Raw genomic sequence first — 83603 nt, 5'->3', positions numbered from 1 at the left:
CCTGGGGGGGGCCGCTTCTTTTTTTTATAACCCCCCCCCCCGCCCTCCTGGGCGGGGGTTACTTCTCCCCCCCCCGGCCCGGTTTTGGAAAACCCCCCCCACGCTCGATTCCTTCTGCGGTCAGGGGAGCACGAGCATCCGGGCCGGCGGCGCGCCCTCGCGCTGCCAGTCGAACCGCGCCTCGCCGACGACGCGCCACCCGCGGTGGAGGTAGACGGCGTGCGCGACGCCGTCGCGGTCGTCGACGTCGAGCACCGGCGTGCGGCCCCGGGCGTGCAGGTGCGCCACGGCGACGTCGAGCAGCGCGCCGCCGACGCCGCGGCCCTGCGCGTCCGGGCCGACGAAGAGGACCGACACGCAACCCAGCTCGTCGACGGGGCGGCCGGCGCCCGCGGACCAGATGGCGCCGAACCGGTCGTCCGGCACGGACGTCACGCTCACGTGCCCCACGACCGCGCCGTCGAGCTCGGCGACCCACGCGCGCTCCTCGTCGGGCCGCACCAGGAACTCCTCGACCGGGAAGGGCAGCGGCCACCGGTGCGGGTAGCCCGACGCCGGCTGCTGGGCGGCGAGGACGTCGACGAGGGCGGGCAGGTCGGCGGTGGTGCGGTCGCGGAGCACGACGGCGGGCGTGCGGGCCGGGACGTGGGAGGTCACCTCGCGATCCTGGCACGGGGCCCCGACAGGCTCGCGCCGGTCGGGGCCCCGCGGGGTCTGCGAGGTGGTGCGGACGTCATGCGGAGACGCTGAGCGTGGCCCCGACGGCGGCCGGGTCGGCGAGGGCGGCGGCGTGCACCCGTGCGAGCTGCCCGCGGGACACCTTGAGCCCGCGCCGCGTGTCGTCGGTCGTGACGTGGGCGGGGCTCCCGACGTCGGCGCCGTCGGCCGCGTCGTCCGGGGCGTCGGTGAGCGAGACCGGGCGCACGAGCGTCCAGTCGAGGCCGCTGGCGCGCACCACCTCCTCCTGGCGACCCGAGTCGGTGAACTGGCGGCCGATGACGAACCGGAACACCAGCTTCCAGGTGAGGTCGAGGTGCGCCCAGGAGTCGCCGAGGCCGTACGTGCTCTGCACGACCAGGCGGCGCACGCCGGTCTCGCGCATGGCTGCGACCACGGTCGCGGTGCCGCGCGAGCGCACGTCCGCGGGGGTGCTCGACCGGCCCAGCCACTGCACGGCGAGCGGGTTGTCCGAGATGCCGAGCGTGACGACGACGGCGTCCTGCCCGGCGACGGCCTTGGCGACCGCCTCGGGGTCGAGGGCGTCGCCGTCGACGGGCCGCAGGGAACCCGGCCCAGCGCCCGGCCCAGCGGCCGGTGCGGCGAACGCGGTGCTCGCCGTCCGGCCGAACGCGGTCACGCGATGCCCCGCGGCCACGAGCTCGCGGGTGATGGCGAGGCCGCTGCCCCGCGTCGCTCCGACCACCAGTACGTCCATGAGAGTCCTCCTTGTCGTGCCGAGCCCCGTGCGGCTCCGGCGTCTGGTTCCAGACTTCCGGCAGGATGACGGACGAACCATGAGGTCACATCCGGGAGTCTTGACCGTTCGTCCGGGCGGTCGCAGGATGGCGGGATGAGCGACGCTGCCGCCCTGCTGCCCGTCCCGGGCGCCGGGAAACCTCAGGTCGACCCCTGGGCCGACGTGCTCGGGACCCTCGAGATGGACGCCGTCTTCTGCTCCACCGGCCGGTTCTCCGAGCCGTGGGGCATCGCGATGCCGGCGCTGCCGGGCGTCCTGATGTTCCACCTGCTGCTCGACGGCCGGGCGGTCGTCGATGTCGAGGGCGGGCGGCACGACCTCGGCCCCGGCGACCTCGTGCTGGTGCCGCACGGCGCCGGCCACGCGATCACCGGCACCGCCGACGACCCCGCCACCGGGCTCTGGGACGTCGACCGCACGGTGGTCGCCGACCGGTACGAGCAGCTGCGGATCGACGGGGGCGGGCGTCCGGCGACCCTCGTCTGCGGGGCGGTGGGGTTCACCGACCCGGGTGTCGGCCGCCTGCTGGCGAGCCTGCCGCCGGTGCTCCGGGCGCCGGGCGCCGCGAGCGGGTCGGGCGCGGGCGATGACGGGGCGGACGGCGGCTGGCTGCGCGCCGTCGTCGCCGCGATCGACCACGAGGTGCACCATCCGCGGCCGGGGACGGACGTGGTCACGGCCCGGCTGGCCGACGTGCTCCTGGTGCACGTGGTGCGGCGCTGGCTCGAGGCGGAGGAGCCGGCGTCGGGGTGGATCGCCGCGCTGCGCGACCCGGCGCTCGGGCCCGTGCTGCGTGCCGTGCACGTCGCGCCGGAGGGGCCCTGGTCGCTGGAGTCGCTCGCCGCCGTCGCGCGGCTGTCCCGGTCCGCGTTCGCCGAACGGTTCGCCCGCACCGTGGGCGAGCCGCCCATGGGCTACGTGGCCGGGTGCCGGATGGACGTCGCCGCGCGGCTGCTCCGCGCGCCGGACGCGAGCGTCGAGCGCGTGGCCCGGCAGGTCGGCTACGACTCGGTGCCGGGGTTCCACCGCGCCTTCGTGCGGCGGCACGGCGCGACGCCGGGCGCGTGGCGCTCGACCGGCCCGGCGCGCAGCCTCGCCGAGGTGCTCGCGCGCTGAGGGGGCGGCAACGGTGCGGTGCGGTGCGGGGGAGAATGCCTCGGTGAGCACCCCCGAGCCCGGCGTCGACGACGCCCGCACCACCCGCGTCACCGACCCCGCGGACCCGCGCCTGCACGACTACACCGACCTCAAGGACGTGAAGCTCCGCGCCGCACGGGAGCCCGCCGAGGGGCTGTACATGGCCGAGTCGTCGTCCGTGATCCGGCGTGCGCTCGAGGCGGGCCACCGCCCCCGGTCGTTCCTCATGGCCGAGAAGTGGCTCGACTCCATGGCCGACGTGCTCGCGGCCCACCCCGACGCCCCCGTGTACGTCGGGTCGGACGACGTGGTGCAGCGGATCACCGGGTTCCACCTGCACCGCGGGGCGCTCGCGGCGATGCACCGGCCGGTGCTGCCCTCCGTGCACGACCTGCTCGCCGCGGCCCGCGGGGGCGCGGGCGCGCGCCGCGTCGCCGTGCTGGAGGACATCGTGGACCACACGAACGTGGGCGCGATCTTCCGCAGCGCGGCGGCCCTCGGCGTGGACGCCGTCCTCGTCTCGCCGCGCTGCGCCGACCCGCTCTACCGCCGCTCGGTGCGCGTGTCCATGGGCACCGTGTTCCAGGTGCCGTGGACACGGCTGGACTCCTGGCCGGGCGGCCTGCACGCGCTGCAGGACGACGGGTTCACCGTCGCGGCGCTCGCCCTGTCCGACGACTCGGTGTCCCTCGACGACCTGGTGACCGACCCGCCCGAGCGCCTCGCGATGGTGCTGGGCACCGAGGGGGACGGCCTGTCGCGCGGTGCCGTCGCCGCGGCCGACGTCGTCGTGCGCATCCCCATGGCCGGGGGAGTGGACTCCCTCAACGTCGCCGCCGCGTCGGCGGTGGCGTTCTGGGCGACGCGAGCCTGACGCGGGTCGCCGGTCCGGCGTCGAGCGTGCCGACCTGTCGAGCGCGCTGACCTGATGGCCGCCCGAGGTTCAGGTCAGCACGCTCGACGCCTCGCGGGGTCAGTCGCGGAGCCGGGCGGCCAGGTCCTCGAGGAAGACGTCGAGCACGCCGTCTCCCAGCTTCACGGGGGCGGCGCCCCAGCGGTTGTCCGGCGGGTCGACGATCACCTGCGCGGCCGCCTCGGCCGCGGCGTCGGCCCGGGCCAGGAGCGCGTCGCGCCGCGCGGTGTCACCCCGCAGGTCGGCCTCCGCGGCGTCGAGCGTGGCCAGGAACGCGTCGCCCCACAGGTCGTTCGCGTCCAGCCAGGGCGCGGCGTCCGAGAGGAACGCGGGGTCCACGCCGGACCTCCGGAGCGTCTCGGGGACGTCCGCGACCGTCCGGGCGTCGTCCCGCAGGCCGGCGACCGCCGCCCGCCGGTGGCCTGCCTCCCAGCGCTCCCAGAAGGTGCCGATCTCCTCCGCGAGGGCGGGCGCCTGCGGCTGCCACGGGTCGCCGAAGCTCGGCGCCAGGTGGTTGAGGTCGCCGAAGGCGAGCAGCGACTCCACGGCGTCCCGGTCGTCGTGGGCCAGGTAGCGCATCGCCTCGAGCCAGCTGCGGTCGCGGTCGTAGCCGCGGTCGTTCCACGCGAAGTCCGCGATGCCGAAGACGGCCACCTTGCTCGCCGCCGCCTGGTTCATCGGGTTCGACACGATGCCCGCCAGGTGGTCGGACAGGCCGGGCTCGCGCTTGTCGTACGGGGCGAGCAGCAGCCGCCCGCTGGTCTGCCCGTAGTCGTTGACGGGGTAGTTGTCCCACAGGAACGTCGGACCGCCGAAGACGGTGTCCGCCTCGATCGCCTGGTCGACGGAGATCGACTGGGGCACCACGTCGTTGCCCGTCCACATCACGACGACGTCCTCGTCCATCTCCCGCAGCGCGGCCTTGTAGGGCGACTCGGTGGTGTTGTAGTACTCCGTCGGCACCATCTGGAGCGGCCGGGCGCCGTCGTGGGTCTCGATCCAGCCCTCCTGCACGCGGGTGAGGAAGTCCGCCTGCGCCTTGCCGGCGTTGCCCGGAGAAGGCTCCCCGTAGGCGGCGCGGTCGGCGTCGCAGGCCCAGCGCGAGTAGTCGATGTCGTCGAGCGGGATGCTGAACGCCCGCACGCCGACGTCGTAGAGCGCCTGGAACTTGCGCTCCAGGGCGGCCAGATCGTCCTCGCCGGAGTAGCAGACGCTGTTGCCCGGCGAGAGCGCGAACGTGAAGCGCACGTGGTTCGCCGTCGCCGCCCCGACCAGCTCGGCGAGCTCCGCGAGCTTGTCCGCCGGGTAGTCCTCGCGCCACTTCTCGCGGTGGTACGGGTCGTCCTTCGGCGCGTACACATAGGTGTTCGCCTTGACGTCGCCGTAGAAGGCCAGCTGGTCGAGCCGCTCGGCGTGCGTCCATGGCTCGCCGTAGAAGCCCTCGATCGTGCCCCGCAGCGGCATGGCCGGGAAGTCCACCACCGTGGCGCCCGCCGCGGTGGTGCCGGCGCGCCGGTCGTCCAGCAGCTGCTCGAGGGTCTTCACGGCATAGAACTGCCCGGCGCCGTCGTGGCCCGCGAGGGTCACCGTGCCGCGTCCGCCCTTCGGATCGACGCGCACCGCGTAGCCCTCGTCGCGGTCGGGCACGTCGACACGTCCGAGGGCGGCGCGGACGTCGGCCCGCTCGCCGTCCCCGAGCAGGACGCGCACCTGTCCCCGCGCCGGGCCGCGGGCGTCCCCGCCCCGCTCGACCGTGCGGACGCCGTGCTCGCGCAGCAGCTCCTCCAGCGCCCGCCGCGCCGCCGGGTCCGTGCCGTCGTCGACCACGACGTCGACGGTGCGCGAGAGCCTGAGGTCGTGACCCGAACGGCGCATGTCCTGCGGTGCGGGGCTGACGATGGGAAGGTCGTCCTGGGCGCTCGTCGCGGTCGTGGCGCCGGCGGTGGTGGCGGTGGTTGCTCCGGTGGCGAGAAGCGTCGCGACGGTCAGCGTTCCGGCGGCGAGTCGTCGTCTGACGGTGGTCATGGGAACCTCCATTGGTCTAGACCAGTTTGACCACCCTGACGAAGGCCGATGCTCCTGTCAACAGGAAGGCGGCGATGTCGTCGACGACGCCCGTCGGTGACCCGCGTCACAGGGAATTACGCAACAGGGGGATGACGTAACCCTTCGGTGAAGGTTAGCCTCACCTACGTGAGTCAGACCCTGGTGCCCTCGCCGCCCCCCGTGGTCGAGTCCCGTCCGGCCGCCGCGATGGCCGGGCGCGGGCTGCGGCTGTCCTACGACCGCCGCACCGTCGTCGAGGACGCGGAGATCGAGCTGCGGCCGGGCGCCGTGACGGCGCTGCTCGGCCCCAACGGCTCGGGCAAGTCGACCCTGCTGCGCTCGCTCGCGCGGCTGCACCGCCCCGACGCGGGCAGCGTCACTCTCGCCGACGGCGACCGTGACGGCGACACCGACGCGCTCGCCCTGCACCCCAAGGACTTCGCGCGGCGCGTCACGCTCCTGTCGCAGAGCCACCCGACGCCGAGCGGCGTGACCGTCCGCGACGTCGTCGCCTACGGCCGGCACCCGTACCGCGGGCGGTTCCGGTCCGCGGACGCGGACGGCCCCCGGGCCATCGCGCACGCCATGGACGTCACCGGCGTCGCCGAGATGGCCGAGCGCGGCGTGGACGAGCTCTCCGGCGGCGAGCTGCAGCGGGTGTGGCTCGCGACCTGCCTCGCGCAGGACACCGGCGTGCTGCTGCTCGACGAGCCCACCACCTACCTCGACCTGCGCTACCAGGTGGAGCTGCTCGACCTGGTGCGCGACCTCGCCACCGAGCACGGCGTCGCCGTCGGCGTCGTCCTGCACGACCTCAACCAGGCGGCCGCCGTCGCGGACCACGTCGTGGTGCTGCACCGCGGCCAGGTGCGGGCCTCCGGCCCGGCGGCCGAGGTGCTCACCAGCGAGCTCCTCACCGAGGTCTACGGGATCCGCGTCGACGTCACGACCCACCCGGACACCGGCCGCACCCGCTGCGAGGCCGTCGGCAGGCACGCCACGCGCGGCGTCTGACCTCCCCTCGCCACCCGACCCACACCTCGCCGGCGCCCCCGCCCGGCACCGTCGCGCCCCGAACCGTGGCGCACCGACCCGAAGGACACCGAGACACCCATGCGCATCCCCACCCGATCGCTGCTGGCCGGAACCGCCGCCGCCGTGGCCGCGCTCGCCCTCACCGCGTGCGGCACCACCGAGGACCCGGCGGCCGAGGCCGCCGCCGAGCCGTCGGCCTCGACCGGTCCCGTCACGTACACCGACGAGCGCGGCGAGCACACCCTCGACGCCCCCGCGGCCGACGTCGTCTCGCTCGAGTGGGGCCTCACCGAGAACCTCGTCGCGCTCGGTGTCGAGCCCGCGGGCCAGGCCGACGTGGCCGGCTACAACACGTGGGACACGGTCGCGCCGATCGACGAGGGCACGCCCGACGTCGGCACGCGCGGCGAGCCCAGCCTCGACGCGATCTCGGCGCTCGAGCCGGACCTGGTGGTCACCACCACCGACCTCCCCGAGAACGTCATCGCCCAGATCGAGGAGGTCGCGCCGGTCCTGACGCTGCGCGGCTCCGACGGCACCGACCCGCTCGGGTACATGAGGGAGACCGTGACCACCCTCGGTGAGGTCACGGGGAAGCAGGACGCCGCCGCGGCCGCGCTCGACGACTTCGACGCCAAGGTCGCCGAGGGCAAGGCCGCCCTCGAGGAGGCCGGGCTCGGCGGCGCCGAGTTCACGATGGCGGACGGCTGGATCGCCAACGGCACCGTCTCCGTGCGCATGTACACGCCGGGGTCCTTCTTCGGCGCGCTGGGCGAGGCCGTCGGCCTCAAGGACGCGTGGACCGAGGGCGGCGACCCCGACTACGGGCTCGCGCAGACCGACGTCGAGGGGCTGACGAAGCTCGGCGACGTGAAGTTCGTCTACGCCGCCAACGACTCGGAGGCGGACCCGTTCGCCGACGGGCTGGAGGGCAACAAGGTGTGGGAGCAGCTGCCGTTCGTCACGGCGGGCGACGTGCACCGCATCCCCGACGGCATCTGGATGTTCGGCGGACCCCTCTCGGGTGCGGCGTACATCGACGCGCTCGTCGACGCCCTCGCCTGACCCGCCCGCAGCACGTGTCCGTGACCGTCTCCCCGCCGTCCGCCGCCCCCGCCACCGTGCCGGGGCGGCGGGCTGCGCCCGTCCGTGTCGTCGCGGCGTTCGCCGTCGCGCTGCTGGCCGTGCTCGTCCTGGCCGCGGTGCACCTCACCCAGGGCACGGCGGACGTCGGCGCGCTCGACGTGCTGCGCGCGCTCGTCGGCGCCGACCACGACGGCACGGTCGCCGTGCTCGTCTCCTCCCGGCTGCCGCGCCTCCTGGCGGGCCTGCTCGTGGGCGTCGCCCTCGGCGTCGCGGGCGCGGTGCTGCAGTCGGTGGCGCGCAACCCGTTGGCCTCGCCGGACACGCTGGCGGTCAACGCCGGCGCGTACGTCACGGTGGTCGCCGCGGCGGCCCTGGGCCTGAGCGTGCCCTTCTACCTGCAGGGCGGCATCGCGTTCGTGGGCGGGCTGGCGGCCGCGGCGCTCGTGCTCGCGCTCGCGCGCGGCGGCGCCGACGGCCCCACCCGGCTGGTCCTCGCCGGCTCGGCCATCATGCTCGCGCTCCACTCGCTGACGATGGTGCTGCTCGTGCTCTTCGAGCAGGAGACGACCGGCCTGTTCGCGTGGGGGAGCGGCAGCATCGTGCAGTCGGGCACGCGGACGGTGAGCCTCGCGGCGCCGGTGGTGGCCGCCGGGGTGCTCGGCGCGCTCCTGCTGGCCCGCCGGCTCGACCTCCTCGGTCTCGGGGACGACGCCGCGCGCGTCCTCGGCATCGACGTGCGCCGCACGCGGGTGCTCGCCGTCCTGGCGGCCGTCCTGCTCGCCGCGATCGCCGTGACGGTGGCCGGCCCGATCGGTTTCGTCGGACTCGCCGCGCCCGTCATCGCCCGGCTCGTGGGTCGCAGGGTGCCCGGCCTCGGCCGGCACGTGCTGCTCCTGCCGTTCGCGGCCCTCGTCGGCGTCGTCGTGGTGCTCGGCGCGGACGTGCTGCTGCGCGCGATCCTGCCCGGTCAGGCCTCGGTCGTGGTGCCGACCGGCGTCGTGACCAGCGTGCTCGGCGCCGGCATCCTCGTGTGGATGGCCCGGCGGCTGCGCGACGCCGGGGCGGGGGCACGGGGTGCCCGAGGGACGCTCGGCCGGCCCCGCTCACGAGCGTGGGTCGTCACCGTCCTGGTCGTCCTCTCCGTCGCCCTGGTCGCGGCCGTGGTCGCGGGCCTGCTGCTCGGGGACCGGATCGTGCTGCTCGGCGACGTCTCGAACTGGGTGCAGGGCGCCGCCGGGCGCCAGGTGAGCTTCGTGCTCGACCAGCGCGTGCCGCGCGTGCTCGCCGCCGTGCTCGCGGGCGCGGCGCTGGCGCTCGCCGGCACGATCGTGCAGGCCGTCTGCCGCAACCCGCTCGCCGAGCCGAGCCTGCTCGGCGTCACGTCGGGCGCGGGCCTCGGCGCGGTGCTGATGATCCTGCTCGTGCCCGGGGTCGGCATCTGGCCGATGTCGGCGGCCGCGGGCGCGTGCGCGCTCGGCGTGTTCGCCCTCGTGTACCTGCTGTCGTCGCGCGGCGGGCTCGGCTCCGAACGCCTGGTGCTCGTCGGCATCGGCGCCCAGGCGGGCACGACGGCGCTCATCACGCTCGTCGTCCTCGTCATCGCGCCGTGGGACGTCAACCTCGCCCTGACGTGGCTGTCGGGCTCGACGTACGGGCGCAGCCTGGAGCAGCTCCTGCCCGTCGCCCTCGCGCTGCTCGTCATGGTGCCGCTCGCGGCGACCTACCGCCGCGAGCTCGACGTGCTGTCGCTCGACGAGGACACCCCGCGCGTCCTCGGGCTCCCGGTCGACCGCTCGCGACTGGTGCTGCTCGGGGCCGCCGCGCTGACCACGGCCGCCGCCGTGTGCGCCGTGGGCGTCATCGGCTTCGTCGGGCTCGTCGCCCCGCACGCCGCCCGCGCGCTGGTCGGCGCCCGGCACGCGCGGGTGCTGCCCGTCGCGATCCTGGTCGGCGCCGTGCTGGTGTCCGCGGCGGACACGCTCGGCCGCGTCGTCATCGCCCCCGGGCAGATCCCCGCGGGCCTCGGGACGGCGCTGCTGGGGGCGCCGTACTTCGTCTACCTGCTCTGGCGGTCGCGGGGACGCGCGACCGCCTGACCCTCGCCGCCTTTCGAGCAGGGCCGCGGCGAGGGACGATGGAGAGGTGGACGAGCACAGCGCCGCCCCGGTGGTGGTCGGCTACGACGCGTCGGAGCCCGCCGACGTCGCCCTCGCCTGGGCGGCGCGGGAGGCGCGCACGCGCGGCGCGGTGCTGCGCGTCGTCTACGTGCGCGACGCGCACGACACGGGGGTGGCCGCGCGGCCGCACGGGGAGGACCTGGGGGAGCGGGGAGACGGCGGCGCGTGGCCCGTCGTGGAGGAGGCCGCGGCCCGCGCCCGCGACGTCGCCCCCGGCGTGAGCGTCGAGACCTTCGTCGAGTACGCCTCCCCGTCCGCGGCGCTCGTGGGCATGTCGGCCGACGCCGGCGCCCTCGTGCTGGGCGCCACCCGGCACGGCGGCCTGTACGAGGCGATCCGGGGCACGGTGGTGCTGCAGGTGACGGCGCACGCCCACTGCCCGGTCGTCGTCGTGCCGGCCGAGGGCCCGCGGACGGACCTGCCGCCGGACGCCCCCGTCGCCGTCGGCTTCGACGGTTCGGAGCAGTCCGCGGTGGCCCTCGACGCCGCCGTCGACGCCGCGTGGGAGCTGGGGCGCGCGCTCCGCGTCGTCGTGGTGTGGCGGCCCGGGGTGACCGAGTGGGTGACGTCGCGCGGGCCCACCGAGCACGAGGCGCACGACATCACGGAGGCCGACGCCGGGCCGGTGCTGCAGCACGCCCTGGCCCGGGTCGAGGAGCGGCTGCGGGAGCGAGGCGCGTCCGAAGGGGCGCTCGAGGTGCTCGGCGAGACGCGCGAGGGTCAGGTGGTCCGGGTGCTGCACCGCGAGGCGGAGGGCGCCGAGCGGCTCCTGCTGGGCACGCGCGGGCGCGGCGGCTTCGCGTCCCTGCTCCTGGGTTCCGCGACGCACACCCTGGTGCGGACGGCGGCCTGCCCGGTCGTCGTGGTCCGCGCGCCGGGCGCGGTGGAGGCGACGACGTAGCCGGTGCGCGCCGGTGCCCGCCGTCGCTCAGCACGTGTGTGACGACGGTCACCCGGGGTTGCGGACCCCCGGCGAGGTGAGGTTAGGCTTACCACCGTGACCGAGACCGTCGAGGCGACCGAGCGCGCCGACCAGACCGCCGCGCAGGACGTCGTCCCCGAGCAGCCGTACCGCATGTTCGACGTCACCGTCTCCCGGGTCACCCGGCTCTGCCCGTCGTTCATCCGCATCACGTTCACCGGCGAGGACCTCGACGGGTTCGCCGACAACGGCAAGGACCAGCGGATCAAGTTCCTGCTCCCCGCGCCGTGCGGCGGCTGGGAGTACCTCGACCGGCAGAACCCCGACTGGTTCACCTCGTGGCGCGCGCTGCCCGAGGAGCGCCGCAACCCGCTGCGCACCTACACCGTGCGCGCCGTCCGGCAGGACCTGCGCGAGGTGGACGTCGACATCGTGCTGCACGGCGACACGGGGCCCGCCTCCCGCTGGGCCAACGGCGCGAAGCCGGGCGCCCCGCTCGTCATCATGGGCCCCAACGCCGCCTATACGGACGGGCCGCACGGCGGGCTCGAGTTCAACCCGCCCGCCCGCAGCCACGCCCTGCTGCTCGCCGGCGACGAGACCGCCGTCCCGGCGATCGCCGCGATCTGCGAGTCCCTGCCCGACGACGCCGTCGGCGAGGTCTTCCTCGAGGTCCCGCACCGCGAGGACCGCTGGACCCTGGCCGCCCCCGCCGGCGTGCGCATCTCGTGGCTGCCGCGCGAGGACCGCGAGCACGGCGACGTGCTCGTGCCCGCCGTGAAGGAGGCCGCGGACCGGCTGCTCGCCATGGGTGTGCGCCCGTCGGCGGACGCCCCCGCCGTTCCCGAGCTGCTGGCCGCGGAGGGCGACGTCCCGGCGCTGACCGCCGCGGGCGTCGACCTGGACGGCGACCTGCCCGACGTCGACATCGACGCGGACATCCTCTGGGAGGTGCCCGTCGACGCGACCGGCCAGCCGCTCGCGCAGGACACCGTGCTCTACGCGTGGCTCGCCGGCGAGGCCGGCTCGATCAAGACGCTGCGCCGGTACCTCGTCTCGGAGAAGGGCGTCGACCGCAAGGCGGTCGCCTTCATGGGCTACTGGCGCCGCGGCCGCGCGGAGTGCTGATCCGGCACCTGCCGGCCGCATTCCGGCGGGATGTCCGATAAGCGAGAACTTCTCAGTCCGCGAGACGTTCGATCTTGTCTCGCGACGCGGACGATGCGCTGTGTCGATCGCGGCGGCGTGGTATCTAGAGGTGCGCTCCGACTCGCATGCCTGGGTGGAGCCCGACGACCTCGACGAACTCCTCACGGTGGCGAGACGACACCGCCGACGAGCACACCGTGCTCCGACCTGCAGCGAGAGGCCCTCACGACATGACGACGACGACGCCTGTGCCGGAGAACACCCGGGCGCGCCGGCAAGGGGGCGCGGACCCGTCCGGCGCGCCGGCAGGGCAGATCGCGCCGCCGCCGAAGATGCGCCGACGCCCCGCACTCATCGCGCTCTCCGTCGTGCTCGTGTGCGTGGGCGCTCTCGTGAGCGCGTTCGCCTTCCAGTCGATGTCGAACAGCCAGGAGGTGCTCACCGTCCGCGAGACGATCCACCGCGGCCAGGTCATCGACGCCGACGACCTCGTCACCGTGCGGATCGGGGTGGACCCTGCGCTGCAGGCGGTGCCGGCGAGCAGCGCCGAGGCCGTCGTGGGCAAGTACGCGGCGCTCGACATCGTGGCCGGGGGCGTCGTCACCGCGGAGCAGGTGACGGACGCGGCCGTGCCGTCCGAGGGGAACTCGGTGGTGGGCGTGAGCGTCACGGCCGCCATGCTGCCCGCCGGCCAGGTGCGGTCCGGGGACGACGTGCGGATCGTGTCCACCGCCGTGGGCGGCGGCGACACCGCGGACCTCGCGACCGTCGAGGGCGTCGTCGTCGGCGTCTCGACCGACACCGTCACAGGCAACACGCTGGTCAACGTGCAGGTCGCCGCGAGCGACGCACCGCAGGTCGCGTCGGCCTCCGCCGAGGGCAGCGCCGCGATCGTCGTCGACAGCCAGGAGTGACGGGCCCATGGCACTGATCGTCCTGACGTCCGCCAACGGCTCGCCGGGGGTGACCACCAGCGCGCTGGCGCTGGCGCTGTCCTGGCCCCGCCCCGTCGTCCTCGTGGACGCCGACCCCACCGGCGCGCGCGCCGTGCCCGCCGGCTACTTCGGCGGCGCCCAGATGCCCACCGACACGACCGTCGTGGACCTGGCCGTCTCCCACCGGCACGGCACCCTCGCCGAGGACCTGCCGCGGGCGCTGATGAGCTTCCCCGACAGCCAGGTGCAGTACCTCGCCGGCGCCATGAACCACCAGCAGTCGCGCGCGCTCGACGAGCTCTGGGAGCCGCTGTCGGCGGTGTTCAGGTCGCTGGAGGGCAACGGCCAGGACGTGATCGTCGACGCCGGACGCCTCGGCCTCGTCGGCTCCCCGACCAAGCTGCTCACGCAGGCGGACCTGGCCCTGCTCACGACGCACAGCTCGCTGCCCGCGCTCGTCGCGGCCAGCTCGTGGGCGCAGAGCCTGCGCGACGCGTTCACCGGCGTCGGCGCGATCGAGAGCCTGGGCGCGCTCGTCGTCGGGCCCGGCAGGCCGTACGGCGGCGGCGAGGTCGCGAAGGTGCTGCGGGTGCCGGTCGTCGCCGGCCTCGACTGGGACCCCGCCTCGGCCGAGGTGTACGCGCTGGGGGCCAAGCGCCCCAAGAAGTTCTCGTCCTCCGGCCTGAACAAGTCGGTGCGCGCCGCCGTGCAGAGCATCGGCTCGAGCGTCGCCCGGTCGCGCCAGCAGCTCGCCCTCGGCGCGGAGAGGAGCGCCCTGTGAGCACGCAGCCGCCGGACCCCAGCTCGCTGCCGATCTTCACCGCGTACGCCACGGCCGACGACGCGCTGTCGGACGACCTGGAGCAGACCGTGGTGCGCCGCCCCGCGCACGCGCTGGCCGGGCCGATCGACGAGTCGACGACCCCGCGCGGTCCCGCCGCCGCGCCCGCCGCCGTCGTGCACCACCCACCGGCGGTGCCCGTCGCCCGCACGGCCGCGCCCGCCGCCCCGCCCGCGGCGGGGCCGCCCCCGTGGCCGGCCGCCGGGCAGCCCGCCCCCGGCGCGCTCCAGCGTGCGACGCCCGCCCAGGTGCCCGCCCAGACGCTCACCCAGGTGACGACGCACGACGCCACCCGCGCGACAGGACGGGCGGACTTCCTCGCCCAGCCCAAGGGCGTCGACTGGAAGCAGGTCGCGGAGTTCCGCGGGCTGGCCTCGACGCGCCTCGCCGAGCGCCTCGGCGAGGACCGCGGCAAGGACCTGGAGGCGGAGCGGGAGCTCGGCCGGGCGATCATCCAGGAGATCCTGGACGACGCCGCCGCGGACCTGCTGCACGACGGCCGGGCGGCGTGGAGCATCGACCACCAGCGCGTGCTCGCCAAGGCGATCCACGACTCGCTGTTCGGCCTCGGGCGCCTGCAGCCGCTGGTCGACGCCGACGACGTCGAGAACATCATCATCAGCCCGCACGACAACGCCTGGGTCGAGAAGACCACGGGCGAGCTCGTGAAGGTGGAGCCCGTCGCGGACTCCGACCAGGAGCTGCGCGAGAACCTCGCGTTCATCGCGACGCGCTCCGACTCCAACGCGCGCAGCTTCTCCCCGGCCAGCCCGCACCTGCACATGCGGCTCGACGACGGCTCCCGTCTGGCGGCCGCGTCGTGGGTCACCGCGAACACGTCGGTCGTGATCCGTCGGCACCGGATGCGCAAGGTCGAGCTCGACCGGCTGGTGGAGCTCGGGATGATGTCGGCCGTGCAGGCGTCGTTCCTGCGCGCGGCCGTCCGGGCGAAGAAGTCGATCGTCGTCGCGGGGCCGCAGGGCGCCGGCAAGACGACGATCGTGCGCGCGCTGTGCGCGGAGATCCCGCGGTACGAGCAGATCGGCACGTTCGAGACGGAGTTCGAGCTCCACCTGCACGAGCTGCCCGAGGTGCACGACGTGGTCCACGCCTGGGAGGCGCGCCCCGGCTCCGGCGAGATCGGCGCCGACGGGCGCCAGGCGGGCGAGTTCACGCTCGACGAGGCCATCTACAACTCGTTCCGGTTCAACCTGTCGCGGCAGATCGTCGGTGAGGTCCGCGGCAAGGAGGTCTGGGCGATGATCAAGGCGATGGAGTCGGGCGCCGGCTCCATCTCCACGACCCACGCCGCGAACGGCTCGGGCGCGATCCGCAAGCTCGTCACCTGCGCCATGGAGGCCGGGCCGCACGTCACGCGGGAGCTCGCGACGTCGAAGCTCGCCGAGACCGTCGACCTCGTCGTCCAGGTCGGGCTGCAGACCCGCCCCCTCGACGCGACGGGGACCCGGTGGCAGCGCGACCGGTGGGTGTCGGAGATCGTGCACATCGCTCCGGGCGAGGAGGCCGTCGGGTACGCCACGACCCACGTCTTCACGCCCAACCCGCAGGGCGGCCCCGCCGTCCCGGGCACGATGCCGGAGGAGCTGCGCGACCTGGAGCGGTTCGGGTTCGACCTGACGTCCTACCTGGTCGAGGGCGCCCAGCAGGGGGACCTGCGATGACGGCCCTCCTGCCCGCCCTGGGCGGCGCCCTCCTCGTGGCGGGCGTCATCGGTGTCGTCGTCGGCGTGCGCCGCGTGCCGGTCGACGACGCCGCGCCGCGCCGCCGACGCCTGGCCGCCAGGTTCGCCGCGGTGGACCGCCAGACGAAGATCCTCGCCGCGGTGGGCCTCGTGGGCGGCATCGTGGTCTACGCGATCACGCACTGGCTGGTCGCCATCGTGCTCGGCCCGATCGCCGGCGTCGGCCTCCCGGTGCTGCTCAGCGCCGGCAGCTCGGGGCACGTCATCCGCCGGCTCGAGGCGCTCGAGGAGTGGACCCGCAGCCTGGCGGGCGTGCTCACCGTGGGCGTCGGGCTCGAGGAGGCCATCCGCATGTCGCTGCGGTCGGCGCCCGAGGAGATCCGGCCCGAGGTGACCAACCTCGTGGCCCGGCTGCGCGCCCGCTGGGGCACGGTCGCGGCCCTGCGCGCCTTCGGCGACGAGCTGGACGACGCGACGGGCGACGTCGTGGCGGCGACGCTCATCCTCGGCGCGAGCCGCCGGGGCGCCGGACTGGCGTCCGTGCTGGAGTCGCTGGCGCAGTCCGTGGCCGACGACGTGCGCGCGCGCCGCGAGATCGAGGCGGAGCGCGCCAAGCCCCGTGCCACCGCGCGCTGGGTCACCATCATCACCGCCGGCGTGCTGCTCGTGCTGGCGTTCACGGGCGACTACATCGCCCCGTACTCCTCGGCCCTGGGGCAGGTCCTCATCACGGCCTACCTCGCCGCGTACGTCGGCCTGCTCGTCATGATGCGCCGGATGTCCAAGGGCGAGGCGCTCCCGCGGTTCATGGGCGAGCGCGCCCGTGAGGGGGCTCGGTCGTGACGACAGGGCTGCAGATCGCGCTGCTCGGCGGCGCGCTGGTGGGGCTCGGCATCGGGCTGCTCGTGTGGCGCCTGGCCCCGAACCGCCCGGACGTCGCCGACGTCGTGCGCCGCTACTCGCAGGAGGCCGCGAAGGAGCGCGCCACCATGCGGACAGAGCTCGTGGCGGGCGACCGCTACGAGCGCGTGGGCGTCTGGGCGATCAAGCGGTTCCCTGCCGCCGCCTGGGGCAGGACGCCGACCAAGGAGCTCGCGCTCCTGCGCGTCCCGGTGCACCGCTACTACGGCAAGAAGGTGCTGTACGGCCTCGTCGGGTTCGTCATCCCGCCCGTGCTGACGCTGATGCTGGCCGTCGCGGGCGGGCCCGCGCTGCCGTTCACGATCCCCGCCGTCGCGTCGCTGGGGCTCGCCGTCGTGCTGTTCGTGTCGCCCGACATCGACGTGCGCACCGAGGCCAAGCACGCGCGGGCCGACTTCGCTCGTGCCCTGAGCGCCTACATCGACCTCGTCGCGCTCGAGCGCCTCTCGGGCGCCGGCTCCCGGCAGTCGATGGAGAGCGCCGCCGAGATCGGCGACTCGTGGGTGTTCCGCCGCATCGGCGAGGAGCTGCAGCGCTCCCGCTGGAACGGCGTCGCGCCCTGGGACGCCCTGCAGCACCTGGCCGACGAGCTCGGCCTCCCGGAGCTGGACGACCTGGCCGACGTGATGCGGATGAGCGGCGAGGGCTCGCAGGTGTACGACAACCTGCGTGCCCGGTCCGCCGCCATGCGCGCGGCCATGCTCAACGCCGAGCGCGGCAAGGCGAACGCCGTGAGCGAGCGGATCAACATGCCCATGTCCCTCCTGGGCGTGGTATTCATGGTGATCCTCGTGACGCCCGCGCTCCTCAACGTGATGGGAGGCATCTGACGCCCTCTCGTCGACGTACCCCCGACCACTTCCATCCCGGACAAGGAACACCCATGCTCCAGCTCATCGCCACCCTGCACACCTTCGGCGTCACCGTCGCGGACCGCGCCAGGACCAAGCTCGCCTCCCAGCCCGAGACCGGCTCTGAGACCATCGAGAAGGTCCTGTGGGCCGTGGCCGTCATCGCCATCGTCGCCATCGTCGTCGGTGCGATCACCACCTTCGTCAACAACAAGGCGGGCGAGATCAAGTGAGGCCCGGGCCCGGGCGAGCGCGAGAACACCGCGGGCCCCGTGCCCGCGGGGCGCGCGAGCGTGGGTCCTCGACCATCGAGATGGTCTTCCTCCTGCCCGCCCTGTTCACCCTGATGTTCGCGGGGGTCCAGGCGGGGTTGTGGTACCAGGCCCGCGCCGTGGCCTACGCGGCCGCGCAGGAGGGCGTGCGTGCCGCGGCCGCGGAGAACGGCTCGGCGTACGCGGGCAGCGCGGCGGCGAGCGACTACCTCGCGGACGTCGGCGCGGAGCTCAGCGTCAGGAACGTCGTCCCGCAGCGGACGCTCACGGAGGCCCGGGTCACCGTGACGGTGCAGGCCCAGTCGATCGTGCCGCTGTGGAACCCGGAGATCTCGCAGACCGCGAGCCTGCCCGTCGAGAGGCTCACCGGATGAGCCGCCTGGCGCGCGCCCTGCGACGTCGGCTGCGGGACGGCGAGCGCGGGTCCGCGGCCATCGAGGCCGCGGTGGGCGTGCCCGCCTTCCTGCTGATCATGGGCCTGGTGTTCGCCGGCGGCCGCGTGGCGATCGCCGGGCAGTCCGTCGAGGCGGCCGCCACCGAGGCGGCCCGGTCCGCGTCGATCGCCCGGACCCAGGCGGAGGCGGAGGCCGGTGCCGTCGCGGCCGCGCGGCGCAGCCTCGACGAGAAGGGGCTGAACTGCGCCCCGCGGGTCGCGGTGAACACGGGCGGGTTCGGGAACGCCGTCGGCGTCGCCTCGAGCGTCTCCGCGACGGTGACCTGCGACGTCGGCGTCGGCGACCTCGCCGTCCCCGGTCTTCCGGGGACGATCCGGATCACCAAGACCATGGAAAGCCCGATCGACACCTACCGGGAGCGCTGAAGCATGCCCGCCAGGACCGTCCCCCGGCGCCTCCGCGCGCGACGCACGGGCCGCGCCGCCGAGCGCGGCTCGGTCTCCATCTGGCTCGCGCTCGGCGCGTTCGTCATGATCGTCGTCGTCGGGATGGCCGTCGACCTCTCGGGCCAGGTGCTCGCCCAGCAGCACGCGCGCGACGTCGCGCAGCAGGCGGCGCGGGCCGGCGGGCAGGCGGTCGTGGCGTCGGACGCGCTGCGCGGCACGGGGGTCGCGATCGACCCTGCCGCGGCGGGGGCGGCCGCCCGCTCGTACGCCAGCACCACCGGGGTCGTCGTCACCGACGTCGCCGTGGCCGGCGACCTGGTGGTCGTGAGCACCACGGACTCCTACAAGCCCAAGTTCCTGGGGATCATCGGGATCCGCGCGATGCCGGTGTCCGGGGAGGGCGAGGCGCGGGTGGTCCGGGCCTTCGAGGGGGCGGAGCGATGATGCGCCGGCTCAAGGGGCTCCTGGCCCTGCTGCTCCTGATCGCCGTCACCGTGGGGGTGCCGTACCTGCTCCTGGCGGTCGGGGCGAACCCCCTCGAGGACGGGCTGCTCTCGCCCGACACCCTCCTGTCGATGCTCACGTCGCCGGACGACGGGTCGCTGCTCATGCTGCTGCTGCAGGCGGCGGCCTGGGTGGCGTGGGCGTTCCTCGCGCTGAGCATCCTGGTCGAGCTCGTGGCGCAGCTGCGCGGGGTGCGCGCCCCGCGGCTCGTGGGCCTGCGGCTGCCGCAGAACGCGGCACGCGGGCTCGTGGCCGCGGCGCTGCTGCTCTTCACCACGGTGCCCGTGGCGACCACGGCGACGGCCCTGGAGGGCGGCTCGGCCGGGGCGCCGCAGGGCGTCGTCGCCGCCGTCTCCGTGCAGCAGGCCGTCCCGGGCCAGAGCGCCGGGGTGGGGGAGCTGGCCCTCGACGCCGCGCTGGCGTCGCAGTCCGCCGGGCAGGGGTCCGGCGCGGCCCCGATCTCGTCCGACCTCCTCCGCGAGGCCCGGGCCCAGGTCGCCGCCGAGCAGGCGGCGCCGGTCGAGCAGGCCGCGCACCACGAGCCGTCCGCGCGGACCGTCGAGCACACCGTCGAGCACGGCGACTCGCTGTGGTCCTTGGCCGAGCACTACCTGGGGGACGGCCATCGGTTCCGCGAGATCGTCGCCCTCAACGCCGACACGCTCGCCGACCGTCCCGACTTCCTCACCCCCGGCTGGGTGCTGACGGTGCCTGCGCCCGAGACGCCCGCGCAGGGCGGCGCGAAGGCTGCGGCGCCGGACGCGAAGGCCGGCACCGTGGTCGTCGAGGCCGGCGACAACCTCTCGCAGATCGCGGAGCAGGAGCTGGGCGACGCGGACCGGTACCCGGAGATCTTCGAGGCGTCGCGCGACGTCGCGCAGCCGGGCGGCGCGCACCTCACCGATCCCGACCTGATCCTGCCGGGCTGGACGCTCCAGGTGCCCGGCGCGGCCGAGGCGGAGGGCGCGCGGCCCGCCGCGGAGCCGGCCGAGCAGCAGCCCGCCGGGCGAGCGGGCGCTCCCGCCGCCGAGGCCGTCGTCGACGCGGCCTCGGACGCCGCCGCGCCGGAGGCTCCCGCCGTCGTGGCGCAGGACGCGGGCACGCAGGACGCGGCAGCCCAGGACGCCGACCTGGGCGCCTCGACACCGTGGCGCGTCGCGGGGGCGACGGGCCTGGGCGCGCTGCTCGCCGCCGGCGTCGTCGCGCTCGTCGCGCGCCGTCGCCGGGAGCAGCAGCGGCGACGCCTGCCCGGGCAGCGCACGCCGATGCCCGCGGGCGAGGTCGCGGCGTTCGAGCAGGAGTCGCGCTCGCTCGCCGACCCGCTGTCGGTCGCGCGCCTCGACGTCGCCCTGCGGGCCCTGGCCCGGCAGTGCGCGGACGCCCGGCGCCCGCTGCCCGCGCTGCGCGCCGTCCGGCTCGGCGAGACGACGGTGGACCTCTACCTCGCCGCCCCGGGCGCGCTCGCCGCCCCGTGGGCGGCGGACCCGACGGGCACCGTGTGGTCCCTCGACCGGGCGGGCGTGCGGCGCCTCGAGGAGTCGTACGGCGAGAGCCTCGCCGCGGTCCCCGCGCCCTACCCGGCGCTGGTGACGCTCGGCCACGACGAGGGCCCGTCCCACGTGCTGCTCAACCTCGAGACGGTGGGGACCCTCGCCGTGACGGGCGCCGCGCAGGACGCCGGCGAGGTGGTCGCGGCGCTCGTCGTCGAGCTGGCCACCTCCGCCTGGGCGGACGACCTGCAGGTCGACGTCGTCGGCGTGCCGGGCGACCCGTTCGCGGACGCCCTCGTGGGGCTGGAGGAGACGCTGCGCACCGGTCGCGTCCGCCGGCACGACTCCGTCGCCGCCCTGCGCCAGGAGCTGTCCCGGCGCGCAGAGCTGGACCGGCGGGCGCTGGCGCGGTCCGGGGCGACGAGCGTCGGCGCGGCCCGCGCCGCCGGGCTCGCGCGCGACACCTGGAGCCCGGAGATCGTCGTGCTCGGCGCGCCCGTGCCCGAGCCCGAGCGCGCCCGCCTCGCGGCCCTGGTCGACGACGGTCCTCGGATCGCCCTCGCGAGCATCGTGCACGGGGCCGCGCCGTCCGCCCTGGGCGGCGAGCCCGGCTGGAGCCTCCAGGTCGGGCCGGGGGCGGCGCGGGCGCAGCTCGCGCCCGCCGGCATGGGGCTCCGCCCGCAGCGGCTCTCCGCGGACCAGGAGGCGCAGCTGCGGCAGCTGGTCGCGCTCGCGGGCGCCGAGCTCGCCGGCGACCCGACGCACGTGCGGGAACCGTCGCTCGCCGAGGTGGAGGCGATCGTCCCGGTCGACGACGTCGCGGCGGACGGCGATCCCGACGCCACCGACGACGACCTGACGCACGTCGCGACGCGCGACCCGGCCGGCGCGTCTCCGCGGGTCCGCGTGCTCGGCGCCGTGTCCCTGGAGGGCGCCGCCGGCCCGGTCGACCCGGCCGAGCGGCCGCGCCTGCAGGAACTCGCGGCCTTCCTCGCCCTGCGCCCCGACGCGACCGCCGCGGAGGCGGGCGCGGCGCTCTGGCCGGGCCTGGCCGGGGCGGCGCGCGCCGGCGCGCTCTCCACCGCCGTCGCCCGGCTGCGGCGGTGGCTCGGTCCGGCGTCCGACGGCGGCGACCGGCTGCCGCGCCACGCGGCGGGCGACCGCCTCGCGCTGCACGACGTGGGCTCGGACGTCCGGGCGTGGGAGGCCCTCGTCGGCGACGACGTGTCCTCCGTCGCGACGGAGGACCTCGAGCGGGCGCTGGAGCTGGTGCGCGGTGCACCTTTCGCGGGCGCTCGTCCCGGGCGGTACGCCTGGGCCGAGCCGGAGCGGCAGGGGCTGTCGGCGCGCGTCGTGGACGTCGCCTGCGAGGTGGGCCGCCGACGGCTGCTCGAGGGGCGCTGGCGCGCCGCCCAGCACGCCGTCGGGGTCGGGCTGCGTGCAGAGCCCGCCCACGAGGCGCTGTGGCGGCTGCGGGTGCTCACCGCCCACGAGAGCCGCGACGCGGCGTCGGAGACCGCCGCGGTGCAGGGCCTGCTGACCGCGACCGACACCCTCGGCGGCGACCTGACGCCGCGGACGGCACAGCTCCTCGCGGCGCTCCGGCACCCGGGCTCCGAGTTCGACGGCCTCATGGCCGGCGCGCTCTGAGCGCCCTGACGGACGTGCCGTTCGCCACGGCCGCGCCGACCTCGGTCCTCGTGGGGGCGGTCGCGGGGCTGCTCGCCGGCGTCGTGCTGTGGCGGTGGCTGCGGACGGGGGCGTACCGGTACGACACCGACGAGCCGCGCTCACGCCTCGGGCGTGCGTGGACGGTGGTGCCGCTGGCTGCGGCGGGCGGGGCGGTCGCGGGGCTCGTGCCGTGGCCGCTCGCCGCCGCCGCCGGGGTGTACCTCGTCGGCGGGGCCGCGCTCGGGTGGATCGACCTGGACGTGCACCGCATCCCGGACGCCGTCACGCGCGTGTGGGGGCCCCTGGTCGCGCTGGCGCTCGGGGTGCCGGCCGCGGTCGCCGGTGACTGGGCGGTGCTCGGCCGGGCCCTGGGCGGCGCGCTCGCGCTCGGGGCGCTGTTCGCGGTGATGGCCTTCTTCAGCATGGGCCTGGGCGACGTCAAGCTCGCGGTCGTCACCGGCCTGGTCGTGGGCCCGCTCGGCGTGTCGGGCGTGGTCACGGCGCTGGTCGCCACCTGCGCCGTGGCTGCGCTCATGGCGGTGGCGCTCCTGCTGCGCGGGGCGGGGCGCAAGACCCATCTCGCGTACGGGCCCGCGCTCGTCGCGGGCGCCGCGGTCGCGCTCGTCGTCGCCGCCTGACGACGACGTCGGGACCTCCCGCGCCCGCGGGCCGCTCAGCCCAGGCGGTCGAACGACGCCTCGTAGGCGCCGCCGTGCTGCGTCATGGTGGCGTCGTCGCACTCGTACTCGACGTCGGCGCCGGGCACCGACACGGGCCGGCTGCGCTGCGTCGTCCCGGCGACCTCGTCCTCGACGGTGACCCCGGAGTAGTCCACGTCCTCGACGTGCAGGACGCCGTCCTTCGTCGTGACGTGGAACGTCGCGGTGCCGCTCCAGGTCTGGACGATCTCGCCCAGGGTCGAGTGCGTGCCGCGCAGCGCGTCGGCGTCGTCGAACCGGGCGGTCTCCGTGCCGTCCTCCCGGAACTCGAGCACGCGCCCGTCCCACCCGGTGACGTCGACGGGCTCGCCGAGCTCGGGCTGCTCCCACGTGTCGGCCATGGACGTCTGCGTCCATCGCCCGACGAGGCAGGAGTCGATCGCGGCCTCGGCCGCCGTCGTGCCGGGGGACTCGGGCGACGACGGGTCGTCGTCGCCCCCCAGGAGCAGGACGGCCCCGGTGGCCGCGCCGGCCAGCACGACGGCGACGACGGCGACGACGGCGACGACCCGGCCGCGCCGTCGGGCGGGCGGGGCGGCCGGGGGCTCCTCCGGCGGTTCCTGCGGCGTCTGCGGGGCGGCGGCACCGGGGACGAACGTGTCGGCCGCGCTCGACCACTCGTCGTCGACCGGCGCCGGGACCGCGAGGGGCACGTCGGCGGCGCCGGGCGGCGCCGGGGCGGGTGCCGCCGGGGCGTCGGCCCCGACCGGTGCGACCGGTGCGACCGGTGCGACCGGCTGCGCCTTCGCCGGCGCGGCCGGGGGGCCGGGCAGGTCGGGCTGGGCGTCGAGGATCTCGCGCACGCGGGGCCGCGCGGCGGGGTCCTTGGTGAGGCAGGCCCGGACGAAGGGCAGGAGCTCCTCGGGGCACCCCTCGAGCTGCGGGTCCTCGTGGACGACCCGGTAGTACATGAGGTCCGGCCGCCCCTGGCCGAACGGGCGGCTCCCCGTGGCGGCGAAGAGGGCCACCCCGCCGAGCGCCCACACGTCGGTCGCGGGGGAGACGTCCTCGCCGCGGGCCTGCTCGGGCGCCATGAAGACGGGGGTGCCCAGCGGGGACCCCGCGTGCGTCAGCGCCGTCGCGTCGGCCGCCTGGGCGATGCCGAGGTCGATGACGCACGGGCCGTCCGGGCCGAGGAGGACGTTGTCCGGCTTGATGTCGCGGTGCACCATGCCGGCGCGGTGCACGGCGTGGAGTGCCTCGGCCACGTGGCCCACGAGCGTGCGGACCTCGGCGGGCGGCAGCGGGCCGTCCTGGGTCACCCGGCGCGCGAGCGTCGGGCCGGGGACGTACTCGGTGGCGAGCCAGGGGGTCGCCGACGCGAGGTCGGCGTCGATGAGGGCCGCGAGGAACGGGCCGCGCACGCGGAGCGCCGCCGTGACCTCGCGCTCGAACCGGGCGCGGAACTCGGCGTCCTCGGCGTAGTCGGCGCGGATCACCTTGATCGCCAGGCGCCGGCCGCTGCGCATCGTCCCGAGGTACACCATGCCCATGCCGCCGCGGCCGATCCGGCCCAGGAGGCGGTGCCCGCCGAGCTCCTCGGGATCGTCCGCGGTCAGCGGCCGGACGCCGTCCGGCAGGGCCGTGTCGTCCGTCCGGTGCTGCGACAAGGGAGCTCTCCAGGAATGGGTCGAGGGGCGTCCCGGTGCAGGCCGGGGCAGCTGGCGATCCTACCAACGCCGCCCCGGCGCACCGCGATTCCGAGACGCCTGTCAGCGGGCGGTCACCGGGACACGGCGAGCCCGTCGACGACCTCGACGCCGGGCATCGCGCAGAGGAGCTCGCCGGGCATGAGCAGCTTGGACCGCCGCACCCCGGAGCCCATCAGTGCGAGCGCCCCCGGCGCGGCGAACCGGGAGTCCACGAGCACCCGCCACCCGGCGGGCAGGCCCACCGGGGTGATGCCGCCGTACTCCATCCCCGACTCGTCGGTCGCGCGCTCCATGGGCAGGAACGACGCCTTGCGCGCGTCGAGCAGCTTGCGCACGCGGGTGTTGACGTCGGCGAACGTGGCCGCGGTGACGACGCAGGCGGCGATGCGTTCGACGTCGCCGCGCCGCCCGGCCACGACCACGCAGTTGGCGGAGGCCTCGGGCGGCAGACCGTGCAGGTCGTTCAGCGTGGCCGTGTCCGCGTGGTCCGGGTCGATCTCCGTGACGGCGACCAGCCCGCCGACGCGGTCGTCCAGCGCGGCCCAGGCGCGCAGCGCGTCGGCGACGGGCGGCGCGAGCAGGTCGGGACGGTCGAGCGCGGGCGTCCACGTCAGGTCGCCGAGGGTGGGGAGCCCGGGCATCCCGGGCGTCGTCGCGCCGCTCACCGGCGGTAGGTCGCCGTGAGCGTGGCGCGCGCGAGGACGTGGAAGTAGACGTTGAACGCGACGTGCACCGGGCTGTTCGCCTCGGACAGGCCGAGCGACGGGACGTCGAGGGCGTGCACCGCGAAGACGTAGCGGTGCGGGTGGTCGCCGGGCGGGGGGCCGGCCCCCTCGAAGCCGAGCCGTCCGCCGTCGCTCGGCACGTGGAACGCCCCGGCCGGGAGGCTCGCGCCGCCCACGGCGCCCGCGCCGCGCTCCAGCGAGGTGACGTCCGCGGGGACGTCGACGGCGGTCCAGTGCCAGTAGCCCGACGGCGTCGGGGCGTCCGGGTCGAAGCAGCTCACCACGAACGACCGCGTCGCCGCGGGGGCGCCCGACCACGCGAGGTGGGGCGACACGTCGGCGCCGTCGACGCTGAAGTCGACGGCGAGCGGCTCGCCGTCGGTGACGTCCGAGCTCTTGAGCGTGAACGTCGCCGGGACGGGGAGCAGCGAGTACGGGTCCGGGGGCAGCGGTCGTGCGAAGTCCTTGCCTGTGTCCGTGCCAGTCATGGGGCCATGCTGCCCGACCGCCCGCGGTGCTGGCCAGGGCGGCGATGACGGCCAGCGCGGCGCGGGCGGGCCGTGGTACGGTGCTCGCGCAAACCGACCGGACGGTACGCCGGTCGGTCGGGAGCGTCGCGAGGAGGCGATGGTGGGGTCGGTCGACAGGTTCACGGGCAGGTTCACGGACAGGGTCGCGCTGGTCACCGGCGGCAGCCGTGGCATCGGGCTCGCCGTCGCCCGGCGGCTCGTGGACGAGGGCTGCGCCGTCGTCGTCACCGGGCGCAAGCAGGAGGCGCTCGACGAGGCCGTCGCGGCCCTCGGGCCCGAGCGCGCCTCGGGCGTGGCGGGCCGGGTCGACGACCCCGCGCACCGCGCCGCCGTCCTCGCCCACGTCGTCGAGCGCCACGGGCGCCTCGACCACCTCGTCAACAACGCCGGCATCAACCCGGCGTGGGGGCCCGCGCTCGAGGTGGACCCGGGCGTCGCACGCAAGATCCTCGAGGTGAACGTCGTGTCCGCGCTCGAGTGGACCCGCGACGCCGTCGCCGGCGGGCTGAGCCGGTCGGTCGTGAACGTGGCCTCGATCTCCGGGACGTCCTCCAGCCCGAACATCGCCTTCTACGGCGCGTCCAAGGCCGCCCTCATCAACCTCACCCAGCAGCTCGCCCAGGAGCTGGCGCCCGCGCTCCGGGTCAACGCCGTCGCCCCGGCCGTCGTGAAGACGCGTTTCTCCCGCGCGCTCTACGAGGGGCACGAGGGGCAGGTGGCAGAGCGCTACCCCCTCGCGCGGCTGGGCGTGCCCGACGACGTCGCCGGTCCCGTCGCCTTCCTGCTCTCGGACGACGCGGCGTGGGTGACCGGCCAGACGCTCCGGATCGACGGCGGCGCGAGCATCGCGCCCGTCGGGTGAAGGATGGGGGCATGAAGAGCACGAACGTCGCCGACCGGGTCACCGCGGCCGCCCTGGACCTGTTCGCCACGCAGGGGTACGCCACCACCAGCGTGCAGCAGATCGTCGAGGCCGCGGGCGTCACCAAGGGCGCCATGTACCACTACTTCCAGTCCAAGGACGACCTGCTGTTCGCCATCTACGACCGGATGCTGGCGCTGCAGAAGGCCCACCTCGACCAGATCGTCGCCTCCGGCGGGCCGGTCGAGGACGTCGTGCGGGCCGTGTGCGTGGACGTCGTCGAGACCTCGATCGACTTCCTGCCGGAGGGCACCGTCTTCTTCCGCAGCATGCACATGCTCACCGAGCCGCGGCTCAAGGAGGTCACGCAGCGCCGTCGCGAGTACCACGACGAGTTCGCGGCGCTCCTGCGGCGCGGCCAGGACGAGGGCGTCTTCCGCACCGACGTCCCGCGGCCGCTGCTGGTGGCGCACTTCTTCAGCGACGTGCACTACCTGTCGCACTGGTACTCGCCCGAGGGCCCCGAGACGAAGTCCGAGGTGGCCGAGCAGCTCACGGGGCTGTTCCTGCGCGGGATCCGGACCGCCGCGGACTGACCAGGCCCGCCGCGGCGCCGACGACCGGGCGGGCACGACACCGACGAGACGAGAGCGACGATGACGACGCTGCCCGGAACGACCCCCGCCCGTACCCCCGCCGCCGACGGTCCCGCGACGATGCGCGCCTGGCGCGTGACCGGCCCGGGCGAACCTGCGGACGTGCTGCGGCTCGACGAGGTGCCCGCGCCGGAGCCCGGGGCGGGGGAGGTGCTCGTGCGGGTGCGCGCCGTCGCGGTGAACTTCCCGGACGTCCTGCTGGCCCGCGGCGAGTACCAGGTGCGGCCCGAGCCGCCGTTCGTGCCCGGCATCGAGCTGTGCGGCGACGTGGTCGCCCTCGGCGAGGGCGTCACGGCCGGCGACCGCGGGATCGCGCCGGGCGCACGCGTGGTCGGCTCCGCCATCGGCGTGCTGTCCGAGCTGGCGGCGCTGCCCGCCGCCGCCGTGCGGCCGGCGCCCGAGGGCCTGGGCGACGCCGAGGCGGCCGCGCTGACGATCGCGTACCAGACGGCGTGGTTCGCCCTGCACCGCAAGGCGCGCATCCGGCCGGGGGAGCACCTGCTGGTGCACGCCGCGGCCGGCGGCGTCGGGACCGCGGCGGTGCAGCTCGGCGTCGCGGCGGGGGCCCGGGTGATCGGCGTCGTCGGGAGCCCGGCGAAGGCGGCCGTCGCGACGGCGGCGGGTGCGCACCACGTCCTCGTGCGCGACGGCGACCTCGCCGCCCGGGTCAAGGAGCTCACGGGAGGCGCGGGCGCCGACGTGGTCGTCGACCCGGTCGGGGGCGCGTCGTTCGAGCAGTCGACGCGCTGCATCGCCTTCGAGGGGCGGGTCGTCGTCGTGGGATTCGCGAGCGGCGACGTCCCGCCGGTGCGCGCGAACCACGCCCTCGTGAAGAACTATGACGTGCTCGGCCTGCACTGGGCGCTCTACCAGCAGCGCCGCCCCGACCTGGTCGACGCGGCGCACGACGCGCTGTCGCGCCTGGCCGCGGAGGGCGCCGTGCGGCCCGTGGTCGCCGACGAGGTGCCCTTCGAGGACGCCCCCGCCGCCGTGCAGCGCCTCGCCGGCGGCACCACGACCGGCCGCCTCGTCGTCCGCGTCGCCGGCTGACGCACTGCGCACGTCCACCGACCCCACCCCGCCGCCCTTCCAGCAAGCGATCTGTCGCGGCAGACCTGGCCTTGCCGCGACAGATCGCTTGCTCGACCACCACGCTATGGGGGGCGCCACCGGGCCGGATGCCGCGACAGATCGCTTGCGGGAAGGCGTGCTTACGCACCGACCTGGAGGAAGCCCATGTCTGCTCGTCCCGTCCCGACCGTCGCCGACCGCCCGCTCGAGGGGCGGGTCGCGCTCGTCACGGGCGGTGCCCGCGGCCTGGGCGCGGCGTACGTCCGCGCCCTGCACGCGGCGGGCGCCGCCGTCGTCGTCGCGGACGTGCTCGACGACGAGGGGGCGGCCCTCGCGGCCGACCTCGGCGACCGGGCTCGGTCCGTCCGCCTCGACGTGACGGACGAGGCGGGGTGGGCGGCGGCGGTCGAGGCCGCGGTCGAGGCGTTCGGGGGCCTGGACGTGCTCGTGAACAACGCGGGCATCGCCAACTCCGCCCCCATCGAGCACTACTCGACGGCCAAGTGGGACGCCGTCATCGCGGTCAACCTCACGGGCACCTTCCTGGGCTGCCGCACGGCGGTGCCGGTGATGAAGGCCGCCGGGGGCGGGTCGATCGTCAACGTCTCGTCGGTCGAGGGGCTGCGGGGCGGCGAGCGGCTGCACGGCTACGTGGCGTCGAAGTTCGGCGTGCGGGGGCTGACCAAGTCGCTCGCCGTCGAGCTGGGCCGGGACGGGATCCGGGTGAACTCCGTGCACCCGGGCCTGGTGCGGACGGAGATGACGACGCGTATCGACACCGACGCCGTGCCGATCCCGCTCGGGCGCGCGGCCGTGCCGGACGACGTGGCGGGCGCCGTGGTGTTCCTCGCGAGTGACGCGTCGGCGTACCTCACGGGCGCGGAGCTCGTCGTGGACGGGGGCCTCACCGCGGGCGTCTGAGAGTCCCCGGGCCCCGTCGAGCGGGCCGGACGTCACGGCACTGCAACATTCTGAAGAATGTCTCGGCAGGGCATACCGGCCAGTCGGTTTATCGGCTAGCGTGGCACCACCCGACACGAAGAGGTGCCGATGTCCCGCCGTATCCCCGCGTCCCCCGCGACAGCGCACAGCCCCGCAGCCCGCCCGCGACTTGAGGTCTCCGGCCTCACCGTGACCTTCGGCGGCCTCACCGCCCTCGACGGCGTCGACCTCACGGTGGGCGACCCGTCGGCCGGGGCCGATCAGGGCGCCGAGACCGTCGCTCTGATCGGTCCGAACGGCGCGGGCAAGACCACCGTCTTCAACGCGGTGTGCGGCCTGGTGCGCCCGTCCGCGGGGGAGATCCGTCTCGACGGGCGCCCCGCGCCCGCGTCCCCGTCCCGGCTGCTCGAGCGCGGGCTCGCGCGCACGCTCCAGGGGCTCGGCCTCTTCGCCGGGCTCACGGTGCTCGAGAACGTCCTGGTGCCGGTGGCCGGGACCGCCGGCGCCTCCGACGCCGCGGGGGCCGCGCTCGCGCGGCTCGGCCTGACCGGCGACGCCGGGACCGCGGTCGACGCCCTGCCCTACCCCGTGCGCAAGCGGGTGGCGCTCGCCCGCGCGCTCGTGGCGCGGCCGCGGCTCCTGCTGCTCGACGAGCCCGCGGGCGGCCTCGGGGCCGACGACGTGGAGGCGCTCGTCGACGTCGTGCGCGACGTCGTGGCGGACGGCTGCGCGGTGCTCCTGGTGGAGCACCACGTCGACTTCGTCATGGCCGTGGCCGACCGGGTCGTCGTGCTCGACTTCGGGCGCGTCGTCTCGAGCGGCACGCCCGAGGAGGTCCGCGCCGACCCCGCCGTCGAGGCGGCCTACCTCGGGCTGGAGGCAGCGTGAGCCCCGCCCTGGCCGTCGAGGGCCTGACCGTCGGCTACGCGGGCGCGCCCGTGCTCGACGGTCTCGCTCTCGCCGTCGCCCCCGGCGAGGTGGTCGCCCTCCTCGGCGCGAACGGCGCCGGCAAGACGACCCTGCTCCGGGCGCTCTCCGGCCTCACGGCGCCGCGCGCGGGCCGCGTGCTGCTCGACGGCGCCGACCTCACCGACCTGAGCGTCGAGGACCGCGCCCGGCGAGGGCTGGCCCAGGTCCCCGAGGGGCGGAGCGTCGTGACCGAGCTGACCGTCGACGAGAACCTCCACCTCGGCGCCCTGTGGTGCCACCCCGGCCGCGCCGCCCGGCGGGCCGCCGTCGCCCGCACCTACGACCTGTTCGAGCCGCTCGCGCGCCGCCGCTCCAGCCTGGGGCACCAGCTCTCCGGCGGCGAGCGGCAGATGCTCGCGCTCGGCCGCGCCCTGCTCGCCCGCCCGCGCGTGCTGCTCCTCGACGAGCCGTCGCTCGGCCTCGCGCCGCGCGTCGTCGCGCAGCTCATGGGGGTACTGCGCGCCACGGCGCGGGAGACCGGCCTGACGGTGCTGCTCGCGGAGCAGAACGTCACCAGCGCCCTGTCGATCGCGGACCGGGGCGTCGTGCTGAGCCTCGGCGCGGTGGTGGTCGACGCCCCCGCCGCCGAGCTCGCCGGCGACCCCGCACTCCGCCACGCCTACCTGGGCTTCTGACCGGCTTCCGACCGGTCCCGACCGGCACCCGACCTGCGTCCCCGAGAGAGGCTCCCCATGGACCGACTCGTCTTCCTCCTCGCCACCGGGCTCGCCCGGGGGCTCGTCGTCGCGCTCTTCGCGCTGTCCCTCGTGATCGTCTGGCGCGCCGCACGCCTCGTGAACTTCGCCCAGGCCGCGGTCGCCACCGTCGCCGTCTTCGCGGCGTTCGCCGTCACCGGCGCGACGGGGTCCTTCTGGGCGGGGCTGGCCGCCGCGCTCCTCGCCGGGGCCGCGCTGAACGCCGCCGTGGAGCGCGGCCTGATGCGCCGGGTGCCGTCGGGCAGCCCGCTGCCCGGGATGATCGTCGCCATCGGGCTCGTCATGGTGCTGCAGTCCGCCCTCGGGATCGCCTTCGGCCCCCGGCACCGGCCGATGGCCGCGCCGTTCGACGAGCGCCCCTTCGTCGTCGGCGGCGTGCCCCTGCTCTCGCCGTACGACCTGTTCGTGCTGGTCGTGGCGCTGGCGGTGGTCGGGCTTCTCGCGTGGCTCTTCAACGGCACGTCGCTGGGACTGCAGCTGCGCGCGTCCGCGGCGGCGCCCGAGGTGTCGCGCCTGCTGGGCGTGCGCGTGCCGCGCATGGTCACCCTCGGCTGGGCGCTCTCGGGCGCCGTCGCCGGCCTCGCGGCGCTCCTGCTCGTGCCCACCGAGCTCGGCCTCAACGCGCACTCCGCCGACCTGCTCTTCGTGCACGCCTTCACCGTCGCCGTCCTGGGCGGGCTCGACTCGCCGACCGGGGCCCTGGTCGGCGGCGTCCTCGTGGGGGTGCTCGTCAGCCTCGTCACCGGGTACCTCGGCGCCGGCGTCGCCCCGCTCGCCGTCCTCGCCCTGCTCACGCTCGTGCTGCTGGTGCGGCCCGGCGGGATCTTCGCGGCCGCCCAGGTGCGTGCCGCATGACCGCCACGAGACCCGCCGAGACCGAGGAGACCGTCGTGCGAGACGCGCGCCGCCCCGAACCGCGGCCCGCCGGCCGCCTCACGCCCACCCAGCGGATCCTGCTGCGCGCGGTCGTGCTCACGCTGCTGGCGGTCGCGGCGACGTTCCTGCTCGACCCGTACCGCAACTACCAGCTCGCCGTCGTCGCCGCGACGTTCTGCGCGACGGCGGGCCTCACGCTCCTCGTCGGCCTCACGGGCCAGCTCTCCCTCGGGCACGCCGTGCTCATGGCCGCGGGCGGGTACGGGTACGCCCTCACCGTGAACGCGGCGTCCGGCGCCGGCCTCGACGGCGACGGCGCGGCCGGCGCCGCGCGCGTCGTCCTGGGGCTGGTCGGGGCTCTGCTCGCCTCCGGCGCGCTGGGCGGGCTGCTCGGCCTCGCCGGCGCCCGCCTGCGCGGGCCCTATCTGGCGGGGCTGACGCTCGCCATGGTCGTCGCGCTGCCGGCCCTCACCGCGCAGGTGCCGGCGCTCGGCGGCGACCAGGGGCTGGCCGTCCCGTTCGAGGGCGTGCCCGAGGCGCTGTCCCGCCTGATCGCCGTGGAGCAGTGGCACGCCTGGGTGGCGATCGTCGTGGCCGCGCTCGCCGTCACGCCCCTCGCGGTGCTGCGCTCCGGCCGCGCGGGCCTGCGCATGCGCGCCGTGCACGGCGACGAGACCGCCGCCCGGCTCTCCGGGGTGTCGCCGGCGCGGGTCAAGGTGGGCGCGTTCGTCGCGAGCTCGCTCGCCGCCGGGCTCGGCGGCGCCGCCCTGTGCCTCGTCACCCAGTCGGTCGGCCCCGGCCGCTACGACCTCGCGTTCTCGCTGCTCCTCGTCGTGGCCGCCGTCGTCGGCGGGCTCGGCAGCCTCGGCGGCGCGGCCGCCGGGGCTGCGCTCGTCGTGCTGCTGCCGTGGCTCGTCGACACCGTCACCGGCGCCGTCGGCGTCCCCGCCGACCTCGAGCAGCGGCTGTCCGGCAACCTCGCCGTGCTGGTCTTCGGCGCCCTGCTGATCGTCGTGACCCTGGCCTGGCCGGGCGGGCTCGCCCGCGCCACGGCCCGCCGTCGGCCACGCCCCGCACGACCCCGTCCCCGCGGCCGCACCGACGCGCCCGCGACACCGCCCCCAGCGTCACAACCACTCGAGAGGTGATCCCCATGCGGAACCCCCGCACCGCCACCGCCGGTACGACTGCCGGCGTCGCCGCGGCGTCCGTCGCGTGCCTGGCCCTCGCCGGCTGCAGCACTCCCGCCGCGGCGGCCCCCGGCATCAGCGACGACACCGTCACGGTCGGCACGCACCAGCCGCTGACGGGCCCGGCCGCCGCCGGGTACGCGTCGATCTCGGCCGCCACGAAGGCGTACTTCGAGTACGTCAACGCGCACGGCGGCGTCCACGGCCGCTCCATCGAGTACGTGGTCAAGGACGACGGGTACAACCCGGCGAACACCCAGACCGTGGTCCGCGAGCTGGTGCAGGAGGACCAGGTGTTCGCCCTGCTCGGCGGCCTCGGCACGCCGACGCACTCGTCCGTGCTCGACTACCTCGACCAGAACGACGTGCCCGACCTCTTCGTCGCGTCCGGCAGCACGATGTGGGACGACCCCGAGGGGCACCCGAACACGTTCGGCTTCAACGCCGACTACGTGGTCGAGGGCGCCGCGCTCGCGCGGTACACCGCCGACGAGCACGCCGGCAGCAAGGTCTGCGTCTTCGGGCAGGACGACGACTTCGGCGAGGAGTTCCTCGAGGGCGTGGAGCTCGCCCTCGGCGCGGACGGCGTCACCGCCCACGAGTCGTACTCGACGTCGAACCAGGACGTCACCGCGCAGATGGGCGCCCTCCAGGCCGCCGGGTGCGAGGACGTGCTCCTCGCCACGGTGAACGGCTTCACGGCGCTCGCGGTCGGCACGGCCGCGAAGATGGGCTGGAGCCCGCGGTGGCTGGCGTCGTCGTCGGGCGGCGACTACCCGACGCTCGTCGAGCTGCTGGGCGAGGACGTGGCGCCCGCCCTGCTCGAGGGCTTCGTCAGCGCGAACTACCTGCCCTTCGGGCCGGACGGCGAGTGGGTCGAGCTGTTCGAGCAGATCAACGACGAGTACAACGACGGCGCGCGCTTCGACGGCAACACCGTGTACGGCATGAGCGTCGGCTACCTGTTCGCCGAGGCGCTCGCCGAGGCGGGCGAGGACCCAACACGCGAGAGCCTGGTCGAGGCCGTGGAGTCGGGCCGGCTCGAGGGCAACGGCATCCTGCCGCTCATGTTCGGCCCGGACGACCACTCCGCGTTCGACGGCGTCGGCATCACCGTCGTTGCCGACGGCGTGCAGGACTACGTCGGCGCCACCTACGCCGTCGGGGGCGGGAAGGTCACCGAGGTGGAGCCGCAGCCGGTGGAGCTGCGAGGAGGCGGCGTCCCCGCCTCGTAGCCTCGCCGCCGCCCCGCCGTCGTCGGCGCGCGTCTGGCGCTATCCGAGGACCGGATAGCGCCAGACGAGCGCCCACCACCGGTCAGGGGACGGGGGCGAAGCGGGCGGGCAGCTCGCGCTTGAGGATCTTGCCGCTCGGGCCGAGGGGGAGCTCGTCCACCACGTGCACCACGCGCGGGTACTTGAACGCGGCCACGCGCTCGCGGACCCAGGCGGCGAGGGCGTCGGCGTCGAGCGTGCGCCCGTCGGCCGGCACGACGGCGGCGTGGATCTCCTGCCCGTGCACCGGGTCCGCGACGCCGAAGACCGCGGCCAGCGCGACGTCGGGGTGGGACACCAGCGTCGCCTCCACCTCGGTGGGATACACGTTGTACCCGTTGCGGATGATCATGTCCTTCTTGCGGTCGGTGATCGCGAGGATCCCGTCGGCGTCGAGCGTGCCGAGGTCGCCGGTGCGGAACCAGCCGTCGACGACGGCCGCGGCGTCCGCGTCCGGCCGTCCCAGGTAGCCCTTGAGCAGGTTGTGCCCGCGCACCACGATCTCGCCGAGCGCGCCCGGCTCGCTCAGCAGGTGCACCTCGTGGTCGATGACGGCGTCGGCGACGGCGACGTCCACGCCCCACATCGGCCGGCCCACCGTGCCGGGCCGGATCGGCTCGAAGACGGTGTTGAACGAGACGCTCGGGGACGTCTCCGTGAGGCCGTAGCCCTCGTGCACCTCGGCGCCGTAGGCGGCGGCGAACTCCTCGAGCACGCTCACCGGGAGCGCCGCGCCGCCCGAGACGGCGTACCGCAGCGGCGGCCGGGCGTCGCTGCGACGCGCGGCCTCCAGCATCCCGACGAACATCGTCGGCACGGCGGTGAACACCGTGGCCCGGTGCGCCACGAGCAGCTCGAGCGCCTGGTCCGGGTCGAACCGGGGCAGCAGCACCACGGACGCCCCGACGCGGAACGCGCAGTTCATCACCGCCATCTGTCCGAACGCGTGGAACAGCGGGAGCCCGCCGAAGACGACGTCGTCGTGCCGCAGGTCGAAGGAGTCGATGAGGGAGCAGTGCACCTGCTCGACGGCGGCGAGGTGGGAGCCGACGGCGCCCTTGGGCAGCCCGGTGGTGCCGCTGGTGTAGAGGATCGTCGCGGCCGACGTCGGGTGCACCGGCGTGTGCCGCTCCACGGGCGTCGCCGCGGCCGCCTCGTCCTCGAGGCGCGGGAGGGCGGGCCCGCCCTGCTCCGCGGCCGGGGCGAGCACCGTGACGAGGGGGACGCCCGCGCGCTCGGCGGCGGGCACGGCCTCGGCGAGCAGCGGCGCGGCCGCGACCACGACGTCGGCCCGGCTGTCGCGCAGCACGAACTCGATCTCGCCCGACCGGAACAGCAGGTGGATCGGCACGACGACGGCGCCGAGCGAGAGCGCGGCGTAGTAGACGCGCGCGAAGTCGGGCACGTTGGGCACGACCATGGCGACCCGGGACCCGCGAGCGATCCCGCGCGCGGCCAGAGCGCCGGCGTACGCGCGGGTCTGGTCCCACAGCTCGCCGTACGTGGTGGTGGTCCCCGCGAAGTGCAGCGCGGGGTAGTCGGGGTGCCGGCGCGCCGTCTCCGCGAGCAGCGACGCCGCCGACAGCGTGCCGAAGCCGGGGCCGTCGACGGCGTCGGTGGAGGCGCCCTCGGACGCGGGGCCGGGGGATTCCGCGCTGGGTTCGGGGGTGGGTGTCATGTCCGGTCCTTTCGTCGTCGTTGATCGTGGGGACGGAGGTCGTTCAGGTCTCGGGCGGTTCAGGGCCGCAGCTCGGCCCGGCCGAGGGAGCCGAGGTGCACCTCGTCGGGGCCGTCCGCGAGCCGCAGGGCGCGGGCCGCGGCGAACATCTCGGCGAGCGGCTGGTCGCCGGACAGCCCGGCGGCGCCGAAGAGCTGCATCGCGCGGTCGAGGACCGCCTGGACGGCACGCGGCACGGCGATCTTGATGGCCTGGATCTCGCGCATGGCCTTCCGGTTGCCGACGGTGTCCATGAGCCAGGCGGTCTTGAGCACGAGCAGGCGCAACGCCTCGACCTCGACGCGGGACGTGGCGACCCACTCGCGGACCACGCCCTGCTCGGCGAGCGGGCGGCCGAACGTGGAGCGCTCGCGCGCCCGCCGTCCGGCGAGCGCCAGCGCCCGCTCGGCCATGCCGAGGGCGCGCATGCAGTGGTGGATCCGGCCCGGCCCGAGGCGCGCCTGCGCCATCGCGAACCCGTCGCCCTCGCCACCCAGGAGGTTCGCGGCGGGCACGCGGACGTCGTCGAAGGCGATCTCGGCGTGCCCGCCGTGGTCGCGGTCGTCGTAGCCGAACACGGTCAGGGGGCGCACGACCGTCACACCCGGGGCGTCGCGCGGCACGAGTACCATCGACTGCTGCCGGCGGGGTGGCGCGTCCGGGTCGGTCTTGCCCATGACCACGAGCAGCGCGGCGCCCGGGTTCATCGCGCCGGTGGACCACCACTTGCGGCCGGTGATCACGAGCTCGTCGCCGTCGCGGCGGATGCGGGTGCCGATCTGCGACGCGTCGCTCGAGGCCACCCCCGGCTCGGTCATGCAGAAGGCCGACCGGAGGCGCGCGTCGAGCAGCGGGTCGAGCCACTCGCGCTGCTGGTCCGGCGTGCCGAAGTGCGCGAGCAGCTCCATGTTGCCGGTGTCGGGGGCGGCGCAGTTGAACGCCGCCGGGGCCAGCCGCGGGCTCCAGCCGGTGAGCTCGGCGAGCGGCGCGTACTGCAGGTTGGTGAGGCCGGCGCCGCGGTCCCCGGCGGGCCCGTCGCCCGGGAGGAACAGGTTCCACAGGCCCTGCTCGCGGGCAGCGTCCTGGAGCTCGCGCAGCACGGGGCGCGGGGACCACTCGTCCGGGGCGGCCGCGAGCTGCGCGTCCAGCACCGGTTCCGCCGGCAGCACGCGCTCGTCGAGGAACGCGCGGACCCGGTCGGTGAGCTCGGCGGTGCGGGCGTCGGGGGCGAAGTCCATCAGGCCCTCCTGGCGGGCGTCGCGTGCGCGAGGCCGTCCTCGGCCAGCGGCTCCACGAGGGCGCCGATGCGGTCGAACCCGTCGCCGACCGTGTCGCCCGCCCGGTAGCGGTAGTGGATCCCCTCGAGGATCACGGCGAGCTTGTACGCGGCGAACGCGCGGTACCAGGACAGGTCGGGCGGCGCGGTGCCGGACCGCGCGGCGTACGCGTCGACAAGGGCGGCGAACTCCGGGTAGCCGGCGCCGGGGACGACGGCGCTCAGCGCGCCGTCGTCGGCGCTGCCGTCGGGCGCGTCGTCGCCTGCCGTGCCGGCGAGCCCGCGGATGTCCCAGTACAGGCCGAGCATGCCGAGGTCGACCAGCGGGTCGCCGAGCGTCGCCATCTCCCAGTCGAGGACGGCGGCGACGCGCGGCGCGTCGGGCGGCCCGGCGACGATCGCGTTGTCGAGGCGGTAGTCGCCGTGCACGATGCCGGCCCGCCCGCCGGAGTCGGGGACGCGCGCCGCGAGGCGGTCCTGCAGGGCGTCCAGCCGGGGCAGGGGACGGCTGCGGGAGGCGCCGTACTGGCGTCGCCAGGTGGCGAGCTGCCGGCCGAGGTAGCCGTCGGGCCTGCCGAAGTCCGCGAGGCCGACGACGGCCGGGTCCACGGCGTGCAGGTCGGCGAGCACCTCGGCGAGCTCGAGGCCGAGGGCGTGCAGGCCGCCCGCGGTGAACGCCGCGTTCTGCGCCGGGCGGGACAGCACCGTGCCGGCCACGTGCTCCATGACGAAGAAGACGGTGCCGGTGACCTCGCCACGGTCGGTGTCGTCGACGACGTCGACGGTGCGGGGCACCGGGACGGGGCTGCCCGCGAGGGCGGAGACGACGCGGTGCTCGCGGCGCATGTCGTGCGCGGTGGACAGCACGTGGCCCAGCGGCGGCCGCCGCACGACGAGCGGCACGCGGGCCCCGTCGACGCGGTACGTGAGGTTGCTGCGGCCGCCGGCGATCACGCTCGCGGTGAGCTCGCCGCCGGACCCTCCGTCGGGCGCGCCGTGGGCGAGCTCGGGGTGCTCCCGCCCCAGCCACGCCCGCAGCCCTGCGGTGTCCAGTCCGGGCACGTCGGTCATCGATGACCACCTTCCGTCGGCCCGGGTCGTCCCGGGGCTCGAGCGAGCATACCGCGCAGTCGGTATGTGGTGCGACCAGGTCGCCCGCGGGCGCGCGGGGCCGTTGTGGTCGGTCCTGGAGCGTGTCAGTCCTGCAGGGCGGCGACCGCCCGCCGGACGCCGTCGGGCACGGGCACCGGCCGCCGGGAGGGCTCGTCGACGAACACGTGCGTGAACCGGCCGACGGCGATCGGATCGTCGCCGCCCGCGCGGAGCACGTGCAGGTCCCACGTGAGGCTCGTGCGGCCCAGGCGCTCCACGCCGATCCCGACCTCGAGCTCCTCGGGGTACGACGCCGGCGCGCGGAACTCGCACGACGACGCCACGCACAGCCCGATCACGTCGCCCCGCGGGTCCAGCCCCCCGTGGGCGATCATCCACGCGTTCACGGCGGTGTCCATCGCGGCGTAGTACACGGTGTTGTTGACGTGGCCGTACTGGTCGTTGTCGTTCCAGCGCAGCGGGAAGGGGTGGCGGGCGCGGGGCATCGGTGCTCCTGGGGTGTCTGGGGCGGGGTCTCAGGGGGTGTCGGCGGGCGGGATCAGGCGGAGGTGGACGGCACCCGCAGCAGGTGGCGGAACGCGACGGCGGCGCGGTCGGCCTCGGGCGTCTCGCCCGTGATCAGGTCGGCATAGGTGAACGACTCGGAGACGCGCACCAGCAGGTAGGCGAGCGACGCGGGGTCGATGCCGCTCCTGCTGCCGGCGTCGGTCCCGCTGTCGTCGTCGAACGGGGTGTCGCCGAGATGGGTGCGCACCAGCCACTCGCAGGTCGCGAGGAAGCGGTGCTGGATGGGGCTCGCCTTGGTGGTGAGCAGCCGCAGGGCGCGCGCGGGCTCGCGGGTGAGGAAGTCCCGGAAGTAGGGGGCGGTGATGAGGTCGCCGGCGAAGTGCGTGAGGACGTCGGCGACCCGTTCGGCCCCGGTCTCGGACGCCGTCGCGCGGTCGGCCTGCACCAGGGTCGGGACGGCGAGCGACCACAGCACCTCGGTGAGGAGGGCGTCGCGGTTGCCGACCCACCGGAACACGGACGTCCGGTCGACGCCGAGGCTCGCGGCCAGGGGGCCCATGTCGAGGCGCCGCCCCGCGATGAACGTCTCGCGCGCGAGGTCGAACGCCCGCCGCGCGTCGGCGTGGGCGCCGGGCGCCAGGCGCAGGGACAGCGGCGTGGGCGCGGCCTCGAGGCCGACGGCCGCGATCGGCGCGTCGTCGTGCGCGTCGTCGTGCGAGACGGTCGTGGTGCTCGTGGTGCTCTCCGGCATGACCGCAGCCTAGTGTCGCGGGACGAGGCTCGTGCAACATCTTGGAAAATGATGCACGGGGGTGCACACTGGTCGCGTTCGACGACGATCGGAGCAACGATGACGTTCACCTCCCCGGCCACCTCGACCACCGGCCCGACCACCGGCCCGACCACCGGCCGGACCACCCGCCCCGCGGCGCTCGACGCCGACTTCTACGGCTTCCAGGACCTGCTCACCCCCCGCGAGCAGGAGGCGGCGCTCGCCGTGCGCGAGTTCATGGAGCGCGAGGTACGCCCCCTCGCGGACGACTACTGGGAGCGCGCGGAGTGTCCCGTCCACCTCTTCAAGCCGTTCGCCGAGCTGGGCACGGTGGGCGCGGCGTGGCCCGAGTGCGCGCCGTTCGAGAGCTCGGCGGTGTTCCGTGGCTGGATCGGCATGGAGCTCGCCCGGGTGGACTCCTCGTTCTGCACCTTCATCGGCGTGTCCTCGGGGCTCGCGATGAGCGCGATCGGCCTGGGCGGCTCGCCCGAGCAGCGCGCGCAGTGGCTGCCCCCGATGGCGAGCGGCGACGTCATCGGCGCCTTCGGCCTCACGGAGCCGCTGTCCGGCTCCGACACCGCGAAGGGGCTGCGCACCACCGCCACGCGCCAGGGGGACACCTGGACCCTGCACGGCGCCAAGCGCTGGATCGGCAACGCGACGTTCGCCGACGTCGTCGTGATCTGGGCCAAGGACACCGCCGACGACCAGGTCAAGGGCTTCCTCGTCCGGAAGGGGACGCCGGGCTTCACCGCCACCAAGATCGAGCGCAAGCAGTCGCTGCGCATCGTGCAGAACGCGGACATCGAGCTCGACGGCGTCCAGGTCGCGGAGGCCGACCGGCTGCAGCGCATCGACCGCTTCCGCGACGTCGCCCAGGTGCTGCGCGTGACGCGCGACGGCGTGTCCTGGCAGTCGCTCGGCACGATGATCGGCGCCTACGAGGCGGCCGTGGCGTACACGCGGCAGCGCGAGCAGTTCGGGCACCCGATCGCCAGCTACCAGCTGATCCAGGACAAGCTCGCCACCGCGCTCGCGAACGTCACCGCGAGCCTCGCCGTGTGCGTGCGCGTCTCCCAGCTGCAGGACGCCGGGACGCAGCGCGACGCGCACGCCGCGATGGCCAAGGCGTTCGTCACCACCCGCATGCGCGAGACCGTCGCGCTGTGCCGCGAGGCCTGCGGCGGCAACGGCATCACGCTCGACACCGGCGTCGCGCGGTACTTCGCCGACGCCGAGGCCGTGTACACGTTCGAGGGCACCCGGGACATGAACAACCTCATCGTGGGCCGCGAGATCACCGGCCACGCGGCGTTCGTCTGAGCCGCCCGGGCGCCCCCATCTCGTACCGACCCGAAGGAGACACGACATGACCGAGGCGTACATCGTCGCCACCGCGCGCTCGCCGATCGGGCGCGCGCACAAGGGCTCGCTCAAGGACGTCCGCGCCGACGACCTCGCCGCGCGCATGGTCGAGGCCGCCGTCGCGCAGGTGCCCGGGCTCGACCCGGCGCGCATCGACGACCTGCTGCTGGGCTGCGGCCTGCCCGGCGGCCGGCAGGGCATGAACATGGCCCGCGTCGTGGCCGTGCTCAACGGCTGGGACCCGGTGCCCGGCACCACCGTGACCCGCTACTGCTCCTCCAGCCTGCAGACCACGCGCATGGCGTTCCACGCCATCAAGGCGGGGGAGGGCGACGTCTTCGTGTCCGCCGGCGTCGAGTCGGTGAGCGGCATGGCCGTCGGGTCGAGCGACGAGATCCCCGGCGTCGACCTCACCAACCCGCGCTTCGCCGAGGCGCTGGAGCGCACGGCGAAGCGCGCCGTCGGCGGCGCCGGGACCTGGACCGACCCGCGCGCCCTCGGGGCCCTGCCGGACGCGTACGTCGCCATGGGGCAGACGGCGGAGAACGTCGCGGACCTGCGCGGCATCTCGCGCCGCGACCAGGACGAGTTCGCCGCGCGCAGCCAGCAGCGCGCCGAGGCGGCGATCGCGGACGGCTTCTGGGCGCGGGACATCACGCCCGTCACGCTCGACGACGGCACGGTGGTGTCCGCGGACGACGGCCCGCGCGCCGGCACGACGGTCGAGAGGCTCGCCGCGCTCGACCCGGTGTTCCGCCCCGACGGCACGGTCACCGCGGGTAACGCGTGCCCGCTCAACGACGGGGCCGCCGCCGTCGTCGTGGTCTCCGACCGCGTCGTCGACGAGCTCGGCCTGACGCCGCTGGCGCGCATCGTGTCGACCGGTGTCACCGGCCTGTCGCCCGAGATCATGGGCCTGGGCCCGGTGGGGGCGAGCCGCCAGGCGCTCGCCCGCGCGGGGCTCGGGATCGACGACATGGACCTCGTCGAGATCAACGAGGCCTTCGCCGCGCAGGTCATCGCGTCGGCCCTGGAGCTGGGCATCGAGGACGAGCGGCTCAACGTCCACGGCGGCGCCATCGCCGTCGGCCACCCGTTCGGCATGACCGGCGCGCGCATCACGTCCACGCTGATCAACGGCCTCGAGGTGTCCGGTGGTCGCTACGGCCTGGAGACCATGTGCGTCGGCGGCGGGCAGGGCATGGCGATGGTGCTGGAGCGCGTCGCGTAGCGCGGGGCGCCCTCGACGTAGCGATCGCTGCCGCTTCCGGGCGGTGACGACGACGGATCGCTACGTCGAGGGAGCCCGTGCCGGGCGGCGACGCTCAGAGCCACTCGCCGTCGCGCATGAGGGTGCGGCCGGCGAGCTCGTCGACCTCGCGCCACGCCAGGACGCGCCGCGGCCGCAGCACGAGATAGACGTCGTGCTCGCCGCCCGGGCGCGGGTCCCAGTCCGCCTGCGAGGCATAGCCCTCCGCGATCTCCGGCGGCGCCTCGGCGACGCGGACCGAGCGCTCGAGGTCGGCGTCGATCATGACGACGTCGCGCGTCGCCCCGAGCGAGAGCCGCGCGGTGCCCGTGGCCAGCAGGTTGCGGCCCGTGCGCGACGTCGCCTCGAGCGCGAGGACGACACGGTCGTCGATCCAGGCCAGCGATAGCGGGACCAGGTACGGCGCGGGCTGGCCGTCGGCCGCCGTCGACGCCGTGGCGACCCAGACGTCTCGCACGGGGGAGGTCAGCATCGCCAGCGTGTCGGCGCGGCGCTGCTCGCGCGTGCGGGGACCGGGGGCGACCTGCGGGTTCGTCGTCATGGCGTCATCCTGCCCGACCCGGTGCCCCCGGACGGCGCGCCGTCCGGGGGGCACCGCCTATCGCTCGGGGACGTACAGCGCCAGCGTCTGCGCGACGAGCGCCGGCTTGTCGATCCCCTCGATCTCGACGGTCACGGTCGAGGCCAGCCGCACACCCTGGGCGACGGTCTCGGCGCCGGTGAGCTCCGTCGTCGCGCGGACGCGCGAGCCGGCGGGGACGGGGTGCAGGAACCGCACCTTGTCCAGGCCGTAGTTCATCGCCATCGCGACGCCGCCCACCTCGACCAGCGACGACGCCAGCCGGGGCAGCAGGGACAGGGTGAGGAACCCGTGCGCGATCGTCGTGCCGAACGGGCCGTCGGCGGCGCGCCACGGGTCGACGTGGATCCACTGGAGGTCCTCGGTGGCGTCGGCGAACGCGTCGATGCGCTCCTGCGCGATCGTGAACCACTCGCCCGTGGCCTTCTGCCCCACGGCGTCGGCCAGCGCGGCGGGGGAGGAGACCTGGATGCCCGCGGTCACGCCTTCGGCCCGCCGGCGACGTAGAGCACCTGGCCCGAGACGAACGACGCCTCCTCGGAGCAGAAGAACGCCACCGCGGCGGCGATGTCCTCCGGCCGGCCCACGCGGCCTACGGGGACGTCCTTGGCCGCCGCGGCGTGGAACTCCTCGGGCGTCATGCCGATGCGCTCCGCGGTCTCGGCGATCATGTCCGTCGCGATGACGCCCGGCGCCACGGCGTTGGCGGTGACGCCGAACTTGCCCAGCTCGATCGCGAGCGTCTTGGTGAACCCCTGCATGCCGGCCTTCGCGGCGGAGTAGTTCGCCTGGCCCCGGTTGCCGAGAGCGGACGTGCTGGACAGGTTGACGACGCGGCCCCAGCCGGCGGCGACCATGTGCGCCTGCACGGCCCGCGTCGCGACGAACGCGCCGCGCAGGTGCACGCGCAGCACGGCGTCCCAGTCGTCCTCGGACATCTTGAACAGCAGGTTGTCGCGCAGGATCCCGGCGTTGTTCACCAGGATCGTCGGCGCGCCGAGCTCGTCCGTCACGCGCGCGACGGCGGCCTCGACGGCCGCGGCGTCGGCGACGTCCACGCCGAGGCCGATCGCGCGACCGCCGCCGGCGACGATGTCGGCGGCAGTCGCGGCGGCCTGCTCCTCCAGGAGGTCGAGGACGGCGACGGCGTGGCCGTCGGCGGCCAGCCGGCGGGCGGTCGCGGCCCCGATGCCGCGGGCGGCTCCGGTGACGACGGCGACGCGCGAGGTGGGGTCGGCGGTGGCGGTCATGCGGTGGTCCTCTCGTCGAAGGTGATGAGCTGGCGCAGCTCGGCGCCGGCGGCGAGCCGGTCCAGGGCGGCCGGCAGGTCCTCGAGCCCGATGCGGGCCGAGACGAGTGATTCGAGCGGCAGGCGGCCCGCGCGCCAGAGGTCGACGTACCGCGGGATGTCGCGGCTCGGCACGGACGACCCGAGGTAGGAGCCCACGACCGTGCGGGCCTCGGCTGTCAGGGTCAGCGGCGCGACGGACGCGCGGGCGTCGGGGCCGGGCAGCCCGGCCGTCACGGTGGTGCCGCCGGGCGCGGTGAGCGCGAGCGCGGTCTCGAAGGCGCGCGCCGACCCGGCGGCCTCGACGACGACGGGCGCCCGCTCGCCGGCGTCGAGCGCCTCGTCGGGGGTGCGCGCGGTGGTGGCGCCGAGGCGGCGCGCCAGGTCGAGCTTGGCGGGCACCGGGTCGACGCCGAGCACGTCGTGCCCCAGGGCGAGCGCGACGAGCAGCGCGGCCATCCCGACCCCGCCCAGGCCGACGACTGCCACGCGGTCGCCGGGCGCCGGCCGGCCGGCGTTGATCACGGCGCCGCCGCCCGTGAGGACCGCGCAGCCCAGCAGGGCGGCGACGTCGGCGGGTACGTCGTCGTCCACCGGGACCACGGAGGTGCGGTGCACGACGGCGTGGGTGGCGAAGGCGCTGACGCCCAGGTGGTGGTGGACCGGGTCCGGGCCGCGGTGCAGCCGTACCGCGCCCCCGACCAGCGTGGCGGCGGCGTTGGCGGCGCTGCCGGCCGTGCAGGGCAGCCGGCCGTCGGTGGCGCAGGCGGCGCAGGCGCCGCACCGCGGCAGGAAGGTCAGGACGACGCGCCGCCCCGGGGTGATGCCGTCGGGGCCGTCGGTGCCGTCGTGCGCCGCGTCGCCGACGGCCTCCACGATCCCGGCGGCCTCGTGACCGAGGAGCAGGGGGACGGGGCGCTCGCGGCTGCCGTCCACGACGCTCAGGTCGGAGTGGCACAGCCCTGCGGCCTCGATGCGGACCAGGAGCTCGCCGGGCCCGGGCGGGTCGAGGTCGAGCGTGCTGGTGCGCAGCGCCCCGGAGGTGGCGTACGGCGGGGGTGCTCCGGTGCGGTCCAGCACGGCGCCCACGATCTGCACGGTCGACCTCCTCGTCGCTGAGGGCCCCAGTCTGCTCCCGGGAGCCCGTCCGGCTGACATACCGACTGCGCGGTATGTCGGGAGCAGCGTACACGAGCCGGGCGTCCGCGCGGCCGACCTGCGCGGTTGACAGCGGGCGCCGGCACGACGTCTACTGACAGTGTTCGAACAAGCGTTCGAACGACGATGGTCGTCGTGCTGCCGTCGTCTGGTCGTTGCTGGTCGCGGTCCGCCGGGCGTCGCCCGGCGTCGGGATCGGGGGGAGGTCGCATGACGGTCGTCGCCCCGCCGCGTACCGCGGCCCGCTCCATGTCCGAGCCCGAGCCCGAGCCCGAGCGACCGGTCGACCGGGCCGCCGTCGCGCGGGCCGCGCTGCGGGCGGCGGAGCAGCGCACCGGGAAGCGCACCACCCCGCACTCCGCCCCCCGCGCAGGTCAGCGTGCCGACGGAGGCCGCGCGGCGGAGCCGGGCGGCCGCCTGCTGCCGGTCCACCCGGGGCTGGCACCCCTCCTGCCCGAGGGCGGGCTGGCCGCAGGCACGGTGCTCGCCGTCCGCGGCTCGTCGACGCTCCTGCTCGCGCTGCTGGCCGAGGCGTCACGGTCCGGCGCGTGGGTCGCGCTCGTCGGCACGCCGGACGTCGGGATGCTGGCGGCCGCGGACGCCGGGGTCACGCTCGGGCGGACCGTGCTCGTCCCCGCCCCGGGCCCGGACGCGCCGGCGGCCCTCGCCGCGCTGCTCGACGGGATGGACGTGGTGGTCGTCGGCCCGGGCGCCGCCCTGCTCGACTCCGACCGGCGCCGCCTGGCCGCGCGCGCCCGGGAGCGGGGCGCGGTGCTGGTGGCGCAGGCGACGTGGCCCGGCGCGCACGTCACCCTCGACGCGCGGGGCGGCACCTGGTCCGGCGTGGACCACGGGGCGGGCTGGCTGCGCCGCCGCACCCTGCTCGTGCGGCGCACCGGTCGCGGGGCCGCCGCCCGACCCGTCGAGATCGAGGTGGACGTGCCGCTGCAGGTCGAGCGGGTGGTCGGTGGCCCCGACGCCGTGGGCACGGTCCCGGGCGCCGGGGCGCACGGCCCCTCCGCGCCCGCCCGGCTGCGGGTGGCGTGATGACGGGCGGGAAGACTGTGCCCGCGGCGTCCGCGACGACCTCGTCCGGGGCGACCTCGCGGACGGCCGTGCTGTGGGTCCCGGACTGGCCGGTGGTGGCGGCGCTGGTCGGCGCCGGGCTGGACGCGCACGTCCCCGCGGCGGTGCTCGGCGCCCGGTCGGGCGGCGGGGCGGGCGCCGGGCACACCGTCGTGGCCGTCTCCGCCGTCGCACGCGCCCAAGGGGTGCGGCGCGGGATGCGGCGCCGGCAGGCGCAGGAGCGGTGCCCCGAGGTGGCGCTGCTGGCGGCCGACGACGCCCGCGACGCGCGGGAGTTCGAGCCGGTGGCGCTCGCGGCCGAGACGGTGGTGGCGGGCCTGGAGGTGGCGCGCCCGGGGCTGCTCCTGCTGCCGGCGGGCGGGGCCGCGCGCTACCACGGCTCCGAGCTGGCGCTGGCGCAGGCCCTGGTGGGCGCCGTCGCCGCGCGCACCGGGCACGAGAGCCAGGTGGGCGTCGCCGACGGTCTGCTCGCGGCGGTGCTCGCCGCGCGCGAGGACGCCGTCGTGCCCTCGGGAGGCTCCGCGGCGTTCCTCGCCGACCGCCCCGTGGGGGAGCTGGTGCACGCCGTCTGCGACCCGGCCGGGGTGGCCGCCGTCCGGGAGGCGGCCGGGCTGTGGTGGCGGCTCGGCCTGCGCACCCTCGGCGACCTGGCAGCCCTGCCCGCCGCGAGCGTGCAGGCGCGCTTCGGCGACCTCGGCGCCTGGGCGCAGCGGCTCGCCCGCGGCGAGGACCTGCGCCCGCCCGCGCGGCGTCGCGTCGAGGAGGACCTGGCCGTCGCGGAGGAGCTCGACCCGCCCGCCCTGCGGGTCGACGTCGCGACCTTCGCCGCGCGCCGCCTGGCCACCGCGCTGCACGACCTGCTCGCCGTGCGCGGGCTGGCCTGCGGGCGGCTGCGGATCACCGCGCGCACCGCGGGCGTCGACCTCGGCGGGGACGACGTCGGTGGGGAGGCGGGGGAGGGGGCCGTGCTGGAGCGGGTGTGGCGCACGGACGACGCCGCGGCCGGCGGGATGAGCGCGGCGCGGATCACCGACCGGGTGCGGTGGCAGCTCGAGGGCTGGCTGACCGCGGCGTCCGCCCGGCGGGGGGACGGCGCGGACGACCCCGTCGTCGCGCCGATCGCGCACCTGGCGCTGGCGGCGGAGGACGTCGTCCCGGCGACCACCCACCAGCCCGGCCTGTGGGGCGCGGACGCGGGCGAGGGCGAGCGTGCCCGGCGGGCGCTCGGGCGGGTGCAGGGGCTGCTCGGCGGGCACGCCGTGCTCACGGTGGAGCTGCAGGGCGGCCGCGGGCCCCGCGACCGGGTGCGGCTCGTGCCCTTCGGCACGGAGGGCGGCGCGGGCCGCGACCCCGGGCTGCCCTGGCCGGGCGCCCTGCCCAGCCCCGCGCCCGCCGGGCTGCCGGGCGAGCCGGTGCCCGCCCGGGTGCTCGACGCGGCGGGGCGCGACGTCGTCGTGGACGCCCGGCTCGCGATGAGCGGCGAGCCCGCCGCCGTCGCGTGCGGCGGCGGTCGCGGGGCGGACGGGGCGCAGGACGTCGCCGCGGTGACGGGGTGGGCGGGCCCCTGGCCGCTCGCGGAGCGCTGGTGGGCGGCGGGCGGGGGAGCGCGCCGCGTCTACCTGCAGGCGGTGCTCGACGACGGGCGGGCGCTGCTGCTGGCGCAGACCGGCGGCGTGTGGCAGGTGGAGGCGTTCTATGACTGAGACGGAGGTGCAGCGGAGGGTGGGGGCCGAGGGACGAGGCACGCGCCAGGAGCGGAACCGCAGCATCCGTCATGAGAGGGCCACGACCAGCGGGTACGCGGAGCTGCACGCGCACTCGGCGTTCAGCTTCCTCGACGGCGCGTCGCACCCGGAGGAGCTGGCGGCCGAGGGTGCGCGCCTCGGGCTGGAGGCGCTGGCCCTGACCGACCACGACGGGCTGTACGGGGTGGTGCGCTTCGCGGAGGCCGCGCGGAAGGTGGGGCTGCCCACGGTCTTCGGCGCCGAGCTGCACCTGCCGGCTCCCGTGACTCCCGGCGCGGCTCCGGGCACGGCCGGGAGCCGGCCGGTCCTCGACCCGCCCACCGGCGTCCCCGACCCGCGCGCCACCCACCTGCTGGTGCTGGCGCGCGGCGACCAGGGCTACCGCAACCTGTCCCGCGCGATCGCGACCGCCCACCTGGACGCGGGGGTCAAGGGCAAGGCCCGGTACGACCTCGAGGGCCTCGGGGCCGAGGCGGGCGGGGAGTGGCTCGTGCTCACCGGGTGCCGTAAGGGGGCCGTCCGGCGCGCGCTCACCGCCCCCGCGGGCGGCGTCGACGCGGCACGGCGCGAGCTCGACCTGCTGGTCGCCACGTTCGGCCGGGACAACGTGGCCGTCGAGCTCACCGCGACGGGCGACCCGCGGGACGCCGACCTGCACGACGCGCTCGCCGCCCTGGCCCACGACGCGCGGCTGCCGGTCGTCGCGACCGCGAACGCGCACTACGCCCGCCCGCGCGACGCGGACCTGGCGGGCGCGCTCGCCGCCGTGCGGGCGCGCTCCTCGCTGGAGGGCCTGGACGGCTGGCTGCCGGGTGCCCCGGTCGCGCACCTGCGCTCGGCCGCCGAGATGCGGGCCCTGCACCGGCGCCACCCGGGGGCCGTCCCCGCGGCGGCGGGACTCGCGGCGGAGTGCGCCTTCGACCTGCGCCTGGTGGCGCCGAACCTGCCGCCCTACCCGGTGCCGGCGGGGCACGACGAGGCCAGCTGGCTGCGCGAGCTGGTGCGGCGGGGGGCCTCCGACCGGTACGGCCCGCGGCCCGCACCCGGCGTCCCCGGCGACGAGCGCGCCTGGGCGCAGATCGACCACGAGCTGCGCGTCATCGAGGACCTGACCTTCCCCGGCTACTTCCTCGTCGTCTACGACCTCGTGGAGTTCTGCCGCCGGGAGGGCATCCTGTGCCAGGGGCGCGGGAGCGCCGCCAACTCGGCGGTCTGCTACGCGCTCGGCATCACCGCGGTCGACGCGGTGAAGCACGGCCTGCTGTTCGAGCGCTTCCTCGCGCCCGAGCGGGACGGGCCGCCGGACATCGACATCGACATCGAGTCCGGGCGGCGCGAGGAGGTCATCCAGCACGTCTACGGAAAGTTCGGCCGGCAGCACGCGGCGCAGGTCGCGAACGTCATCTCCTACCGGCCACGGTCCGCGGTGCGCGACGCCGCACGCGCCCTCGGGTACGACGTCGGCCAGCAGGACGCGTGGAGCAAGTCGATCGAGCGCTGGGGGTCGCTCCGCGGGCCGGACCCCGTCAGCCCCGCGGCCGACGCCGCGGCGCAGGCCGCCCGGGCGGCCTCGGGCCCCCCAGGGTCCGGGGGCGGGACGCCGGCGAACCGCACCGCCGCCAAGGACGCGCGCGTGGCAGCGCTGTGGGGCCCGACGGAGTCGCTCCCGGCCGGAGCCGGCCGGCCGCGTGGTGACCGCCCGCACCAGGGGCACCTGCCGGGGACCGGCCGGCGGGACTGGTCTCCGACGCTCGGCCATCGGCAGGGCGACCCGCAGGGCCGCCGGCGCGTCGTCGACCCGCTCGCGACGGACGAGGGGGAGGTGCGTCGCGCCGACGACGCCCACGACGTCGTGCCCGCGCAGCGCCCGCCGTCGGCCGAGGAGGAGGGGCAGATCCCCGGCCCGGTGCTCGACCTGGCCGACCGTATGCTGCGGCTGCCGCGCCACCTGGGCATCCACTCCGGCGGGATGGTCATGTGCGACCGCCCGGTGATCGAGGTCTGCCCCGTGGAGTGGGCGCGGATGGAGGGGCGCACGGTGCTGCAGTGGGACAAGGAGGACTGCGCCGACGCGGGGCTGGTGAAGTTCGACCTGCTCGGCCTCGGGATGCTCACCGCCATCCGGTACGCGTTCGACTCGATCGAGGAGCACACCGGGGAGCGGCTCACGCTGCACGGCCTGCCCGACGACGACCCGGCGGTCTACGACCTGCTGTGCGCCGCCGACACGGTCGGGGTTTTCCAGGTGGAGTCGCGGGCCCAGATGGCCACCCTGCCGCGCCTGCGGCCGCGGACGTTCTACGACATCGTCATCGAGGTCGCGCTCATCCGCCCCGGCCCCATCCAGGGCGGTTCCGTGCACCCGTACATCGAGCGGGCGCGGGGCCGCGAGCCGGTGACCTTCCTGCACCCGCTGCTGGAGAGCTCCCTCGGCAAGACCAAGGGCGTGCCGCTGTTCCAGGAGCAGCTCATGCAGATGGCGATCGACGTCGCGGGGTTCAGCGCCGCCGAGTCCGACCAGCTGCGCCGGGCGATGGGCTCCAAGCGGTCGGTGGAGCGGATGGAGGCGCTGCGCGGGCGGCTCATGGACGGGATGCGCGCGAAGGGGGTGGACGACCCGGCCGTGCGCGAGGAGATCTACGACAAGCTCAAGGCGTTCGCGGACTTCGGCTTCCCCGAGTCGCACGCCTACTCGTTCGCCTACCTCGTGTACGCGAGCTCGTGGCTCAAGGTGCACCACCCCGCCGCGTTCTACGCCGGCCTCCTGGCCGCGCAGCCCATGGGGTTCTACTCGCCGCAGTCGCTGGCCGCCGACGCGCGCCGGCACGGGGTGCAGGTGCTGCGGCCGGACGTCAACGCCTCCCGGGCGCTGGCGGGCGTGGAGCGTTCGGCGGAACCGTCGTCCCCGCCTTCCGGGCGTGACGACTTCGGGCCGGCGCCCGACCCGGCGCTGGCCGTCCGGCTGGGGTTGTCGGCGGTGCGCGGGATCGGCGACGACCTGGCCGAGCAGATGGTCGCCGAGCGGGCCGAGCGCGGACCGTTCCGCGACCTGCGCGACCTGGCCCGCCGGGTCGGGCTCAGCACCGCCCAGCTGGAGGCGCTCGCCACCGCGGGCGCCACCGAGGGGCTGGGGGCCGGGCGTCGCGAGGCGCTGTGGGCCGCCGGGGCGCTCGGCCAGGAGGGGCCGGGCACCCTGCCGGGCGTGTCCGTCGGGGTGGATGCCCCGACGCTGCCCGGCATGACCCCGGTCGAGACGGACGTCGCCGACGCCTGGGCCACCGGCATCACGCCCGGCTCGACGTCGCCGCTGGAGCACGTGCGCGAGGGCCTGGAGAAGGCGGGGGTGCTCACCGTCGCGGGAGTGTGCGCCACGGAGCCCGGCCGGCGGGTGGCGGTGGGCGGCGTCGTGACGCACCGGCAGCGCCCGGGCACGGCGGGCGGCGTGACGTTCCTGTCGCTCGAGGACGAGACGGGGCTGCTCAACGTCATCTGCACGGCGGGGCTGTGGCGCCGCTTCCGGACCGTGGCGCGCGGCGCCCCCGCGATGGTGGTCCGGGGCCGGGTCGAGAAGGCCGACGGCGCCGTCAACCTGCTCGCGGAGCACCTCGCGCCGCTGCGGCTGCCCGTGTCCACCCGGTCGCGGGACTTCCGATGACGCCCCCGGAACCTGCCGGCCACCCCGGGGAGTTCACCGAGCTGTCGGCGACACGCCGTCGCGGGGCCACCCGCGGGCCACCGCGGGCGCGCAGGCTCGGCGCATGCGCACCCGTCGACCCGTCGTCGCCGTCCTCGTCAGCGCCCTCGCCGGTGCCGCCCTCCTGGCCGCGGGCGCCGCGCCGGCCGTCGCGGGGCAGGGGCATGGCCATGGCCCCGGGCACGGGGGCCCGCGGGCCTTCGACCTGCAGGCCCACCGGGGCGGCGTGGCGATGACGGTGGAGAACACGCTGCCCGCGTTCGCGAACGCCCTCGAGCTCGGGGTGAGCACCCTCGAGCTGGACGTGCAGATCACCGCCGACGGGTACGCCGTGGTGACCCACGACCGCGACCTCAACCCCGCCAAGTGCGTGGACACGGGGCCGGCGTTCCCCGGCGACCCGGAGTACCCGTACGTGCCCGGGGCGACGTACGTGAAGGACCTCACGCTCGCCCAGGTCCGCACCGTCGACTGCGGGTCCCTGCGCCAGCCGCAGTTCCCCGGCCAGGAGCTGCACCCGGGCGAGCGGATCCCGCTGCTGTCGGAGGTCTTCGACCTGGTGAACGACTACCGGGCGCGCCAGGTCACGCTGAACGTCGAGACCAAGGTCGAGGCGGGCGCGCCGGAGCAGACCGCGCCGCGCGAGCAGTTCGTGCAGGTCGTGGCCCGGGAGGTGCGCCGCGCGCGCCTGGTCGACCAGGTGACGATCCAGAGCTTCGACTGGGGCTCCCTGATGCGGATGCGCGAGGTCGAGCCGCGCCTGCCCCTCGTGGCCCTCACCAACGGCCAGCAGTTCCTGCAGCAGGGTCTGCCGGGCGCGTCCCCCTGGCTCGGGGGCCTCGACATCGACGACTTCGACGGCTCGCTCCAGCAGAGGTTCGTCGCCGCGGCCGCGTCGTTCGGCGCCGACGCCGTCTCGCCGGTGCACGGCGATCCGCAGGGCGGCGGCGTCGACGACCCCGGGTACGTGCCGTTCACCACCCGCGAGCTGGTCGACGCGGCCCACGACGCCGGGATGCGGGTGGTCCCCTGGACCGTGGACGACCCCGCGACGATCGGGTCCCTGCTCGACCTCGGCGTCGACGGCCTCATCACCGACGCCCCCGACGTGCTGCGCGGCATCCTGGCCGAGCGGCACCTGAAGCTGCCCAAGCCGTACCACGAGCCGCGCCACCGGGCGGAGTCCTCGGCGGCACGGCCGGCCGACGCCCCGAGCGCCTGACCGGGTGCGCCGTCAGCCGGCGTCGCTCGCGGCGTCCTTCGAGCCGGCGCCGCCGGTCCCGCGCCGCCGCGCGCGACGGCCGCGGGCGACCTCGGTCGCGAGGGCGTCGAGTGGTTGGGCGAACGGGTCGCCGAAGCGCCCCAGCCACAGGCGCACGACGTCGAGCCCGGTGTCGTCGACGGCGTAGAGGCGGCGCGTGCCGTCGGCGCGCACGGTGACGAGGCGCGCGTCGCGCAGCACCCGCAGGTGCTGCGAGACGGCCGGCTGCGAGATGCGGGCCTCCGCCCGCAGCGCGTCGACCAGTGCTCCGGCGGGCCGCTCGCCGCCGGCGAGCAGCTCGAGCAGGCGCCGCCGCACGGGGTCGCCCAGCGCCTCGAAGGGCCCCCGCGGCGCGGACCGCTCGCCCTCCGGGACCTCCCCCGGGGCCGCGGAAGGCGCTCCCGCCGACGCCGCAGCGTGCGGCATCAGGCCTCCGGCACCGTGGTGTAGAAGGCGACGGTGCGCTCGGCCGCCGCGCGGGCGGCGTCCGGGTCGTCACCGTCGGCGATCGCGGCGTCCGCCCAGCCCGCGGCGGCGAGCCGGGAAAACGTGACGCCCTCGGGGGAGAGCGACCAGGCCTCCGCGGCCTTCGGGTCGATCGCGCCGGTCGGGTCCGCGACGTGCAGGCCCAGCCCCATGAGCCCCAGGTCCCAGCCCACGCCGGTGGCGCCGGGGCCGTACTGGTCCCAGAGCTCCTGCGGGACGACGGCCTCGTGCACGAGCTCGAGGACGGTGCCGTCGCCGTCCTCCGTCAGGGCGACGGTCAGCCACGAGACGGAGCCGCCGAACTCCCAGGTGACGGCGAAGCTCGCCGGGGCGTCGCAGCGCTCGACGGTGCCCCCCGCGTTCCCCTCGAGCTGGTAGCGGCCCCCGACCGTCAGGTCGCCGCTGACCGGAAGGAACCAGCGGGGGATGCGGGCGGCGGACGTGACCGCGTCCCAGAGGTCGGCCCGGTCGGTGGCGTAGGCACGGCGGGCGACGGCGATCTTCGTCGGCGCGCCGTCGCGCTCGCCGCTGCGGATCTCCCGCGCCACGAGGCCTGCGGTGGCGACCGGGTCGATGGTGATGGTGGTCATGGCGACCCTCCTTCGTATAAGTCGTTGCTTATATACAACCATGCGTCGACGCCGAGCGGAAGAGGGCGGGGGGGTCAGCCCAGGGGAGCGACGACGCAGACCTCGAAGGTCCCGCGCCCGCGCCGCAGGAGGTAGCGGCACCTCTCGTCGGCGATCTCGGCCGCGAGCTCGTCCCGGTAGGACCAGCGGACCTCGACCCAGAGCAGACCCCAGCCGACCTCCTCGAGGGCGACCAGCTCGGGCAGCACCGCGACGGCCTCGCGCGCCCGTGCGGCGACCGGGCGGCTCCTGGACAGGTCGAGCACGTCCTCGGGCGACGCGAGGAGGGTCGAGCTCTCCTGGCCCACGAGCAGGGCGGGCAGGTCGTAGCGGTCGGTCACCGCCTCGAGGTCCTCCGCGCCGAGCACCAGGCCCAGGTCCGCGAGGAAGGAGGACAGCGCCTCGCCGTCGTACGAGCCCGTCGGATTCGCCATCCGTTCACGGTAGCCCCGCGCCATGATCAGCGCTCATGAGCCGCCGTCGCCGCCGGGGTCTTCGGCCCGGACGGCTTCTCCCTCCAGTTCAACGGCGGGTCGGGACGCACGTTCACACTCTCGGCCGTCGAGGGCTCGATGACCGCGGGGGACTGCGGCGAGGGCACGGTCTGGGACGTCCCGGGCGCGAGGTGGGCGGACCGTGACGTGCACGGAGGAGGACGGAGCCCCGGACCGCTCCGTCGGCGCGGGCGGCTGACGGGCGCTCACCACGCCTGCGCGAAGACGTCCGCGAAGAGCTCGTCGGGGTCGACGTCGAGGCCACGGGACGCGAACCACGTGCACACGTTGCGGCAGTCGCGGTGCAGCAGGTCCGCGCCGAACGGGTTGGCCACGAGGTCCACGACCTGGGGCAGGTCGATGATCACGAGCCGCCCGCCGTCGTCGGCCCCGTCGCCGAGGCCGTCCACGAGGATGTTGTACGGCGACAGGTCTCCGTGCGCCCACCCGAGCCGGGCGATGACGCCCATGCCGTGCCGCAGCTGCTCGAACCAGTCCGCGAGGTGCGACGGGTCGGGCCGGGTGCGGGCGAGGCGCGGCGCGGCCTCGGCCGTGCCGTCCGCCGACTCCCGGCCGACGAACTCGAGCAGCAGCTCGGTGCCGTCGATCTGCACCGGGTAGGGCACGGGCGCACCGGCGTCCCACAGGCGGGACAGGGCGAGGAACTCGGCGTCGGCCCACTGGGTCGCGGCGACCGCCTTGCCCCACGAGGACTTGCGGTCCTCGATGGCGCGCTGGTCGCGGGTGCGGCGCACGCGCCGCCCGTCGGTGTACTCGCCGTCGCGGTGGAACTGGCGGTGGTCGCGGCCGCGGTACCGCTTGGCGGCGAGCAGGCTGCGACGGGTCGGGTCGTCGGGCACGGCGCGCTCGACGAGGAAGACGTCCGCCTCCTTGCCGGTCTTGAGCACGCCGAGCTCGGTGTCGAGGGCGGCGTCGGCGGTGACGACCCAGTCGGGCCGCGGCTCGGGGCCGCGCTGGCCCTTGGTCACGGAGGTCCAGGTGGACCACCGCTGGTCGGGGCCGGGCTCCACGGGGAGGTCGCCGTCCGAGGCGACCGAGAAGGCGGCGAAGGAGGACGAGGAAGAAAGGGAAGGGAAAGGGGTGTGCTGGTGCACGCGAGACTCCTGCTCAGGTCGAGGAGCTCGAGCGGCCCCTCAGGATCGGGTGGTGTCCGCCCGCCGGAGAGCCTCCGGGAGGGCGCGCATGACGACGTCGTCCATCGCTCTGCCCTCCTTCGCGTGCGGGCCCGCGCCGATCGCGTGCCGCCTGCGGGGAGCATGGCAGGAGCGGGTCACGGCGGTCCATGTCTTTTTCGGTCTTCTTCGTCTTCTCGGTGCGTAGGGTGCGGGGATGGGGTTCGCGCCGGTCGTGGAGGGTGGCCCGGGCGTCGAGGACGTCCTGGTCCGCACCGCCCGCCGTCTGCACACCACGACGACCCTGGTGCTCGCACCGACCGGGTCCGGCGACGGCGGTCGCGCTGCGCTCCTGGTCGACCCGGCGTGGGAGCCCGACGAGCTGGTGGCGGTCGCCGACGGGGTGGACGCCCGGGGCGGCCGGGTCGTCGCCGGGTACGCGACGCACGCCCACCACGACCATCTGCTGTGGCACCCGCGTCTCGGGCTCGACGTGCCGCGCTGGGCGACGGCGCGGGCGGCGCGGGTCGCGCGCCGGGAGCGCGCGCGCCTGCTGGCGGAGGCGCGCGCCGACGCCGAGCGTCACGGGGGAGCCGGGCACCCGGCCGAGGTCCTCGACCTGCTCGGGCGCGTCGCCCCGGTCCCGGCGACCGCGCGTGGGGTCCCCGACCCGGACGGCGTGCTGCCGCCCACCGAGCTCGTGGTCCACGACGGCCACGCCCCCGGGCACGGAGCGCTCTGGCTGCCGCGCAGCCGGGTGCTGGTGGCGGGAGACGTGCTGAGCGACGTCGAGCTCCCGCTGCCGCTCGACGAGATCGCGGGCGGGGGCGCGAAGGAGAGCGCCGAGCGCTTCCTCGCAGGGCTGGACCGGCTCGCGCCGTTCGTGGCCCGGTGCGCCGTCGTCGTGCCGGGGCACGGGTCGCCCACGGCGGCCGCGGTCGCTCGCCTCGACGCCGACCGGCGCTACCTCGACGCCGTGCTGGGCGGGCGCGTCGTCGACGACCCGCGCCTGGGCCTGCCCGGTGCTGCGGAGGAGGACGCCCGGCTGCGCGCCGCGCTGGCGCGCTGACCGTCACGGGGCGTGGCTGTCAGCCGCCGATCGCGCTCGCCCAGGCGGTGACCTGGTCCCACACCGGCTGGGTGTCGAAGCCCATCTGTCCCAGGGCGGCCCAGGCCACGCCGACGACGGCGTAGAGGCTGACCGGCGTCATGACGACCCATTCCCGCCACGACCCGGCGTCGCCGAGGACGGGCAGCGAGATGTTGCCGCCGTCGCGCCACACGTCGTCGAAGGGCAGCACCCGGTAGCGGCGCACCCAGTAGGGGGAGCGGAACTTCAGCGGCCACAGGAGGGGGACGCCGGCGGTGGTGACGAGGTCGCCGAGCACGTGCACGGTGCAGCCGAGGGCGACGGCCAGCGGCATCCAGTTCCACTCCTCGGGCGCGAAGACGGCCACGCACGCGGCGAGGAGCAGCGACAGCGTCCAGGTCCACCAGCGCTTGCCGCCCGTCACCTTCCAGGCGCGCAGGGCGAACGCGATGAGCAGGACCGCCATGACGCCGGGGCCGACGAGCACCTCGCCGAACGCCTCCGTGCTGACGGAGACCATGCCCATCACCCAGGCGATCGCGGTGAAGACGGCGATGCCGAGGATGGAGTGCGTGCCGTTGCGGTGCCCGCCGGACACGGTCGCGACGAGCTTGGAGACGCCCTCGGAGACCGGGGGCAACGAGTGGGCGATGGTGCCGCTGTGGTGGTCGGCGTCGGGCAGCAACGCGGCGCCCGCGCAGACCAGCGCGCCGGTCATCACCCCGACCTCGGAGACGGGGTGCCAGCCGAACGCGAACGGCGCCGTCGACGTCACCGCGACCCAGGCGGCCGCTCCCGACGCGGCGTGGTGCCCACCCATCATGACGTCGTCGTTCTCCCGTCCGGTCGTGCTTGTCCAGTTCCGCACCCTTGACCGGTTGGTCCGGGCCGGGCAGGACGCTACACGCCGCCGCCGACGCCCGTGCCTGTGACCAGCGGGGCGACGTCGCGGTTTGCGAGAGCACGCCCCCGCCGTGCTATGTTTTTCCCCGCACCGAGACGGCGCCGAGGCGCTGTCGAGGTCCACTCGTCCGGGTGGCGGAATGGCAGACGCGCTAGCTTGAGGTGCTAGTGCCCTTTATCGGGCGTGGGGGTTCAAGTCCCCCTCCGGACACTCGTTGAGACAGCGACGAACAAGCCCCCGGGGTCCACAACCCGGGGGCTTTTTCGTGCCCCCGCACCTCGTCACGGCGCGCGTACGTCACACCGCGGCGGAGCGCACGGCGAACGCGGCCAGCGCCGCCCGGGTCTTCGTCTCCTGGGGCGCGCCGAGATCGACGCCCCGGCCCGCGAGGAACACCTTCGTCTCGGCCGCCGCCTGGAAGGCCGCGGGCGGCGCCGCCTTGGTGGACAGCTCGAGGACGCGGTCGCCGTCGGGCAGGAACCACAGCTCGGCGGTCAGGCGCCGCGGCAGCCCCTCGGGTGCGAACCGCGCCTTGAGGAGGGTCGTCGGACCCAGCACGCGCAGGTCGTCGAGCGTGACCCCGGCCGGGAGGCGCGGCTCGAGGAGCGCGCGCTGCGTGCGGTCGAGCAGGCCGGGGAGGCGGCCGACGTCGTCCAGCAGGGCCCGGACGTCGTGGTCGGGGAGCCGCCGCGTCGCGGAGCACGAGCAGGTGAAGCCGGCGGGCGACGCGTCCACCTCGACCTTGAAGCCGTCCGCCCGCCGCACGGTCGCCGGGACGTCCGCCGGCAGCATCGGTCGCAGCTTCGCGGTGAGGTCGCCGTCCTTGCGCTGCGTGCGCCGGGCGCGGACGACGAGGCCCGCGGCGGACAGGTCGAGCGCGGGGGTGTCGAAGAACACGACCTGGCGGATCGTCGCGTCGAGCGCATCGATCCCGAGCCTGTCGAGCACCCGGCGGTGGTCCGCGCCGGGCACGGTGAGCTTCAGCTCGACGGCGTCGACCTCAGGCAGGACGGCGAGGACCGCGGCGAGGGTCTCGGCGTCGTACGCGGGCATCGGCGCGGGCGCCGCCGGCGGAGGGGGCGCGGGGGCGCTGCCGGGCTGCGGGGACGTCGTGGTCATGGTGGGCTCCTCCTGTCGCCGGGCGACGTGCGTCCATCGTCCGGCGGCGGCGCACGTCGCGCACCGGCCCACGGCCGGCCGGGCGAGATTCACCAGGAAGTTCACCCCGGCGGGCGACGCGCGTCGTCCTCCCACGACGGGTGGGCACCGTGCGGCACACTGGGCGGACGAGCGGGGGAGAGGAGCGCACGGGTGGCGAAGCGCGCGAGCGAGAACGTCCCGGCCTGGCTGCGGACGTCGGCCGGTTGGTCGTGGCGGCTCATCGCCCTGACGGCGGCGGTCGCGCTCGTGTTCTGGGCGACCGTGCAGGTGCAGCTGGTCTTCATCGCCGTGTTCCTCGGGCTGGTGTTCGCGTCGGTGCTGAACCCGGTCGCCGACCTCTACGCCAAGATCATGCCGCGAGCGCTGGCCACCGCCCTGGCGATCCTCAGCGCGTTCCTCGTGCTGGGTGGCCTCCTCACGTACGTGGTCGCGTCGGTGGCGGGTCAGTGGGAGCAGCTCGCCGGCCAGTTCGACACCGGCGTACAGCAGATCCTCACCTACGTGGAGAGCGGGCCGTTCGGGCTCTCCGTGACCGGCGACCAGATCAACGAGTGGATCGACCAGGGGCGGCAGTGGATCGCCGACAACGCCGACTCGCTGGTCAGCCAGGCGGCGCAGAGTGCGGGCTCGGTCTTCGAGGGCTTCGCGATCTTCGCCCTGTCGATCTTCTGCACGGTGTTCTTCGTCGCGTCGGGCGGCAGGATGTGGCGCTGGTTCCTCGGCCAGATCCCCCAGGAGCACCGCAACCGGTGGCAGGCGGCCGCGGGGGCCGGCTGGTACAGCTTCTCCGGCTACGCGCGCGGCACCGTCATCATCGCCTTCGTCGACGGCGTCCTGGCGTTCATCCTGCTCACGATTCTCGGGGTGCCGCTGGCGGCCCCGCTGGCCGTGCTGGTGTTCATCGGCGCGTTCATCCCGCTGATCGGCGCGCCGCTGGCGATGATCATCGCGGCCGTCGTGGCGCTCGCGGCCAACGGGTTCGTCACGGCCCTCATCGTCACGATCGGCATCGCGCTCATCGGGCAGCTCGAGGGGCACGTGCTGCAGCCGCTCATCATGGGCAAGCAGGTCGCCCTGCACCCCCTGGTCATCGGCCTCGGCGTCACCGCCGGCACCGTGCTGGCCGGCATCCTCGGCGCGATCATCGCCGTCCCGCTCATGGCGGTCGCGTGGACCGTGTTCTCGACCCTGCGGGGCGACCGGCCGCACCCCGAGCTCGACGAGCAGCCCGGGCCGGGCGACCGGCCGCTCGCCGTGGCCCCGATCGTCGTCCCGCCGGACGCCGACGCCGCGCCGGGCGGTCGCGGGGCCACGGAGACACCCGAGGAGACCCCGGACAAATAGCCGTGAGGCCGTCGGCCGGGCGTGCCACGATGCCCCGATGGAGCCGTTCGTCCTCGCCACCGACCGCGTCCGCCTGTCCGTCCCGACCGCCGCCGACGTCGAGCGCATCGCCGAGGTCTGCGCCGACCCCGCCATCGCGCGGTGGACCACGGTGCCGTCGCCGTACACGCGCGACGACGCGGTGGGCTTCGTCGAGAGGTTCGTCGCCGACGGCTGGTCCGAGGAGAAGGACTTCACCTGGGCCGTGCGCGCCCCCGGAGGCATCGACGGCCCGGTGCTCGGCATGGTGGGCATGTCGAGGGAGGGCGGGCCGGGTGTCGAGCCGGCGGGGGAGCTGGGGTTCTGGTGCGCCCCGGACGCACGGGGCCGCGGCCTGACGACGGAGGCGGCGCGGCTCGTCGTCGACTGGGCGGTCGACCCCGAAGGGCTGGGGCTCGGCGTCGTGCGCTGGCGCGCGAACGTCGGCAACTGGGCGTCGCGCCGCGTCGCGTGGAAGCTCGGGTTCCGGTACGAGGGACTGCTGCGCCGCTTCGGTGCGCAGCGCGGCGTGCTCCAGGACTCGTGGGTGGGGTCCTACGTGCCCGGCGACCCGCGCGAGCCGAGCGAGCCGTGGCCCGCGGAGGCCCCCGCCGCCGCCTGACCGGTCGGCTTTGGGCGCCGCAGCGCCTGGACCGTATGCTCCCTGCGCGCAAGGGCGCGGATCGAGGCACGCACAGCGCGCGCCGGGAGCATGGAGGCTGGCGATGGGGCTGGAACGACGGGTCGCGGTGATCGGGGCGGGGCCGTCGGGCCTGGCCGCCGCGCGGGCGCTGGACCGCGCCGGGCTCGCCTTCGACGGGTACGAGGCCCACACGGACGTCGGCGGGCTGTGGGACATCGACAACCCCCGCTCGACGGTCTACGAGTCGGCGCACCTCATCTCCTCGCGCACCACGACCCAGTTCGACGAGCTGCCGATGGACTCGGCCGCCGACTACCCGAGCCATCGCGAGCTGCTGCGCTACTTCCGCCGGTACGCCGTCGAGTTCGGGCTGCGGGAGCGCTTCCGCTTCGGCACCCGGGTGCTCGGCGTCGAGCCGGTGGGCGGCGACGACAGCGGGCGCAGCGGCTGGACGGTGCGATCCGCGCCCGCCGGGTCGGCCCCGGGGTCGGGAGCCGACGACGCGGTCGAGCGCACCTACTCGCACGTGGTGATCGCGAACGGCACGCTCGCCGAGCCGAACGTCCCCACGCTGCCCGGCGCGTTCGACGGCGAGGTGCTGCACTCGAGCGCCTACAAGAGCGCGGACGTGTTCGCGGGCAAGCGGGTGCTCGTCGTCGGGGGCGGCAACTCCGGCTGCGACATCGCCGTCGACGCCGTCCACCGCGCCGCGTCGGTCGACCTGTCGGTCCGCCGCGGCTACTGGTTCGTCCCGCGCTACCTGCTGGGCCGGCCCACCGACACCCTCAACCAGGGGCGTCCGCTGCCCGCACGCGTCAAGCAGGCCGTCGACTCCCGCCTGCTGCGGCTGCTGAACGGCGACCCGCGGCGGTTCGGCTTCCCGGAGCCGGACCACAAGATCTACGAGTCGCACCCCGTGGTGAACTCGCTCGTGCTGCAGCACGCGGGCCAGGGCGACCTGCGGGTGCGGGCCGACGTCGCGCGGTGCGACGGGCGCACGGTGCACTTCGCCGACGGCAGCAGCGGCGACTACGACCTCGTGCTGCTCGCGACCGGCTACCGGCTCGACTACCCGTTCCTCGACCCCCGCCATCTCGCGTGGGCGGGGCCGGGCTCCGGGACGGCGCCGCGGCTGTTCTGCAACATCGTGCCGCCCTCGGGCAACGGCCTGTTCGTCGTCGGGATGCTCGAGGCGTCGGGCATCGGCTGGCAGGGTCGCGCCGAGCAGGCCGAGCTGGTGGCGCGCTACCTCGCGGCCGTGGCGGCCGGGGACGACGGCGACGTCGGCGCCCGGGCGCGGGCGGTGCGGTTCCGCCGTCGCCTGACCGAGCCGTGGCCGGACCTGACGGGCGGCTACCGCTACCTCGGGCTGGAGCGGATGAGCTACTACGTGAACAAGGACGCCTACCGCCGCACCGTGCGGCGCCTGGCCGACGAGCTCGCGCCGGCCGCGGAGAGCGCGGCATGAACATCGACGACGTCGCCGTGCGGTTCGCCCCGGGCTCGATGGTCGCCCTGGACCTCGTGCTCGGCCTGATCATGCTGGGCATCGCGCTCGACACGTCGCCCGCGGACTTCCGGGCGCTGCGCCGCGCGCCGCGGGCAGCCGTGCTGGCGCTGCTCGCCCAGCTCGTCGCGCTCCCCGCCGTGACCTTCGGCCTCACGCTGCTGCTCGACGTGCAGGCCTCCGTCGCCCTCGGGATGATCCTCGTCGCGTGCTGCCCGCCCGGGAACGTGTCCCAGGTGCTCACGCACCGCTCGGGCGGCAACGTCGCGCTGTCGGTGTCGCTCACCGCCGTCGGGAACGCGATCTACATCGTCGCGATGCCGCTCAACCTCGCCCTGTGGGGGTCGCTGCACCCGACGGCCGGCGCCATCCTCACGGACGTCCGCCTGGACGCCGGGCAGATGCTGCTCGAGATCCTCCTGGTGATCGGCGTGCCGTTCGCGGCCGGGATGCTGGTGCGCACGCGCTGGCCGGCGCTCGCGGCCCGCGTGCACCGCCCGGTGCGCTGGGCGAGCCTCGTGGCGCTGGTCGGCTTCATCGTCGCCGCGCTCGCCGGGAACTTCGCGGTCTTCGTCGCGTCCATCGGCGTGGTCCTGCTGGCCGTGTTCCTGCACGACGCCGCGGCCCTCGGCCTGGGCTACATCGCCGGCCGCGCCGGGCGGCTCGCGCCGCGCGAGGTGAAGGCGGTCACGTTCGAGGTCGGCATCCGGAACGCGGGCCTCGGCCTCGGCCTCGTCTTCACGTTCTTCGGCGGGCTGGGCGGCATGGCGGTCGTCGCCGGCTGGTGGGGCATCTGGGACATCGTGGCCGGCCTGGCGCTGGCGACCGTCTGGGCGCGACGGACGCGGGCCCGCGCGGCCCGCGAGGAGGTGGCGGCATGATCCGCGTGCTGGTGACCGGCGGGGCCGGGTTCCTCGGGTCGCACGCCGTGGCGGCCCTCGCGGCCCGCGACGACGTCGCGCACGTCGTCGCGGGCGACCTGCGCGAGGCGCGGGTGCCCGACGGCGCGACCTGGGCGCGCCTGGACGTCACCGACCCGGCGTCCGTGGCGGGCGTGATCGCGGAGCACGACGTCGACACCGTGGTGCACCTCGCCGCGATCGTGAACCCGGGCACCCTCGACGCGGCGGCCGAGCGCGCCGTCGACGTCGACGGCACCCGGAACGTGCTCGACGCCTGCGTGGCGGCCGGGGCGCGGCGCGTGGTGATCTCGTCGTCGGGCGCCGCGTACGGGTACCACGCGGACAACCCCGTGCCGCTGCGCGAGACCGACCCGGTGCGCGGCAACGAGGAGTTCACGTACTCGCGGCACAAGCGCGAGGTCGAGGAGATGCTCGCGCGCTACCGCGCCGACCATCCAGGGCTCGGCCAGGTCGTGCTGCGGATCGGGACGATCCTCGGCCCGGGGGTGGACAACCAGATCACCGCGCTGTGGCGCGCCCGCCGGCTGCTGCGGGTGCGCGGCTCGGAGAGCCCGTTCGTCTTCGCGTGGGTCGACGACGTGACCGGAGCGGTCGTGGCGGGGGCGACCGGCGACACCACCGGGACGTTCAACGTGTGCGGGGACGGCGTCGTGACCGTGGCGGACATCGCCGCGAGCCTCGGCCGCCGCACGCTCGACGTGCCGGCGTGGGCGCTGGCCGCCGCGCTGCGGGTCGGTCACGCGCTGCGCCTCACCGTGCACGGCCCGGAGCGCGTGGGGTTCCTGCGCCACCGGCCGGTGCTCGACAACTCCCGCCTCAAGGCCGAGCTCTACGTGCCGCGCCTGACGTCGCGCAAGGCGTTCGAGACGTGGCTGCACGGCCGGGGCGCGCCCGCGGCGAAATCCGGTGGCCCTCGCCCCGAGGTCGGGTAGCATCGACGCCGTCCCCGCGGCCTCCGCCGCGCGTGAGAGGGGACGGCTCCAGGACGAGAGGCGCACCACAGCGATGACGGGCATCCGGACGACCGCCTGACGCGTCGACCCCGAGGCTCCCTGCCGGCCTGCACGCTCGAGTGCGGCCCGGGGGAGCGGCGTCGACGCACCCGCCGTCCGCCGTTCCTCGCACCGCTGGAGTCTTCGTGCCTGCTCCCCACCCCTCCGTCGTCCTGCACGACCTCACCTTCTCCTGGCCCGACGGGGCCACCCCGATCGCCGGCGTGTCCGGCGCCTTCTCCCGCGGCCGCACCGGCCTCGTCGGCCTCAACGGCGCGGGCAAGTCCACGCTGCTGCGCCTCGTCGCCGGCCGGCTGCGCCCGACGTCCGGGTCGATCAGCGTGTCCGGCGTCGCGGACTACCTGCCGCAGCGGCTGACGCTCGACACCGACGCCACGGTCGCGGACCTGCTGGGCGTGCGCGACGTCGTCGACGCGGTGCGCGCCATCACGGAGGGCACGGCGCCCGAGGCGGAGCTCGCGGCGCTGTTCGACGTCGTCGGCGACGGCTGGGACGTCGAGGAGCGCGCCCTCGCCGAGCTCGCCGGCACGGGTCTCCCGGCCGGCGACGGCGTGCTCGACCGCCCGGTCGGCACCCTCTCGGGCGGCGAGGCGATGCTTGTCGCCGTCACGGGCGTGCGCCTGCGGGGCGCCGACGTCGCGCTCCTGGACGAGCCGACGAACAACCTCGACGGCGACGCCCGCGAGCGCCTGCACGAGCTCGTGCGCACGTGGCGCGGCGCGCTCGTCGTCGTCTCGCACGACAGGCAGCTGCTCGAGCTGGTCGACGAGACCGCGGAGCTGCGTACCGGCTCGCTCACGACGTACGGCGGCACGTACGCGCAGTACGAGGAGCACCTGGCGGCGCAGCAGGAGGCGGCACGCTCCGCCCTGCGCGATGCCGAGCAGATCCTGCGGCGCGAGAAGCGCGAGCGGATCAAGGCCGAGGAGCGCATCGCGCACTCCGAGCGCCGGGGACGCAAGGACGTCGTCGAGCGCCGGTACGTCAAGGCCGCCATCAACGACCGGCGCAACTCCGCCGAGAAGTCGCAGGCCGCGCGGCGCGGCCAGGCCGCCGGGAAGGAGGCCGACGCCCGGGCGGCGGTCGAGGCCGCCGAGCTCTCCGTGCGCGACGACGACCGCATCGTCGTCGACCTGCCCGACCCGGACGTCCCTGCGGGGCGCCGGCTGGCCGTCCTGCGGGGCACGGACGGGCGCGAGGTCGTGCTCGCCGGGCCGGAGCGCGTGGCGCTGACCGGACCCAACGGCGTCGGCAAGACGACGTTGCTGGAGCGGCTCGTCGGGGTGGCGCCCGTGGGCGCCGACGTCGGGACGGGAGCGGTCGCCGAGACGCTCACCGACCGGGTCGGCTACCTGCCGCAGCGGCTCGACGTGCTGGACGACGACCAGACGGTGCTCGACGCCGTGCGGGCCGGCGCACCGGACGTGGCGCCGGGAGACCTGCGCAACCGGCTGGCGCGGTTCCTGGTGCGGGGCGACCAGGTGGGCCGCCCGGTCGCGACGCTGTCCGGCGGCGAGCGGTTCCGCGTGACCCTGGCCCGCCTGCTGCTGTCCGACCCGCCCGCCCAGCTGCTCGTGCTGGACGAGCCCACCAACAACCTCGACATCGCCAGCACCGACCAGCTGGTGCAGGCCCTGGCGGCGTACCGCGGCGCGCTGCTCGTCGTGAGCCACGACCGGGCGTTCCTCGACCGGCTCGGCCTCGACGCCGAGCTGGTGCTGGCCGCGGACGGGACGCTCACCGAGCGGCGGTCGTAGCCGCCCGGTGAGCGCCCCGGTGTCGTGGTGCGGGTACGGCCGGTCAGGAGCAGGCGAGGGCCCCGTCGGCGGGCGCCTGCCCGGACCCGACGAAGCCGACGGTCACGCTCTGGCCGGCGGCGACGTGCGCGGTCCACGCCACCGGGGTCACGACGCCGTCCGCCAGCTCGCCGCCCCACATGGTCGTGGAGGTGATGGCGCCGGCGTCGACGCGCCACGAGGCGAGGTCGGCGTCGCGCGCGGTGACGACGATCTGGCCCTGGTAGCCGCCGGACCACGAGCTCGTCGTGGTGTAGGCGGCGGTGCACGCGCCGTCCGTCGGCTCGCCGTCGTCGGTCGTCGTGGTGAAGGCGGCCGCCGCGGTGGCGGCGGAGACCTCGCCGGTGTTGTCGTTGCGGGCCCGCACCGTCACCTCGTAGGTCGAGCCGGGGTCCAGCCCGGTGAGGTCGACCATGGGTGACCCGTCGGTCGTCGCGAGGACGTCGCCCGTCGTGGCGTCGAGCACGTCGTAGCCCGTCACGCAGCCGCTCTGGGAGACCCCCCACATGAGGTGCGCCTGCGTGGCCCGCACGTCGTGGGCCATCACCTCGCCGGGGACGCCCGGGGCCTCGTCAGGGCAGGCGGGCGGGTCCACGGGGCCCGTGCCGTCGCCGATGCCGGTGACCTCGCCGTCGCCGCCGTCGAACTCCACGTCCGAGCAGCTGTAGAAGTTCTCGCTGCTGTCCGAGCGCACCCAGTGCGTGAACACGACGTGGCGCCCGGTGCGGTCGGCGGGCAGGGTGACGTCCCAGTAGTAGTAGTTGTCGCCTCCCGGACCCCCGGTGTCCGGCGGGTCCGTCACGGAGTCGACCAGCTCGAGGTCCGCCCACCCGAGCGGCTGGGCCGGGTCGAAGCCCTCCCTCGTCACGTAGACGTCGAACCGGCCGGGGTGCTCGGCCCAGTTGTTGTGCTGGAACTCGTACGTGGCGCCCGCGGTGAGGTGCGTCGTCGGCCAGTCGGTGCGTGGCGCGTTGAACGCGGAGAAGTCGTACGGGCCGCGGTCGCCGCCGGAGCAGATGGTGCCGTCGGGGATGTACCCCTCGGTGCGTCCGGCGCCGTTCGAGTCCAGGTTGCCGAACCAGTTGTAGTACGCGTTCGGCCCGCTCTCGGCGAGCGCGTCGGCGCACGCCGGGTTGCCGGGGTCGAGCTGCCCGTTCGGGGTCTGGGCGTCCACCCAGCACAGGTACTGGCGGGAGCCGGGGAACACCTCGGCCCCGTGGGCTGCCGCGGGCTGGCCGACGGCGGCGACGATGCCGACGGCGGCCAGCGCGGCGGCGGCGAGGGATGCCGCGAGTCTTCGCATGATGGTCCTCCTCCTCGAGGTCCGTGGGTGCGTGGGCACGACGGTGGTCCACGGTGCGGACGGCGTCATCCCGGCTAAACGTTTCGCGCGCGGGCGCCGGTACGGTGTCGGGGTGACGTCCCAGCCCCTCGCCCCGCGCCCGAGCACGCCTCCCACGACCGCGGACCCGCACCCCACCGCCGAGCAGGAGGTCGTGGACATCTGCCGCGACCTGCTGCGGATCGACACCTCGAACTACGGCAACGGCGAGGGACCGGGGGAGCGGCGGGCGGCGGAGCTCGTCGCCGGGCTGCTCACGGAGGTGGGGCTCGAGGTGGAGCTGTTCGAGTCGGAGCCCGGCCGTACGTCGGTCGTGACGCGGCTCGAGGGTGCCGACCCGACCCGGCCCGCGCTGGTGCTGCACGGGCACACCGACGTCGTGCCCGCCGCGGCCGACGACTGGTCGGTCGACCCGTTCGCCGGCGAGGAGATCGACGGCCTCCTGTGGGGACGCGGCGCCGTCGACATGAAGGACATGGACGCGATGATCCTGGCGGTCGTGCGCCAGATGGTCCGCGAGGGCCGGCGCCCCGCGCGCGACGTCGTGGTCGCCTTCTTCGCCGACGAGGAGGCGGGCGGAGTGCGCGGCGCGCAGTGGGCCGTGCGGCACCGGCCCGAGCTCTTCGAGGGGGCCACCGAGGCGATCAGCGAGGTGGGCGGCTTCTCGGTGGAGGTGGGAGGTCGGCGCGCCTACCTGCTGCAGACGGCGGAGAAGGGCCTCGCGTGGCTGCGGCTCGTCGCCGACGGGCGCGCCGGCCACGGGTCCCAGGTGAACGCCGAGAACGCGGTGACCGAGCTCGCGGCGGCGGTCGCACGGATCGGGCAGCACCCGTGGCCGTACACGTTGACCCCCACCGTGGAGAAGCTGCTGCGCGGGGTGTCCGACCTCACCGGCCTCCCGTTCGACGGCGAGGACCCGGCCGCGGTCGACGCGCTCGTCGCGGCGCTGGGCCCGGCCGCCAAGTTCGTGGGCGCGACGGTGCGGCACACGTCCAACCCGACGCAGCTGGACGCGGGCTACAAGGCCAACGTCATCCCCGGGCGGGCCGAGGCCACGGTCGACGTGCGCCTGCTCCCCGGGCACGAGGAGGAGGGGATGGCGACGCTGCGCGAGCTGGCCGGGCCGTCCGTGCGCGTCGAGCCGATCCACGCCGACACCGCGCTCGAGGTGCCGTTCTCCGGCGGCCTCGTGGACTCGATGGTCGCCTCCCTGCTCGCCGAGGACCCGGCGGCCACGGTGCTGCCCTACACGCTCTCCGGCGGCACCGACAACAAGTCGCTGTCCCGCCTCGGCATCACCGGCTACGGGTTCGCGCCGCTGCGCCTGCCAGCCGGCCTCGACTTCTCCGGGATGTTCCACGGCGTCGACGAGCGGGTGCCGGTCGACTCGCTGCGCTTCGGCACGCGCGTGCTGGACCGCCTGCTGCGCGACTGCTGACCACGCCGTCGCCAGCCGTCCTCAGCCGTCGTCAGCCGCCCAGGCGGGCGAGCAGGTGGCGGGTCTGCTCGACGTACCCGCCGCCGAAGAGCACGGCATGCACGGCGAGCGGGTACAGCTGGTGCAACGGCACCCGGTCGTGCCACCCGGGGGCGAGGGGCCACGCGGCGTCGTAGCCCGCGAGGACCTCGTCCAGGTGCGGCGCCCCGAAGAGCGCGAGCATGGCGAGGTCGGCCTCCCGGTGCCCGCCGTGGGCGGCCGGGTCGATGAGCACCGCCTCGGCGGAGCCGCCGGGCCCGCGCGACCACAGCACGTTCCCGAACCAGAGGTCGCCGTGCACGCGGGCCGGTGCCTCCCGTGCCGCAGGGCCCGCGAGGACGCCGAGCCGTCCGCACACCCGCTCGACGGCGGCCGCGTCCTGCGCGGTGAGCACGCCCCGCTCCCGGCCCTGCGCGACGACCGGCCGGAGCCGGGCGTGCGCGTAGAAGGCGGGCCAGTCGCCCCAGACCCCCGCGGCCAGGGGCAGGGGATCGTCGAGCGGCCCGAAGTACCCGCGCCCGGCGCCCGGCGGGAGGACGCCGAACCCGGCGGCGCCCGCTCGGTGCAGGACGGCGAGGCGGCGGCCCAGGTCGCGCGCGGCGTCGGGCGTGGGGCGCGCCGCGTCGACCCGCTCCAGGTCGAGATGCTCCGGCCCGTGCCCGAGCACCCGGGCGACCCGCGGGCCGCCCGGCACGGCGAGCCAGCGGAGCCCCGCCGCCTCGGTGGCGAAGAACCCCGGCGGCGCGTGCGCCCGCGACTTGCGGAAGTGGTCGGCCATGCGACGTCCTGACCTGCGTCCTGGCGTGCCGGCCGGTCAGAAGGTGGGGCTGACCTTGATGATCTTGCGGCGCAGCCACACCCGGCGTTCGCCGCCCATGTACAGGCGGGTGCGCGCGAGCTCCCACCGGCCGTACTCGGCCTCGTCGGTGAGCATCTTGCGCGCGTCCGGGACGCTCGTGCCCCGGTCGATGGTCAGCACGCGGTACTCGTACTGTCCGTGCTTGCGCCAGGCGGACGGCGCGCCGGGGCGCGCGTCTGCCTGCGGCGTGGACGGGATCGAAGCCATCCGCTGTCCTCCCGAAGTGCTGGCGGGCGGTTTTCGTCTGCCCATTGTGCCCCGTGGGGCGCTACGGTCAGAGCATGACCGCAGACCCGCGTGCCGCGCTGGACCGCTTCGTCGCCGCGCTGGAGGCCCACTACCACGCGGTGTCGACCCGCCGGGGCGACGACGACCCTGCGGTCGACGACGCCTACGAGGTCCTGGCCGACGCGTTCGAGGTCTACGAGGACGCGCTGGCCCAGGTCTACTCCGAGGTCACGCCCTTCTTCCTCGACGACGGGGACGACGACGACGGGGACGACCAGGACGACGACGAGGACGACGACGAGGACGACGACGACCTCGACGCGGAGCTCGACACGGACCTCGAGGGGCCCGACCTGGCGGGGGCTCCCGCCGACCGGCCGGCCGACGCCCCGGGCCAGGCCTACCAGCGCTCGGGGTAGCCGATCTCCGGGGCGGAGACGTCGTCGAGCGCGGCGTGGACCTCGCGCGGCAGGTCGAGGTCCACGGCCGCGAGGGAAGCCCTCAGCTGGGCCGGCGTCCGCGCCCCGACGATCGCGCTGGCGACCGTGTCGCGGGCCAGCAGCCAGGCGAGAGCGACCTCGAGCGGCGCGCGCCCGAGCCCGTCGGCCGCGGTGGCCACGGCCTCGACGACGGACGACGCCGCGGCGTCCAGGTAGGGGTCGACGAACGCCGCCAGGTGGGCCGACGCCGCGCGGGAGTCCGCGGGGATCGCGCGCCGGTACTTGCCCGTCAGCACGCCGCGGCCGAGCGGGGACCAGGCCAGCAGGCCGAGCCCCAGCGCGTCCGCGGCGGGCGCGACGTCGCGCTCCGCGCCCCGCTGCAGCAGGGAGTACTCGAGCTCGACGGCGCTGAGCCCGGTGCCGTCCGCCTCCAGCAGGGTCGCGGCCCGCGCGGACGCCCAGCCGGGGTGGTTGGACAGGCCGACGTAGCGCGCCCGGCCGGAGGACACCGCGAGCCGCAGCGCCGACGCGGTCTCGGCGAGCGGCGTCGTCGGGTCGGGGCAGGCGACGAGGAACAGGTCGACGTGGTCGGTGCCGAGCCGGGCGAGGGACGCGTCGAGGTCGGCGAGCAGACCCGCACGGGAGGCGTCGACGCGGGCGCCCGACCGGCCGGCGCGCACGCCGCCCTTGGTGCAGAGCACGACGTCGGCGCGGGAGACCTTGTCACCGAGCAGGGACCCGATCACGCGCTCCGCGTCCCCGTCGCCGTACGTCGCGGCGGTGTCGACGAGCGTGCCGCCCGCGTCGACGAAGTCGCGCAGCTGCTCCGCCGCGTCCAGGTCGTCGGTGTCCCGTCCCCAGGTCATGGTCCCCAGGCCGAGCTCGGACACGCGCAGGCCCGTGCGGCCCACCTGACGACGCTCCATGGCTGGCCAGGCTACCGGGAAACCTCGCAGGTCCGGGTAGTGTGACCGCCCGTGAATGCCTGGGAAGCGATCCTGCTCGGCCTGGTCCAGGGCCTGACCGAGTTCCTGCCGATCTCCTCGAGCGCGCACCTGCGCATCGTGGGGGAGCTGCTCGGCGGGACCGACCCCGGGGCCGCGTTCACCGCGATCACGCAGATCGGCACCGAGGCCGCCGTGCTGCTCTACTACCGCCGCACGATCCGCGACATCTGCGTCGCCTGGTGGAAGTCCCTCGTGGGCACGCACGGCAGCGACTGGCGCTCCCGGATGGGCGCCCACGACGACCAGGCCCGCATGGCCTGGTACATCGCGCTCGGCTCCATCCCGATCGGCGTGCTCGGCCTGCTCTTCCAGGACCAGATCGAGACCTACCTGCGCAACCTCTGGATCACCGTGACGACGCTCGTCGTCTTCGGCCTGCTGCTCGGCTGGGCGGACAAGATCGGCCGGCGCACGCGCCGGCTCGACGAGCTCAACCCGAACCGCGCGATCGCGTTCGGCTTCGCCCAGGCGCTGGCGCTCATCCCGGGCGTGTCGCGCTCCGGCGGCACGATCACCGCCGGGCTGCTCATGGGCTTCACCCGCAAGGCCGCCGCGGACTACTCGTTCCTGCTGGCCATCCCCGCGGTGCTGATGTCGGGCTTCTACCAGCTCGCCAAGTCCGTGGGCGAGGACCCGGCCCCCGGTTCGCCCGGCGCCGGCGCGACCCTCGTGGCGACGCTCGTCGCCTTCGTCGTCGGGTACGTCGTCATCATCGGGTTCCTCAAGCTCATCACCACGCACTCGTTCATGCCGTTCGTCTGGTACCGCCTCGGCCTCGCCGCCGTGGTCGTGGTCCTGCTGCTGACGGGCGTGCTCACCGCGAACGGCGGCATCGTCGTCTGACCGGGACGTGGTCGGGCAGCCGGTCGGGAACCTGACCGGGTGAGACGCCCGGTAGCCTGGGCGCGTGCGTTCCTGGCCCGCCCCGCAGATCCCCGAGCTCCCCGACCCGGCCGACGGTCGCCGCACCCCCGTCCGGGTGCACGACAGCACCACCGGACGGCTCGTGGACCCGGCCCCGGGGCACACCGCCCGCTACTACGTCTGCGGGATCACCCCGTACGACGCGACCCACCTGGGGCACGCGAACACCTACCTGGCGTTCGACCTGCTGCACCGGGCGTGGCTCGATGCCGGCAAGGACGTGACGTTCGTCTCGAACGTCACCGACGTCGACGACCCGCTGCTGGAGCGCGCGGACGCCACGGGCGTCGACTGGCGCGAGCTCGCCGCCGACCAGGTCGCGCTCTTCCGCGAGGACATGACCGCCCTCGGCATGGTGCCGCCCGCCACCTGGACCGGCGCCGTCGAGTCCGTGCCCGCCGTGGTCGCCGCCGTCGAGCGGCTCCTCGACGAGGGCGCGGCCTACCGGGTTCCCGTCGAGCCGGGCGCCGGCGGGGACGACCCCTGTCTGGGCGACGTGTACGCCGACCTGTCGGCCGACCCGGACTTCGGGCAGGTGGCGCGCCTCGACCCGGAGGTCATGGCGGCCCTGTTCGCCGAGCGCGGCGGGGACCCGCAGCGCGAGGGCAAGAAGAACCCCCTCGACCCGCTGCTGTGGCGCCGCGAGCGCGTGGGTGAGCCCGCGTGGGACGGCGCGTCCCTGGGCACCGGGCGTCCCGGCTGGCACATCGAGTGCGCCGTCATCGCCCGCGACGGGCTGGGCCTGCCCTTCGACCTGCAGGGCGGGGGAGCGGACCTGCTCTTCCCGCACCACGAGATGTCCACCTCGCACGACCGCCTGCTGGGCGGCGGCGGGGCGGGCGTGCACGTGCACGCCGGGCTCGTCGCCTACGAGGGCGAGAAGATGAGCAAGTCGCGCGGGAACCTCGTGTTCGTCTCCGCGCTGCGCCGCGCGGGCGTCGACCCGATGGCGATCCGCCTGGCCCTGCTGGCGCACCACTACCGCACCGAGTGGGAGTGGACGGACGCCGATCTCGAGGCCGGCGTCGCACGGCTCGAGCGGTGGCGCTCGGCCGTCTCCGGCAACGGCGGCCCTGACGCGACGGTGACGCTGGGCGCCCTGCGCGCGGCGCTCGCGGACGACCTGGACGGCCCCGCCGCGCTCGCCGCCGTGGACGCCTGGGCGGACGTCGCGCTCGAGCCCGGTCGTGACACGTCCGACGACCACGAGGGTGCGCCCGGCGTCCTGGCGCGGGCGGTGAACGCGCTGCTGGGCGTCCGGCTCTGACGCGGCGTCCCTGACGCCGTCGCGGGGGCGTCAGCCCTTGTCCGGACCCCTGTCCCCGCCGCGGTCGGGGCCCTTGTCCCCGCCCTTCTCGCCGCCCTTGTCGCCGCCGACGTCGCGCCGCCGCAGGTAGCGCTCGAACTCGCGAGCGATGGCCTCGCCCGTCGCCTCGGGCAGGTCGGCGGTGTCCTTCGCCTCCTCGAGCTGCTGTACGTACTCGGCGATCTCGGCGTCCTCCGACGCGAGCTCGTCGACGCCGTGCTGCCAGGCCTCGGCGTCCTCGGGCAGGTCGCCGAGCGGCACCGGCGCGGCGATGAGCTCCTCGACGCGGGCGAGGATCGCGAGCGTGGCCTTGGGGGACGGCGGGTTGGCCACGTAGTGGGGGACGGCGGCCCACAGCGACACGGCCTGGAACCCGCGGCGGTCGGCCTCGTGCTGCAGCACGCCCACGATGCCGGTCGGGCCCTCGTACGTGCTCGGCTCGACGTCGAGCACCGCCTGCAGGCCGTCGCTCTCCGTCGTGGCGGTCATCGGGATGGGCCGGGTGTGGGGCACGTCGGCCAGCAGGGCGCCGAGCGTCACGACCGTGCGTACGCCCAGCTCGGCGGCCAGGTCGAGCAGCTCGGCGCAGTAGGAGCGCCACCGGAAGGACGGCTCGATGCCGTGCACCAGCACCACGGTGCGGTCCGGCAGGTCCGCGACCGACACCGTCGTGGTGGGCCACGTGATCGTGCGCACGCCGTCCGGCCCGGTCTCCATCACGGGCCGGTTCACCTGGAAGTCGTGGTAGTCCTCGGGGTCGAGCTCGCGCACCTGGCGGGCGTCCCACACGTGAGCGAGGTGCTCGAGCGCGGCGGTGGCGGCGCTGCCGGCATCGTTCCACCCCTCGAACGCGGCGATCATCACGGTCTGCCGTGCGGCGTGGCGCCCGGTGGTCTCCGGCTCGGTCGTCATCCGTCCAGCGTATACAGGGGGCGGTCTGCCGGAGGTCGCCGCGCGGGAATGGTCGTTGACACGCGAGGGTCACCCTGGTTCGGTACCGGAAGGCGCTTACCAACGGAGGTGACCGTGCCTGCGACAGCGAGGTCGACGAGCTTCATCCCCCTGGCAGTCCCGCGTCCCACCCGGCAGCGGGTCCGGCGGCGGGTCCGGCGGCGGGCGACGGCGGCGTCCGCGCCGGCCGTGCTGGCGCTGCTGCTCGCCGGGCTGGCGGCACCCGCGGCACAGGCGGACGCGGTCGGCGGCCCGCCCGTCGGCTCGCCCGACGACGCGGCCACGGTGGGCTGGGCCACGCAGGGCGGCGGGACGGACGGCGGGGCCGGGGCACCGGCGGGCTCCGTCTCGGTCGTGACCGACCGCGCCGGGCTCCTCGCCGCGCTGGACAACGGCGGACGCCGGGACGAGCCCAAGGTGGTGTACGTCAGGGGCACGATCCACGGCAACGAGGCCGCCGACGGGCGCCTGCTCGGCGAGCAGGACTACGCGCCCGGGTACGACCTGGACAAGTACCTCAGCTGCTTCGGCGTCGAGGGGTGGAGCGACACCCTGCACGAGTACTGCGGTCCGCAGCGGCGGCTGCGGACCACGGGCAGCAACAACCTCAAGCGACAGATCGAGATCCCCGTCCCCAGCAACACGACGATCCTCGGCCTCGGCGACGACGCCGGGCTCGACGCGGCGACCCTCATGCTCCACCTGAGCCACGACGTCGTGATCCGGAACCTCACCCTCGAGGCCCCCGTCGACCACTTCACCTCCTGGGACCCGTGGGACGGCGAGCTGGGCGCGTGGAACGCACGCTTCGACGCGATGTCGTCCGTGACGTCGACGAACGTGTGGGTCGACCACGTCACCTTCACGGACGGCCGGTTCCCGGACACCTCCGCGCCCGCGGGGCCGAACGGGCGGCCGGTGAACTTCCACGACGGCCTGTTCGACGTGAAGGACGGCAGCGACCTGTTCACCGTGTCGAACAGCCGGTTCACCGACCACGACAAGACCCTGCTCATCGGCTCCGGCGACGACAACGCCGACACCGACGCGGGCCGCCTGCGGATGACGTTCGTGGGCAACGCCTTCGAGGGCGTCTGCCAGCGGGCGCCGCGGGTGCGGTACGGGCAGGTGCACGTGCTGAACAACTGGTACAGCGGGTCGTCGAGGGACCCGGTCGCCCCGGTGACCGGGGACCACTGCTACGGCATCGGGCTGGGCATCGAGTCCAGCGTGGTGTCGGAGGGCAACGCGTTCGACTACACCGGGCCCAGCACCGGGCCGGGGATGGCGGTGTCGAACTGGAACGCGACCCGGTTCTCGGACTCCGGGTCGTGGTTCCGGGGCAGCGCCGTCGACCTCGACGACGTGGTCACCGACGGCACGGCCGGCCCGGTCGGGCCCGCGGGCTGGGACCCGGCCGACGTCTACCCGTACGAGGCGCTGGACGGGTACGCCGCGGTGAAGCACCACGGGAAGCACGGGACGGGCGCGGGGGTGCTGGAGGTGGCCCTGCCCTGACGGCGTGCCCCATCTCACGGGGGCGCGGGGGCCGGGGCGCGCGGGCCGGTCCGTACGATGGACGGGTGCCCGAGACCCTCGCCCCCGCCCCGCAGACCACCTCCCCGACGCTGCCCGCGGCCGTCCTGTGGGACATGGACGGCACTCTCGTGGACACCGAGCCGTACTGGATCCGGGCCGAGCAGGAGCTCGTCGCGGAGCACGGCGGCACCTGGACGCACGAGCAGGCGCTGCAGCTCGTGGGGAACGCGCTGACGGTCTCCGCGACGATCCTGCGCGACCAGGGCGGGGTCGACCTGCCGGCCGACGCGATCGTCGACCGCCTGCTGGGTCAGGTCGTGGAGCAGGTCCGTGAGCGGGTGCCGTGGCAGCCGGGTGCGCTGGACCTCCTCACGAGCCTCGCCGAGGCGGGCGTGCCGTGCGCGCTGGTGACGATGAGCTACTCGGCCCTCGCGGAGGAGGTCGTGTCGCGCGGCCCCGCCGGGGCGTTCACCACGCTCGTCACGGGCGACCAGGTGACCCGGGGCAAGCCGGACCCCGAGCCCTACCTGGTCGCGGCCGAGCGGCTCGGCGTCGACGCCGGGGCCTGCGTCGCGATCGAGGACTCGCCCACCGGCATCGCCTCGGCGCGGGCCGCGGGCATCGCGACCCTGGGCGTCGAGGCGGTCGTGCCCGTGCCGCACCTGGACGGGCTCAGCCGCGCCGCGTCGCTGGAGAAGGTCGACGTCGCGACGCTGTCGCGCATCGGCGCCGGCGAGGTCGTGGACCTCACGCTCTGACGGGGTCGTCGTCCGGCGCCACGTCAGGGATCGCGCCGAGGACCACGTCCGAGGCCGCGCCGGGCCCGGGGTCCACCCCGAGCCGTTCGCGCAGCGCGCCCGGCGGGATCGCGGGCGGCGTGCCGCCGAACGCGGGACACAGCGCCTGGTGGGCGCACCACCCGCACAGCCTGCTGCGGCGCGGCCGCCAGTCGCCGGTGCGGGCGGCGTCCTGGATCGCCGACCACAGGGCGCGCACCTTGGTCTCCGTGGCCTCGAGCTCCCGCTCGGCCGGCTCGGCGCGCAGCACCTGGCCGTCCCCGAGGTAGAGCAGCTGGAGCATGCGCGGCAGGTCGCCGCGCTCGCGCCACAGCACCAGGCCGTAGAACCGCATCTGGAACAGGGCGGAGCCCTCGAAGCCGGGCCCGGGCGCGCGGCCCGTCTTGTAGTCGACCACCCGCAGCGCGCCGTCGGGCGCGACGTCGAGCCGGTCGACGATCCCGCGCAGCACGGGCCCGTCGTCGAGCGCCGTCTCGACGCGCAGCTCCCGGGACGCGGGCTCCAGCCGGTTGGGGTCCTCGAGCGTGAAGTAGGTGCCCACGAGCCGCCGCGCCCGGCCGAGCCACTCCGTCGGCGTGGTGCCGGCCGCGTCGCCGCCGTCGTCGAAGAGCGTCGCGTACCGCGGCTCGGCCTCGACGAGCCGCTCCCACTCGACCGGCAGCAGGGCGGCCGCCGCCTCCGGCGTGCGCTCGCCGCGCGGCGCGTCGTAGAGCCGTTCGAGCACGGCGTGCACCAGCGTGCCCCGGGCGGCGGCGGACGCCGGGGGCTCGGGCAGCCGGTCGACCACGCGGAAGCGGAACAGCAGGGGGCAGCGCATGAAGTCGGCCGCGCGGGACGGCGACAGCGCCGGGGCCCGCGACGCCGTCGGCGACGGGTCGGGAGCGGCGGTCGTCGTCATGCGCGCCACCTTACGGGCGAACGGTGACAGGCCGTCCCGCACCGGCCGACGATCGGTCGACGGTCAGCCAGCCCGGATAGCCTGGCCGGGTGACCTCTCGCTCCCGGGGATGGGTGGTCGGCCGCATCGCGGGCGCGCCCGTCCTCGTCACCCCGTCGTGGTTCCTCGGAGCCGTCGTCCTCACCCTCGTGTTCGCGCCCTCGGTGCGGACGTGGTTCGCACCCCAGCTGGGGACGACGGCGGTGCTCGTCGTCGCCGCCGCGTTCGTGCTGCTCCTCTTCGGGTCCGTGTTCCTGCACGAGGTCGCGCACGCCCTCGTCGCGCGGACGCGCGGGCACCGCGTCACCGAGATCGCGCTGACGCTGTGGGGCGGCCACACGGCGTACACCGGGTCGGGCGGGCGCCCGCTCGACGGCGCCCTCGTGGCCGTGGTCGGCCCGCTCACCAACCTCGTGCTGGCGGCCGCGTTCTGGGTCGTGTACCTCCTGCAGCCGGTGTCGTCCGTCGTGACCGCGCTGCTCCTGGCCGGTGCGTTCTCGAACGCGTTCGTCGGGCTGTTCAACCTGGTGCCGGGGCTCCCGCTGGACGGCGGGCAGATCCTCGAGTCCGCGGTCTGGGGCGCGACCGGCTCGCGCACGCGGGGCACGCTCGCGGCGGGCTGGGTCGGACGGGTGGTGGCGGTCGGCGTGCTGGTCGTGGCGCTGCTGTGGCCGCTGCTCGAGGGGCGGAGGCCCTCGTGGGTGACGGTCGCGTGGGCGGCGCTCATCGGCGCGTTCCTGTGGTCCGGCGCGGGCGACGCGATCAAGGGTGCGCGGACCAGGGCCCGGGTCGCGACGCTGTCCGCGCGCGGCCTGGCAGTGCCGGCCGTCGTGCTCCCCGTCGCCGCCACCGTCGCCGGCGTCTCCGAGGCGGCGGCGCGGCAGCCCGGCGCGGTCGTGGCCGTCGTCGGGCCCGCCGGGGAGCCCGTCGGCTGGGTGGACCCGACCGCGGTCGCGAACGTGCCCGCGGGTCAGGCCGCCGCCACGCCGGTGGAGGCCGTCGTCGTCCCGTTCCCGCCCGGGTCCGCGGTGAGCCCCGAGCTCGAGGGCGACGACCTCCTCGACCGCCTCGCCCGCGGCTCGTCCGGGGCGCGCGTGGTGCCGGTCGTGGACGCCGGCCGCCTGACGGGCGTGCTCGACGTCGCCCGGGTCGCGGCCGCGCTCCGCCGATGAGGTGGCGGGAGGCGGGCCGGTAGACTCGCCCGTCGTGACCTCCGCCGACGCCACCGTGCCCGAGAACCGCCCGACCGCCGACCCGACCGGCCGCGCCACGGGTGCGGACCTGCGCCGCGGGCCCCTGCGCGAGGGCGACCGGGTGCAGCTCACGGACCCCAAGGGCCGCCTGCACACCATCACCCTCAAGCCCGGCGGCACCTTCCACACGCACAAGGGGTACTTCCGCCACGAGGACCTCATCGGCCGCCCCGAGGGGTGGGTCGTGACCAACACGGCGGGGATCGAGTACCTCGCCCTGCGCCCCCTGCTGAGCGACTACGTGCTGTCCATGCCGCGCGGCGCCGCCGTCGTCTACCCCAAGGACGCGGGCCAGATCGTGCAGATGGCGGACATCTTCCCGGGCGCGCGCGTCGTCGAGGCCGGCGTCGGCTCCGGTGCGCTGACCATGTCGCTGCTGCGCGCCGTCGGCGACGCCGGCGAGCTGCACTCCATCGAGCGGCGCGAGGACTTCGCGGCGATCGCGCGCGGCAACGTCGAGTCGTTCTTCGGCGGCGAGCACCCGGCGTGGCGGCTGTCGGTCGGCGACCTCGCCGACGTGCTGCCCACCGTGGCCGAGCCGGGCAGCGTCGACCGCGTCGTCCTCGACATGCTCGCGCCCTGGGAGAACGTCGACCCGGTCGCCCGGGCCCTCGTCCCCGGCGGCGTGCTCATCTGCTACGTCGCGACCGCCACGCAGCTGTCCCGCACGGCCGAGGACCTGCGCGCCGACGGCCGGTTCGCGGAGCCGCAGGCGTGGGAGTCCATGGTGCGCGGCTGGCACCTCGAGGGCCTCGCGGTCCGCCCGCAGCACCGGATGATCGGGCACACCGGCTTCCTCGTCACCGCGCGGCGGTTGGCTGACGGCGTCACGCCGCCCGAGCGCACGCGACGCCCGGCCAAGGGCTCCTACCCCGCCCCCGACGCCGAGTGGTCGGAGGAGGAGCTCGGCGAGCGCGCCGTCTCGGACAAGAAGATCCGCCGCGTCCGTCGCGACCTCGGCGTCGCCCCCGACGACGCGCAGGGCTGACGGCCCACGGGCGGTCGTCGGCCTGCGGCAGGTCACCGGGAGGTCTCGGTCGTGTGAACCTCGCGACCGCTCCGTGAAATGAACCCCCGGACGACCGTGTTGATGTCTAGGGTGCTGTACTCCGGGGACGCCTTCCCGCCCGGGGAGGCGGTCACCCGGGCCGCACGAGAGGGGATGCGATGTCCGACAACCCTGTCCGCCCGGAGCCTCGACCGGAGCAGCCGGCGCTGCCCACCGGACCGAGCCACGACGCACAGCTCGCCCTCCTCGCCGCCAAGAACGAGCGGCTCGCCGAGGCGCTCCGCGCCGCCCGCGACCAGATCGTGGAGCTCAAGGGCCAGATCGACGAGCTCGCCAAGCCCCCGGGGACGTACGCGACGTTCCTCGCCGCGCACGACGACGGCTCGGTCGACATCTCGTCGGCCGGCCGGAAGATGCACGTGCAGGCGAGCCCGGGCCTCGACGTCGCCGAGCTGCGCCCCGGGCAGGAGGTCAAGCTCAACGAGGCCATGACGGTCGTCGAGGTCGGCGGCTACGAGCGCACCGGCGAGCTGGTGACCGTCAAGGAGGTGCTCGACGCCGAGCGGGTGCTCGTCGTCGGGCGTGCCGACGAGGAGCGGGTCGTGCGCCTCGCCGGGTCGGTCGCCGACGCGGAGCTGCGGGTGGGCGACGCGCTCACGGTCGACGTGCGCAGCGGGTTCGTCTACGAGGTGGTCCCGAAGTCGGAGGTCGAGGAGCTCGTCCTCGAGGAGGTGCCCGACATCGCCTACGAGGACATCGGTGGGCTGGGGCCGCAGATCGAGCAGATCCGCGACGCCGTCGAGCTGCCGTTCTCGCACCCCGACCTCTTCCGCGAGCACGGGCTGCGGCCGCCCAAGGGCGTGCTGCTGTACGGCCCGCCCGGGTGCGGCAAGACGCTCATCGCGAAGGCGGTGGCCAGCTCGCTGGCGGGGATGGTCGCCAGCGCGCAGGGCGGCGACCCGACGGCCAAGAGCTACTTCCTCAACGTCAAGGGCCCGGAGCTGCTCAACAAGTACGTGGGCGAGACCGAGCGGCACATCCGCCTGATCTTCGCCCGCGCGCGCGAGAAGGCGACGCAGGGTGCGCCCGTCGTGGTGTTCTTCGACGAGATGGAGTCGCTGTTCCGCACCCGTGGCACGGGACTCTCCTCGGACGTCGAGACGACGATCGTGCCCCAGCTGCTCGCCGAGATCGACGGCGTCGAGCGGCTCGACAACGTCATCGTCATCGGCGCGTCGAACCGCGAGGACATGATCGACCCCGCGATCCTGCGGCCCGGCCGCCTGGACGTGAAGATCAAGATCGAGCGGCCGGACGCCGAGGGCGCCACCGAGATCTTCGGCAAGTACCTCACCCCCGAGCTGCCCATCCACCCCGACGACCTGGCCGAGCACGGCGGCAGCCAGAACGAGGCCATCGGGGCGATGATCCGCAGCGTGGTGGAGCGGATGTACTCCGAGGACGAGGAGAACCAGTTCCTCGAGGTCACGTACGCGTCGGGCGACAAGGAGACCCTGTACTTCAAGGACTTCAACTCCGGCGCGATGATCCAGAACGTCGTGGACCGGGCCAAGAAGTCGGCGATCAAGGACTTCCTGGCCACCGGGCAGCGCGGCATCCGGGTCGAGCACCTCCTGTCGGCGTGCGTCGACGAGTTCAAGGAGAACGAGGACCTGCCCAACACCACCAACCCCGACGACTGGGCGCGCATCAGCGGCAAGAAGGGCGAGCGCATCGTCTTCATCCGCACGATCGTCCAGAAGAAGGGTGGCGACGGCACCCCGCGCACCATCGACACGGTGACCAGCACGGGGCAGTACCTGTAGGACGTGCCCGCCGCGGGTGACGCCAGATCGAGGTACCCGTCCCGAGATCGACCCACCGTGGGTCGACTTCGAGACGGGTACCTCGATCTCGTCCCCGGCCACCTAGGGTGGTGGCGTGAGCGTTCGTCGCGTGATGGGGATCGAGACCGAGTACGGCGTGCTGGCACCGGGGCGGCCGATGGCCAACCCGATGCTCATGAGCTCGCAGGTGGTCATGACGTACCGCGCCCTGGTGGCGCGGGCGGGCGCCCGCCCGCCGGCCCGCTGGGACTACGACGACGAGGATCCGCTGCAGGACGCACGCGGGTTCCACCTCCAGCGCGCCTCGGCGCACCCCTCGCTCCTCACCGACGACCCGTCGCGCCCCGCGCCGTCCGGACCCTCGTCGTCCGGCCCGACGTCCGGCAGCACCCCCGCGTCGGCCCAGGTGGCCTCCGCGGCGGGCACGCCCGGGGCGTCCCGCGGTCGGGCGCGCCCCGTCCGGCAGGAGCCGGAGGAGGTGGAGCGGCCGTCGGTCGAGGACTACGACGACCCGAGCGCCGCGAACTGCATCCTCACCAACGGCGCGCGCCTCTACGTGGACCACGCGCACCCGGAGTACTCGTCGCCCGAGGTCACCGGGCCGCGCGACGGCGTCCTGTGGGACGTCGCGGGGGAGCGGGTCATGCTCGCGGCCGTGCGGTCGCTCGCGGAGGTGCCCGGCGGCGAGGTGGTGCTCTACAAGAACAACGTGGACGGCAAGGGCGCCAGCTACGGCACGCACGAGAACTTCCTGGTGGACCGGGCGCTGCCGTTCGGCACGCTGGTCGAGCTGCTGACGCCGTTCCTCGTGACGCGGCAGGTCTTCGCCGGGTCGGGGCGGGTCGGCCTCGGCCCGACGGGCTCGGAGGCCGGCTTCCAGCTCTCGCAGCGTGCCGACTACATCGAGGCGGAGGTGGGCCTCGAGACGACGCTGCGTCGCCCCATCGTCAACACCCGCGACGAGCCGCACGCGGACCGCACGCGGTGGCGCCGCCTGCACCTCATCATCGGCGACGCCAACCTGTTCGAGGTCGCGACCTTCCTCAAGCTCGGCACCACCTCGCTGGTGCTGTGGGTGCTCGAGCACCTCGACGAGCTGGCCGAGGCGGGCGTCCCCGCCCGGGAGGAGCTCGCCGCCCTGCGGCTCGCCGACCCGGTCGCCGACGTCCAGCGGGTGTCGCGCGACCTCGCCCTCGCCGCCCCCCTCGAGCTCGCCGACGGCCGCCGGCTCACGGCGCTGGGGATCCAGGAGGCGTACGCCGACGTCGTGGCCCGGTCGGTCGCGGCGCTCGCGGCAGCGGGTACGACAGGGGGTACTGCAGCCTCCGGCGGGCCGGGCGACGACGAGACCGCCGCGGTGCTGGACCGCTGGCGCTCGGTGCTCCACCGGCTGGGCACGGACCCCTCGACGTGCGCGCGCGAGGTGGAGTGGGTGGCGAAGCACCGTCTCCTGGAGCGGATGCGGTCGCGGGACGGGCTCGGCTGGGACCACCCCCGGCTGCACGCGCTGGACCTGCAGTGGACGGACGTGCGCCCCGAGCGCGGCGTCTACCACCGGCTCG

General features: G+C 75.5%; 77 protein-coding genes and 1 tRNA gene (1 of these 78 only partly in view). 51 read left to right on the top strand and 27 right to left on the bottom strand.

Annotated features, from left to right (window positions below; translation table 11 throughout):
• Positions 1–120: 120 nt before the first annotated feature.
• Positions 121–657: a GNAT family N-acetyltransferase gene (locus tag ACFQ8T_RS09290; protein ID WP_430546254.1), complete on the bottom strand. Its 537-nt coding sequence runs from the start codon at positions 655–657 to the stop codon at positions 121–123.
• A 76-nt stretch (positions 658–733) separates the two neighbouring features.
• Positions 734–1435, bottom strand: coding sequence for an NAD(P)-dependent oxidoreductase (locus tag ACFQ8T_RS09285; protein ID WP_430546253.1), 702 nt, complete (start codon positions 1433–1435; stop codon positions 734–736).
• A gap of 135 nt (positions 1436–1570) precedes the next feature.
• Between ACFQ8T_RS09285 and ACFQ8T_RS09280 the strand changes: the two genes are divergently transcribed.
• Complete coding sequence (locus ACFQ8T_RS09280) at positions 1571–2593, top strand: AraC family transcriptional regulator (RefSeq protein WP_430546252.1); 1023 nt, start codon at positions 1571–1573, stop codon at positions 2591–2593.
• Positions 2594–2636: 43 nt separating this feature from the next.
• Positions 2637–3488: a TrmH family RNA methyltransferase gene (locus ACFQ8T_RS09275; RefSeq protein WP_430546251.1), complete on the top strand. Its 852-nt coding sequence runs from the start codon at positions 2637–2639 to the stop codon at positions 3486–3488.
• A 99-nt stretch (positions 3489–3587) separates the two neighbouring features.
• On the opposite strand, the gene ACFQ8T_RS09270 is transcribed toward ACFQ8T_RS09275, so the two are convergent.
• The gene (locus ACFQ8T_RS09270) at positions 3588–5552 is read right to left on the bottom strand and encodes a beta-N-acetylglucosaminidase domain-containing protein (RefSeq protein WP_430546250.1); all 1965 of its coding nucleotides are present in this window, start codon (positions 5550–5552) and stop codon (positions 3588–3590) included.
• Positions 5553–5780: 228 nt separating this feature from the next.
• On the opposite strand from ACFQ8T_RS09270, the gene ACFQ8T_RS09265 reads away from it, so the two are divergent.
• From ACFQ8T_RS09265 to ACFQ8T_RS09190, 16 genes are all read left to right on the top strand, one after another.
• Complete coding sequence (locus tag ACFQ8T_RS09265) at positions 5781–6587, top strand: ABC transporter ATP-binding protein (protein WP_430546344.1); 807 nt, start codon at positions 5781–5783, stop codon at positions 6585–6587.
• 99 nt (positions 6588–6686) lie between these two features.
• Complete coding sequence (locus tag ACFQ8T_RS09260) at positions 6687–7673, top strand: ABC transporter substrate-binding protein (RefSeq protein ID WP_430546249.1); 987 nt, start codon at positions 6687–6689, stop codon at positions 7671–7673.
• 20 nt (positions 7674–7693) lie between these two features.
• Complete coding sequence (locus tag ACFQ8T_RS09255; RefSeq protein ID WP_430546248.1) at positions 7694–9790, top strand: iron ABC transporter permease; 2097 nt, start codon at positions 7694–7696, stop codon at positions 9788–9790.
• Positions 9791–9836: 46 nt separating this feature from the next.
• Complete coding sequence (locus ACFQ8T_RS09250; RefSeq protein ID WP_430546247.1) at positions 9837–10772, top strand: universal stress protein; 936 nt, start codon at positions 9837–9839, stop codon at positions 10770–10772.
• Between the two features lie 96 nt (positions 10773–10868).
• Complete coding sequence (locus tag ACFQ8T_RS09245) at positions 10869–11921, top strand: siderophore-interacting protein (protein ID WP_430546246.1); 1053 nt, start codon at positions 10869–10871, stop codon at positions 11919–11921.
• A gap of 251 nt (positions 11922–12172) precedes the next feature.
• A complete protein-coding gene (locus tag ACFQ8T_RS09240; RefSeq protein ID WP_430546245.1) occupies positions 12173–12856 on the top strand; it encodes an SAF domain-containing protein in 684 nt (227 codons plus the stop codon).
• 7 nt (positions 12857–12863) lie between these two features.
• Positions 12864–13658 (top strand): hypothetical protein, encoded by a 795-nt coding sequence (locus tag ACFQ8T_RS09235; RefSeq protein ID WP_430546244.1) that lies wholly within the window; start codon positions 12864–12866, stop codon positions 13656–13658.
• On the top strand, positions 13655–15400 hold the full coding sequence (locus ACFQ8T_RS09230) for a CpaF family protein (RefSeq protein ID WP_430546243.1): 1746 nt from the start codon (positions 13655–13657) through the stop codon (positions 15398–15400). Before ACFQ8T_RS09235 ends, ACFQ8T_RS09230 begins: the two co-directional genes overlap by 4 nt.
• Positions 15397–16263, top strand: coding sequence for a type II secretion system F family protein (locus ACFQ8T_RS09225; protein WP_430546242.1), 867 nt, complete (start codon positions 15397–15399; stop codon positions 16261–16263). The genes ACFQ8T_RS09230 and ACFQ8T_RS09225 overlap by 4 nt, the downstream gene beginning before the upstream one ends.
• Entirely contained in the window at positions 16260–17171 is a 912-nt protein-coding gene (locus ACFQ8T_RS09220) for a hypothetical protein (protein ID WP_430546241.1), read from the top strand. The genes ACFQ8T_RS09225 and ACFQ8T_RS09220 overlap by 4 nt, the downstream gene beginning before the upstream one ends.
• Positions 17172–17224: 53 nt before the next feature.
• Positions 17225–17425 (top strand): hypothetical protein, encoded by a 201-nt coding sequence (locus ACFQ8T_RS09215; RefSeq protein ID WP_430546240.1) that lies wholly within the window; start codon positions 17225–17227, stop codon positions 17423–17425.
• Positions 17422–17838 (top strand): TadE/TadG family type IV pilus assembly protein, encoded by a 417-nt coding sequence (locus ACFQ8T_RS09210; RefSeq protein ID WP_430546239.1) that lies wholly within the window; start codon positions 17422–17424, stop codon positions 17836–17838. Before ACFQ8T_RS09215 ends, ACFQ8T_RS09210 begins: the two co-directional genes overlap by 4 nt.
• A complete protein-coding gene (locus tag ACFQ8T_RS09205; protein ID WP_430546238.1) occupies positions 17835–18284 on the top strand; it encodes a TadE/TadG family type IV pilus assembly protein in 450 nt (149 codons plus the stop codon). The genes ACFQ8T_RS09210 and ACFQ8T_RS09205 overlap by 4 nt, the downstream gene beginning before the upstream one ends.
• A 3-nt stretch (positions 18285–18287) precedes the next feature.
• Positions 18288–18749: a pilus assembly protein TadG-related protein gene (locus ACFQ8T_RS09200; protein ID WP_430546237.1), complete on the top strand. Its 462-nt coding sequence runs from the start codon at positions 18288–18290 to the stop codon at positions 18747–18749.
• The gene (locus ACFQ8T_RS09195) at positions 18749–21949 is read left to right on the top strand and encodes a LysM peptidoglycan-binding domain-containing protein (protein ID WP_430546236.1); all 3201 of its coding nucleotides are present in this window, start codon (positions 18749–18751) and stop codon (positions 21947–21949) included. Before ACFQ8T_RS09200 ends, ACFQ8T_RS09195 begins: the two co-directional genes overlap by 1 nt.
• A 14-nt stretch (positions 21950–21963) precedes the next feature.
• Positions 21964–22608, top strand: a complete 645-nt coding sequence (locus ACFQ8T_RS09190; protein WP_430546235.1) for a prepilin peptidase — start codon at positions 21964–21966, stop codon at positions 22606–22608.
• A 35-nt stretch (positions 22609–22643) separates the two neighbouring features.
• On the opposite strand, the gene ACFQ8T_RS09185 is transcribed toward ACFQ8T_RS09190, so the two are convergent.
• The 3 genes from ACFQ8T_RS09185 to ACFQ8T_RS09175 form a co-directional block, all read right to left on the bottom strand.
• The gene (locus tag ACFQ8T_RS09185; protein ID WP_430546234.1) at positions 22644–24299 is read right to left on the bottom strand and encodes a serine/threonine-protein kinase; all 1656 of its coding nucleotides are present in this window, start codon (positions 24297–24299) and stop codon (positions 22644–22646) included.
• Positions 24300–24412: 113 nt separating this feature from the next.
• Positions 24413–24982, bottom strand: coding sequence for a YbaK/EbsC family protein (locus ACFQ8T_RS09180; protein ID WP_430546343.1), 570 nt, complete (start codon positions 24980–24982; stop codon positions 24413–24415).
• A 20-nt stretch (positions 24983–25002) separates the two neighbouring features.
• Positions 25003–25554 carry a YbhB/YbcL family Raf kinase inhibitor-like protein gene (locus ACFQ8T_RS09175; protein WP_430546233.1) on the bottom strand — a complete coding sequence of 184 codons (552 nt, stop codon included), beginning with the start codon at positions 25552–25554 and terminating at the stop codon, positions 25003–25005.
• Positions 25555–25696: 142 nt separating this feature from the next.
• On the opposite strand from ACFQ8T_RS09175, the gene ACFQ8T_RS09170 reads away from it, so the two are divergent.
• The 9 genes from ACFQ8T_RS09170 to ACFQ8T_RS09130 all read left to right on the top strand — a co-directional run bounded on the left by ACFQ8T_RS09170 (position 25697) and on the right by ACFQ8T_RS09130 (position 34113).
• Positions 25697–26458 (top strand): SDR family oxidoreductase, encoded by a 762-nt coding sequence (locus ACFQ8T_RS09170; protein ID WP_430546232.1) that lies wholly within the window; start codon positions 25697–25699, stop codon positions 26456–26458.
• An 11-nt stretch (positions 26459–26469) separates the two neighbouring features.
• Entirely contained in the window at positions 26470–27054 is a 585-nt protein-coding gene (locus tag ACFQ8T_RS09165; protein WP_430546231.1) for a TetR/AcrR family transcriptional regulator, read from the top strand.
• A gap of 60 nt (positions 27055–27114) precedes the next feature.
• Positions 27115–28164, top strand: coding sequence for an NADPH:quinone oxidoreductase family protein (locus ACFQ8T_RS09160; RefSeq protein WP_430546230.1), 1050 nt, complete (start codon positions 27115–27117; stop codon positions 28162–28164).
• Positions 28165–28350: 186 nt separating this feature from the next.
• Positions 28351–29106, top strand: coding sequence for a glucose 1-dehydrogenase (locus tag ACFQ8T_RS09155; protein WP_430546229.1), 756 nt, complete (start codon positions 28351–28353; stop codon positions 29104–29106).
• 129 nt (positions 29107–29235) lie between these two features.
• Entirely contained in the window at positions 29236–30015 is a 780-nt protein-coding gene (locus tag ACFQ8T_RS09150) for an ABC transporter ATP-binding protein (RefSeq protein ID WP_430546228.1), read from the top strand.
• Positions 30012–30731 carry an ABC transporter ATP-binding protein gene (locus ACFQ8T_RS09145; protein ID WP_430546227.1) on the top strand — a complete coding sequence of 240 codons (720 nt, stop codon included), beginning with the start codon at positions 30012–30014 and terminating at the stop codon, positions 30729–30731. The genes ACFQ8T_RS09150 and ACFQ8T_RS09145 overlap by 4 nt, the downstream gene beginning before the upstream one ends.
• Before the next feature lie 57 nt (positions 30732–30788).
• The gene (locus tag ACFQ8T_RS09140; protein ID WP_430546226.1) at positions 30789–31667 is read left to right on the top strand and encodes a branched-chain amino acid ABC transporter permease; all 879 of its coding nucleotides are present in this window, start codon (positions 30789–30791) and stop codon (positions 31665–31667) included.
• Positions 31664–32836, top strand: coding sequence for a branched-chain amino acid ABC transporter permease (locus ACFQ8T_RS09135; protein WP_430546225.1), 1173 nt, complete (start codon positions 31664–31666; stop codon positions 32834–32836). Before ACFQ8T_RS09140 ends, ACFQ8T_RS09135 begins: the two co-directional genes overlap by 4 nt.
• Positions 32837–32841: 5 nt before the next feature.
• The gene (locus ACFQ8T_RS09130) at positions 32842–34113 is read left to right on the top strand and encodes an ABC transporter substrate-binding protein (RefSeq protein ID WP_430546224.1); all 1272 of its coding nucleotides are present in this window, start codon (positions 32842–32844) and stop codon (positions 34111–34113) included.
• An 82-nt stretch (positions 34114–34195) separates the two neighbouring features.
• Here ACFQ8T_RS09130 and ACFQ8T_RS09125 read toward each other — a convergent pair whose 3' ends face one another.
• From ACFQ8T_RS09125 to ACFQ8T_RS09105, 5 genes are all read right to left on the bottom strand, one after another.
• Positions 34196–35830, bottom strand: a complete 1635-nt coding sequence (locus tag ACFQ8T_RS09125; protein ID WP_430546223.1) for an AMP-binding protein — start codon at positions 35828–35830, stop codon at positions 34196–34198.
• Between the two features lie 59 nt (positions 35831–35889).
• Positions 35890–37107 carry an acyl-CoA dehydrogenase family protein gene (locus ACFQ8T_RS09120; RefSeq protein ID WP_430546222.1) on the bottom strand — a complete coding sequence of 406 codons (1218 nt, stop codon included), beginning with the start codon at positions 37105–37107 and terminating at the stop codon, positions 35890–35892.
• Positions 37107–38216, bottom strand: coding sequence for a phosphotransferase family protein (locus tag ACFQ8T_RS09115; RefSeq protein WP_430546221.1), 1110 nt, complete (start codon positions 38214–38216; stop codon positions 37107–37109). Before ACFQ8T_RS09115 ends, ACFQ8T_RS09120 begins: the two co-directional genes overlap by 1 nt.
• Before the next feature lie 125 nt (positions 38217–38341).
• Complete coding sequence (locus ACFQ8T_RS09110; RefSeq protein WP_430546220.1) at positions 38342–38743, bottom strand: acyl-CoA thioesterase; 402 nt, start codon at positions 38741–38743, stop codon at positions 38342–38344.
• A 53-nt stretch (positions 38744–38796) separates the two neighbouring features.
• Positions 38797–39516: a QsdR family transcriptional regulator gene (locus ACFQ8T_RS09105; protein WP_430546219.1), complete on the bottom strand. Its 720-nt coding sequence runs from the start codon at positions 39514–39516 to the stop codon at positions 38797–38799.
• A gap of 99 nt (positions 39517–39615) precedes the next feature.
• Here ACFQ8T_RS09105 and ACFQ8T_RS09100 point away from each other — a divergent pair, with 99 nt between their 5' ends.
• Positions 39616–40860: an acyl-CoA dehydrogenase family protein gene (locus tag ACFQ8T_RS09100; RefSeq protein ID WP_430546218.1), complete on the top strand. Its 1245-nt coding sequence runs from the start codon at positions 39616–39618 to the stop codon at positions 40858–40860.
• 46 nt (positions 40861–40906) lie between these two features.
• Positions 40907–42133, top strand: a complete 1227-nt coding sequence (locus tag ACFQ8T_RS09095) for an acetyl-CoA C-acetyltransferase (RefSeq protein ID WP_430546217.1) — start codon at positions 40907–40909, stop codon at positions 42131–42133.
• A 94-nt stretch (positions 42134–42227) separates the two neighbouring features.
• Here the strand turns inward: ACFQ8T_RS09095 and ACFQ8T_RS09090 are convergent, their stop codons facing one another.
• From ACFQ8T_RS09090 to ACFQ8T_RS09075, 4 genes are read right to left on the bottom strand one after another with little or no spacing between them, the layout of a single operon-like run.
• The gene (locus tag ACFQ8T_RS09090) at positions 42228–42713 is read right to left on the bottom strand and encodes a pyridoxamine 5'-phosphate oxidase family protein (protein WP_430546216.1); all 486 of its coding nucleotides are present in this window, start codon (positions 42711–42713) and stop codon (positions 42228–42230) included.
• Between the two features lie 57 nt (positions 42714–42770).
• Complete coding sequence (locus tag ACFQ8T_RS09085) at positions 42771–43235, bottom strand: MaoC family dehydratase (protein WP_430546215.1); 465 nt, start codon at positions 43233–43235, stop codon at positions 42771–42773.
• Entirely contained in the window at positions 43232–44002 is a 771-nt protein-coding gene (gene fabG, locus ACFQ8T_RS09080; protein WP_430546214.1) for a 3-oxoacyl-ACP reductase FabG, read from the bottom strand. The genes ACFQ8T_RS09085 and fabG overlap by 4 nt, the downstream gene beginning before the upstream one ends.
• A complete protein-coding gene (locus tag ACFQ8T_RS09075; RefSeq protein ID WP_430546213.1) occupies positions 43999–45138 on the bottom strand; it encodes a zinc-binding dehydrogenase in 1140 nt (379 codons plus the stop codon). The genes fabG and ACFQ8T_RS09075 overlap by 4 nt, the downstream gene beginning before the upstream one ends.
• 270 nt (positions 45139–45408) lie before the next feature.
• Here ACFQ8T_RS09075 and ACFQ8T_RS09070 point away from each other — a divergent pair, with 270 nt between their 5' ends.
• From ACFQ8T_RS09070 to ACFQ8T_RS09055, 4 genes are all read left to right on the top strand, one after another.
• Positions 45409–46245 carry a hypothetical protein gene (locus ACFQ8T_RS09070; protein ID WP_430546212.1) on the top strand — a complete coding sequence of 279 codons (837 nt, stop codon included), beginning with the start codon at positions 45409–45411 and terminating at the stop codon, positions 46243–46245.
• Positions 46245–47987, top strand: a complete 1743-nt coding sequence (locus ACFQ8T_RS09065) for a DNA polymerase Y family protein (protein ID WP_430546211.1) — start codon at positions 46245–46247, stop codon at positions 47985–47987. The genes ACFQ8T_RS09070 and ACFQ8T_RS09065 overlap by 1 nt, the downstream gene beginning before the upstream one ends.
• Positions 47980–51684: an error-prone DNA polymerase gene (locus ACFQ8T_RS09060; protein WP_430546210.1), complete on the top strand. Its 3705-nt coding sequence runs from the start codon at positions 47980–47982 to the stop codon at positions 51682–51684. Before ACFQ8T_RS09065 ends, ACFQ8T_RS09060 begins: the two co-directional genes overlap by 8 nt.
• 103 nt (positions 51685–51787) lie before the next feature.
• A complete protein-coding gene (locus ACFQ8T_RS09055; RefSeq protein WP_430546209.1) occupies positions 51788–52945 on the top strand; it encodes a glycerophosphodiester phosphodiesterase family protein in 1158 nt (385 codons plus the stop codon).
• 12 nt (positions 52946–52957) lie between these two features.
• Here ACFQ8T_RS09055 and ACFQ8T_RS09050 read toward each other — a convergent pair whose 3' ends face one another.
• The 4 genes from ACFQ8T_RS09050 to ACFQ8T_RS09035 form a co-directional block, all read right to left on the bottom strand.
• A complete protein-coding gene (locus ACFQ8T_RS09050; RefSeq protein ID WP_430546208.1) occupies positions 52958–53410 on the bottom strand; it encodes an ArsR/SmtB family transcription factor in 453 nt (150 codons plus the stop codon).
• Positions 53410–54060 carry an SRPBCC family protein gene (locus tag ACFQ8T_RS09045; protein WP_430546207.1) on the bottom strand — a complete coding sequence of 217 codons (651 nt, stop codon included), beginning with the start codon at positions 54058–54060 and terminating at the stop codon, positions 53410–53412. Before ACFQ8T_RS09045 ends, ACFQ8T_RS09050 begins: the two co-directional genes overlap by 1 nt.
• Positions 54061–54134: 74 nt before the next feature.
• Positions 54135–54533 carry a hypothetical protein gene (locus ACFQ8T_RS09040; protein ID WP_430546206.1) on the bottom strand — a complete coding sequence of 133 codons (399 nt, stop codon included), beginning with the start codon at positions 54531–54533 and terminating at the stop codon, positions 54135–54137.
• Between the two features lie 266 nt (positions 54534–54799).
• Positions 54800–55624: a serine protein kinase RIO gene (locus tag ACFQ8T_RS09035; protein WP_430546205.1), complete on the bottom strand. Its 825-nt coding sequence runs from the start codon at positions 55622–55624 to the stop codon at positions 54800–54802.
• A 319-nt stretch (positions 55625–55943) separates the two neighbouring features.
• On the opposite strand from ACFQ8T_RS09035, the gene ACFQ8T_RS09030 reads away from it, so the two are divergent.
• Complete coding sequence (locus ACFQ8T_RS09030; RefSeq protein ID WP_430546204.1) at positions 55944–56795, top strand: MBL fold metallo-hydrolase; 852 nt, start codon at positions 55944–55946, stop codon at positions 56793–56795.
• 19 nt (positions 56796–56814) lie between these two features.
• On the opposite strand, the gene ACFQ8T_RS09025 is transcribed toward ACFQ8T_RS09030, so the two are convergent.
• Entirely contained in the window at positions 56815–57639 is an 825-nt protein-coding gene (locus ACFQ8T_RS09025) for a metal-dependent hydrolase (RefSeq protein WP_430546203.1), read from the bottom strand.
• A 206-nt stretch (positions 57640–57845) separates the two neighbouring features.
• Here ACFQ8T_RS09025 and ACFQ8T_RS09020 point away from each other — a divergent pair.
• Positions 57846–57930: transfer RNA gene (locus ACFQ8T_RS09020), tRNA-Leu, on the top strand.
• An 87-nt stretch (positions 57931–58017) separates the two neighbouring features.
• On the opposite strand, the gene ACFQ8T_RS09015 is transcribed toward ACFQ8T_RS09020, so the two are convergent.
• Positions 58018–58839, bottom strand: coding sequence for a hypothetical protein (locus tag ACFQ8T_RS09015; protein ID WP_430546202.1), 822 nt, complete (start codon positions 58837–58839; stop codon positions 58018–58020).
• A 192-nt stretch (positions 58840–59031) separates the two neighbouring features.
• Here ACFQ8T_RS09015 and ACFQ8T_RS09010 point away from each other — a divergent pair, with 192 nt between their 5' ends.
• The 6 genes from ACFQ8T_RS09010 to ACFQ8T_RS08985 all read left to right on the top strand — a co-directional run bounded on the left by ACFQ8T_RS09010 (position 59032) and on the right by ACFQ8T_RS08985 (position 66086).
• Positions 59032–60225, top strand: a complete 1194-nt coding sequence (locus ACFQ8T_RS09010; RefSeq protein WP_430546201.1) for an AI-2E family transporter — start codon at positions 59032–59034, stop codon at positions 60223–60225.
• A gap of 37 nt (positions 60226–60262) precedes the next feature.
• Positions 60263–60865, top strand: coding sequence for a GNAT family N-acetyltransferase (locus ACFQ8T_RS09005; RefSeq protein ID WP_430546200.1), 603 nt, complete (start codon positions 60263–60265; stop codon positions 60863–60865).
• Positions 60866–60968: 103 nt separating this feature from the next.
• Entirely contained in the window at positions 60969–62354 is a 1386-nt protein-coding gene (locus ACFQ8T_RS09000) for a flavin-containing monooxygenase (protein ID WP_430546199.1), read from the top strand.
• The gene (locus ACFQ8T_RS08995) at positions 62351–63274 is read left to right on the top strand and encodes a bile acid:sodium symporter family protein (RefSeq protein ID WP_430546198.1); all 924 of its coding nucleotides are present in this window, start codon (positions 62351–62353) and stop codon (positions 63272–63274) included. The genes ACFQ8T_RS09000 and ACFQ8T_RS08995 overlap by 4 nt, the downstream gene beginning before the upstream one ends.
• Positions 63271–64248 (top strand): SDR family oxidoreductase, encoded by a 978-nt coding sequence (locus tag ACFQ8T_RS08990; protein WP_430546197.1) that lies wholly within the window; start codon positions 63271–63273, stop codon positions 64246–64248. The genes ACFQ8T_RS08995 and ACFQ8T_RS08990 overlap by 4 nt, the downstream gene beginning before the upstream one ends.
• 206 nt (positions 64249–64454) lie before the next feature.
• Complete coding sequence (locus tag ACFQ8T_RS08985; protein ID WP_430546196.1) at positions 64455–66086, top strand: ABC-F family ATP-binding cassette domain-containing protein; 1632 nt, start codon at positions 64455–64457, stop codon at positions 66084–66086.
• Positions 66087–66129: 43 nt separating this feature from the next.
• Here ACFQ8T_RS08985 and ACFQ8T_RS08980 read toward each other — a convergent pair whose 3' ends face one another.
• On the bottom strand, positions 66130–67428 hold the full coding sequence (locus ACFQ8T_RS08980; protein WP_430546195.1) for a lytic polysaccharide monooxygenase: 1299 nt from the start codon (positions 67426–67428) through the stop codon (positions 66130–66132).
• A 112-nt stretch (positions 67429–67540) separates the two neighbouring features.
• Here ACFQ8T_RS08980 and ACFQ8T_RS08975 point away from each other — a divergent pair, with 112 nt between their 5' ends.
• Complete coding sequence (locus ACFQ8T_RS08975; protein ID WP_430546194.1) at positions 67541–68905, top strand: M20/M25/M40 family metallo-hydrolase; 1365 nt, start codon at positions 67541–67543, stop codon at positions 68903–68905.
• A gap of 31 nt (positions 68906–68936) precedes the next feature.
• Here ACFQ8T_RS08975 and ACFQ8T_RS08970 read toward each other — a convergent pair whose 3' ends face one another.
• Both ACFQ8T_RS08970 and ACFQ8T_RS08965 read right to left on the bottom strand, forming a co-directional pair.
• On the bottom strand, positions 68937–69722 hold the full coding sequence (locus tag ACFQ8T_RS08970) for a fructosamine kinase family protein (RefSeq protein WP_430546193.1): 786 nt from the start codon (positions 69720–69722) through the stop codon (positions 68937–68939).
• Between the two features lie 36 nt (positions 69723–69758).
• Positions 69759–70010, bottom strand: coding sequence for a DUF5703 family protein (locus ACFQ8T_RS08965; protein ID WP_430546192.1), 252 nt, complete (start codon positions 70008–70010; stop codon positions 69759–69761).
• A 74-nt stretch (positions 70011–70084) separates the two neighbouring features.
• Between ACFQ8T_RS08965 and ACFQ8T_RS08960 the strand changes: the two genes are divergently transcribed.
• A complete protein-coding gene (locus tag ACFQ8T_RS08960) occupies positions 70085–70450 on the top strand; it encodes a primosomal protein (RefSeq protein WP_430546191.1) in 366 nt (121 codons plus the stop codon).
• Here ACFQ8T_RS08960 and ACFQ8T_RS08955 read toward each other — a convergent pair.
• A complete protein-coding gene (locus ACFQ8T_RS08955) occupies positions 70432–71397 on the bottom strand; it encodes an aldo/keto reductase (protein WP_430546190.1) in 966 nt (321 codons plus the stop codon). The two genes, ACFQ8T_RS08960 and ACFQ8T_RS08955, sit on opposite strands and share 19 nt — an antisense overlap.
• A gap of 51 nt (positions 71398–71448) precedes the next feature.
• Here ACFQ8T_RS08955 and ACFQ8T_RS08950 point away from each other — a divergent pair, with 51 nt between their 5' ends.
• Positions 71449–72321 (top strand): undecaprenyl-diphosphate phosphatase, encoded by an 873-nt coding sequence (locus ACFQ8T_RS08950; protein WP_430546189.1) that lies wholly within the window; start codon positions 71449–71451, stop codon positions 72319–72321.
• Positions 72322–72385: 64 nt separating this feature from the next.
• Positions 72386–73669: a cysteine--1-D-myo-inosityl 2-amino-2-deoxy-alpha-D-glucopyranoside ligase gene (gene mshC, locus ACFQ8T_RS08945; RefSeq protein ID WP_430546188.1), complete on the top strand. Its 1284-nt coding sequence runs from the start codon at positions 72386–72388 to the stop codon at positions 73667–73669.
• Positions 73670–73699: 30 nt separating this feature from the next.
• Here mshC and ACFQ8T_RS08940 read toward each other — a convergent pair whose 3' ends face one another.
• Positions 73700–74620: a PAC2 family protein gene (locus tag ACFQ8T_RS08940; RefSeq protein ID WP_430546187.1), complete on the bottom strand. Its 921-nt coding sequence runs from the start codon at positions 74618–74620 to the stop codon at positions 73700–73702.
• A gap of 114 nt (positions 74621–74734) precedes the next feature.
• On the opposite strand from ACFQ8T_RS08940, the gene ACFQ8T_RS08935 reads away from it, so the two are divergent.
• Together ACFQ8T_RS08935 and ACFQ8T_RS08930 are read left to right on the top strand one after the other, a co-directional pair.
• The gene (locus ACFQ8T_RS08935) at positions 74735–76177 is read left to right on the top strand and encodes a polysaccharide lyase family 1 protein (protein ID WP_430546186.1); all 1443 of its coding nucleotides are present in this window, start codon (positions 74735–74737) and stop codon (positions 76175–76177) included.
• Between the two features lie 65 nt (positions 76178–76242).
• Positions 76243–76956 (top strand): HAD family hydrolase, encoded by a 714-nt coding sequence (locus ACFQ8T_RS08930; RefSeq protein ID WP_430546185.1) that lies wholly within the window; start codon positions 76243–76245, stop codon positions 76954–76956.
• Here the strand turns inward: ACFQ8T_RS08930 and ACFQ8T_RS08925 are convergent.
• A complete protein-coding gene (locus tag ACFQ8T_RS08925) occupies positions 76946–77893 on the bottom strand; it encodes a RecB family exonuclease (protein WP_430546184.1) in 948 nt (315 codons plus the stop codon). The two genes, ACFQ8T_RS08930 and ACFQ8T_RS08925, sit on opposite strands and share 11 nt — an antisense overlap.
• Before the next feature lie 89 nt (positions 77894–77982).
• Between ACFQ8T_RS08925 and ACFQ8T_RS08920 the strand changes: the two genes are divergently transcribed.
• The 4 genes from ACFQ8T_RS08920 to dop all read left to right on the top strand — a co-directional run.
• Positions 77983–79104, top strand: coding sequence for a site-2 protease family protein (locus tag ACFQ8T_RS08920; RefSeq protein WP_430546183.1), 1122 nt, complete (start codon positions 77983–77985; stop codon positions 79102–79104).
• A 34-nt stretch (positions 79105–79138) separates the two neighbouring features.
• Positions 79139–80173 (top strand): tRNA (adenine-N1)-methyltransferase, encoded by a 1035-nt coding sequence (locus ACFQ8T_RS08915; protein WP_430546182.1) that lies wholly within the window; start codon positions 79139–79141, stop codon positions 80171–80173.
• 179 nt (positions 80174–80352) lie between these two features.
• Positions 80353–82020, top strand: coding sequence for a proteasome ATPase (gene arc, locus ACFQ8T_RS08910; protein WP_430546181.1), 1668 nt, complete (start codon positions 80353–80355; stop codon positions 82018–82020).
• A 133-nt stretch (positions 82021–82153) separates the two neighbouring features.
• On the top strand, positions 82154–83603 hold the 5' portion of the coding sequence (gene dop, locus ACFQ8T_RS08905) for a depupylase/deamidase Dop (protein WP_430546342.1). The gene runs 293 nt beyond the window's last position; 1450 of the gene's 1743 nt are visible here — the first part of the coding sequence; it begins with the start codon at positions 82154–82156; its stop codon lies off the right edge, out of view.

Source organism: Isoptericola sp. NPDC056618, assembly GCF_042792715.1.
In the GTDB taxonomy this organism is placed as follows: domain Bacteria; phylum Actinomycetota; class Actinomycetes; order Actinomycetales; family Cellulomonadaceae; genus Isoptericola; species Isoptericola nanjingensis.
The sequence above is the reverse complement of the archived record's forward strand: the minus strand, read 5'-3'. Positions and strand labels throughout refer to the sequence as shown.

Excerpts from the sequence above, each read along its gene's own strand:
- ACFQ8T_RS09285 (WP_430546253.1), bottom strand. The coding sequence starts at position 1,435 with ATGGACGTACTGGTGGTCGGAGCGACGCGGGGCAGCGGCCTCGCCATC.
- ACFQ8T_RS09280 (WP_430546252.1), top strand. The coding sequence starts at position 1,571 with ATGAGCGACGCTGCCGCCCTGCTGCCCGTCCCGGGCGCCGGGAAACCT.
- ACFQ8T_RS09270 (WP_430546250.1), bottom strand. The coding sequence starts at position 5,552 with ATGACCACCGTCAGACGACGACTCGCCGCCGGAACGCTGACCGTCGCG.
- ACFQ8T_RS09265 (WP_430546344.1), top strand. The coding sequence starts at position 5,781 with ATGGCCGGGCGCGGGCTGCGGCTGTCCTACGACCGCCGCACCGTCGTC.
- ACFQ8T_RS09260 (WP_430546249.1), top strand. The coding sequence starts at position 6,687 with ATGCGCATCCCCACCCGATCGCTGCTGGCCGGAACCGCCGCCGCCGTG.
- ACFQ8T_RS09240 (WP_430546245.1), top strand. The coding sequence starts at position 12,173 with ATGACGACGACGACGCCTGTGCCGGAGAACACCCGGGCGCGCCGGCAA.
- ACFQ8T_RS09235 (WP_430546244.1), top strand. The coding sequence starts at position 12,864 with ATGGCACTGATCGTCCTGACGTCCGCCAACGGCTCGCCGGGGGTGACC.
- ACFQ8T_RS09225 (WP_430546242.1), top strand. The coding sequence starts at position 15,397 with ATGACGGCCCTCCTGCCCGCCCTGGGCGGCGCCCTCCTCGTGGCGGGC.
- ACFQ8T_RS09215 (WP_430546240.1), top strand. The coding sequence starts at position 17,225 with ATGCTCCAGCTCATCGCCACCCTGCACACCTTCGGCGTCACCGTCGCG.
- ACFQ8T_RS09205 (WP_430546238.1), top strand. The coding sequence starts at position 17,835 with ATGAGCCGCCTGGCGCGCGCCCTGCGACGTCGGCTGCGGGACGGCGAG.
- ACFQ8T_RS09200 (WP_430546237.1), top strand. The coding sequence starts at position 18,288 with ATGCCCGCCAGGACCGTCCCCCGGCGCCTCCGCGCGCGACGCACGGGC.
- ACFQ8T_RS09195 (WP_430546236.1), top strand. The coding sequence starts at position 18,749 with ATGCGCCGGCTCAAGGGGCTCCTGGCCCTGCTGCTCCTGATCGCCGTC.
- ACFQ8T_RS09180 (WP_430546343.1), bottom strand. The coding sequence starts at position 24,982 with ATGCCCGGGCTCCCCACCCTCGGCGACCTGACGTGGACGCCCGCGCTC.
- ACFQ8T_RS09175 (WP_430546233.1), bottom strand. The coding sequence starts at position 25,554 with ATGACTGGCACGGACACAGGCAAGGACTTCGCACGACCGCTGCCCCCG.
- ACFQ8T_RS09165 (WP_430546231.1), top strand. The coding sequence starts at position 26,470 with ATGAAGAGCACGAACGTCGCCGACCGGGTCACCGCGGCCGCCCTGGAC.
- ACFQ8T_RS09160 (WP_430546230.1), top strand. The coding sequence starts at position 27,115 with ATGACGACGCTGCCCGGAACGACCCCCGCCCGTACCCCCGCCGCCGAC.
- ACFQ8T_RS09155 (WP_430546229.1), top strand. The coding sequence starts at position 28,351 with ATGTCTGCTCGTCCCGTCCCGACCGTCGCCGACCGCCCGCTCGAGGGG.
- ACFQ8T_RS09150 (WP_430546228.1), top strand. The coding sequence starts at position 29,236 with ATGTCCCGCCGTATCCCCGCGTCCCCCGCGACAGCGCACAGCCCCGCA.
- ACFQ8T_RS09140 (WP_430546226.1), top strand. The coding sequence starts at position 30,789 with ATGGACCGACTCGTCTTCCTCCTCGCCACCGGGCTCGCCCGGGGGCTC.
- ACFQ8T_RS09135 (WP_430546225.1), top strand. The coding sequence starts at position 31,664 with ATGACCGCCACGAGACCCGCCGAGACCGAGGAGACCGTCGTGCGAGAC.
- ACFQ8T_RS09130 (WP_430546224.1), top strand. The coding sequence starts at position 32,842 with ATGCGGAACCCCCGCACCGCCACCGCCGGTACGACTGCCGGCGTCGCC.
- ACFQ8T_RS09125 (WP_430546223.1), bottom strand. The coding sequence starts at position 35,830 with ATGACACCCACCCCCGAACCCAGCGCGGAATCCCCCGGCCCCGCGTCC.
- ACFQ8T_RS09120 (WP_430546222.1), bottom strand. The coding sequence starts at position 37,107 with ATGGACTTCGCCCCCGACGCCCGCACCGCCGAGCTCACCGACCGGGTC.
- ACFQ8T_RS09115 (WP_430546221.1), bottom strand. The coding sequence starts at position 38,216 with ATGACCGACGTGCCCGGACTGGACACCGCAGGGCTGCGGGCGTGGCTG.
- ACFQ8T_RS09110 (WP_430546220.1), bottom strand. The coding sequence starts at position 38,743 with ATGCCCCGCGCCCGCCACCCCTTCCCGCTGCGCTGGAACGACAACGAC.
- ACFQ8T_RS09105 (WP_430546219.1), bottom strand. The coding sequence starts at position 39,516 with ATGCCGGAGAGCACCACGAGCACCACGACCGTCTCGCACGACGACGCG.
- ACFQ8T_RS09100 (WP_430546218.1), top strand. The coding sequence starts at position 39,616 with ATGACGTTCACCTCCCCGGCCACCTCGACCACCGGCCCGACCACCGGC.
- ACFQ8T_RS09095 (WP_430546217.1), top strand. The coding sequence starts at position 40,907 with ATGACCGAGGCGTACATCGTCGCCACCGCGCGCTCGCCGATCGGGCGC.
- ACFQ8T_RS09090 (WP_430546216.1), bottom strand. The coding sequence starts at position 42,713 with ATGACGACGAACCCGCAGGTCGCCCCCGGTCCCCGCACGCGCGAGCAG.
- fabG (WP_430546214.1), bottom strand. The coding sequence starts at position 44,002 with ATGACCGCCACCGCCGACCCCACCTCGCGCGTCGCCGTCGTCACCGGA.
- ACFQ8T_RS09070 (WP_430546212.1), top strand. The coding sequence starts at position 45,409 with ATGACGGTCGTCGCCCCGCCGCGTACCGCGGCCCGCTCCATGTCCGAG.
- ACFQ8T_RS09065 (WP_430546211.1), top strand. The coding sequence starts at position 46,245 with ATGACGGGCGGGAAGACTGTGCCCGCGGCGTCCGCGACGACCTCGTCC.
- ACFQ8T_RS09060 (WP_430546210.1), top strand. The coding sequence starts at position 47,980 with ATGACTGAGACGGAGGTGCAGCGGAGGGTGGGGGCCGAGGGACGAGGC.
- ACFQ8T_RS09055 (WP_430546209.1), top strand. The coding sequence starts at position 51,788 with ATGCGCACCCGTCGACCCGTCGTCGCCGTCCTCGTCAGCGCCCTCGCC.
- ACFQ8T_RS09050 (WP_430546208.1), bottom strand. The coding sequence starts at position 53,410 with ATGCCGCACGCTGCGGCGTCGGCGGGAGCGCCTTCCGCGGCCCCGGGG.
- ACFQ8T_RS09045 (WP_430546207.1), bottom strand. The coding sequence starts at position 54,060 with ATGACCACCATCACCATCGACCCGGTCGCCACCGCAGGCCTCGTGGCG.
- ACFQ8T_RS09040 (WP_430546206.1), bottom strand. The coding sequence starts at position 54,533 with ATGGCGAATCCGACGGGCTCGTACGACGGCGAGGCGCTGTCCTCCTTC.
- ACFQ8T_RS09030 (WP_430546204.1), top strand. The coding sequence starts at position 55,944 with ATGGGGTTCGCGCCGGTCGTGGAGGGTGGCCCGGGCGTCGAGGACGTC.
- ACFQ8T_RS09025 (WP_430546203.1), bottom strand. The coding sequence starts at position 57,639 with ATGATGGGTGGGCACCACGCCGCGTCGGGAGCGGCCGCCTGGGTCGCG.
- ACFQ8T_RS09015 (WP_430546202.1), bottom strand. The coding sequence starts at position 58,839 with ATGACCACGACGTCCCCGCAGCCCGGCAGCGCCCCCGCGCCCCCTCCG.
- ACFQ8T_RS09005 (WP_430546200.1), top strand. The coding sequence starts at position 60,263 with ATGGAGCCGTTCGTCCTCGCCACCGACCGCGTCCGCCTGTCCGTCCCG.
- ACFQ8T_RS09000 (WP_430546199.1), top strand. The coding sequence starts at position 60,969 with ATGGGGCTGGAACGACGGGTCGCGGTGATCGGGGCGGGGCCGTCGGGC.
- ACFQ8T_RS08995 (WP_430546198.1), top strand. The coding sequence starts at position 62,351 with ATGAACATCGACGACGTCGCCGTGCGGTTCGCCCCGGGCTCGATGGTC.
- ACFQ8T_RS08990 (WP_430546197.1), top strand. The coding sequence starts at position 63,271 with ATGATCCGCGTGCTGGTGACCGGCGGGGCCGGGTTCCTCGGGTCGCAC.
- ACFQ8T_RS08980 (WP_430546195.1), bottom strand. The coding sequence starts at position 67,428 with ATGCGAAGACTCGCGGCATCCCTCGCCGCCGCCGCGCTGGCCGCCGTC.
- ACFQ8T_RS08970 (WP_430546193.1), bottom strand. The coding sequence starts at position 69,722 with ATGGCCGACCACTTCCGCAAGTCGCGGGCGCACGCGCCGCCGGGGTTC.
- ACFQ8T_RS08965 (WP_430546192.1), bottom strand. The coding sequence starts at position 70,010 with ATGGCTTCGATCCCGTCCACGCCGCAGGCAGACGCGCGCCCCGGCGCG.
- ACFQ8T_RS08960 (WP_430546191.1), top strand. The coding sequence starts at position 70,085 with ATGACCGCAGACCCGCGTGCCGCGCTGGACCGCTTCGTCGCCGCGCTG.
- ACFQ8T_RS08955 (WP_430546190.1), bottom strand. The coding sequence starts at position 71,397 with ATGGAGCGTCGTCAGGTGGGCCGCACGGGCCTGCGCGTGTCCGAGCTC.
- ACFQ8T_RS08940 (WP_430546187.1), bottom strand. The coding sequence starts at position 74,620 with ATGACGACCGAGCCGGAGACCACCGGGCGCCACGCCGCACGGCAGACC.
- ACFQ8T_RS08925 (WP_430546184.1), bottom strand. The coding sequence starts at position 77,893 with ATGACGACGACCGCCGCTCCCGACCCGTCGCCGACGGCGTCGCGGGCC.
- arc (WP_430546181.1), top strand. The coding sequence starts at position 80,353 with ATGTCCGACAACCCTGTCCGCCCGGAGCCTCGACCGGAGCAGCCGGCG.